Origin of the sequence: Paenochrobactrum pullorum (assembly GCF_041929845.1) — a bacterium.
GTDB lineage: Bacteria > Pseudomonadota > Alphaproteobacteria > Rhizobiales > Rhizobiaceae > Paenochrobactrum > Paenochrobactrum pullorum.
Genome location: NZ_JBHEEH010000011.1, coordinates 1 through 89750, shown reverse-complemented (window position 1 = coordinate 89750; position 89750 = coordinate 1). Strand labels below are relative to the sequence as shown.

Annotated in this window: 78 protein-coding genes, 1 tRNA gene and 4 pseudogenes; 47 read left to right on the top strand and 36 right to left on the bottom strand. The window is 47.7% G+C overall.

What is annotated here, in order from left to right:
• Nucleotides 1-98 (top strand): annotated as a pseudogene (locus JNC77_RS13840) (IS5/IS1182 family transposase); the annotation flags it as partial.
• A 22-nt stretch (nt 99-120) separates the two neighbouring features.
• Here JNC77_RS13840 and JNC77_RS13835 read toward each other — a convergent pair.
• A pseudogene (locus tag JNC77_RS13835) lies at nt 121-598 on the bottom strand (IS5 family transposase); the annotation flags it as partial.
• Between the two features lie 902 nt (nt 599-1500).
• On the opposite strand from JNC77_RS13835, the gene JNC77_RS13830 reads away from it, so the two are divergent.
• The 10 genes from JNC77_RS13830 to paaZ all read left to right on the top strand — a co-directional run bounded on the left by JNC77_RS13830 (nt 1501) and on the right by paaZ (nt 12145).
• Complete coding sequence (locus JNC77_RS13830; protein ID WP_374833488.1) at nt 1501-3003, top strand: C69 family dipeptidase; 1503 nt, start codon at nt 1501-1503, stop codon at nt 3001-3003.
• Between the two features lie 186 nt (nt 3004-3189).
• On the top strand, nt 3190-4026 hold the full coding sequence (locus JNC77_RS13825) for a PaaX family transcriptional regulator C-terminal domain-containing protein (protein ID WP_374833486.1): 837 nt from the start codon (nt 3190-3192) through the stop codon (nt 4024-4026).
• 137 nt (nt 4027-4163) lie between these two features.
• Complete coding sequence (gene pcaF, locus JNC77_RS13820) at nt 4164-5369, top strand: 3-oxoadipyl-CoA thiolase (protein WP_374833484.1); 1206 nt, start codon at nt 4164-4166, stop codon at nt 5367-5369.
• A gap of 19 nt (nt 5370-5388) precedes the next feature.
• The gene (paaA, locus tag JNC77_RS13815; RefSeq protein WP_374833482.1) at nt 5389-6381 is read left to right on the top strand and encodes a 1,2-phenylacetyl-CoA epoxidase subunit PaaA; all 993 of its coding nucleotides are present in this window, start codon (nt 5389-5391) and stop codon (nt 6379-6381) included.
• A gap of 54 nt (nt 6382-6435) precedes the next feature.
• Entirely contained in the window at nt 6436-6720 is a 285-nt protein-coding gene (gene paaB, locus JNC77_RS13810; RefSeq protein WP_184222979.1) for a 1,2-phenylacetyl-CoA epoxidase subunit PaaB, read from the top strand.
• Nucleotides 6720-7562, top strand: a complete 843-nt coding sequence (paaC, locus tag JNC77_RS13805) for a 1,2-phenylacetyl-CoA epoxidase subunit PaaC (protein ID WP_374833480.1) — start codon at nt 6720-6722, stop codon at nt 7560-7562. The genes paaB and paaC overlap by 1 nt, the downstream gene beginning before the upstream one ends.
• Nucleotides 7563-7567: 5 nt before the next feature.
• On the top strand, nt 7568-8089 hold the full coding sequence (gene paaD, locus JNC77_RS13800) for a 1,2-phenylacetyl-CoA epoxidase subunit PaaD (protein WP_374833478.1): 522 nt from the start codon (nt 7568-7570) through the stop codon (nt 8087-8089).
• A gap of 89 nt (nt 8090-8178) precedes the next feature.
• Nucleotides 8179-9255, top strand: coding sequence for a 1,2-phenylacetyl-CoA epoxidase subunit PaaE (gene paaE / locus JNC77_RS13795; protein ID WP_374833476.1), 1077 nt, complete (start codon nt 8179-8181; stop codon nt 9253-9255).
• An 11-nt stretch (nt 9256-9266) separates the two neighbouring features.
• Nucleotides 9267-10019 (top strand): Phenylacetic acid catabolic protein, encoded by a 753-nt coding sequence (locus tag JNC77_RS13790; RefSeq protein ID WP_374833474.1) that lies wholly within the window; start codon nt 9267-9269, stop codon nt 10017-10019.
• A 53-nt stretch (nt 10020-10072) separates the two neighbouring features.
• Entirely contained in the window at nt 10073-12145 is a 2073-nt protein-coding gene (paaZ, locus tag JNC77_RS13785) for a phenylacetic acid degradation bifunctional protein PaaZ (RefSeq protein ID WP_374833472.1), read from the top strand.
• 63 nt (nt 12146-12208) lie between these two features.
• Here the strand turns inward: paaZ and JNC77_RS13780 are convergent, their stop codons facing one another.
• From JNC77_RS13780 to paaG, 4 genes are all read right to left on the bottom strand, one after another.
• A complete protein-coding gene (locus tag JNC77_RS13780; RefSeq protein WP_374833470.1) occupies nt 12209-12808 on the bottom strand; it encodes a TetR/AcrR family transcriptional regulator in 600 nt (199 codons plus the stop codon).
• Nucleotides 12809-12939: 131 nt separating this feature from the next.
• On the bottom strand, nt 12940-14250 hold the full coding sequence (gene paaK / locus JNC77_RS13775; RefSeq protein WP_374833468.1) for a phenylacetate--CoA ligase PaaK: 1311 nt from the start codon (nt 14248-14250) through the stop codon (nt 12940-12942).
• A 60-nt stretch (nt 14251-14310) separates the two neighbouring features.
• Nucleotides 14311-14754 (bottom strand): hydroxyphenylacetyl-CoA thioesterase PaaI, encoded by a 444-nt coding sequence (gene paaI / locus JNC77_RS13770; RefSeq protein WP_374833466.1) that lies wholly within the window; start codon nt 14752-14754, stop codon nt 14311-14313.
• The gene (paaG, locus tag JNC77_RS13765; protein ID WP_374833464.1) at nt 14751-15539 is read right to left on the bottom strand and encodes a 2-(1,2-epoxy-1,2-dihydrophenyl)acetyl-CoA isomerase PaaG; all 789 of its coding nucleotides are present in this window, start codon (nt 15537-15539) and stop codon (nt 14751-14753) included. Before paaG ends, paaI begins: the two co-directional genes overlap by 4 nt.
• A gap of 107 nt (nt 15540-15646) precedes the next feature.
• Between paaG and paaN the strand changes: the two genes are divergently transcribed.
• The 7 genes from paaN (at nt 15647) to JNC77_RS13730 (ending at nt 23811) form a co-directional block, all read left to right on the top strand.
• Nucleotides 15647-17290 carry a phenylacetic acid degradation protein PaaN gene (gene paaN, locus JNC77_RS13760; RefSeq protein ID WP_374833462.1) on the top strand — a complete coding sequence of 548 codons (1644 nt, stop codon included), beginning with the start codon at nt 15647-15649 and terminating at the stop codon, nt 17288-17290.
• Between the two features lie 28 nt (nt 17291-17318).
• A complete protein-coding gene (locus JNC77_RS13755; protein ID WP_374833498.1) occupies nt 17319-18473 on the top strand; it encodes an ABC transporter substrate-binding protein in 1155 nt (384 codons plus the stop codon).
• Between the two features lie 94 nt (nt 18474-18567).
• Entirely contained in the window at nt 18568-19440 is an 873-nt protein-coding gene (locus tag JNC77_RS13750; protein ID WP_343804916.1) for a branched-chain amino acid ABC transporter permease, read from the top strand.
• A complete protein-coding gene (locus JNC77_RS13745; RefSeq protein WP_374833460.1) occupies nt 19440-20399 on the top strand; it encodes a branched-chain amino acid ABC transporter permease in 960 nt (319 codons plus the stop codon). Before JNC77_RS13750 ends, JNC77_RS13745 begins: the two co-directional genes overlap by 1 nt.
• Nucleotides 20396-21184: an ABC transporter ATP-binding protein gene (locus tag JNC77_RS13740; protein WP_374833458.1), complete on the top strand. Its 789-nt coding sequence runs from the start codon at nt 20396-20398 to the stop codon at nt 21182-21184. The genes JNC77_RS13745 and JNC77_RS13740 overlap by 4 nt, the downstream gene beginning before the upstream one ends.
• The gene (locus tag JNC77_RS13735) at nt 21171-21872 is read left to right on the top strand and encodes an ABC transporter ATP-binding protein (protein ID WP_374833456.1); all 702 of its coding nucleotides are present in this window, start codon (nt 21171-21173) and stop codon (nt 21870-21872) included. The genes JNC77_RS13740 and JNC77_RS13735 overlap by 14 nt, the downstream gene beginning before the upstream one ends.
• Before the next feature lies 1 nt (nt 21873).
• On the top strand, nt 21874-23811 hold the full coding sequence (locus tag JNC77_RS13730) for a 3-hydroxyacyl-CoA dehydrogenase NAD-binding domain-containing protein (protein ID WP_374833454.1): 1938 nt from the start codon (nt 21874-21876) through the stop codon (nt 23809-23811).
• A 58-nt stretch (nt 23812-23869) separates the two neighbouring features.
• On the opposite strand, the gene JNC77_RS13725 is transcribed toward JNC77_RS13730, so the two are convergent.
• Nucleotides 23870-25354, bottom strand: a complete 1485-nt coding sequence (locus tag JNC77_RS13725) for a DHA2 family efflux MFS transporter permease subunit (protein ID WP_374833452.1) — start codon at nt 25352-25354, stop codon at nt 23870-23872.
• A 63-nt stretch (nt 25355-25417) separates the two neighbouring features.
• Between JNC77_RS13725 and JNC77_RS13720 the strand changes: the two genes are divergently transcribed.
• Complete coding sequence (locus JNC77_RS13720; protein ID WP_374833450.1) at nt 25418-25987, top strand: TetR/AcrR family transcriptional regulator; 570 nt, start codon at nt 25418-25420, stop codon at nt 25985-25987.
• Nucleotides 25988-25996: 9 nt separating this feature from the next.
• Here the strand turns inward: JNC77_RS13720 and JNC77_RS13715 are convergent, their stop codons facing one another.
• The 5 genes from JNC77_RS13715 to JNC77_RS13695 are packed head-to-tail and all read right to left on the bottom strand — an operon-like array spanning nt 25997 to nt 31949.
• Nucleotides 25997-26791, bottom strand: coding sequence for an ABC transporter ATP-binding protein (locus tag JNC77_RS13715; protein ID WP_374833448.1), 795 nt, complete (start codon nt 26789-26791; stop codon nt 25997-25999).
• Between the two features lies 1 nt (nt 26792).
• The gene (locus tag JNC77_RS13710) at nt 26793-27791 is read right to left on the bottom strand and encodes a FecCD family ABC transporter permease (protein ID WP_374833446.1); all 999 of its coding nucleotides are present in this window, start codon (nt 27789-27791) and stop codon (nt 26793-26795) included.
• A gap of 2 nt (nt 27792-27793) precedes the next feature.
• A complete protein-coding gene (locus JNC77_RS13705; protein WP_374833444.1) occupies nt 27794-28783 on the bottom strand; it encodes a FecCD family ABC transporter permease in 990 nt (329 codons plus the stop codon).
• The gene (locus tag JNC77_RS13700; protein ID WP_374833442.1) at nt 28783-29754 is read right to left on the bottom strand and encodes an ABC transporter substrate-binding protein; all 972 of its coding nucleotides are present in this window, start codon (nt 29752-29754) and stop codon (nt 28783-28785) included. The genes JNC77_RS13705 and JNC77_RS13700 overlap by 1 nt, the downstream gene beginning before the upstream one ends.
• A complete protein-coding gene (locus JNC77_RS13695) occupies nt 29748-31949 on the bottom strand; it encodes a TonB-dependent receptor plug domain-containing protein (protein WP_374833440.1) in 2202 nt (733 codons plus the stop codon). Before JNC77_RS13695 ends, JNC77_RS13700 begins: the two co-directional genes overlap by 7 nt.
• Before the next feature lie 233 nt (nt 31950-32182).
• On the opposite strand from JNC77_RS13695, the gene JNC77_RS13690 reads away from it, so the two are divergent.
• The gene (locus JNC77_RS13690; RefSeq protein ID WP_374833438.1) at nt 32183-32554 is read left to right on the top strand and encodes a VOC family protein; all 372 of its coding nucleotides are present in this window, start codon (nt 32183-32185) and stop codon (nt 32552-32554) included.
• A 67-nt stretch (nt 32555-32621) separates the two neighbouring features.
• On the opposite strand, the gene JNC77_RS13685 is transcribed toward JNC77_RS13690, so the two are convergent.
• From JNC77_RS13685 to JNC77_RS13670, 4 genes are all read right to left on the bottom strand, one after another.
• On the bottom strand, nt 32622-33005 hold the full coding sequence (locus JNC77_RS13685) for a DoxX family protein (protein ID WP_374833436.1): 384 nt from the start codon (nt 33003-33005) through the stop codon (nt 32622-32624).
• A 327-nt stretch (nt 33006-33332) separates the two neighbouring features.
• Nucleotides 33333-33947 carry a LysE family translocator gene (locus tag JNC77_RS13680; protein ID WP_374833434.1) on the bottom strand — a complete coding sequence of 205 codons (615 nt, stop codon included), beginning with the start codon at nt 33945-33947 and terminating at the stop codon, nt 33333-33335.
• Between the two features lie 325 nt (nt 33948-34272).
• Entirely contained in the window at nt 34273-35079 is an 807-nt protein-coding gene (locus JNC77_RS13675; protein ID WP_374833432.1) for an AraC family transcriptional regulator, read from the bottom strand.
• A 68-nt stretch (nt 35080-35147) separates the two neighbouring features.
• Nucleotides 35148-36197, bottom strand: coding sequence for a LacI family DNA-binding transcriptional regulator (locus tag JNC77_RS13670; protein ID WP_374833430.1), 1050 nt, complete (start codon nt 36195-36197; stop codon nt 35148-35150).
• 295 nt (nt 36198-36492) lie between these two features.
• Here JNC77_RS13670 and JNC77_RS13665 point away from each other — a divergent pair, with 295 nt between their 5' ends.
• Together JNC77_RS13665 and JNC77_RS13660 are read left to right on the top strand one after the other, a co-directional pair.
• Complete coding sequence (locus JNC77_RS13665) at nt 36493-37812, top strand: aspartate aminotransferase family protein (RefSeq protein WP_374833428.1); 1320 nt, start codon at nt 36493-36495, stop codon at nt 37810-37812.
• Between the two features lie 28 nt (nt 37813-37840).
• Nucleotides 37841-38686 carry a fumarylacetoacetate hydrolase family protein gene (locus JNC77_RS13660; protein ID WP_374833426.1) on the top strand — a complete coding sequence of 282 codons (846 nt, stop codon included), beginning with the start codon at nt 37841-37843 and terminating at the stop codon, nt 38684-38686.
• 130 nt (nt 38687-38816) lie between these two features.
• Here the strand turns inward: JNC77_RS13660 and JNC77_RS13655 are convergent, their stop codons facing one another.
• Nucleotides 38817-39677 carry an amidohydrolase family protein gene (locus JNC77_RS13655; RefSeq protein ID WP_374833424.1) on the bottom strand — a complete coding sequence of 287 codons (861 nt, stop codon included), beginning with the start codon at nt 39675-39677 and terminating at the stop codon, nt 38817-38819.
• Nucleotides 39678-39883: 206 nt separating this feature from the next.
• Here JNC77_RS13655 and JNC77_RS13650 point away from each other — a divergent pair, with 206 nt between their 5' ends.
• A complete protein-coding gene (locus tag JNC77_RS13650; protein ID WP_374833422.1) occupies nt 39884-41608 on the top strand; it encodes an IlvD/Edd family dehydratase in 1725 nt (574 codons plus the stop codon).
• A gap of 42 nt (nt 41609-41650) precedes the next feature.
• Here the strand turns inward: JNC77_RS13650 and JNC77_RS13645 are convergent, their stop codons facing one another.
• Complete coding sequence (locus tag JNC77_RS13645) at nt 41651-42694, bottom strand: LacI family DNA-binding transcriptional regulator (protein WP_374833420.1); 1044 nt, start codon at nt 42692-42694, stop codon at nt 41651-41653.
• 183 nt (nt 42695-42877) lie between these two features.
• Here JNC77_RS13645 and JNC77_RS13640 point away from each other — a divergent pair, with 183 nt between their 5' ends.
• The 4 genes from JNC77_RS13640 (at nt 42878) to JNC77_RS13625 (ending at nt 46820) form a co-directional block, all read left to right on the top strand.
• On the top strand, nt 42878-43930 hold the full coding sequence (locus tag JNC77_RS13640; protein ID WP_374833418.1) for an ABC transporter substrate-binding protein: 1053 nt from the start codon (nt 42878-42880) through the stop codon (nt 43928-43930).
• Nucleotides 43931-44059: 129 nt separating this feature from the next.
• Nucleotides 44060-45163 (top strand): ABC transporter ATP-binding protein, encoded by a 1104-nt coding sequence (locus tag JNC77_RS13635; protein ID WP_374833416.1) that lies wholly within the window; start codon nt 44060-44062, stop codon nt 45161-45163.
• Entirely contained in the window at nt 45160-46005 is an 846-nt protein-coding gene (locus JNC77_RS13630) for an ABC transporter permease (protein WP_374833414.1), read from the top strand. The genes JNC77_RS13635 and JNC77_RS13630 overlap by 4 nt, the downstream gene beginning before the upstream one ends.
• Nucleotides 46002-46820 carry an ABC transporter permease gene (locus tag JNC77_RS13625; RefSeq protein ID WP_374833412.1) on the top strand — a complete coding sequence of 273 codons (819 nt, stop codon included), beginning with the start codon at nt 46002-46004 and terminating at the stop codon, nt 46818-46820. The genes JNC77_RS13630 and JNC77_RS13625 overlap by 4 nt, the downstream gene beginning before the upstream one ends.
• Before the next feature lie 221 nt (nt 46821-47041).
• Here the strand turns inward: JNC77_RS13625 and JNC77_RS13620 are convergent, their stop codons facing one another.
• On the bottom strand, nt 47042-47653 hold the full coding sequence (locus JNC77_RS13620) for a hypothetical protein (RefSeq protein WP_374833410.1): 612 nt from the start codon (nt 47651-47653) through the stop codon (nt 47042-47044).
• 28 nt (nt 47654-47681) lie between these two features.
• Between JNC77_RS13620 and JNC77_RS13615 the strand changes: the two genes are divergently transcribed.
• The 8 genes from JNC77_RS13615 (at nt 47682) to JNC77_RS13580 (ending at nt 51696) form a co-directional block, all read left to right on the top strand.
• Nucleotides 47682-47912 carry a hypothetical protein gene (locus tag JNC77_RS13615; protein ID WP_374833408.1) on the top strand — a complete coding sequence of 77 codons (231 nt, stop codon included), beginning with the start codon at nt 47682-47684 and terminating at the stop codon, nt 47910-47912.
• A complete protein-coding gene (locus tag JNC77_RS13610; RefSeq protein ID WP_374833406.1) occupies nt 47902-48069 on the top strand; it encodes a siderophore-interacting protein in 168 nt (55 codons plus the stop codon). The genes JNC77_RS13615 and JNC77_RS13610 overlap by 11 nt, the downstream gene beginning before the upstream one ends.
• A gap of 5 nt (nt 48070-48074) precedes the next feature.
• Complete coding sequence (locus JNC77_RS13605) at nt 48075-48191, top strand: hypothetical protein (protein WP_374833404.1); 117 nt, start codon at nt 48075-48077, stop codon at nt 48189-48191.
• Nucleotides 48192-48602: 411 nt separating this feature from the next.
• Nucleotides 48603-48676, top strand: a tRNA-Cys gene (locus JNC77_RS13600).
• A gap of 246 nt (nt 48677-48922) precedes the next feature.
• Nucleotides 48923-49237, top strand: coding sequence for a putative quinol monooxygenase (locus JNC77_RS13595; protein ID WP_374833402.1), 315 nt, complete (start codon nt 48923-48925; stop codon nt 49235-49237).
• A 47-nt stretch (nt 49238-49284) separates the two neighbouring features.
• Nucleotides 49285-49719 (top strand): GNAT family N-acetyltransferase, encoded by a 435-nt coding sequence (locus tag JNC77_RS13590; protein ID WP_374833400.1) that lies wholly within the window; start codon nt 49285-49287, stop codon nt 49717-49719.
• Nucleotides 49720-49851: 132 nt separating this feature from the next.
• On the top strand, nt 49852-50787 hold the full coding sequence (locus JNC77_RS13585) for a glycosyltransferase family 8 protein (RefSeq protein WP_374833398.1): 936 nt from the start codon (nt 49852-49854) through the stop codon (nt 50785-50787).
• 210 nt (nt 50788-50997) lie between these two features.
• Nucleotides 50998-51696 (top strand): phosphatidylserine decarboxylase, encoded by a 699-nt coding sequence (locus JNC77_RS13580; RefSeq protein WP_374833396.1) that lies wholly within the window; start codon nt 50998-51000, stop codon nt 51694-51696.
• 59 nt (nt 51697-51755) lie between these two features.
• Here the strand turns inward: JNC77_RS13580 and JNC77_RS13575 are convergent, their stop codons facing one another.
• On the bottom strand, nt 51756-55385 hold the full coding sequence (locus tag JNC77_RS13575) for a hydantoinase B/oxoprolinase family protein (RefSeq protein ID WP_374833394.1): 3630 nt from the start codon (nt 55383-55385) through the stop codon (nt 51756-51758).
• Between the two features lie 191 nt (nt 55386-55576).
• On the opposite strand from JNC77_RS13575, the gene JNC77_RS13570 reads away from it, so the two are divergent.
• The 6 genes from JNC77_RS13570 (at nt 55577) to JNC77_RS13545 (ending at nt 63169) form a co-directional block, all read left to right on the top strand.
• On the top strand, nt 55577-56128 hold the full coding sequence (locus JNC77_RS13570; RefSeq protein ID WP_374833496.1) for a winged helix DNA-binding protein: 552 nt from the start codon (nt 55577-55579) through the stop codon (nt 56126-56128).
• 12 nt (nt 56129-56140) lie between these two features.
• On the top strand, nt 56141-57991 hold the full coding sequence (locus JNC77_RS13565; protein ID WP_374833392.1) for an ABC transporter ATP-binding protein: 1851 nt from the start codon (nt 56141-56143) through the stop codon (nt 57989-57991).
• A 39-nt stretch (nt 57992-58030) separates the two neighbouring features.
• Entirely contained in the window at nt 58031-59563 is a 1533-nt protein-coding gene (locus tag JNC77_RS13560) for an ABC transporter substrate-binding protein (protein ID WP_374833390.1), read from the top strand.
• Nucleotides 59564-59630: 67 nt separating this feature from the next.
• Nucleotides 59631-60554, top strand: coding sequence for an ABC transporter permease (locus JNC77_RS13555; RefSeq protein ID WP_374833388.1), 924 nt, complete (start codon nt 59631-59633; stop codon nt 60552-60554).
• A 3-nt stretch (nt 60555-60557) separates the two neighbouring features.
• Nucleotides 60558-61415 carry an ABC transporter permease gene (locus tag JNC77_RS13550; protein ID WP_374833386.1) on the top strand — a complete coding sequence of 286 codons (858 nt, stop codon included), beginning with the start codon at nt 60558-60560 and terminating at the stop codon, nt 61413-61415.
• A complete protein-coding gene (locus JNC77_RS13545; protein WP_374833384.1) occupies nt 61412-63169 on the top strand; it encodes a M14 family metallopeptidase in 1758 nt (585 codons plus the stop codon). Before JNC77_RS13550 ends, JNC77_RS13545 begins: the two co-directional genes overlap by 4 nt.
• Before the next feature lie 247 nt (nt 63170-63416).
• On the opposite strand, the gene JNC77_RS13540 is transcribed toward JNC77_RS13545, so the two are convergent.
• From JNC77_RS13540 to nikA, 13 genes are all read right to left on the bottom strand, one after another.
• Nucleotides 63417-64022 (bottom strand): alkylhydroperoxidase domain protein, encoded by a 606-nt coding sequence (locus JNC77_RS13540; RefSeq protein ID WP_374833382.1) that lies wholly within the window; start codon nt 64020-64022, stop codon nt 63417-63419.
• 17 nt (nt 64023-64039) lie between these two features.
• Nucleotides 64040-64639 carry a CMD domain protein gene (locus JNC77_RS13535; protein WP_374833380.1) on the bottom strand — a complete coding sequence of 200 codons (600 nt, stop codon included), beginning with the start codon at nt 64637-64639 and terminating at the stop codon, nt 64040-64042.
• Between the two features lie 9 nt (nt 64640-64648).
• Nucleotides 64649-65686: a putative FMN-dependent luciferase-like monooxygenase gene (locus JNC77_RS13530; RefSeq protein WP_374833378.1), complete on the bottom strand. Its 1038-nt coding sequence runs from the start codon at nt 65684-65686 to the stop codon at nt 64649-64651.
• 81 nt (nt 65687-65767) lie between these two features.
• Nucleotides 65768-67498 carry a dipeptide ABC transporter ATP-binding protein gene (locus JNC77_RS13525; protein ID WP_374833376.1) on the bottom strand — a complete coding sequence of 577 codons (1731 nt, stop codon included), beginning with the start codon at nt 67496-67498 and terminating at the stop codon, nt 65768-65770.
• Nucleotide 67499: 1 nt separating this feature from the next.
• Entirely contained in the window at nt 67500-69032 is a 1533-nt protein-coding gene (locus JNC77_RS13520) for a Sapep family Mn(2+)-dependent dipeptidase (protein ID WP_374833374.1), read from the bottom strand.
• A gap of 35 nt (nt 69033-69067) precedes the next feature.
• Nucleotides 69068-69958, bottom strand: coding sequence for an oligopeptide ABC transporter permease (opp4C, locus tag JNC77_RS13515; protein ID WP_374833372.1), 891 nt, complete (start codon nt 69956-69958; stop codon nt 69068-69070).
• Nucleotides 69958-70920, bottom strand: coding sequence for an ABC transporter permease (locus tag JNC77_RS13510; RefSeq protein WP_374833370.1), 963 nt, complete (start codon nt 70918-70920; stop codon nt 69958-69960). Before JNC77_RS13510 ends, opp4C begins: the two co-directional genes overlap by 1 nt.
• Before the next feature lie 48 nt (nt 70921-70968).
• Complete coding sequence (locus JNC77_RS13505) at nt 70969-72555, bottom strand: ABC transporter substrate-binding protein (RefSeq protein WP_374833368.1); 1587 nt, start codon at nt 72553-72555, stop codon at nt 70969-70971.
• A 337-nt stretch (nt 72556-72892) separates the two neighbouring features.
• Complete coding sequence (gene nikE / locus JNC77_RS13500) at nt 72893-73708, bottom strand: nickel import ATP-binding protein NikE (RefSeq protein ID WP_374833494.1); 816 nt, start codon at nt 73706-73708, stop codon at nt 72893-72895.
• Nucleotides 73705-74499: a nickel import ATP-binding protein NikD gene (locus JNC77_RS13495; RefSeq protein WP_374833366.1), complete on the bottom strand. Its 795-nt coding sequence runs from the start codon at nt 74497-74499 to the stop codon at nt 73705-73707. The genes nikE and JNC77_RS13495 overlap by 4 nt, the downstream gene beginning before the upstream one ends.
• A complete protein-coding gene (gene nikC, locus JNC77_RS13490) occupies nt 74490-75353 on the bottom strand; it encodes a nickel ABC transporter permease subunit NikC (protein WP_374833364.1) in 864 nt (287 codons plus the stop codon). The genes JNC77_RS13495 and nikC overlap by 10 nt, the downstream gene beginning before the upstream one ends.
• On the bottom strand, nt 75353-76297 hold the full coding sequence (gene nikB, locus JNC77_RS13485; protein ID WP_374833362.1) for a nickel ABC transporter permease subunit NikB: 945 nt from the start codon (nt 76295-76297) through the stop codon (nt 75353-75355). The genes nikC and nikB overlap by 1 nt, the downstream gene beginning before the upstream one ends.
• A gap of 5 nt (nt 76298-76302) precedes the next feature.
• Nucleotides 76303-77850 carry a nickel ABC transporter substrate-binding protein gene (gene nikA / locus JNC77_RS13480; RefSeq protein ID WP_374833492.1) on the bottom strand — a complete coding sequence of 516 codons (1548 nt, stop codon included), beginning with the start codon at nt 77848-77850 and terminating at the stop codon, nt 76303-76305.
• 677 nt (nt 77851-78527) lie between these two features.
• On the opposite strand from nikA, the gene JNC77_RS13475 reads away from it, so the two are divergent.
• On the top strand, nt 78528-79514 hold the full coding sequence (locus tag JNC77_RS13475; protein WP_374833360.1) for a linear amide C-N hydrolase: 987 nt from the start codon (nt 78528-78530) through the stop codon (nt 79512-79514).
• Between the two features lie 551 nt (nt 79515-80065).
• Here the strand turns inward: JNC77_RS13475 and JNC77_RS13470 are convergent.
• The 4 genes and pseudogenes from JNC77_RS13470 to JNC77_RS13455 all read right to left on the bottom strand — a co-directional run.
• Nucleotides 80066-80582, bottom strand: a pseudogene (locus tag JNC77_RS13470) (integrase core domain-containing protein); the annotation flags it as partial.
• Between the two features lie 420 nt (nt 80583-81002).
• Nucleotides 81003-82427, bottom strand: coding sequence for an NAD(P)/FAD-dependent oxidoreductase (locus JNC77_RS13465; protein WP_374833358.1), 1425 nt, complete (start codon nt 82425-82427; stop codon nt 81003-81005).
• A gap of 46 nt (nt 82428-82473) precedes the next feature.
• Nucleotides 82474-82818, bottom strand: coding sequence for a RidA family protein (locus JNC77_RS13460; protein WP_374833356.1), 345 nt, complete (start codon nt 82816-82818; stop codon nt 82474-82476).
• 47 nt (nt 82819-82865) lie between these two features.
• Nucleotides 82866-83477: a helix-turn-helix domain-containing protein gene (locus JNC77_RS13455; RefSeq protein WP_374833354.1), complete on the bottom strand. Its 612-nt coding sequence runs from the start codon at nt 83475-83477 to the stop codon at nt 82866-82868.
• A 253-nt stretch (nt 83478-83730) separates the two neighbouring features.
• On the opposite strand from JNC77_RS13455, the gene JNC77_RS13450 reads away from it, so the two are divergent.
• The 5 genes and pseudogenes from JNC77_RS13450 to JNC77_RS13430 all read left to right on the top strand — a co-directional run.
• Nucleotides 83731-85416 (top strand): peptide ABC transporter substrate-binding protein, encoded by a 1686-nt coding sequence (locus tag JNC77_RS13450; RefSeq protein WP_374833352.1) that lies wholly within the window; start codon nt 83731-83733, stop codon nt 85414-85416.
• Nucleotides 85417-85451: 35 nt separating this feature from the next.
• A complete protein-coding gene (locus JNC77_RS13445; RefSeq protein ID WP_374833350.1) occupies nt 85452-86399 on the top strand; it encodes an ABC transporter permease in 948 nt (315 codons plus the stop codon).
• A 4-nt stretch (nt 86400-86403) separates the two neighbouring features.
• Nucleotides 86404-87285 carry an ABC transporter permease gene (locus JNC77_RS13440; protein WP_374833348.1) on the top strand — a complete coding sequence of 294 codons (882 nt, stop codon included), beginning with the start codon at nt 86404-86406 and terminating at the stop codon, nt 87283-87285.
• A gap of 16 nt (nt 87286-87301) precedes the next feature.
• Nucleotides 87302-89128, top strand: coding sequence for an ABC transporter ATP-binding protein (locus JNC77_RS13435; protein ID WP_374833490.1), 1827 nt, complete (start codon nt 87302-87304; stop codon nt 89126-89128).
• Nucleotides 89129-89639: 511 nt separating this feature from the next.
• Nucleotides 89640-89750 (top strand): annotated as a pseudogene (locus JNC77_RS13430) (IS6 family transposase); the annotation flags it as partial.

Genomic DNA, 89750 nt, shown 5'->3' with positions numbered 1-89750 from the left:
AAAACTGGCGACGCATTGCAACCAGATATGATCGCCTCGCAATAAACTATCTCGCCGCAATTGCTCTTGTTTCTACACTCATCGCATGGGGTAATTGAGTCCTCAGCCTAGGCTCAAGACTCATTGATTGATCCAAAAGATGATTATTGCAGCGATGCAAATTACTGACATGAATGTATGGGCACATCGGTCGTAGCGGGTGTGAACCCTCCTCCAATCTTTGAGCTTTCCAAACATATTCTCGATCTTGTGGCGTTTTCGGTAGAGCGTAACGTCATGCGCTATTGGCACTTTGCGATTTGCCTTCGACGGAATGCAAACCTTGATGCCACGCTCAGTGAGCGCGTCACGAAACCAATCTGCATCATAACCTTTATCCGCTAGCAATGTGTCTGCGCGCGGAAGAGCGTTGATTATCAAGGCCGTGCCTTTGTAAACACTTACCTGCCCTTCCGAGAGCAGCATAATCAGTGGACGGCCATAGCGATCGCTACAGCATGCAATTTAGAATTCAGTCCGCCTTTGGTGCGCCCAATACGTCTGGGAACATCCCTTTTTTTAGCAGGCTGGCTGCGGTACGATGGGCTTTAAGATGACTCATGGCGCACCTCCTAATGTGACCAATGAATCCGGTAGATCACCTCAACGCAAGACATTTAATAGGTCTTCAGTCTAAATAAATCCAATGATTTTACCAAGAAAAATAAATTAAAATACTTTATTTCAAATCAAACATCTTTTAAAATAATATTATAAATTTTCAGAACTCATTTCATGATAACTATAAAAACATAAATGATCGGAGTTAAATTGCGTATTTAAAAAATTAACTTTAAGGCGCCATTGAAATTAAAAGGGCGCCTTATGCACAAAGACAGTTTATCCCGCGTAAACACCCTTTTGCTATCGTTTGGAGCAATTGCTCTGGCAGTTGGCCTATATCTACATTTTGTATCTGGTACCGTTCCGTTAACAAGTCAGCTAGCTGTGAAAATAACGTAAATTCATTGTGCAGTACAAATCAGGAAGCATTAAATGCACTTTTGCCTAAAAGTAACGAGCCTTGAATGCTCGCAATGATGGATGCCAAAGCAAATAACTCAATAATCACTTGAAGTAATTTTTCCAAAATAGGCAGCACTTATGCCAACTCTCACATCAGCTTATTAGTGTATTATATAAACTGATATAAATAAATTTTTCTTATTTTTTTATCATCAGGCTAAAATCTGACGAATATCAATAATAAATTACAGTATTAAGTATATTAACAATAATTTATCCTTATCATAAGTAACCAATATGCAATATTTTATATTATTATTTTATTTTATATACATCAGTTTTTAATAACAAAATTTCAAAAACACGGTTGATCCTTAAAAATTATTTCTCCACTATAGGCGTTAGAGGCTCATTTCTGCACATTATTTATTATGCGCTTACGAAAGGGGATGTGGCCTCCGAATGTAACATGAAATGCACTCGCAAGAGGAAATAATGAAAAATTCGGATTTCTGCAAAATCATCGCACTCAATTTATTGGTATCCGTATCAATGTCATCTCCAACATTGGCCAGTTATGGCTTTTATGTTGGTAAAAACCTGACCGAAGACGGCTCAGTACTTATCGGCGGCACCGGTGAAGAAGTATCCGGTCACTGGTTAACTGTAGTACCTGCGAAGAAACATGCGGAAGGAACAACCATTTCTGTCGGAGCAACAGAAAAAGCATATATGCCAGGCAAATTGATGGAAATTCCCCAAGCGCCTGAGACATTCAAATATATCAACATGAACTACAGCGATTTTGAAGGCTTTCCGGCGCCTCTGACCAATGGAGGCCTGAATGAGCACGGTGTTGCAATCCGTGACATCTGGTCTAACTCCCGCGATGAGCTTGTCGAGATGACACCCAATCCGCAAACCGGCCCGCAATATAGCGATCTGGCACGCATTGCATTGGAACGTGCCAAAACAGCACGTGAAGCCGTCGAAATCATTGGTGATCTCATCAATAAATATGGCTACACCACTTACGGTGGGAACTCTCATCTTATTGCTGACAAAAATGAAGGTTGGGTAGTTCTGCAATTTGCAGGTGGCAAAGGGCTTTGGGTGGCTGAACGCTTAGGGCCAGACGATGTCCGCGTTTCTTATCCCGGCTATATCGGCGATATTCCGGCCGATATTACTGACAGCAATGATTATTTGGCATCGCCTAATTTTTATGATTTCGCCATTGAGCAAGGCTGGTGGAAGCGTGACGGTGATAAGCCTTTCAATGTCCATGCTGTTTATAGCGAACAAGACCGCCCGATGCGTACCGGTCAAAAACACTGGACAATTGATACGGTCGAAAAAGAATTACGCGACATGGCACCGGTCACTTTGAAAAAAATGATGAAAATGGTGCGCGATCCACGCGTATCAACCGAACGCTCCGGCTATGGTGAAGTGGCACAGTTACGTGAGACAACACGCCCTGAGCTCAACCTGCTTTGGGTTGCGCCTACCGGTTCTGTAACGGCTCCATTTGTGCCTTACCATATCGGGATCAATAAAGTTATTCCGGAATATGGTATTCATCGATATTTGTTCCGTGATGCAGGTTCCACCTTCTTAAATGCTGAATATCAGTCTCAGGAAGCAACCCAATTTGCAGGCCGTTTGTTTAAGCGCATCATGTATCATAGCTGCGCCCATCCTGAAACATTCATGCCGGAAGTCACCCAAGCACTGGAAGCCTTCGAAGACGGGCAAATTCAAGATATTGCAACCATTCAGACAACCGCCGAAATTCTTTATCAAGCTGAAAAACCTGAATTGGCATCCAAATATCTAACAGACTACAGTGTGCGCCAATCTGAGCGTGCCCTTGATTTAGGCAATGCATTACTGGCTTCCATTGAAGCACGTGCAAAACTACTTTACGGCATTGAAACCATCGATGGCACCGCTATCAATGCAGAAGACGCTGACATGCCGTGCCGAAAGAAATAATCATCTACTAAGTTAACCAGCATTTTAAAGGGCGTTTGCATCAGCTTGTAAACGCCTTTTTTGATAGTTTTGCTATCTCTAAATAGTTGGTTTATGAAAGCTACAAGAAAACATCATCTTTCTCTGCATCAGCTAACATCTCATCGCAGCTGTTTTTCTGTTGCTTCAATTGAAAGTAAAACATCCATGTCCGTCGATAAAACCATTAAAAATCTGCTCAAAGATCAGGAATTGCGGGCAGCAGCTTTTATCGTCACAGTTTATGGCGACATTGTTTTACCGCGTGGCGGCGTATTTTGGACCGGCTCTTTAATCGAGATTTGCAACCGTGCGGGTTTAAGTGAATCAGTAGTGAGGACTGCCGTTTCACGGCTGGTGACCGCTAATCGTCTCAAAGGTGAGCGCAACGGACGGCGCAGCTATTACAGTCTTGACGCCTCTTCGCGCACCGAGTTTGAACAAGCGGCCAAACTTCTTTATCAACCGGATCAGGAGCCTAAAGGTTGGCAGGTCATTTATGCGCCTGATTTAAGCGATGCCGATGCCGCGCGCCTTCGCATGGGGCGGATGGGATCAGCCATTTTTATCCGCCCTGATCGCGGACAGACTTTGCCGGAAAACGCACAAATCCTGCGCGCACAAGACCCCGATGACATGGGCTGGCTGGCGCAGTTCTGGGATTTGAGCCAAATCCACCAGCGTTACTGTGATCTCATTGCCCGCTTTGAACCGCTTTATCAGCGTGCCGATGACTTATCGTCTGAAAACGCACTGATGGCACGGCTCATTCTGGTGCATATGTATCGCGGCGTTTTGCTGCGTGACCCGCGCCTGCCGCTGAAGGCTTTGCCGCAAGACTGGCAAGGTCACACGGCGCGCAATTTGTTCCGCAATCTTTATCTGTCACTGAGCCCGAAAGCAGAAAGCTGTATTGCTGCTCTTTGTGAAGGTGTTGACGGTGTTTTACCGGCAAATACCGATGAAACGCGCTCACGCCATCAGGGATTGTTAATTGCCGAATAAAAAAGCTCTGAAATTCAAAACATTACAACAATTCTAAAAATTTACTTGCATTGTAATGTTTCATGGCCTTATAATCTGACCAAGCGGTCGATGAATGAGGAGATTCTTCCGCTTTCAGGGTAGGAAGGAAAATATTCATGCAAGATGCTTTTATCTGTGATGCAGTTCGTACTCCAATTGGTCGGTATGGCGGAGCGCTGGCTTCCGTGCGTGCAGATGATCTTGCAGCACTGCCTCTCAAAGCCCTTATCGAGCGCAATCCTTCGGTCAATTGGTCAGCTGTTGACGATCTGATTTACGGCTGCGCCAACCAGGCAGGCGAAGACAACCGCAATGTCGGTCGCATGGCTGCTCTCCTCGCAGGCCTGCCGGTCAGTGTTCCGGGTACCACGGTCAACCGCCTTTGTGGCTCTGGCATGGATGCGATTGGTATGGCAGCACGTGCTATCCGCGCTGGTGATTGCGACTTCGTGATTGCCGGTGGCGTTGAAAGCATGACGCGCGCTCCGTTTGTCATGCCGAAAGCCGACAGTGCATTTTCACGCAGCAATGCGGTTTATGACACCACCATCGGCTGGCGTTTTGTCAATCCGGCCATGAAAGCAAAATTCGGCGTTGATACAATGCCGGAAACCGCCGACAATGTGGCAGGTGACTTTAATATTTCCCGCGAAGATCAAGATGCTTTTGCAGCACGCAGTCAGGCACGTTGGGCGAAAGCGCAGGCTGCGGGTCTTTTCAATGATGAGATTGCACCGGTGACCATTACACCGCGTCGTGGTGATCCGATTATTGTGGCCGAAGACGAGCATCCACGCCCAGGAACAACTTTTGAAACACTTGCTAAACTAAAAGCCATCAATGGCCCTGATCGGACGGTTACAGCCGGTAATGCATCCGGCGTTAATGATGGTGCAGCCGCCTTAACAATCCTCTCAAGCGAGGCGGCCAAAGCACAAGGACTTACTCCTAAAGCGCGCATCGTCTCCATGGTCGCCGCCGGTGTTGAACCGCGCATCATGGGTATCGGCCCCTCACCTGCTGCCAAAAAAGTTTTGGCGCGTGCGGGTCTCACCATTGATCAGATGGATGTGATCGAGCTCAATGAGGCTTTTGCCAGTCAGGCATTGGCTACTCTTCGTGATCTCGGCCTGCCGGATGATGCAGAACATGTGAACCCGAACGGCGGCGCGATTGCGATCGGTCATCCGCTCGGCATGTCGGGTGCGCGTCTGGTTGCAACTGCCATGTATCAATTACACCGCAACGGCGGACGCTATGCATTATGCACAATGTGTATCGGCGTTGGTCAGGGCATCGCTATCATTATCGAACGCGTGTGAGCAGGAAGGACATCTTAAAATGTATGCACAGCTCGTAACGTCTGAAGGTGCAAAAGACCGCACTGATATGAGCCCGCAGGAAATTGCGTTTCAGGAACGCATTGACCGCGGTGAAAAGATTGAACCTAAAGAGTGGATGCCGGAAGGCTACCGCAAAACTCTGATCCGCCAGATCGGCCAGCATGCCCATAGTGAAATTGTCGGCCAGCTTCCGGAAGGCAACTGGATCACCCGCGCACCAACACTGGAACGCAAAGCCATTTTGCTGGCCAAAGTGCAGGATGAAGCCGGTCACGGTCTTTATCTCTATTCAGCCGCAGAAACCCTTGGTGTTTCGCGTGATGAATTGCTGGAGCGCCTGCATGCAGGCAAGATGAAATATTCGTCCATATTCAACTATCCAACCCTCAACTGGGCTGATATGGGCGCAGTGGGCTGGCTGGTTGACGGTGCAGCGATTATGAACCAAGTGCCGTTGCAGCGTACATCTTATGGCCCTTATAGCCGTGCGATGATCCGTATTTGTAAGGAAGAATCCTTCCATCAGCGTCAGGGCTATGCCGTGATGATGAAGATGGCTTCCGGCACGCCGGAACAAAAACGCATGGCGCAGGATGCATTGAACCGTCTCTGGTATCCGTCGCTGATGATGTTTGGCCCCTCGGATAAAGATTCAGTCCATTCCGTGCAGTCGATGGCATGGAAGATCAAGATGAATACCAATGACGAGCTGCGTCAGAAGTTCGTCGATCAGACCGTACCACAGGCCGAATATCTGGGTCTGACTGTGCCGGATCCAAACCTGAAATGGAACGAGGAAAAAGGCGGTTACGACTTTACCGAGCCAAATTGGGAAGAGTTTTTCAACGTCATTAACGGCAATGGCCCGTGCAATGCCGATCGTCTCGGCGCACGCGTCAAAGCTTGGGATGACGGTGCATGGTTCCGCGAAGCGCTGGTTGCGCATGCGGAAAAAGTTGATGCACGCGCTGCACGTGTAGCCGCTGAATAAGCAGCTTACGAACAAGCAGAAAATTTAAGTGCCACAAAGTCAAGGAACACACCCATGTCAAAAGAATGGCCACTCTGGGAGATCTTTATCCGCGGTCAGCACGGCCTCAACCATCGTCATGTCGGCAGCCTTCATGCGCCCGACGCTGCAATGGCCATCAACAATGCCCGCGATGTTTACACCCGCCGCAATGAAGGCGTATCAATCTGGGCAGTGCGCTCCGATGATATCGTTGCTTCAAGCCCGTCGGACAAAGGCCCGCTTTTCGAGCCTTCCAACAGCAAAGTTTACCGTCATCCGACATTCTTCGACATTCCTGAAGAAGTGGGGAGCATGTAATGAGCGCAGCACACGGCAAAACAGCGCCGGTTCGTGACCGCGCCAGACAGGAAGAGATCGTACGCAACGTACGCCCTCTTGCTGAACCAAAAAATGACCCGCTTTTTGAAACTTTGCTGCGTATAGGCGACAATACTCTAATCCTCGGCCATCGTGTTTCAGAATGGTGTGGCCATTCACCGGCATTGGAAGAAGATATTGCACTGGCAAACGTAGCACTTGATCTGATCGGCCAAACCCAGTTTTGGCTTGGTCTGGCCGGTGAAGTGGAAGGCAAAGGCCGCTCCGCCGATGATCTGGCTTTCTTGCGTGATGGCTGGGATTTCAAAAACCTGCTGATCGTTGAGCGTCCGAATGGTGATTTCGGTCACACATTGATGCGCCAGTTTTTGTTTGATGCCTATCATCTGGAACTTTTGAAAGAGCTGAAAAAATCGACCGATCAGCGCATAGCCGATATTGCGGAAAAATCAGCCAAAGAAGTCGCCTATCATCTGGAGCGCTCTTCTGATCTGGTTATCCGTCTGGGCGATGGCACCGCGACAAGCCACAAAATCATGCAGAATGCGCTGGATGCTTTGTGGTCCTACACCGGCGAAATGTTCATTAGCGATGATAGTGACAAGCAAGTCGCTGAGCAAGGTTTGGCACCCGATCCGGCAGATCTGCGTGCAAACTGGGAAGCCGTGATCCACGCCGTGCTGAGCGAAGCAAATTTGCGCATTCCTGATAGTACATTTGCCCATCAAGGTGGCCGTCAGGGCGTTCATACCGAACATTTGGGGCATTTACTGACCCAAATGCAATGGTTGCAGCGCGCTTATCCTGGCGCCAGTTGGTAAGCGCCATGCAGAACACTGCCCGTCCCTCCATTGACCAAGTCTGGGGCTGGCTCGCCGAGGTTCCGGATCCCGAAATCCCGGTTATCAGCCTGACAGATCTCGGCATTATCCGTGATGTCGAATGGCAGGATAATGAACTGGTCGTCACCGTCACGCCGACTTATAGCGGCTGTCCGGCGACAGGTATTATTAATCTCGATATTGAAACGGCATTACGCGCCAAAGGCATCGAGCAATTGCGGCTGGAACGTCGCCTGTCTCCGGCATGGACAACAGATTGGCTAACCGCAGAAGCGCGTGAAAAACTGCGCGCTTACGGCATCACGCCACCGGTTGACGGCACTGCCGCTGACGGCGTTTTGCTTGACCGTGCGCGCAGCCTTTCCGGCGCCAATATGACGATCAGTTGTCCGCGCTGCTCATCAATCAATACCGAGAAAATCAGCCAGTTCGGCTCCACACCCTGCAAGGCCAGCTATCGCTGCAAGGATTGTCTGGAGCCTTTCGACTATTTCAAATGCATCTAAGGATGCAATCTAGTTTCAAGTGCATCCGCAAGATGCAGCCAAGTTCAAATGCATCTAAGGATGCAGGTAGGTTTTAAGAAAGATACCTCATGGCACGCTTTCACACCCTGAAGGTCACTGATATTCAACGCGATACGCGAGATGCCGTCGTCCTGACGCTCGCTCCGCGTGATGAAGATCGCGAGCATTTTAATTTTACCCAAGGTCAATATCTGACCTTCCGCCGCACCTTTGACGGCGAGGAACTGCGCCGCAGCTATTCGATCTGCGCTGGTGTTGATGACGGTGTTTTGCAGGTCGGCATCAAGCGTGTGGATGGCGGTGCCTTCAGCACATGGGCGAATGAAAACCTCAATCCCGGCGACGAGATTGAGGCCATGCCGCCGATGGGGCGTTTCTTCGCGCCGCTGGCTGCCGATCAGGCCAAGCAATATTTGGGCTTTGCCGCCGGTTCCGGCATCACGCCTTTGCTTTCCATCATCAAAACCACCTTGGCGCGCGAGCCACATTCACGCTTCACCTTGGTTTACGCCAATCGCCAGATCAGCTCGATCATGTTCCGCGAAGTGCTGGAAGATTTGAAAAACACCTATCTTGGCCGTTTTTCCGTCATTCACATCCTGCGTCAGGAAGGACAAGAAATCGACCTGTTCACCGGCCGTATTGATGAAGCGAAAATGAAAGATCTGTTCCGCGCATGGATTGATCCAAAAGCCATTGATACAGCCTTTATTTGTGGTCCTGAACCGATGATGCTGAGCGTTGCGGCAAGCCTGCGCGATCACGGCCTCAAAGACGAACAGATCAAATTCGAGCTTTTTGCCTCCGGTCAGCAGGGTCGCGCCAAACAGCGCACGGTTTCAAAACAAGCCATAACTGATGGTGCAGGCGTTCAGGCAACGCTTACCCTTGACGGCACTACGCGCAATTTTGAAATGCAGCGAAACGGCGAAACCATTCTGGATGCGGCACTCGCCAACAATCTCGATGCGCCATATTCCTGCAAAGCCGGTGTCTGCTCAACTTGCCGCTGTAAAGTGCTGGAAGGTGAAGTGGAAATGGCCATCAACCACGCGCTTGAAGATTATGAAGTGCGTGCCGGTTATGTGCTCTCCTGTCAGGCTTCTGTGCTCAGCGACCGCGTTATCGTTACTTACGACGAATAAAGGAACATGCCATGACTGATCTGATGAATATTGAAGACTATCTGGCAAAAGGCGGTGTTTTGACCGCACCAAACAATGTGCCAGCGCGTTATCGCGGCGAGTTGATGCGTATTATGGCGAGCTTTATCGACAGCGAATTGGCAGCCTCTGCCGGTTTTGCCTCCTCGATCAACTTTGCACCAGCCATTAAAGAGCGCATTGCAGCGAGCCGCATCACGCTTGAAAAAGCAGATCATGCCGAGCGCGTTCTCAATATTATGGGTGATTTCGGCACCGACAAGCGCCGTTATCAATCGCAATATGATTGGGCTGCACGCGTTGAGCGCGACAGCGATTTAGGTCTAGCGCGTAAAGAAGGCGATATGCGCGTTTCGGTTTTTCATTACCCGATTATCAGCTGGACTGATGCGGTGGTGATGAATGTACTGCAAGGCTTGGCGACTAGTGTGTTGATGACCGAGTTTACCCGCATCTCTTATGCGCCTTTGGCTGAAGTTTTCCGCGAGATTACCCCGCGCGAAATGCGTCATATGCAGCTAGGCCTTGAGGGTTTGACCGAAATCGTCACCACCGAAGAAGGTCGCGCTGAGGCTAAATCTTCGGTTGCTTATTGGCACCCACGCGTGGGTGCCGGTTTTGGTGATCCGAATTCAAATCGCTTTGAAATTTTAAGCCGCTTTGGCCTGCGCCATAGCTCCAACAAAGATTTGCTGGCGCAGTGGAATGCTGAATGCAGTAAAGCACTGACAGCCCTTGGTCTTTGATTAAGGGCGCATAACTGCGCCCCGCCCCCATTAGAAATTTGGAAGGAAACGCAATGAGCAATACGGCTGTTCAGCCTCGCCGCCTTGAAAGCTATGTCTATGGCAGCTGGGTCGCTGGCACTAAAGAAGGGCAAACGCTTCTCGATGCCGCAACAGGCGTACCGGTTGCGCAGATCGATTCAACCGGCATAAATTTTGCCGATGTTTTGGACTATGGTCGCAAAATTGCAGCACCAAAACTGCAAGCAATGACCTTCCATGAGCGTGCCCTGCTTCTCAAAGAGCTTGGCCAGTTGCTGATGACACAAAAGGAAGAGTTCTACACCGAAAGCCTGCATACCGGTGCGACGCGCCCTGACGCTTGGGTCGATATTGAAGGCGGCATCGGCACGATGCTGACCTATTCTTCCAAAGGTCGCCGTGAACTGCCAAACACCCGCGTGCTCACCGAAGGTGATATCGAACCGCTTTCACGCGATGGCAGCTTTTTAGGCCAGCATATTCTCACCCCGCTTGCAGGTGTGGCCGTGCATATCAATGCTTACAACTTCCCGATCTGGGGCATGTTGGAAAAAATCGCACCGACGCTGATTGCCGGTGTGCCTTGCATTGTTAAACCAGCCAGCCAGACCGCCTATTTAACCGAGCTGATGGTGCGCCGCATCATCGAAAGCGGTATTCTGCCTGAAGGTGCCTTGCAGCTTATCTGTGGTTCGGTCGGCAATATGCTTGACCATGTCACCGAGCAGGATGCCGTGACTTTCACAGGTTCGGCCAAAGTTGGCCGTATGCTGAAAAACCATCCAGCCATTGTTGCTAATTCCACCCGTTTCACCATGGAAGCCGACAGTCTGAACGCCTCGATTTTGGGCGAAGATGCGGTTGTCGGCACGCCGGAATTTGATCTTTTCGTCAAAGAAGTCGCACGCGAAATGACCTCGAAGGCAGGGCAGAAATGCACCGCCATTCGTCGTGTTATCGCACCGCGCGCACAAGTTGATGCATTGATTGATGCGCTGCGTGATCGCTTGGGCAAAACTGCTGTTGGTTTGCCGGGCGATGAAGCCACCCGTATGGGCGCACTTGCAAGCCTCGATCAGCGCGTGGAAGTACGTGAACGTATTACTGAGCTGCAAAAAGGTGCCAGCATTGTTGCAGGCAATCCCGATGAGGTTCGCCTCACTTCAGGGGACGCAGAAAAAGGTGCTTTCCTCAATCCGGTTCTGCTTTACGCTGATAAACCGTTTGAAGCGAAAGCCATCCACGATGTGGAGGCTTTTGGCCCTGTTTCAACTGTTATGGCTTATGATGATCTTGATGAAGCTATTGCTCTTGCGCGCAAAGGCAAAGGTTCGCTCGTTTCATCCGTTTTCACCAATGATCCCAAGACTGCCGAGAAAGCCGTTCTCGGTGTCGCTGCGTGGCATGGCCGTGTGATGATTGGCAATCGGGAGACTGCCAAATCATCCACCGGCCATGGTTCACCGCTTGCCGGTCTTATTCATGGTGGCCCGGGACGCGCAGGTGGCGGCGAAGAAATGGGCGGCATTCGTGGCGTCAAGCATTTCATGCAGCGCACTGCCATTCAGGGCTCTCCTACCCTGCTTTCAGCCGTCACCGGACGCTGGATTGAAGGTGCGCCAAGCTATCAGGGCGAGCATCCGTTCCGCAAATCCTTGGCAGAACTGAAAATCGGCGATCAGCTTGTCACCGAACAACGCACCATCACTTTGGAAGATGTCGAGCATTTCGCACATTTTACCGGTGATACATTCTATGCACATATGGACAGTGAAGCTGCCAAAGCCAATCCGTTTTTTGATGAACGCGTGGCGCATGGCTATCTGATTGCAAGCTTTGCGGCAGGGCTTTTTGTCCATCCTGATGCAGGGCCGGTTCTTGCCAATTACGGCGTTGATAATCTGCGCTTCCTCGTGCCGGTTTATTTTGGCGACACTTTGCAGGTGCGTCTCACCTGTAAGGAAATCAACCCGCGCATGAACAGCCAGCACGGCGAAGTGCGCTGGGATTGCCGCGTCACCAACCAGCGTGATGACGTCGTTGCCCAATACGACGTTCTTACCATGGTTGCCAAAACATGGCCGCTGGCCGCAACACCCGCATAAAAATAAAAAAGCGGAGCGCTTCCCACAAGCGCTCCGCTTTTATTATTCAACCGTACAAAAAAATTAACGAACCGCTTTGATGCCTTCTAAAATCAATGTTGTCGCCACATCGGCATAATCATCACGGGTAATTTTGCCGCCGTCTTTAAACCACATATAAACCCAGTTGATCATCCCGAACAACGACATGGTCACGGGCGTAAGCAGCGGGCGCTCGGCATTATCCAATTCAGGATTGATCTCACGCAGAACTTTTGAAAAACGCTTCACGATGCCGCGTTCAATCGTGTAAATCTGCTGGCGTTTGTCGTCCGGCAAAGCCCATGCCGCATTCAGCTGCACTTTATGTTGATTGTCGGCACCTTTATAGCATTCCAGCACCGTGCCGACCAGTTGACGCAGACGTTTTTGCGGCGGCAATGTTTCGTCATCAGCATCTTCAATCGCGGCCACCAGATCTTCCAGATGCGTGGAAATGATGGCAAAAATCAGCTCTTCTTTGCTGGGATAATAATGATAGAGCAAAGATTTAGATACACTTGCATGTTTTGCAATAAGCGACATGGAGGCTTTCTCCATGCCCACCTCAGCAAACACTTCCGCGGCGCTCATCAGTAAACCACGTTGTTTTTCTTCAAAATCGGTGGCTCTGGTACGAGACATATTGCCTCCCTCATTCTTACAGTATCGTGCTTCATCAGCAAAAGATAAGGGGGCTAAAAATGCCCCCTGATATGATTATTAACTTTTCAAATCCAATTAGCCAAGTTGACTTAGCTATATTAGTAGGGCCATTATTCAACAGGGCGGTCATCCACAACGCGCTTGGCTTTGCCTTCAGAGCGTACCATAGAATGCGGATCTTTAACGACCACTTGTGCCGAAACACCAACAACGCTTTTGATATGATGTGAAAGTTCACGCGCTGATTTAGCACGCGCATCATCATCTGTCATATCGGTTGTGCATTCCACATGAACGGTCATGCAATCCATACGACCGGTACGGGTCAGTTGAATTTGGAAATGCGGTGCAAGACCAGAACATTTGAGAACCTGCTCTTCGATCTGGGTCGGGAACACATTCACACCACGCAAGATAATCATATCATCACTGCGGCCGGTGATTTTTTCAATACGGCGCATCGAGCGGGCAGTGCCCGGCAAAATGCGGGTCAAATCGCGGGTGCGATAACGAACCATCGGCAGTGCTTCTTTGGTGAGTGTGGTAAATACCAATTCACCCACCTGACCATCAGGCATTACTTCACCGGTCACAGGATCAATAATTTCCGGATAGAAGTGATCTTCCCAAACATGCAGACCATCTTTGGTTTCCACACATTCCATCGCAACACCCGGCCCCATCACTTCCGACAGACCATAGATGTCGACAGCATGCATGTTAAAAGCATCTTCGATTTCTTCACGCATGGAATTTGTCCATGGTTCGGCTCCGAAAATACCTATTTCCAGCGAGCTCTTGCGCGGATCAAGCCCCTGACGACGGAATTCATCCAGAATGGAAAGCATGTAGCTTTGCGTTACCATGATGATGCGCGGTCGGAAGTCATTGATCAGGGTGACCTGTCGCTCGGTCTGACCGCCGGACATCGGAATGACTGTGCAGCCCAAGCGCTCCGCACCATAATGCGCGCCGATACCACCGGTAAACAAGCCATAACCATAAGCATTATGCAGCATATCACCGGAGCGACCGCCACCGGCACGGATGGAACGGGCAATCAAATTTGCCCAATTATCAATGTCTGACTGCGAATAACCGACAACAGTCGGCTTGCCGGTTGTGCCGGATGAACCGTGAATACGCACAACCTTGTTCTGCGGCACTGCAAACATGCCGAACGGATAAGTGTCGCGCAGATCCTGCTTATAGGTGAACGGAAATTTGGAAATGTCGGAGAGTGTTTTCAACTCTTCCGGATGCACATCAGCTTCGATAAAACGCTTGCGGTAGAACGGGGAATTTTCATAGCAATGCTTCAATGAACGCTTCATGCGATGGAACTGCAACGCCTCGATTTCATCGCGTGATGCAGTTTCAATAGGGTCAAGGATCTTGGGATCCGGTGCCATCGCTGTCATAATAACCTCCCTAGGGTAATAACTTGATGCGGTGTCAGATGAGTGTCACGTCAAAGACATTCACTCGGGCACATGCGTTCCTTTAACGCTGCGCGACAAACCGCGAAATTCTGCAATATGCTCACCATCCTGATTGGAAACCCGAATATCATAGATGCCTGAGCGGCCGCGTCGGGAGACTTCACGCGCAACGGCTGTTAACCGATCCCCGATTTTCCCCGGATTGATAAAACTGACCGAACAACTTTGCGCTACAACGAGCTGATTATAGCTGTTGCAAGCAAACGCAAAAGCACTGTCAGCAAGCATGAAAATAAAACCACCATGACAATTACCATGGCCGTTCGACATGGTTTCAGTAAGTGTCATCGATAAAGTGGCAGTGCCTGGTGCAATGCTTTCCAGCGCCATGCCCAAATTCTGGCTGGCTTTATCGCCTGCCCACATCGCTTGTGCGGAGGCTTCAGCCAGTTCCTGCGGGGTCATATCTGCAACTTTTTTCATTTGCCCTTAAACTCCGCGGCACGTTTTTCCAAAAATGCGGTCACGCCTTCAGCATAATCAGCACTTTTACCGGCTTTTTGCTGGGCATCACGCTCCAGATCCAACTGCTGATCCAATGAATTGATGGCGGCTGACTGAATAAGTTGTTTGGTCAAACCAAGGCCGAAAGTAGCACCCTTGGCAAGTTTGCGCGCTGTCGCCAATGCTTCATCAAGCAATGTTTCATCATCAACAGCCTTCCAGATCAGCCCCCAAGAGGCCGCGTCCTCTGCTGATAATGGCTCCGCTAACATGGTCAATGCCTTGGCGCGCGGCTCACCCAAAATACGGGTGAGGTTAAATGTGCCGCCTGCATCTGGAATAAGCCCGATTTTTGAAAAGGCTTGAATAAAACGGGCAGATTTAGCAGCAAAAACAATATCACACGCAATGGCAATATTCGCGCCTGCACCAGCTGCAACACCATTCACAGCGCAAATAACCGGCTTGTTCAAAGCACGGATCAATCGCAATGTCGGATTATAAAAAGTTTCGAGCGTATTGCCCAAATCCGGCGCCGGCGTTCCTTTACGCGGATCGCGATCGCCTAAATCCTGTCCGGCGCAAAAACCACGTCCCGAACCTTTAATCAGTACTGCACGAACAGAATCATCATCATGCGCGCGCTGGATGCCGGCGCGCAGCGCCATGTGCATTTCTTCGTTAAATGAGTTCAGCTTTTCAGGGCGATTCAACGTCAAAGACAGAACGCCATCAGCCAGCTCTACAAGAACCGTATCCGACATATTTCAACTCCCTGCTCCATGATATTTGTGGAGCCCTCTTTTTTTTGTTGCATAAACTGACCGGCCGGTCAATAATAATATGAAGAACGAGGAGGAACGTTTTCACGATGTTTTGGGATCGCCATTTACCTACACTCAATGCTGCCGGTGCAGCACTGCTGGCCCGTGAGTTCTGGACACCATATCCGGAAGTCCCGTCCGGCAAGATCTATGGCGAAACTGCCCGTGACGACGGATTAGCAAGCTATCTGGCACTTCTCAATAAGCCTTTCGATATTGCCGGACACCCGGAAACTGCCCGTATCGGCGCCGAAGTTTCTCCTTATGGCGCAGCACTTGGGATCACCTATCCTGCAGCAGAACCACAAGTGCTAATTGATGCTGCCAATAAGATTGCTGACGAATTTGCCCGTTCTGATGTGAAAGCCCGCATTGGTGCTTTGCTTGAAACTTTGGCGCGTATGAACGCACAAAGCTTCCTGATGGGCAATGCAGTGATGAACACCACCGGACAAGCTTTTCCGATGGCTTTTCAGGCTGGCGGCCCCCACGCACAAGACCGCGCTTTGGAAGCTATTGCTGCCGCTTGGGCAGAAATGCAGCGTTTTCCGTCACAGGCCATTTGGGAAAAGCCGCAAGGCAAACAAGCACCATTACGCCTTGAAAAACATTGGACACTGATTCCGTCCGGTCTGTCGCTGGCTATCGGCTGCAATACATTCCCGACATGGAATTCATTTCCGGGAATTTTTGCAAGCCTTGCCACCGGCAATCCGGTCATCATCAAACCGCATCCGTCGGCCGTGCTGCCTTTGGCACTAACCGTTAAAACATTGCGCGAAGTGTTTGTTGAAGCCGGTCTCCCAGCTGATGCCGTTCTTTTGGCGGTCGATTCAGTTGGCGCACCAATTGCCGATAAGCTCGCAAGCCACGATGATATCAAGCTGATTGACTATACCGGTTCCAATGCTTTTGGTGACTGGTTGCGTAAAAACGCTACCCAAGCCAAGCTTTTCACCGAAGAAGCCGGTATCAACACGATCACCATCGCAGGCACTGATAATTTCCAAGCCATGAGCGATAATCTGGCTTTTGCGCTGTCGTTATATTCCGGCCAGATGTGCACCGCACCACAGAATATTTATATTCCTGAGAGCGGCATCGAGACGGATGAAGGCCACAAAAGCTTTGATGAGGTGGCAAAAGGTTTGGCCGATGCGATTGACCGCCTTGTCGCTGATCCGGCACGCGCTGCTGCCATTTGCGGTGCTATTGCCAATCCCGCCACATTGAAGCGCGTAGAAAAAGCCCGTTCACTTGGCCGCATCATTCGTGATTCTGCGCCGCTCGATTATCAAAACAGCGCAACACCTTTGCTCATCGCCGTCGACGGCGATGATGAAGCCGTAAACACCGAATGGTTCGGGCCGATCATGTTCCTTATTCCGGCCAAAGATGGCGATGCAGCCATTGAGACCGCATCCAGCCTCGCCCGTAAAAAAGGCGCCATCACTGCCGCTCTTTACGATACCAATGAGCCACGCATTCAACGGGCGGCAATCGCCTTTGCACACGGCGGCGTCAATCTGTCGGTTAATCTGACAGGCAATATCTTCGTCAACCAGTCAGCAGCCTTCAGCGATTTTCACGTTACCGGTGCCAATCCTGCAGGAAATGCTTGCTTAACCGATACAGCATTTGTTGCCAGCCGTTTTCACCACGCCATGTGGCGCCGGCCGGTGACTGAGTAACAAACACTCTGGGAGGAGTATCCTTATGATGAACTTTCTGAAAGCAACTGTTCCGGCCGCTGTTATTGCCCTTGCAATGGCAGGTGTGGGGACAGGTGCAGCGCACGCCGAAATCCGTATCGGTGCATCCGTTTCCGCCACCGGCCCTGCGGCTTTCCTTGGCGATCCGGAATTTAAAACACTGGAAATGCTGGTTGCCGAACTCAATGAAAAAGGCGGCATCAATGGTGAGAAAATCAAGCTTATCATGTATGACGATGGTGGCGACGCCAACAAAGCGCGCACTTTTGCCACCCGTCTAATTGAAGATGACGAAGTGGTTGCCATCATCGGCGGCACCACCACCGGCACCGCCATGTCGATTTTGTCAGTTGCAGAAGATGCTGAAATTCCTTTCATCGCCCTTGCCGGTGCAATTGAAATCATTCAGCCAGTGCGTCCTTACACCTTCAAAACACCCCATACCGACCGCATGGCTTGCCAGAAAATCTATGAAGATATGGGCAAGCGCGGCATCAGCAAAATCGGTATGATTTCCGGCACCGACGGTTTTGGTGCTTCGATGGAAGCCCAGTGCAAAAACGTAGCGCCAGATTATAAAATCGACATCGTCATTGACGAAACCTATGATCCAAAAGACGCGGACATGACCGCCCAGCTGACCAAAATCCGCAATGCGCCGGGTGTGCAGGCTGTGCTCAATCCGGGCTTTGGTCAGGGGCCTTCGATTGTAACGCGTAACTATCATCAGCTCGGCATCGAATTGCCGATGTACCAGTCACATGGCGTTGCCTCTTCAGGCTTTATCAAACTGGCAGGCGAGAAAGCTGCCGAGGGCTTGCGCCTTCCCGGCACAGCCCTTTTGATCGCAGATCAGCTTGATGCAAGCGACCCGCAGCAGCCGCTCGTCACCGCTTATAAGGCAAAGTTTGAAGAACGCTATAAAATGCCGGTCGATACATTCGGCGGCTATGCTCATGATGCCTTCCTGATCGTTACCGACGCAATTACCCGAGCCGGTTCTGCCGAACCGCAGGAAATCCGTGACGCGATTGAAAAAACCAGTGGTCTGGCCGGTGCGACAGGTATCTATACCTTCTCGCCAGAAGACCATCTCGGCCTTGATCTGACAGCATTCCGTATGCTCCAGATTAAAGACGGCGGTTGGTCTGTAGCCGAATAAAACTGACATCAGCATCCCGCCTGCGCCTTTGATTAGTCACAGGCGGGATCATGTCATCCGGCCTGTTATTTCTCCATCCAGACGCGGAGAGCTCATGTCAGAGTTTATGCAATTTCTTTCTTCAGGGGTAACTGTTGGCGCCGTTTATGCGCTGATCGCCCTTGGCTTCACGATCATCTACAATGCTTCCGATGTGGTCAATTTTGCTCAGGGCGAATTTGTCATGTTGGGTGGCATGATCACATGGGCAGCTTATGCAGCGGGTTTGCCCCTGCCGTTGGCCGCTCTGATTGCCATTGTTCTGACAGCGGCACTCGGCGTTGCGATCAATAAATTCGCAATCGAACCGGCGCGTGGTGCGCCTGTTGTTTCACTGATTATCATTACCATCGGTGCTTCCGTTTTCATCCAAGGCGCGGCACAGATCATCTTTGATAAGCAGATCCATAGTTTTCCGGCTTTCTCCGGTGACAAACCACTCAACTTCTTGGGCGCGACCATCCAGACCCAGAGCTTGTGGGTTATCGGCGGTGCTTTGGTGGTCTTTATCGGCCTGTGGCTTTTCTTCACACGCACCCTGTTGGGGCGCGCAGTGCTTGCCACGTCCAATAATCGTCAGGCCGCGCAATTGGTCGGTATCAACACCACTTTCATCATGACGCTTTCTTTTGCACTGTCGGCTGGTATCGGTGCACTGGCGGGTGTTCTTGCCACACCAATCACCCTTGTTGCCTATAATGTCGGCATCGGCTTTGCGCTCAAAGGGTTTGCCGGTGCCATGCTGGGCGGCATGGGCAATCCGAAAGGTGCTCTCGCCGGTGGTTTTTTGATCGGTCTCATTGAAGCAATGACGGCCGGTTATATTTCCTCCACCTACAAAGAAGCTGCCGCCTTTATCGTTATTTTGCTGGTGCTATTCCTGATGCCGCAAGGCCTCTTCGGCAAGAAAACCACGGAGCGTGTCTGATGTCATTCATTTCACGCAAAAACACCACCCTATTGGTGCTTTTCGCACTGATTGCGCTGGCACCGTTCTTCTTTCCGTCCGGTTTTTATTTCCGCATCGGTGCTATGGTTTTCGTCAATAGCCTTGCTGTGCTCGGCATTGTCATCCTCACCGGTTATGCGGGTCAAATCAGCCTTGGTCATGCCGGTTTTGCCGGTATTGGCGGCTATGCCTGTGCTTTGGCACCTATTCATTTAGGCATTCATCCGGGCGTTGCCGTATTTTTGGGCGCGGCTATTTCTGCGATTATGGCTTATCTGGTTGGGCGTCCAATTTTGCGCCTCAAAGGTTATTATTTAGGCGTTGCCACCCTTGGCTTTGGCATTTTGATCTCAATGGTTTTGAGCAATGAACGCAATCTTACCGGCGGGCCTGACGGTATGTCGGTGCCGGAACTGGGCTTGCGTGCTGGCTTGAAAAATATCGGTATCAACCTGACAAATGGTGAGTTCTGGTATTATTTCTGCGGTTTCGTGTTGCTGATCGGTGCATGGATTGTGCTCAATCTTTATAACAGCCCAATGGGACGCTCATTACGTGCGCTGCACGGCTCGGAAATTGCCGCCCGTACTGTCGGCATTGATGTGGCACGTTATAAATTGCTGGCCTTTGTTATTTCAGCCGTTTTTGCCTCCGTTGCCGGTTCGCTGATTGCATTACAAAATAAATTCATCACCCCTGATATTGCCGGCTTCATGCATTCGATTGAAATGGTGACCATGGCCGTTCTTGGTGGTGCAGCTTCAGTGCTGGGTGCAATTTTGGGCGCAGCCATTTTAACAATTCTGCCGCAAGTCCTCACCGTTTTTGCCGAATATGAACAGCTGATTTTAGGCTTTGTGATGATGTTGGTGATGATCTTCCTGCGTGAAGGTTTACTGCCATCCATCGTCCGCAAATTCAAGGGAACCGGCGAATGACCCTGCTCTCAGTTCAAAATTTAGGCATCAGCTTTGGTGGTCTGAAAGCGGTTGACAATGTCAGCTTTCAGGTCAAACAAGGTGAGATCACATCCGTCATCGGCCCTAATGGTGCAGGTAAAACAACACTATTCAATATGATCTCCGGTATTTATCAACCTTCTCAAGGCCGTGTAGTTTTGAAAGGTGAAGATATTACCGGAATGCGTCCCGATTTGCTGGCGCGTCGCGGCATGTCACGCACCTTCCAAAATCTGCAAATCTTTCAAAATATGACCGTGATTGAAAACGCTATTGCAGGTTTTCATTTGGCCGAACGTGGCTCCGTCATAGCGGATTTGCTTAGCCTGCCAGCCTCCCGCCGACGTGCCACCAAAGCGCACGAAGGCGCGATGGAACTGTTGAAAAAAGTCGGACTTGAGCGCGCCGCTGAACGGGAAGCGGGAAACCTTTCCTATGGCTCGTTGAAACGTCTTGAAATTGCCCGCGCATTGGCTCTCAATCCGGCAGTACTGCTGCTGGATGAACCGGCTGCTGGTTGTAACGCCGTTGAAACCGATGAAATCGACCAGCTGATCGCCGATGTGGCAGCGTCAGGTGTCGCGATTTTGCTGGTGGAACATGACATGAAAATGGTGATGCGTATTTCCAATCATATTGTCGTTCTCGATCATGGCCAGAAGCTGACCGAAGGCTTGCCAGCCGAGGTCAGCCGCAATCCGGCAGTGATTGCCGCATATCTTGGCGCAGATTTCAACGAGGAGGCCGCCCATGCTGACAGTTGAGGGCTTACGCTCACGTTACGGGCGTATAGAAGTTTTACACGGCATCAATCTCACCGTCGATTCCGGCGAAATCGTAACCGTTGTGGGCGCCAATGGTGCAGGTAAAACCACATTATTGCGCTGCCTTTCCGGCTTGCAGCCGGTATCGGAAGGCTCGATCCACTTCCGTGGTGAGACCATCACTAATCTGGCAGCATTTCGTCGCCCGTCCCGCGGGCTGACACAATCGCCTGAAGGACGGCAGATATTCACCAATCTTTCGGTGGAAGAAAATTTGCGTCTTGGCGCATTTTTGTTCCGTGACGATCAGGTGGAAAAAGATATGGCAGATGCTTTTGCCATGTTCCCGATCCTGAAAGAAAAGTGCAATTTGCCAGCCGGTGGTCTTTCCGGCGGCCAGCAACAAATGCTTGCCATGGCGCGCGCCCTAATGGGTCGTCCGGCTTGTTTGCTTCTGGACGAGCCTTCCATGGGGCTTGCCCCCATTATCGTCCAGCAGATTTTTGATGTGGTCAGCAATTTGAAAACTTTGGGCGTCACCATTTTGCTGGTGGAACAAAACGCCTATGGTGCTTTGAAAATTGCCGATCGCGGTTATGTGATGGAAACCGGTAACATCACCATGCAGGGCTCTGCCGAAGAGCTGATTGCAGATCCGAAAATCCGGGAAGCTTATTTGGGAATTTGATATGTCTGTGACCATTGCCCGCGACGAAAATATCGCCATTGTAACGGTTGATAATCCACCGGTTAACGCACTCGGCCAAGCCTTGCGCCAAGGCCTTTGGGATGCGGTAGAAGCGCTGGATCAAGACCCTCAGGTAGAAGCCGTTGTGCTGATTTGTGCTGGTCGTACTTTTATCGCGGGCGCAGACGTGCGTGAATTTGGCTTAAGTCCACAGCCACCACATTTGCCTGATGTGGTGGCAAAAATCGAAAATGCACAAAAACCATGGATAGCTGCCATTCACGGTTCAGCCCTTGGTGGTGGCTTGGAAGTGGCACTGGGCTGCCGTTTTCGTGTCGCTGTTGCAAGTGCATCCCTTGGTTTGCCGGAAGTCACATTAGGTGTCATTCCGGGAGCATCCGGCACTGTGCGCACACCGCGTCTTATCGGTCTGGAAAAAGCGATCGTCATGGTCACTTCCGGCAAGCCGATACGCGCGGAACAAGCACAAAAAGACGGGCTGATTGATGCCATTATCGACGGTGACTTGCAAGAAGGTGCAGTGAATTTTGCCCGTAGCGCCATCAAACAAGAGCTTCCAAAAGTCTTGTCACAGCGTGCAGCACCGCAAGCAGATGAGGCATTCTGGGAGGCTCAAAAAACGTCAGTGAAGAGGACTGCCAAAGGTGCGAGTGCGCCTTTGCTGGTACTGGAATCCATTCGTCAAAGCACACTTCTGCCTTTTGATGAAGCAATGGCTTTTGAGCGCAAAACATTTTTAGAGCGTCGCGATTCCAAAGAGGCCGCAGCCCTGCGCCGCATTTTCTTTGCCGAACGCAATGCAACCAAGCCGGATTTTGTCAAAGACATCACGCCAATCGAGATTAAAAAAACAGCCGTTATCGGTGGCGGCACTATGGGCGCAGGCATCGTGATGGCACTTAGCAATGCCGGTTATCCGGTGGTTCTGGTCGAGCAGGATGCGGAAGCGGTTGAACGTGGTTTGGCTAATGTTCAAAAGATCATTGACGCTAGCGTCAAGCGCGGTATTTTGAGCGAAACTCAAGCCGTAGAGCGTTTGAACAGCATCAAAGGCACCAGCGATTATGCTAAACTGGCCGATGTCGATCTCGTTATCGAAGCGGTCTTTGAAAAAATCAATGTCAAGCGCGATGTGTTTGCCAAGATTGGTCAAGCCTGCCGTGCCGATGCTATTCTAGCCACTAACACCTCTTACCTTGATCCAAGTGACATCGCAAAAGATTTGCCACATCCGGAACGCTTTATTGGACTGCATTTCTTCAGCCCTGCCCATGTGATGAAGCTGATGGAAATCGTGCCGACACCGGACACCTCAGAACCGGTGCTGGCGACCGCTTTTGCCATTGCCTCAAAGCTCAAAAAAATACCTGTACGCGCCGGTATTTGTGAAGGTTTTATCGGCAATCGCATTTTGAAACGCTATCGCGCAGCCGCGGAGAACTTGCTGCGCAAAGGCAATACAATCGCCGATATCGATGCTGCAATGCGCGGCTATGGGCTCGCTATGGGTCCTTTTGAAGCACAGGATATGGGCGGCCTCGACATTGCCTATTTACAGCGTGAAGGTGCGCGCACGACAGGCGCTGATGTGCCGGAAACTTTGGGCGATATTCTTGTGCGTTCTGGACGTAAGGGACAAAAAACCCAAGGCGGCTGGTATGATTATGTGGAGGGAGAGCGTAAAGGTCGTCCTTCAACACAGGTTGATGAATTGCTCAAAAATGAAATCAGTGCCGAGCAGCCATTATCACTTGAAACAATGGCTGAAACACTGGTTGATGAAATGGCAGACGAAGGTCAGGCCATTCTTGATGAAGGGATTGCCCTGAGTGCTGTGGACATTGATCTGGTCAAAATCCACGGTTACGGCTTTCCGCGCTGGCGCGGCGGGCCAATGTTTGCCAGCAACAAAGCTTAAAAATACAAAAGGCTCCAAGGATATTCTCTGGAGCCTTTTTAAAACATAGCTGTTGAAATTAACGAGTTCTGCTCAAGCGGTAAACGCCAAATGCAGTCATGAAAACACAAACAGCCGCCACCGCAATTACCGACACAAATGCCTGATCAAATGCTTGATAGGCCTGCGTGAGCAATATGCTCACCTGATCAGCGTTTAAGGTTTCAGCCACCAGTTTTGCTCCATCAAGACTGTCGGTTGCAGCCTTCGCATGTGATGGATTTTGCGCCGCGAAATCCGGCAATACCAAGCTCATACTATAGATTGCCGTCATCAAGCTGCCCATCACCGTTACACCAATGGAGCCGCCAAGTTCATAGGAAACCTCTTCAATAGAAGCAGCCATACCTGCTTTGTCGGCTGATGCATTACTCATAATGGCGGTGGATGCGCCTGTCATGGCAGCACCAACGCCAAAGCCTACAATCATCAATGGCAGCAACCAGATCATGCTCTCCATTTTGAAGCTTGCGAGATATAGAACAATCCCGATGCCTGTCATGCCGAGTGACAAAAACAAAGCTCTGGCCGTGCCGACACGGTTCATAAAAAAGCCCATCAAAGGTGCTGCTACAAAAGCGGATAATGGTATCGGCAAGATCAAAAGACCTGCTTGCAAAGGGGAGTAGCCCGAAACCAGTTGCAAACGTTGTGTGAAAACCAATTCAACCCCTACCAATGAGGCAGAAGCAACAGAAGCAGTTAAAACACCCGATGAAAATTTGGTGTTTTTGAACAGTTGAAAATCAAGCAGTGGTTCGCTGCGCTTATTCTGGCGTTTGACAAAAATCACTGCCGCGATCAATCCGATCACCAAAGCACCTACAAAGAGCAACAGATCACGATCCGGTTTGCCCAGTTCTTTTAAGGCAAAGGTTAATGCAATCAAGGCCAGCATAATCTGCACAGAGCCGACAAAATCCCATGCGCGATCTTTATTGCCACCGCGTTTTTCCAACACAATCAGTCCGACAATAAATGCAACAATAACGACCGGCACATTGATCAAGAAGACCGATCCCCACCAGAAATATTCAAGCAGTACGCCGCCAACGACAGGGCCAATTGCGGCGCCTCCAGCGGCAATAGAGCTCCAGATGCCAAGAGCTACCGCACGTTCTTTTTCATCCTGAAAGGTAATGCGGATGATTGACAAAGTGGCAGGCATCATCATCGCCGCGCCAACGGCCAGACCAATACGTGCAGCAATTAAAAAATTGGCCGTCGGCGCAAAGGCAGCCGCAGTTGATGCAAAGCCGAACACAATGAGACCAGACAGAAACATTGTCCGGTGACCGATGCGGTCACCCAAAGTGCCGGTTCCAGGTAAAAGACCCGCCACCACCAGCGGATAAGCGTTGATGATCCATAATTTTTGCGAAGCGCTGGCATGCAGATCATGCGTCAAGCGCGGCAATGCTGTGTAAAGCACGGTCATATCAACAACAATCAGCAGCAAGGCACAGGAAACAACAGCCAGTACGATCCAGCGATTATTCGTCATTTTTCAATACCATTCATAAAAAAACTACTTGTATCATGCAGCGCTTAATTTAAATCCTCTTGTATGGAAACTAAAAAATTCAAAAAAATCGGCCGCCCGCGTGTGGTTGACCGCAATAAGGTGCTCGATGCTGCTGAACATCTGTTGGTGGAAGGCGGGATCGAAGCCCTCACCATGGATAATGTCGCACGTGAGGCTGGTATTACCAAGGGTGGTGTACAATATTGTTTCGGCAATAAATATGGTCTGATGCGCGCTATTATTAATCGCTGGAGCTATATATTTGACGCCAAAGTCTCTGCTTATAAGCAAGGTGCCACTGACCCTCAAAGCCATGTGATCGCTCATATTAAGGCTACACGTGATGGCGAGCAGATGGATGATTCCCGATTTTCCGCTATGATGGCAAGCCTTGTTCCCAATAGCGAACAGCTGGAAGAAAGCCGGAAATGGTATAGTAGCCAATTGCAGGGGCTCGACATGAGCAACCCTGCCGACCGCATGGCGCGATTGGCTTTCATTGCCTGTGAAGGCGCATTTTTATTGCGCAGCTTCAATCTCTTTGCTTTTACAGAAAGTCAGTGGCAAGAAATCTATGATGATATTGAAGTGCTGATGAAGTCTGAAGAGTAAGAATAAAACCTATTTCAAACATGTTCCGAAAGGAATGCACACCGGTTTTCCAGTGCGTGGATCTTCAAAAAAATCCGCCTCCACGCCGAATACATCACGCAGAACATCAGCACACATAATATCATTGGCACTGCCTTGACTCACGATTTTACCCTGTTTGATCGCAATAATATGATGCGCAAAACGCGCTGCTTGGTTCAAATCATGCAATACCATCACGATGGTTTTCTGTTGATGTTGATTGAGCCTTTCCAGAAGCTGCATCACTTCCAGCTGATGCGCCATATCTAAAAAAGTCGTAGGCTCATCCAGCAGAATAATATCGCTGTCTTGCGCAAGAGCGACTGCAATCCATACCCGTTGCCGCTGGCCACCCGATAGCGAACCGACCGCTCTTTCACTCAATTGAGTGAGATTGGTTAAAGCCAAAGCATCGCTTATTTTTTGTTTATCGAATTTGCTTAAAGTGCCAAAACCCGTTTGCCATGGATAGCGCCCGTAAGCGACCAGATCATAGGCCTTCAAACCTGCAGGCGCTTCGGGAGCCTGCGCTAAAACCGCCATTTTGCGGGCAATCGTTTTAGCGTTAAAATTTTTCATCTCTTGCCCTTCCAGCAGTACTGTGCCACCGGTCGGTTTCAAAATCCGAGCCAAATTTTTTAAAATCGTGCTTTTGCCTGAACCATTTGCACCAACTAGAGCCGTAATTTTTCCCTGCATCACTTGCAAATTCAAGCCGCTGATAATCTCGGTTGCGTCATAGGAAAAACTCAGATTTTTGGTTTCTAAGATCATTTTTCCCATGTTAACGCCCTATCCGCATCAATAAATAAAGAAAATATGGAGCGCCGATCATGGCACAGAAAATACCTGCCGGTATCTCGACAGGTGCCAGCAAAGTGCGCCCCAATGTATCGGCAAAAAGCACCAAAATCGCCCCGCAAAGCGCACAAGCCGGAAGTAACAAAGCATGACGTGCACCAACCAGCCGGCGGCACATATGCGGTGCTAGTAATCCGACAAAACCAATGCCGCCGGTCACTGCCACACTGGCGCCCGTCAGAGCAACTGCAATCACCATCATCAGCAAGCGTTGCCGCTGAACATTGACCCCCAAACCGATGGCTGTTTCATCACCGAGCGCAAGAATATCCAGTACCTTCACCCGTAATGCCAATAGAGGCAACAAAATAACAAACCACGGCAATAACAGTGCGATATCTTTATAATTTTTACCGGACAGACTACCGGCCAACCACACCACGGCCTGATCATAGAGACTGCGATCAAGACGCATTGCCAGTACAAGTGTTAATGCACCCAAGCCCGCATTGACGGCTATACCGGTTAGCAAAATCCGCGCTGATGTCGCCACACCTTTCTTATGCGCCAAGATATAAATCAAAGCTGCCGAAACAGCCGCCCCAAAAAAGGCTGCCCAAGGCCGCCATTGGCCGGAAATAAATACCCCTTGCTGTTGCGTATAAAGCAAAAGGATAATGACAAATCCGGCACCGGCGCTTAAACCCAGCAATCCCGGATCGGCCAAATCGTTACGGAAAATTGCCTGCAAAACCGCGCCCGATAAGGCCAAACCGCAACCGGTCAGGATCGCCAGCAGCAAACGTGGTACTCGCATAGAAAATAATACCAGTTCTTGCTGTGGTGAACCTTCACCAACAGCAATCATATAAAGTTCGCTCAAGCGTAACGGATAAGAACCGGCATTAAGGCTGACCAGCATAATTGCGGCTAAAACCGCCACCATCAAACATAAGATAATTTCAAAGCGTACCGCATGCATGATCAGATACCACGCTCGTCACGCCACGCAAGCGCCAGAAAAAACGGTACACCGATCAGTGCCGTGATAAGACCTACCGGTGTTTCATAGGGTGGATTGATCATTCGAGCACCAAAATCCGCAAGTACAAGCAGCAAAGCGCCTGAAACAAGTGAGCCCGGAATAATCCAGCGATAATCAAGCCCGAACATGAAACGGCTGACATGCGGAATGAGCAGACCGACAAAACCAATGCCTCCCGCCAATGCCACACTGCATCCGGCTAAAAGCAGAATAACAAAACTAATCAATATACGGGCATGTAAAATATTAAGACCTAAACCGAGCGCCACATCCTGTCCCAAACTTAGCAAAGTAACGCTGCGGGACAATAAAACTGCGCCTGTTAAACCTGCAACAATCCAAGGTGTCACAAAAAGCAACTGGCTTTCCTGCACGCCTTGCACACCACCAGCACTATAAAACAGAATGTCCTGTCCGATTTTAAAATAGACAATAATGAAACTGGTGAGCGCTCCAAAAAAAGCCGAAATAGCCGCCCCTGCCAAGGCCAATCGCACAGGCGTCAAGCCGCCACGTTGCGCCGAACCCACCATGAATACTATAGCGACACCCAATGCTGCGCCTAAAAAAGATAGACAAATCAGCCATGAAAAATCCAATGACGGATAAAATGCGAGCCCTAAGGCCAGCATCAGCCCTGCTCCTGCATTCAAGCCCATCAGAGATGGGCTGGCCAATGGATTGCGTGTCATGCCTTGCATCAAGGCACCAGCCGTTCCCAATGCCGCACCGACAAGAGCCGAAGCCAGTACCCGCGGAATGCGAAACTCACGTAAAATCAAATGGTCTTGTTTAGCTATATCAAAGGCAAATATGGCCTGTAAAATATCAAAAAAGGCAATATTGGCAGCACCTGAAGAGGCTGAAAACAATAAGGCTGCCAAGAGCAGCACTACACCCGTCAACAATATGCAGATACGCTTTTGCATTATTCAGTCAGACCAAAGGCACGTGCCACATCATCAACAATAACCGAAGCACTGATCGGCCCGCTGGACTGGTTCCACGGTTCAATATTAACTTTGTAAACACGTCCGGCTTTTACCGCAGGCAACCCCTGCCACAGTGCAGTTTTTTCAATATTGCCAAGGCGTTCGGCATCTTCAACCATCAGAAAAATACGGTCGGCATCCATTTGCCCGATCAGCTCATTGGAAATGGCTTCATAATTTTTGCCCACCGGCACAAGCCTGTGTGGCGTAAGTTGCAGATCGCGGTAAAGCACCGGCCCCGAACGTCTTTCCGTTCCATAAATACGAATATCTTTTTGACGAACCCGCATTAGCAAAACGGTTTCATCTTTATGCTCAACCAATAATGTCAGACGTAATTTTTCCACGCGCTGATTATAATCATCAATCAACTTTTCTGCTTGCGATTGCCGCTCCAGTACATCGCCAAGACCTATGAGCCATGGCCGCCAATCTTCTTCCGGCTCTCGCAGACTGACAACCGGAGCGATGGCTTTCAAAAGATCAATATTCTGACTATGAACATCACCAACCGATAAGATCAAATCGGGCTGTAAAATGAGGATTTTTTCATAGTCGGGATTGCTCTGATCACCAACTGAAATAGTCTCTGTCATCGCTGCTTTGAGCTGAACTGGTGCACCCTGTGGCCGTTCAACTGCACCGGCAGGTGCCATGCCAAGTGCAATTAAGCTTTCAGAAAAACTATTATGTAAAGCAACAATGCGCTTTGCAGCCAATGGTACTTCGCTGATGCCATCCAGATGTTTCACATGCTTGATTTTATCATCCCGCGTTAAAACAACGGCCAGATTAGCATCATCTGTCGCGATCTGGTTTTGAACCTTGTCTGCCGCCAATGCAGACACAGAAACCGCGCCGTGAAGCGCGGTTAATATGCAGATCGTGAGCGATAAAACTCTTACCATTTATAGCTCGCCCTTACATAATAAGAGCTGTAAGATGGTTCTTTGATAAAGGTCTTATCGGCAATTGCACCATCCGCGTCAAATGTAGTGCGCTCACGTTTGTCTTTGGTGCGCAAGATATTCAACGCACTCAATGATAACGAGAAGCTTTCGGTAATATCGGTGCGCGCACTCAAATCAAGACGGTTAAGTGCCGAGAAATGTGTGCGGACATTCGCAATTTTATCAACACCCTGCACTTCCAGAATGTTTTGTGTATAGGCATAGGTCGTATTCAGATTGATACCAAAAGTGGTTTTCCAATCCGGCACATAATAGTCCATACCAATATTCGAAACAAAATTCGGCATATCGCTAAAGCGGCGTTTTTGGCCGGTACGTTCGTCTGTCAGGCGGCTTTTCATGGCCGTTGCATTAGCAAAGACACTCAAATTTTCCAAACCAAGAAATTCAAGCGGAGCGCGCGCTTCCAGTTCCACACCGTAAAGATGACCATTACCGACATTTTCCGGTGTCTTGACCCAACGGTCTGTCTGAGCGTCTTTGCTTAATGAATCTTCGATCTTGTCATCAAAGTGACGCGCATAGACATTAGTCGACAAAATACCTTGCTCATCGAACAAGTACCAATCAAGACCGGTGTCGACACCCCAGATTTTTTCAGGCTTCAAGAACGGATTACCGCGCGTGTCCGGCTTCCCTAAATTACCATCTTTCTCGGTCAGCGATGGCGTAAGCTCACGCAAATCCGGACGGCGCAAGGTGCGCGCAACGCCTAAGCGCCAATTCAAGTCTTCATTGATATTATATTTATATTGTAAAGACGGATTTACCTGTGTGCTGTTGACACTGTAATCATCATTCGATGAATCTGTAGTCTGTGTGCGACTGTGCTCGATACGCAGACCTGCGGTCAATTCGTCATTACCAAACAATGAGAACTGATCACTTAAATAGCCGTAATAAATATCTTCTTTGATATTATATATACGACCCAGTTCTGGTGTGACGTTACCCTTTTTAATACGATTTTCTTCTTCATCCCGCTTGCTGAATGAAGCACCGAAACCAGCCTCGAATTTATGGTCGCCAAAGCGGTTGTTGAAAACAAAACCAGGCGCAATGCGCTGCAAATCTATATCGTTCTCGCGCTCTTCCAAATCGGTTTTATTATCGCCAAACTTATGTTTGACGCTATCGCGCGTTGTTGATTCACTTCCTTTTTGCAAGTCAAGAAATAAACGCGAGCGGGTTTCATCATCAAACTCATGCGCCCATTCCAAATAACCGGCATAAGTCTCACGGGTGCGCTTGCGCAATTCATCGCTCTGTTCTTTCAAAGCGACCTGATCTTTTTCAAATTTGAAACTTGTCTGGTCACGCTTTTCATAAGAACGTGAATAGGTCGGAGCAAAAGTAATGGTATCTTTTTCTGAAACATCAAATTCAAAACGGCCGGTAACGAGATAGTCATCAAAGCTGCGTTCCTGCTCTTCATCGGAGCCGCCATTAGGCTTGCCATCACCCTTGAAAGACATCTCGGATGAACTTTCGTTCACACGACGGCGCTGATAATCGGCACCCAGAAAATAGCGGAAGCCTCCCTCGGAACCCGAAGCCCAGCCATTAATATCACCGACAGGTCCATTTTTGGTCAAATAGCCGCCGCCCAGAGACAACCCGCCACCTTTACGCTCGAACTGTCGTTTGGTGATGATGTTCACTGTACCGGCAGCACCCAGCGACGCCATATTAGATAAGGGACTGCGAATAATCTCAATGCGTTCGATCATAGCTGACGGCAGACGGTCAACTTCAAAGTTGCGGCTAGAATCGCCATCGATCAGCGGGCGGCCATCAATCAAAACTTGCGTATATTCTCGTCCGATACCACGTAATTTGATCTCGCGTGACCGGTTGACACCAGGGAATGTTACACCTGGTAAACGGCGGATTGCATCACCAGCACTTAAATCACTGAACTGATTGAGCTGTTCACCTTCAATCACCGTCATTGAGTTTGGCGCTTTGGCACGGACACCATAAGCATTTGCAACAGAACCGCGAACAAGATCCTTGATTACGATTTCTTTAAGCTGCAAAACTTCATTTGCCTGCTGGGCATGGGCAGAAACGGCAAATAAAACACCGGCTACCGATATTGTTGATAATAACAACACCCGCGCATTTTTCATGACAATCTCACTTTTCAATTAAACTTGAGTTGAGTTGTCATATTTCTGTCACATTCGTCAAGGCGGTAAAATCTAAGTAATAGGTTTTAATAAATAAAGAGCACAAAGTGCGATAAATAAGTCGCACTTTATATTAACCCATTGATTTAATAGTTCTGAATGTCCAATCTTTTTGCAAGTGAAAAGAATTATGGCCGAAGCAAACACATATTCAGGCACAATGGAGGCTCACCATGAAATTAATCCAGTTGGATCATGTGCAATTGGCAATGCCACAAGGTGAGGAAGAGAAAGCGCGCTCATTTTATGCGCAATTATTAGGATTAAATGAAGTTGAAAAACCTGATAATTTAAAAAAGCGTGGCGGTTGCTGGTTTCAATCGGGCGACATTAAAATTCACCTAGGCGTACAGACCCCTTTTATCGCCGCCACTAAAGCACATCCGGCTTTTATCGTAAGCGACTTAAACGCCTTGGCTGACAAGATTAAATCTTCGGGCTATCTTATGGTGAGCGATGAACCCTTGGAAGGCTTTAACCGTCTTTATGCCAATGATCCATTCGGCAACCGGATTGAATTCATGCAACCTGTTACAACTTCATAAAAAATGGTCTGATGATCATGCTTACCTGTTGATCAGGCATATAAAATCACCAGACCACAAAAAAGATTTAGGCGTTTCGTTTATCTAATGCAAAAGCACCCGGTCCGCTCGTAACCAGCAGCAAGAACACAAAGCAAAACAGGATTGATGAATCACCACCATTGGCGATCGGGTAAAAGCTTCTTGGCGCATGTGCAATGAAATAAGCAAAAGCCATATGCCCTGACAGGATAAACGCGACCGGTCGAGTAAAGAGACCCAATACAATAAGCGTGCCGCCAACAACTTCCAAAATTGCCGAAATCAGCGCCATTGCCGATAAGCTTGCAGGCCCTTCAATAGGAAAACCAAAAGCCTTTTGTGTACCATGAGCCAAATAAAGCAGGCCTGTCATGATACGAAGGGCTGCGAGTGCATAGGGTTCATATTTGTTGAGGAAGCTTAAATTCATCGTGGATCTCCAAACTAGTGTTTTTTAGTCAGGATTAGCTCAATCGAATGAAAAGACCAAAATCAAGTTAATATTCGTTCATAATGAACAGATGATCCGGATACGAAGATAAAAAACAGCTTTGTCCTTATTTTAAACACATTGCGCACCTATATCTTGGTCATAGACAAAGCTTATGAGCGCTCATCTCACAGCGCTCGCAATTGTCTAAAGTCATTTGAAACCTTTGACCACGGATGTACTGGCACTGAGTTTAAATGATATATCGAAGGTCGGTGCAGAGTTGCCCCGGCCTTTTTTATTGTTTTGAAATCAGTACTTTCGTCTCTATCGATGGGTCAGAGCAAGTTGCACAGCCAATGCAGCAAAGGCTGCAGCAAAACTCCGTCGCAACCAGTTTTGGACAAGAACACTGGAAATGACATATTGGCGTAAAGTGGCAGCGAAAATCCCATAAACCGCAAAAACGATATATGTCAGAACCATAAATACCAAGCTCAATTCTATCATATGGCCGAATTGTAAGCTGCTGTCTGCCGAGACAAACTGTGGTAGAAAAGCAAAGAAAAAGATGGAAAGTTTAGGGTTCAACACATTGATCAATATCGCCGAGATAATAATTTGGCGTGGTGTTTTTCCACTCTGAACATGCCTGTTCAGGCTCAACACGCCTCGTGCCCGAAACATACCCCAAGCCATATAAAGCAAATAAACAACGCCGAAATATTTTAAAAAGTTGAAAGCCACTGCACTGGTGTGGAGCAGCACAGCCAAACCGCTGATCGCAGCAACCATATGCGGTATAATACCCAACGTGCATCCAAGTGCTGCAATAAAGCTCATACGTGCGCCATCCGAAAGGCCGATAGCAATGGTATAAATCGCGCCCGTGCCGGGTGAGGCAATAATAATAAGTGATGTTAACAAAAACTCGGGTGTCATGCCGCATTCCCCTTCAAGAAGATTGCAGCATAACCAAGTTGAGAGTTGCAACTAGATTGCCTGATTTTATAAACCATAGCCTCAGTTCGATAAAACATGAGGACTAATTGCAAAAAATAATGTTGAATGTTCAGACTATGAAAAAGCTGCATGAAAACGCCTCGGCTGGTTGGTTTTCAAGCAATTGAGCAGCTTTATTACCTCGCGTCTTGAAGAAAATTGCAGCTAAAGCATGTCTCCCAAAAGTGGGCACCGGTTTTGGGAGACATGCGTAAAAACAAGTCGTCAGAGTAAGCACAGTAGATAAGATAAAGTGCGACACGCTCTAATTGATTAAAGCAGCATAATGCCCCGGTGAAAAACCATAAGCACGCACGAATATCCGTGTCATATGGCTTTGATCAGCAAAACCGCAAGTATAGGCGGCATCGGCAAGTAACGCACCAGCGGCGATCATTTTACGCGCTCGTTGCAATCGGCGCTGTACCAGATAGGCATGCGGGGTCAGACCTGTCAGCTTTGTGAAACCTCTGATCAACTGAAATTGGCTAACCCCGCCAATTTTCGCCAATTCGTCAAGGGAAAGTGACGCACACGGATCATCATCAATTCGCTCACGCGCCTCATTGATCGCCTTAGGCAGGATAAATTGATCATGCACACGGTAATCCATCAGCCTTGATAGCAAAATCAACAGATTTTCACGGCGTTCGATCTCGCTTTCACCGCCATTTTTATCGGTAACAGCACGAAATAACTTCAAAAAACTTCTGGCGGAAACTGTGTCTTGCAATGCTGGACGAGACAATTCGAGCATATCAATTTTGCAATCTGTTATGGCACGGATGGGTTCAATCAAACACACCGGATCAAAATAAAGCATTTGCCAGCGGCGGCCATTATCGCCAATGGGTGAGCCATCATGGATCTCTCCGGGATTAACCGTAATGACGTCTCCCGCTTCAGCTTCAACCATACCGCGCCCGCTTAATGATTTTTGGGCACCTGTTAAAATAATACCAATACCAAATTGGTCATGTATATGGCGCCCAAAACTATGGGATGAATCGGCAAGCACTGCCTCCGCTCCCTTCATTTCGCATGGAATTAAATGAAATCGCCCTTTTTTCATGTCATTATTTTACCATGAAGACTATTCCTGACTAGATTGGATTTAAAATAAAATCATACCCCATAGCATCAAGCAAAAGCGCGTGTGGACGCTCCTTGTTGGAAAGTGACCGGCAAAATAATCTCTTGCTGTCTAAATTGACCTTCATGCAGGCGGCGTATCAATTCGCTGCCCGCACATTCACCCAATGCATGAGCCGCAGATCGTACAGTGGTGAGTACCGGATCAACATAACGCCAAATATCAAAACCGTTAAATCCGGTAATCATGACATCTTCCGGCACCCGTAATCCATAATCTTTACAAGCTTTCATTGCGGCGATTGCCATCTGATCATTACCGCCGACAATTGCATGCGGTGCCTCATGTTCCTGTAAAGCGACCAAGGTTGCAGCATAAGTAAAATCATAGCTTTCATCACCGCAATCAATGACATAGGCGACATCCAATCCCGCTTGATGAAGAGCGCGTTGCACCCCCGTCATTCGGGCTTGAATAGCAGGCCAATCAGCCGAAGGCATCAATGTCCACAGACGACGCGCGCCGCACGACATAAGATGCTGACCAATCAGATATCCTCCCTCTTCATCATTTTGACGGATGGTAATGCAATCCATATCCTGACGCGATTTATGTTCTTCAAGTAGAACCAATGGCACATTAAGATTGGCAAGTTCTTTCACGAATAAATCACGTTGATCTTTATGGCCGGACAATAAAGCAACCATTCCATCAGCTTCGATGTCTTGAAACATACCTGAAGTTCTGAAGTCGGATGGCTTCATTCCCCGTAGAATCAAGCTATAGGAATTAGCCGTCAAATAATTGGTGAGACCCGTTACTTGTGCAGTGATAAATGGATCACTCAGAAAATTTGGATCTTCAACGATAATCAGCATACCAATTGTCCATTGACGCGACAAGCGAAGTCTGCGTGCTGCAACGGACGGCCGGTAGCCCAGTTCTTCGATCACTTTACGAATTCTGGCGGCGGTCGTTTCTGAAACCCGCCCGCTGCCATTAAGGACATTGGAAACACTCATAGCTGAAACCTGTGCGACGCGTGCCACATCTTTGATGGTCACATCTTTTTGTTTCACCATTTTTGATTTATCCAATTGCCTGCTCCTTACGGAAATCTATTCCCTTTTTCGTCAGAAAAAGCCCATCCCTGTTATCTAGGCATACCTGATCTATCCTATTCACTTATCGGGGAAACGATAAAAGGTACAACCCTTTTATCCCTGTGCATCCATCACACAATTTACACTAACGCACATTTCCCCATGATTTACGCTTGACTTAACGTTAAACCTAGCCATATTTCTATCATTGTCGAAACAAATCGGAAAGATCGTCATCTCCTGATTCATCGACTAAACGTTTTTTCACCATCCAATGAAAGTTGATGACATGCCGGATACACTGCAAAGCACGGTTGAACGCCAACGCCAGTACATTGCTGGCGGAACGATGTCGCTTAACCGCGCCATCACCCCATCCAAGCTTTTTGTGCGCGCAAGCGGCGCCTATCTTTATGACGCCGATGGCAAAGAATATATCGACTACCACGCCGGTTTCGCACCTTATCTGTTCGGCCATGGCGATGCCGAGGTTGATGAAGCGGTCATCGATATGATCCGCTCCGGTGCTTCGCTAATCGGCGCAGGCACCATGCCTTGGGAAGCAGAAGTAGCCGAATTACTGGTTGAATGTGTCCCCGGCATTGAACAATTGCAGCTTACTAGCACGGGTTCCGAAGCGGTCGGTTATGCCTTGCGTCTGGCACGTGCCCACACTGGACGTGATGTCGTTGTTGTCATGCAGGGCGGCTATAATGGTTGCTTCGACTATGTCAGTTACAACCTGATGGATCCGCGTTCATTCGTGGAAGATCATCAGGAAGGTGAGGAATATCCGCTTTCTGTCACCACAGCCGGCGTCCCTAAAGTCATCGACCAGACAGTGCGCGCCATCGAATATAATGATCTGGCTGCAGCGGAAAAAGTACTTGCCAAGGGCGATGTTGCCGCCATTATTCTGGAGCCAGTGCTGCAAAATATCGGTATCGTCAAACCTTTGCCAGGCTATTTGGAAGGCCTGCGGGCATTATGCGATAAATATGGCACAGTGCTGATCTTTGATGAAGTTAAAACCGGCTTTCGCCATGCATTGGGCGGTTATCAGCAGCTATCAGGTGTGACACCTGATCTTTGTACTTTTGGTAAAGCGGTTGCCAATGGCTATCCTATGGGTGTCGTCGGCGGCAAGCGTGAAATTATGAGCTTATGCGCCCATCCTGATCCAAAGAAACGTGTCTCTGTCGCTGGCACCTATAATGGCCATCCGGTCAATGCTGCAGCTGCAAAAGCCTGTCTGTCACGCCTTAAAGCCCGTGAAACTGAGGTTTATGGTGAATTGGAACGCCTTGGAGTACGTCTTGAAGCAGGCTTAAAGAGTGTCTTTGAAAGACGCAATTATCCAACCACCATTGTGCGTCAAGGCTCAGCGTTTGCCGTTTATTTCATGGATCATGCACCTGAAAATTGGCGCGATGTGGTGATGAACAACGACATGGAGCGTGATATCACCTATCGTCGCGCACTTATTGAAAATGGCATTTTCCATTTCCCTGTTGTCACCAAGCAGGGGTCAATTTCGCTTGCTCACACGGATGCAGATATTGATCGCACCATTGAGATTACAGAAAAAGTTGTAAACGAACTCGCCTGACAATTATCGAGGGCAAAGGAGTTTAACCATGAAACTATTACGTTACGGAGAGCTGGGGCAAGAAAAGCCCGGCTTGCTGGACGCCGAGGGAAGAATTCGTGATTTGTCTGACCGGATCACCGATATAGGCGGTCAAGTGCTTGATCCTGCGTCCCTTGCGCAATTGGCAAAAATCGACCCACAATCTTTGCCAATTGTGGACGGCTCCCCCCGCCTTGGCCCATGTGTCAGCAATGTCGGCAAATTTATCTGCATCGGTCTGAACTATGCCGACCATGCCGCAGAAGCAGGTCTTGCCCTGCCTACAGAACCTGTCGTTTTCATGAAGGCATCATCCGCCGTTGTCGGCCCCAATGACAATGTTCTGATCCCGCGCGACTCAGAAAAAACTGATTGGGAAGTCGAGCTTGGTATCGTCATTGGCAAACAGGCAAAATATGTTTCCGAAGCAGAAGCACTCGATTATGTTGCCGGTTATTGTGTGGCTCACGATGTATCTGAGCGTGCTTTTCAAAATGAGCGCCAAGGTCAATGGACCAAAGGCAAAAGCTGTGACACCTTCGGGCCGATCGGTCCGTGGATGGTGACAAAAGATGAAATCAATGATCCGCAACAGCTGTCCATGTGGCTCAAAGTCAATGGCGAAACGATGCAGAACGGTTCGACCAAAACAATGATCTATCAGGTAGCCTATCTGGTTTCCTATCTCAGCCAGTTCATGAGCCTGATGCCGGGCGATATTATTTCCACCGGAACCCCTCCGGGTGTTGGAATGGGAATGAAACCGCCACGCTATCTCAAGCACGGTGATATTGTCGAACTTGGCATTGAAGGATTGGGTACCCAAAAGCAGCATTTTACCGCTGATCTTTAAGTCTTTATTGCAATATTAATAAAAAATGGCCGGTTTGTTCCGGCCATTTTTTTATCGCATATTTTAAATGAAGACCGAAACAAAAAAAGCAGGCCTAAGCCTGCTCTTTTCACAAATTTTATGACTGTTTTCAGCCTGGATAGCCGCCATGCCACCAATGCTCCAATGGATTGGAATGTAAAATACGATCAATTGTCGTTTGAGCAACGCGTGGCAGACGTGTCCCCTCCACCTGATCATTGACAGAACGCAGCCCTCCGATTGATTCCTCCACCGTTGTCCATGGGAAATCAGTTCCCCAGAAAATCTTGTCGCGTTCAGTGATGAGATATTCCTGCGCACAAATCAAAATATTGTAGAACTGCCATGGACGATAATGCAGAGCAGATACTTCGCAATAAACATTGGGATGTTTGCGTGCGACAATGATACATTCTTCATACCAAGGATGCCCCATATGCGCCATGATCATCTTCAAATCAGGATAGCGGGCCGCGATTGTATCTACATCAAGCGGTCGACCATATTGGACGGGAGCTGTAGGACTGAAGGTCGTTCCCATATGCATGGTCAGCGGAATATTTTTCTTCTGCAAATATTCGTAAACCGGAACCAAACGCGGATCAAGCAATGAAACACCATTATAAATCGGACCGAATTTCACACCTGTCAGTTTGAGGTCTTCAATGGCGTGAACCAATAAGTCCATATAATCAGGACGGCGCGGATCCATCGCGGCAAAACCAATGAATTTATCCGGATATTTGGCAACAGCAGCCGCGGTCACTTCATCATCACCATCAACACCAATGGCATCTGCATAACGCAAAGTGAACAAGATCGCCTTATCCACGTCTTCCATTGCTTTATAAATAGTATCCGCATCGGCTTCCAAACCCATTTTTCCCGGTCTGGACGTTGGTGAAAGACGAGCAAAAAGGGGTGTGGTTTGTTCTGGATTGAAGATGTTTACATGGCAATCGACGATCATAAGAAGACTCCGTTGTAATCGTAATATAACGTTAAACCTATTTACGAGCTTTCTGTCAAGTCTCGATCATCTCGTCAGGGTAAAGATGTCGCATTATTCCATATAGAAGCAGTTTATCCGGTCGTTGACAGGTCTTGATAACAAGAATATCAAATATATAACGTTAAACTTAATTTTCTTGTTTAACCCATGGGAGGACATGACTTATGAGCGAGAAAAAGCCGGCATTTCGCAGTGCGCAATGGTTTGGGACAGCCGATAAATATGGATTTTATGCCCGAAGCTGGATGAAAAACCAAGGCATTTTGCCGGAAATGTTTGATGGCAGGCCAGTGATTGGAATTTGCAATACCTGGTCGGAACTAACCCCTTGCAATGCACATCTGCGCGGCCTTGCAGAGCATGTCAAAAAAGGCGTCTTGGCTGCTGGCGGGCTGCCGCTGGAATTTCCGGTCATGAGCCTTGGCGAGTCGCTGGTACGCCCGACAGCCATGATCTACCGCAATCAGGTTAGCATGGATGTAGAAGAAACCATCCGCGCCAACCCAATTGATGGTGTAGTGCTGCTTGCCGGTTGTGACAAGACCACCCCCGCCTTGCTGATGGGCGCCGCAAGTGTCGACGTTCCTGCCATTATGGTATCGGGTGGACCTATGCTCAATGGCCGGTTCCGTGGCCGTCTTCTCGGCTCTGGCACCGACGTCATCCGTTATGATGAAATGCTGCAAACCGGCGAAATGTCGATGGCGGAATTTCTTGATGCAGAAGCAGCCATGAGCCGTTCCGCCGGTTCGTGCATGACGATGGGAACGGCATCCACCATGGCTTCGATGGCAGAAGCAATGGGCATTGCTTTATCGCAAAATGCCGCAGTACCTGCCGTTGACAGCCGCAGAGCAGTTCTTGCCGCACAATCCGGCAAACGAATTGTGGAGATGGTGAAGGACGATATCCGTTTCTCGCAAATCGTCACTAAAAAAGCGCTGGAGAATGCCATCATCGTTAATGGTGGTATTGGCGGTTCGACCAACGCTGTTGTTCATTTGCTGGCATTAGCCGGGCGACTTGGCATTGACCTCACCCTCGATGATTGGGATCGTTTGGGTAAAAAAGTGCCCTGCCTGCTCAATCTGATGCCATCGGGTGCTTATCTAATGGAAGATTTCTTCAATGCCGGTGGCCTTCCGGCCCTTATGAAAGAACTGCTGCCACTCATGCATGGTGACGCAATCACTGTATCGGGTAAAACCATTGCCGAAGATGTTGCAAGAGCAGAATGCTATGATCGCGATGTCATCAGAGCACTGGACGAACCTTTCAAAGATCGTGGCGGTATCGTCGTCTTGCGCGGTAATCTGGCGCCGGATGGCGCCGTTATCAAACCTTCTGCCGCTTCGCAGGAATTGATGAAGCATCGTGGACGAGCAGTTGTCTTTGAAGACATGAAAGACTTCAAAGCCCGTATTGATACGGATGAACTTGATGTTGATGAAAACTGCATACTTGTTCTCAAACATGCAGGGCCGGTCGGATATCCGGGTATGCCTGAAGTGGGCAATATGACCCTGCCGAATAAGCTGCTGCGTAAGGGTATCCGGGACATGGTTCGCATTTCCGACGGACGCATGAGCGGCACCGCTTTCGGTACAGTCGTTTTGCATGTTGCACCAGAATCGGCAGTGGGTGGCCCGCTCGCTTTTGTGCGCAACGGCGACATGATCGAGCTTGATGTCGAAATGGGGCGCTTGCATCTTGATATCAGCGATGCAGAACTGGCAGCCAGACGCAAAGAATGGAAAGCACCAGCGCCCCATTATAGCCGCGGTTATGGCCGTATCTTTATCGAAAATGTCATGCAAGCCGATAAGGGGGCCGATTTCGGTGTATTGGTGGGCGCAAGCGGCAGTGCCGTACCAGCAAAATCCGTATAAACCAACAAACCGTTTGATCCGGCAGTTATCAGACCTGCCGGATCAAGTCGTCGCTCCAGGTTCCAGATAAACTGGGAGCACAATTTCTTTTTCTTTAAATCTGTCGCTGGAAAAACGCTCAAGCAAAACTTTTCCGGCTGTCTCACCCAAGGCATAAGCCGGCGAAATAACGGTGGTGATAAGGGGCTGCGCATAACGGCGGGATTCAAAGCCGTTAAAACCAGCAATGGCCACCTGCCCGGGGATAGCAATGCCCCGCGTTTGTAAAAGCGCCATCGCGCCGATTGCCAAACGATCATTGGCACCAAAAATAGCTTCCGGCAATTCATGATCTTCCAGATAAGCAGCAAATGCCTCGCGCACACTATCAAAATCTTCATTGGCCGAATGGATAATATCAATTGTTGCATCCGGTACAAGCCGCGTGATTTGCTGGGTAAAACTTTCGATCCGCGCTTCAATAGCCGGCCAATCGGTTGCCGGTCGCAAGATTAAATAACGCCGGAGCCGGCGGGCAGCAAAATGATCTGCCAGCGCTTGCCCTCCCAGTGTATCATCTTGCCTGATGATGCAGATATCAGCATCACTTTCAATCCGAGGTTCCTGAAATAAAACTACCGGTTGATCCATCTCGACCAATTTGTCGATAACTTTGCGGCGATCTTCAGTTTTGCCGGAAAGAATGATGCAAAAGCCATCAACCGAAAAATTTCGCACCGCAAATGATTTTTCAAAATGATCAAGACTGATCCCCTGAATGCTGAGCGCATGATCATTTTGGCTCAAAACATTACTCAGACCTGCAACAATATGAGAGTTGAAATGATCCGAAAGAAAAGATTGCGTTTCATCAACGATGATAATCCCGACAGCACGCCGTCTTGCCACACGAAGCCCACGCGCATTTTGCTGTACGCGATAATTAAGACGTGCAATTTCACGCTCCACCGTTTTACGAGTCGAATCGCTGACGAATTTGTGTCGCTTATTGATAACATTTGACACCGTCATCGGAGAGACGCCGGCAGCGGCAGCCACATCTTTGATGGTCACCCACCGTCTGGGCTTTGTTTTACTTTCCGTCATTTCACTCTCTTCATACCTCGCTGAATCCATACATAAAATACAACTATAACGTAAAATAATATTATCATAAAGAATTAACGAAAGCTGCGTGATAAATAATAGAAACTGCATCCTTCGTTACGGATTGACAATATGTAACGTTAAAGGCATAAAGCAAGAAACAATAAAACCGGGAACAAACAGATGAAAGCACATCTCCTTCGATTCGCTGCATCCGCAGCCCTTCTTTTCAATGTAGTAATCACTGCCCAAGCAGCCGATGACTCAATCGTCATCGTCACTGCCGGCGGTGTTTTCGAACAGGCCATGAAAAAGAATTTTTATGAGCCGTTCACCGCCAAAACCGGTATACGTGTCATTCCAGTGGCTTCCGGACTCGGTGCGCAATGGGCAAAGGTCAAAGCTATGGCCGATTTCCCTGCAGCCGAGTGGGATATCGTTACCGCATTGCCAAATGATAATTATGCACAAGCATCCTATCTTGAGCCTATCGACTGTGCAGATTTAACCAATGCCGCCGAATTTGCCATTGAAGGCACCTGCATGGGCAATGGCGTGTTGCGAACCTGGGGAGCAAATGTTCTGGCATGGAACACGGATGCTTTTCCGGAAGGCAAACAACCCAAAAACTGGGCTGACTTTTGGGATGTGAAAAATTTTCCGGGCCCCCGTGCCATGCCGGATGCAAGCTATTGGCCGTGGCTGCTGATCGCTGCACTTGAAGCAGATGGCGTTCCGCGCGACAAATTATTTCCACTTGATGTTGAGCGCGCCTTTGCCAAACTGGACGAATTGAAGCCGGAAATCTCCGTATGGTGGAAAACTGCCGACCAATCACAAAATGTGCTACGTACCGGTGAAGCCGTCATGTCGATGATGGGATCCGGTCGCGCTGCCACTCTTGTTCAAAGTGGCGAGCCTGTTTCTTTCACCTGGTACCAAGGTATCAAAGATATCGGCATGTGGGGTGTTTTGAAAAACGCCAAGAATAAAAAAGGCGCATTAGAATTCATCAATTTCTACCTTGCCAATCCTGAGGCACACGTTGCCTTCTCGAAAGAATTTCCTTTCGAAACGCCAAACAAAAAAGCCATTGATTTGCTGACCCCGGAAGAGCGTCAATCACGCGGCGGCAGTGCAGAGAATTTGGCAGTTCAGATCGATCCGGATTGGAAATGGATCGCCGATAATGACGCAGAAATGCGCCAGCGCATGATCGAGTATCTCAGCCGCTGATTTTGACATGGCCCGACTTGTTTCGGGCCATGCAATAGCTGCTTTTGATCCAATCACGGTCGTACACATTCCCTTTCATGAAACGAGGCTTTCCCCCTCGCCGACAATCGTAATATCGGAGAACCGCAGATGCAAAAAATGGGTGCCAGCGTCAACATTTCGAATTTAGTTAAACGCTACGGATCCAGCGTCACGGCAGTCGACAATGCCAATGTCAATGTAACTGCTGGTGAGTTTCTCTCAATTCTCGGACCAAGTGGCTCTGGAAAAACATCCTTGCTGATGTGTCTGGCCGGTTTTGAAATACCAACCTCCGGTACGATCAGCATCGGAGATCGTAATGTCACGACCTTGCCCCCCAATCGACGTGAAATCGGCATTATCTTTCAAAAATATGCTTTGTTTCCACATATGAGCGTAAGAGAGAATGTACGTTTCCCTTTGCGTATGCGCGGAATGAGCAAAGCTCAGTCAGAGCCAATCGTTAATGAAGCCCTCAGTACAGTCAGGCTTTCCACCTTTGGTGATCGATTGCCGGCGCAATTATCCGGTGGCCAGCAACAACGTGTGGCTATTGCCCGCGCTATTTCTTTCCGCCCGCCTTTATTATTAATGGATGAGCCTCTTTCTGCACTTGATAAAAAGCTGCGCGAAGAGATGCAAATTGAAATTAAAGAACTACAGCGCAAACTCGGCCTGACCATCATCTTCGTAACCCATGATCAGGAAGAAGCGCTGACGATGTCTGATCGCATCGCCGTCATGAGCCAAGGCAAAATTGAACAGATCGCATCGCCTGATACCCTTTACCATGCTCCGCAGACGCAATTCGTTGCCGGTTTCGTTGGCGAAAGCAGCCAGTTGCAAGGAACGGTCAGTTCTGTTGCCGGCGAAACAGTCTTCATTAATCTCAAAGATGGCGGGCACGTTGAAGCACTTACCCCTTTCGGAACCCATCTCGCTCCTCAATCAATCGTAGATGTGTATGTGCGCCCTGAACATATCAGAACGCTAAAAGTTGGCTCCGAGCCGGAAGCAGCGCAAGCGACCGTCATTTCCCGCAGTTTCACGGGCGCCACAACAGTTGTAACAGCTGAAACAAAAAGTGGCACCCGCATTACGGCTCGTCTCAGCCTGGATGCCGCAAGGGAACTTGGTATCGGTGCACCAATATTATTTGCGATAGAACCGCGCAAAGCAGTCTGCTTTTCCAGCGCAGGTACACGCCCATGAGTACAAACCGCAAAGATCTCTCAACAGGTACAAGCTGGATGCTTGTGGCACCCTTGCTGACAATCCTGTTATTCGTATTTTGCTGGCCTATTATCAAGCTGATAAGCACGAGTTTTTTCGATCCTGATTTTACTTTGCGTCATTATCGCGAAGTGTTAACTGATGATTTTACACTGATTATATTCTGGCGAACATTCAAAGTCAGTTTTCTTGTGGCTTTGCTTGCTCTGGCTATCGGTTATCCGATCGCCAATCTCATGCGCAATGTCTCACCAATCTGGGCAACAGTTATAGGCGCTTGTGTCCTTATTCCGTTATGGACCAGCGTTTTGGTACGCAGCTTTGCGTGGACGGTTTTTCTACAGCGGAATGGTGTATTCAATTCGTTTCTGCAATGGACAGGAATCACCAACGCGCCCTTGCCCTTTCTGTACAATGAAATTGCCGTTGTTGTTGCGCAAGCGCATGTCATGCTGCCGTTCATGGTCATGCCAATCTATCAATCCTTACGTTCTATTCCGGAAGAATTTCCACGCGCCGCACTTAGTCTTGGTGCCTCCCAGATTTCCGTTTTCCGCCTTATAATCTGGCCGCTCTCGCGACCAGGCGTTTTAGCTGGCAGCCTGATGGTTTTCATTGTAACGCTTGGCGCCTTCGTTACACCTGCATTGATCGGCGGCCCGCGAAGCATGATGTTGGCTACAGCAATCAGTAATGAAATTACTGAAAAATTTGACTGGCCACGTGGCGCAACGCTTTCCGCGCTACTCCTCATCTCGGTGATGTGTCTGATTGCCGTATTCAGCCGTTTTCTTAAACTCAATAAGCTGGAATCACGATGAAAATCCAACTATTTTCGATCTATCGGCTTCCCGTCCTTCTCGCCCGCCTTGCAGGAATAGCAGGTATTGCCTTTCTGCTCATGCCAACACTTATCGTGATTCCGATTTCCGTAGGGCCAGATCGCTATTTGCAGTTCCCTCCACGCGGTTTTACGCTGGATTGGTATAAAAGCCTTCTTGGCGATCCCAACTGGCTTGGGCCTGCATTGTTTTCACTCAAAATTGCACTCATTGTGGCAACCCTTGCTATGGTTCTTGGGACCATGGTGGCTCTGGCACTTGCACGGGGCAGAATAATCGGCCGCAAAGTCATTTCCATGACAATGCTTGCACCAATCATTGCACCCAATATCGTTGTGGGCGTTGCGATGTATCTGATGTTTTCGCGCATGGGATTATCTGGATCGCTCATCGCTTTTGTGCTTGCACATACGGTGCTTGCAGTGCCTTATGTTATTATAACCGTATCGGCAGCTCTTGCAGCAACCGACGCAGGACTTGAACTGGCCGCCATGAGCCTTGGAGCCTCACGATGGCAAGCATTTCGCAACGTCACCTTACCGCTTATTATGCCGGGGGTTATTGCTGGCGGCGTCTTTGCCTTCATCATATCGTTTGACGAGCCCGTCGTGTCCTTTTTCTTGTCCAGCGTTGAAGACAAAACACTACCGCGCAAGATCTTTGAAGATTTAGATTTCGACGTTTCACCTGTGGTTGCCGCTGTATCCACCTTGTTGACATTCGGGTCTATTGCTCTTCTTGGCCTTATTGCAGTGCTTAAACGCTCACAACGAGCCACCGACAATGCATCCTGATACTTATGAAGAAATTAGAAATTTCAATATAAGGTACAATGCCGATCAATCATCATTGTTGGTCACAAACGGCCGGTTCTAAAGAGACAGATCCCGCCTTTAACTCAGAGATTATTATATCAATGGTCGGCATTTCGAAATTAAGCAACAATTTGAGCACTCGCCAACCAAGAAGTGTATTTGAACCTCACTGGATTTTGCGCGCGCAATTTGTTCGACGCTTATGCAGCTTTATTACATATTTTCATATTCTGATAGAAAGCCTCCTCGGCTTCTGCAGGTGCTATATATCCGATTAGCTCCAGTAAACGTTGATTATTGTACCTATGGACCCGATTAAAGGTTTCCCACTCAATTTCGCACATTGGTTTCCATAGTCCACCTTGGTTTATGACCTCTGTTTTGAAGAAGCCGATCACACATTCAGCTAAGACATTGTCATAAGCATCGCCAACAATACCGACCGAATGCTCAATCTGAGCCGCAGCCAACCGCTCGGTATACTTCATAGAAAGATATTGAGGCCCGCGGTTCGAGTGGTGGGTTAAAACATTTTCCGCACTCGCTAGGCCGGCACGTTCACCGCTATCACGCTGCTGCTGACGTGACCAACTACGAGGGTTATCGACAGAAAAATCGGGCTTATTAGAAATAGCCACTAGTGCAGCAGTTTCACTCGTATATTCATGACGCTGCTCAACAAACATGCGAACAGCACGCTCACGAAGTTCGGGCGGATAAGGTTTTGATGTCTTTTTATGTTCCATAAGATCCAATTTGGAGCTAAACAATCCGGCAAACTCGAGGCGGTTCAATTCATTTGGGCAGATCAAACTCGATGAACCTCATCATGGATACTATGTGTCTCTTCATGCCGAAGCATATATCGGTCTCAATCACCTGAAATATCTGGCGGCGGTTGCGATCAGACTCTATAAAAAGAAGAAGCTCCGGAGATTATCTTTATTTGGCGCCATCCATGTGCAGCTGCTTTTGCTAACCAATGATGTGCCCGAACCGATATGGCCAGTGATGGGACGCAATGGTATGCCATTGTGGCCGGATGAGGCATGCAGGCTGGATGGACATTGATTTCTACGTCCATGAAACTAAAGGTTTGGCGTGTAACTGGGCAAAAACTGCCAAAGCTGGTGATATTATTGGCGTGATGGGGCCGCCTAGACGTTTTCCCTTACGCCAAGCAAAAAATTATCTGATCGGTGCCGTGCTACAGCTCTGCCAGCAGTAGACCGTATGCAGGAAGAATTTACCTGTGATGTAACGGGGCATATCGTCGTAACAGTTGATACCGAAGCAGATATTCAAAATCTCACCCATCCTGAGGGGGGGGGGACATTGAATGGATTGTAAAAGCTGATCAGGCAGCAGCAGAACAGCTCACCTGAAAGCTTCTTGCCATGCCCTGGCCAAATGGCAACGATAGTTTCGAGTGGTTTGCAGGTTAAGCAGTTAAGGCAAAAATAATTCGTGATTATTGGCGCAAGCAATTGGGCAAAAGCCGTGACCAGACATTGGTCGCCAGGTATTGGCAAAAAAATGTTACTGGCTTTATGTCGGGTTAAGTTGCAGTCATATTACCAAAATCATCTCAAATCGTGAAACTTCATATTTTGAGGCATTAGATAATTATTCAAACCATAATCATCTCTTCTTCAAGGTGAAAGTATATTCATCATTAAAACAGCCCGATGAACCCGGCTATGCATTATAATTTATCCGGCCGATTACGACTAAGAATAAAGATAATATACAACGTGGAAAGGCTGGATGGCGGAGTGGTTACGCAACGGATTGCAAATCCGTATAGTCTGGTTCGATCCCAGATCCGGCCTCCAATTATTTATATTATTGCAAATTCCCTTCCTATCCCAGCCATCTATACAATGCTGAATTTTGTCATTCATTATTTAATGATTGACAAAAAAGAATACGTGAACAAAATAGCAACAACCTACTTGATGAGTCCAAAAAATCACTTGGATTGAAACATATTTCATTGCATTGGTTTGTTTATGGAGTGCTGTAGATTGCAAAAAAGACAATGCACAATGTCTGTCATTTTATTAATTTAAGGAATACTCATGTTAAAAGTAATTGCGCAGGATTTTATAAAGCCAGAAAAAATCCAGATTGTTTTACCTCTTTACAAAGAGCTGGTTGAGAAAACCAAATGTGAGCCATTGTGCATTGCTTATGATCTCTACATAGATCAAAAAGACTCCGGCCATTTTATTTTTATTGAAGAATGGCCGGATAGAAATGCTCTGGATCAACATTGTGCATCAGAACATTTCATGCGACTTGTACCACAAATCAATGCGCACCAACGGCAGGCTCCGACCTTTATCATGATGGACGGATTTCCGTTACCGTTTACAACATTTCCTGCTGGATAAAAATGACACTCATAATACGAACCGCACGGATTGATGATGCAGCAGGAATGAGCGCTGTACTGCGCGAAATTATTGCCAGCAACGGGCGTGAACGCCCCGCAGATATTGATTTTATTATTTTCAATTATATCAATAACCCGTCTAATATCTTATGTAGTGTCGCTACAGACGAAACTGCCGAAATTCTCGGCTTCCAATCGCTCATCCATGCACGCGAAGGAAATCGTTTTAATGTACCGCAAGGTTGGGCAATCATCGGTACACATATCAGTCCAAGAGCTCATCGACGAGGTGTAGGCAAAGCTCTTTTCTCTAAAAGCAGGATAGCTGCCGAAAAAGCCAATATCGAAAAAATTGATGCTTATATCGGCGCAGATAATATAGCCGCGCTATCTTATTATGAATCCATGGGGTTTAAGACTTATCGTGAACTGGATAACGTTGTACAAAAGGCCTACTCGGTTTGTTCAGATAGTTCGTAAAAACCGCGCTTCCATCCTGCAACCACATATCCAAAAAACATCTCAACCTGTCAGTTGACAATACTACTATGACGATAGAAGAAATCATAGCGACAGGTAAAGTTTCCTCCGGTAAAAAAGCGGGATATAATCTTGAGCATCCAAATGCCGAAATTAAACAGCCAATCTACCATTGGACAGACACCGCAACTGGTATTTGTAACTGACCGGGGTTACCTAAAGCCTACGCTCTTCACATTGTGGAGTGCTTTGAACCATTTTTCGGGACCTGTAATTGTACATTTTTGGGGTGATCAACTAACTGAAAATGACTGGAGCGAGGTCAAACGGGTAGCGCAGGCTAGCCCCCTTGTAACTCTCAATTGTTTAGCTTTAACCGATGAAGATATCGGTGGCAGAAAACAAAACGACACTCGGTTGACTGCTGCGATGTTGGGTCGTTTACGAATAGCTGAAAAACTTTCCGGTAGAATCCTCTATATTGATGGTGACACACATGTAAGGGGTGATCTGGCACCCTTGTTCTCAATCGATCTTAACGGCCATCTTATCGGTGCAGTTCGGGATTTTGTCGTTGCCAAATGGGCGGCGCTTGATCTTACGGTTACTAAAAAGCATTCTCAGCGTATTGCAGCACTGCAAAAACTTCTCGGCCAAAATGATATCTCAAAATATTTCAATTCCGGCGTTCTCCTCATTGATACGGATGCCATTCGGGCTGAGCCAAATGTTTATGAGGCGATGCGAAATGTTACTGCGGCCAATAATTACGAATTGGCTGATCAGGATCATCTGAACAAGGTCTTTAATGGCAGAACCCTTATGCTTAATCCCGCCTTCAATTCGTCGTGGTCGCGCACGAGGCGGCAAAGAAATAATAGTCTATCTCTGGGTGGCAGTCTTGATGAGTGCACGTCATCGCCAGATTGTATTGTCCATTTTCATGGCACGCCAAAACCTTGGATAAAGGCGCGAAAAGATATTTGGAAAGCCCGCGGACGCGCAGTTTGGCGCTACCGGCGCGCTCAGAAAGAATTCCAACGGATATTTCCAGATATTAAATTCTAGAACACTATAATTTCTTGATTGTTCAAAATTGCAGAGGCGGACACTCTTCCTGCCCTGCCAAAACCAGATACGTTTATATGATACACTGAAATCAAACACCAGCCATTAAAATAACCGGCATAGCCTCATTATCCAAACTGTCCCTGTTTAAAGACATTGTACCTTACTAACCATTCTCCCTATCGGTGAATGGCAGTAAAGGAACAGGATATGAGCATAATGTCTTCTGTCAAAGATTGCTTCGTACCCATTCATAAAAAGGGCTATCCATTTTTATGTCTAGGCCTTATTGCCACTGCCGGGCTCAGCATGCTGTCCGCTTTTCTTTTCTGGCCAGCTTTCATCATTACTATCTGGGTCGGATATTTCTTCCGTGATCCTTATCGTATCACACCAGTATCCGAGGGCATTGTTGTTTCGCCTGCCGAAGGTCGTGTCAGTATGATTACTGAAGTGGCACCGCCACCAGAGCTTGGTTTGCCAAATGAACCGATGCTGCGCATTTCCATTTTCATGAGTATTTTTGATTGTCATATAAACCGCATTCCAGTCAGCGGAACAATTAGCCGTATCGCCTACAAATCAGGAAAATTCTTCAATGCAGAGCTGGACAAAGCCAGCGATCATAATGAAAGAAACGGGCTGGTTGTTGAAACCCCATATGGCCTGATTGCAGTTGTGCAGATTGCAGGGCTCATTGCCCGACGTATTGAACATTGGGTCAGCGAAAATGAAAAAATGGAAGTTGGTGACCGTTTCGGGCTTATCCGTTTCGGCTCACGCCTTGATGTCTATCTGCCGCTTGGAACACCATTAAATGTATCAGTTGGTCAATTTGCAATAGTTGGCGAAACTGTGCTGGCGCATTTAAATGATAGAACAAATTCTAAATATTACAAAACCAGCTGAACACAACAACCACGCCCATGACTAAATGGGAGTGGTTGTTTTTGATCCGGCGAGACAGGTTACTTTTTGCCGTAACCGCCACCGGTTGGTGTAATAACCGTAAAGGCTTCGCCAGCCTGCAACACGACCTGATCGCAACCTTGCAGAACTTGAAGGGTGCCGTCCAAGCGACGCACTTCATTACGCCCAAGTTCACCTTCTTCGCCGCCTTCCAGCCCGAATGGCCGCACGCGGCGATGTCCGGAAAGAATGGCAAATTCCAGCTCTTCCAATGCACGGATGGTGCGGTGAGTACCGTCACCGGCTGTCCATTGACCACATCCGCCTGAGTTTTTGCGTATATGGAAATCTTCCAACATAACAGGAAAACGCGACTCCAGAATTTCAGGATCTGTCAAACGTGAATTGGTCATATGTGTGTGCACCGCATCCGCGCCGTTAAAACCTGGCCCTGCCGGAGCACCCGAACAAATCGTTTCATAATACTGATATTCATCATTCCCGAATGTCAGATTATTCATTGTGCCTTGTGCGGCAGCCATCGCTTTGGTTGCACCAAACAAGCAGTTGGTGACAGCCTGACTGACTTCCACATTACCGGCAACAACTGCAGCTGGATAATGCGGCGACAACATCGAACCTTCTGGCACAACAATTTTAATCGGGCGCAAGCAACCGGCATTCATCGGAATATCGCCTTCAGCCAATACGCGGAAAACATATAGAACAGCCGCACGGGTTACAGGCTCAGGTGCATTGAAATTATTTGGTTGCTGTTTTGAAGTACCGGTAAAATCAACGATTGCTTCACGGTTTACACGATCGACAGTAATATTGACTTCAATTTTACAGCCCTGATCCATTTCATAAGAAAAACCACCATCCGGCAATTGATCCAGCACACGGCGCACACTTTCCGCAGCATTATCCTGAACATGCCCCATATAGGCTTTCACGACATCTTCGCCGAAATAGCCAATCATTTTGCGCAGTTCAGTGACGCCTTTTTCATTAGCGGCAATCTGTGCTTTCAGATCATTGACGTTTTGAGTCAAATTGCGAACCGGATATGTCGCACCGTTCAATAAATCAGCCAGTGCATCTTCACGGAAGTAACCTTGATCGACCAGTTTAAAATTGTCGATATAGACACCTTCCTGCTCGATATTGACCGCTAATGGCGACATTGATCCCGGCGCAATACCACCAATATCGGCATGGTGACCACGGCTGGCGACCCAGAAGCGGATTTCTGTTTCTGTATCATCAAAGACAGGTGTACAAACGGTCAGATCCGGCAAATGTGTTCCGCCATTATAAGGCGCGTTAATCAGGAAAACATCACCCGGTTTAATCACCGGATTTTCACGAATTGCAGTTGCAACTGATGCATCCATCGAGCCCAGATGCACAGGCATATGCGGTGCATTGGCAACCAGATTGCCGGTCGCATCAAAAACAGCACAGGAAAAATCAAGGCGCTCTTTGATATTCACTGAATAAGCAGTATTTTGCAGCGTTACGCCCATCTGTTCAGCAATCGACATGAACAGATTATTGAAGATTTCCAACATCACCGGATCAGCATCCGTACCAATCGCCACACGTTGCGGTAAGGCTTTGATACGGGTCAGCACCATATGATCATGACCGGTCAGACGTGCCTGCCAGCCATCTTCGATTACAATGGTCTGGTTTTTTTCAATGATAATAGCAGGGCCGGTTACGGTCTGGCCGCGCTGCATGGTTTCACGCACAACAACTGATGCATCATGAAAAGCGCCATGCGAATAAAAGCGGGTATGACGGGAGGCTGTGGCTTCTCCTGCTTCACCAGCAGAACTTTGCGCTTCGCCTTCACCAGCGCCACCACCGACGGTTTCAAGCTCTACCGCATCAATCACCAGTGCTTTATTTTCAGCAATAAAACCAAAGCGGCGCTTATGTGCCGCTTCAAACTCAGCGCGCAAACGTTCTGCTGCATCCACTGCCGGATAGGTAGCATCAATCGAAAGCACGGTATCTGTACCAGAATAACGGATATGCGCACGCAAATGCGTGGTTATAACGTCTTCTTTAACGCCTTGCGCCGTTAATTCCGCTACACATTCTTGCGCCAATTCGCTACCAAGGGCGAATAATTGCACAGGCGCATCTTTATCAAGATCAACGCCCAAAGCTTTTTGGCGGGTGGCACGAATATCGGCCAAGCCCATTCCATAGGCAGATAGCAAGCCTGACATCGGATGAAGCAGAATATTTTTCATACCCAATGCATCAGCGACCAAACACGCGTGCTGCCCGCCTGCCCCACCGAAGCAGTTTAGCGCATAACGGGTGACATCATAACCGCGTTGTACTGAAATTTTCTTGATCGCTTCAACCATGTTGGCAACGGCAATGCGGATGAAGCCATCGGCAACGCTTTCAGGCGAACGGCCATCGCCGATTTCGTCCGCCATTTGCGTGAATAATTCACGTACCCGTTCCACATCGAGCGACTTGTCTTGATTAGGCCCAAAAATGGATGGAAAATAATCCGGCATCAATTTGCCAAGCATCACATTGGCATCGGTCACTGCCAAAGGCCCGCCGTTGCGATAGCAAGCTGGGCCCGGATTAGCACCAGCAGAATCAGGACCAACGCGGAAACGCCCAGCATCAAAATGGAGGATCGAGCCGCCACCGGCAGCAACCGTATGGATCAGCATCATCGGCGCGCGGACACGTACACCTGCAACTTCTGTTTCAAAAGCACGCTCATATTCGCCGTCAAAATGGGCAACATCTGTCGATGTCCCCCCCATATCGAAACCAATAACCTGATGGAAACCAGCCGTTTCGCCGGTACGCGCCAGACCGACCACACCGCCCGCAGGGCCGGAGAGAATCGCGTCTTTACCCTGAAACATATCCGCCGCCGTCAAGCCGCCGGACGACATCATGAACATGACGCGCGCACCCGTGCGCTCCACGTCCAGTTCGCGTGAAACCTGCGCCACATAACGGCGCAAAACCGGTGACAAATAAGCATCAACAACGGTTGTATCACCACGGCCAACCAGTTTAATCAGCGGGGATACTTCATGACTGACCGAGACCTGTTCGATGCCGATATCGCGCGCGATTTTGGCAATTTTGGCTTCATGTTCCGGAAATTTGTAAGCATGCATGAAGATGATCGCGACAGCATTATAGCCTTCAGCTTTAAGCGCGCGCAAAGCGCTTTCAGCCTGGGTTAAATCAAGCTCTGTATCAATGCTGCCATCGGCTAATATACGCTCGTCAATTTCCATAACCCGATCGTAAAGCGCTTCCGGCTTGATGATTTCGGTTGCAAAAATATTCTTGCGCTCCTGATAACCAATGCGAAGCGCGTCTCGGAAACCCTTGGTGGTCACGAGTGCCAGTTTTTCGCCCTTGCGTTCCAGCAATGCGTTGGTTGCAACCGTTGTGCCCATACGCACTTCACCGATAGCACCTGTCGGAACCGGTTCGCCATCTTGCAAGCCAAGATGTAAGCGAATGCCCTGAACAGCAGCATCTTTATAAGCGGACGGATTTTCTGAAAGCACTTTGCGGGCATGAAGCTGCCCTTGAGGGTCACGGCCGATAACATCCGTAAATGTACCGCCACGATCAATCCAGAAGTCCCAGACTTGCGAAATCTGTGGTGCCGTTCCGCTCATTATCGGATTCCTTGTGAAAAATTTACCATTATCCGGAGTGTTTATCAGAAAAGATTGTTTCATTTTATTGACAAAATGTCGATAAGATGGTGACATAAAATACATGAGTTTGGGAGCAAGGCAATATGAGCAATAAAAAAACCAGTGTGAAGGCCAGCGGGAAGGATGGTGGCAATTCAGCATTTGCAAACATGAATTTGCCCGAAAGTACTTTGCCAGAACATTTGCGCAATGCCCCCTCCATCACACCCATTGTTTCTTCTGCTCATTTAGCTGAAGGTGGTTCCACCGCATTATCAGAAGTCGAATATGGCTTGATTCTTGCCTCCCACGCCTTTTCCCGCTGGATGGTTCGCTGCATGGCGGCAGCAGGATTGCCGGGTCTCTCTCCGATTGAAATCCTGATTCTGCATTCCATCCGCCATCGCGGACGTGAAAAAAAACTTGCTGATATCTGTCTTGTTCTTGATATTGAAGACACGCATATTGCCACTTATGCCCTGCGGAAACTGGAAAAAGCCGGACTGCTCACCACTGGTAAAGCAGCAAAAGAAAAAACTGTTCGTATAACAGAAAAAGGTGCTGAAGCCTGTGCGCATTACGCGCAAATCCGCGAGCGCTTGCTTGTGGGACCAACGGCAAGTGCACGCCCATCTGAAGAAACCCTGTCGGAAGTAGCGGCTCTGCTACGTTTCATGTCAGGTGCATTTAATCAGGCAGCCCGTTCTGCCATTACACTATAAAGGATGACCGGAGTGAACGACGCACAGCTTCGCCAAACAGCTGAAATCCAGCCATTGCTGGAAGTCAAAAATCTCTCCGTCGAGTTCGGCACTGCGCGGGTCGTCGACCAATTGAGCTTTTCTGTCAAACCCGGCAAAACTTTAGCCATTGTTGGCGAATCCGGCTCCGGCAAATCCATCACATCGCTTTCAGTAATGCGTCTGGCTGACATGCAAGGAGCGCAATATCCGGAAGGCGAAATTCAATTTACTGGTTCCAAAGGCAGATTAAACCTGCTTGAAACTGAGCAGAAAACGATGCGTCGCATTCGTGGCAAAGAAATTGCCATGATTTTCCAGGAGCCGATGACCTCGCTTAATCCAGTTTTCACCATTGGTGACCAGATTGCCGAAGTGTTGATGTTGCATGAAAAATTATCGAAAAAAGATGCGTTGAAAGAAGCGCAGCGCCTGCTTGAAATGGTGCGCTTGCCCGATGCGGCAGGCTTGTTGTCACGCTATCCGCATCAGCTTTCCGGCGGCATGCGTCAGCGCGTGATGATTGCGATGGCGCTCGCCTGCCGCCCAAAACTTCTTATTGCCGATGAACCAACCACAGCACTGGATGTCACCATTCAGGCGCAGATTTTGCACATCATTCGTGATCTCCAAAAAGAACTGGAGATGGCCGTGATTTTCATCACCCATGATATGGGTGTTGTCGCTGAAATGGCCGATGATGTGGTGGTAATGTGGAAGGGCAAGAAAGTTGAGGAAGGCACGGTTAATGATATTTTCGCTAATCCTCAGCATGCTTATACAAAAGTTCTACTCTCTGCCGTGCCAAAACTTGGCAGCATGGCCGGTGAAGATTTCCCGATCAGAACACCGGTCACGATCCTTGAAGACGGCAAGCCTGTTCAGGTCGGCGAAACGCGTATTCAAAATACTGCACGCCCTGAACAGCCGCCGCTCTTGTCGGTACGCGATCTTTCCGTTCGCTTTAATATAAAGAAGAATATTTTCGGACGTGTCACTCATGTCTGTAATGCTGTGTCGCAGGTCAGTTTTGATATTCATCCGGGCGAAACGCTGGCATTGGTGGGTGAATCCGGTTCGGGCAAATCAACGATCGGGCGCACCATCCAGCAGTTGCAGCAGCCTCTTTCCGGCGATATGCGTTTTAATGGCAAAGCCTATTCCGAAATGAGTGCCGCTGAACGTTTCCGTATGCGCCAGCAAGTGCAATATATCTTTCAGGATCCGTTTGCGTCGCTTGATCCACGTAAAACCATTCGCTTTTCCATTGCCGAGCCAATTCGCACGCATGGTCTTATTCTAGATGAAGCTTCCATTACCAAGCGCGTTGACGAATTACTTGAGCGGGTCGGCTTAAGCTCTGCTGTTGCCAACCGCTATCCGCATGAGTTTTCCGGCGGACAGCGTCAACGTGTATGTATCGCACGTGCGCTTGCATCAAACCCGAAACTCATCATTGCAGACGAGGCTCTTTCCGCACTTGATGTGTCCATTCAGGCGCAAATTATCAATCTGTTCATGGATTTACAAAAAGAACACGGGCTCGCATACCTCTTCATCAGCCATGACATGGCAGTGGTTGAAAAGATGAGTCATCGCGTTGCGGTTCTTTATCTCGGCCAGATCATGGAGATGGGGTCACGCCGGCAGGTTTTTGAAACGCCGTCTCATAATTATACTCGTCGTTTGCTTTCTGCCGTTCCTGTGGCCGATCCGCTGGCACGTACCAACCGTGTTATGCTGGAAGGTGAAATTCCAAGCACCACCAAACGGATCGAAGACAAGCCGCAAATATGGCAATATGAAGAAGTGGCCAATGGCCATTTTATTGCACTCAACACATAAAACCAGACAGCTGAATATTTAAAAAAGGGAGTCGAGAGCATGAGACTAAAAACCATTTTCTCCAGTCTGGCATTGGCGACAGCATTATCTGCCGTTGCCCTGTCAGCCTCACCGGCATTTGCTGCCGGAAAAATGACCGTATCCTCACCGCAAGATCCGGGCAGCTGGGATCCGATTGACACTTTTTTGGTCAACTGGGCATCCGTTGCCACCAATATCTATGACGGTCTGGTCTATCGCGGCCCTGATCTGAAAATCGTCCCGGCTCTGGCAACATCATGGGAAGAATTAGACGAAGGCAAGCGCATTCGTTTTCATCTTCGTGAGAATGTAAAATTCCACAATGGAGAAGACTTTAATGCTGAAGCCGTAAAATTCACTTTTGAACGCCTGCTCGGTGAAGAAGGCGGCAAGGGCCCGCAGCGCTCCAATTATGTAGCGATTGATAAAGTTGAAGTCATCGACGATAAAACCGTTGATTTCCACCTGAAAGACACCGATCCGGTTTTGATGACCAAGCTGGCCGGTTATGGTGCGATGATCGTCCCACCAAAATATATTCAGGAAAAAGGCGATGATTTCTTCAACGCCAATCCTGTCGGTACCGGCCCGTTCAAAGTCACCAGCTATAAGCCAAAAGTCGGCATCCAGATGGAAGCATTTGCAGACCATTGGGGCGGCGCGCCAAAGCTTTCCGAACTGGAATATCGCTTTATCACTGAGCCTGCAACGGCTGTTGCAGAACTGCAAGCCGGTCGTGTTGATCTCGTGATCCCGCCAACCATTCCAATCAGCATGATCCCAACCATTCAGAGCGATCCGAAGCTTGAGATCGTGACAACTGCCGGCCCGACCGTTCATTCTTTACGCTTTAACACCCGTGACGGCATCACCGCTGATCCGCGTGTGCGTAAAGCTTTAATCCTCGGCGTTGATCGCGACACCATCATCCAGTCTATTTTGGGTGGTCAAGCAGAACCGATCGGCAGTCTGCAAGGCTCATTATCTTTCGGTTATGATCCTGAACTGAAGCCGCTTCCTTATGATCCGGAAGCTGCCAAAAAGCTGCTTGCTGAAGCAGGTGTTAAACCAGGCGCGAGTGTTCAGATCGATATTCGCGGTAATGATGCGACTTTGAACGAAGTTGTTCAGGCAATCTCCAGCTATTTGCAGATGATCGGCATTACGGCGACCATCAAACCTTACGAAACCAACGTTCTTCTGAATGACATCATTCCGCAGGGTAAAACCGGCGCGATGTTCCAGCAGTCATGGGGCGGCTGGACATTCGATTATGATAATACAGCCTATTCCATGTATCACACCGGTGAAAAGTGGAACCCGTATGATGATGATCCGAAGATGAATGAAATGCTTGAATCCCAGCGCGCGATCACTGATCGGGTAAAGCGTGAAGTCATCTTGAAAGACATTGCAAAATACGCCGCCGAACGCGCTCTGGAAATGCCGCTTTATAACCAGAAAGCAATTTACGGCATCAACAAACGCGTCAAAGATTTCGTACCGGCACCAGACAGCCGTCTGCGTCTGAATGAAGTCAGCGTCGATTAATAGAACAATAAACCGCGCCGATTTTGATCGGCGCGGCAATTCCTTGATATTATAAAGGATCATCATTTTGGCCGGTTTTCTGATCAAACGAATTTTACAGGCGATCTTTGTCGTCATTGTTGTGACACTGACCGTCGCTTTTGCAATCCGTCTGACCGGTGATCCGGCGCTGATGCTCACCCAAGGCGCAGGCAGTGTCACCGAGGCCGATCTGGAGCGTATCCGTGAAGGTTTGGGCTTGAACCAACCATTCATCGTGCAATATTGGAACTTTATTAAAGGCCTGTTCACGCTTGATTTTGGGCGCAGTTTCCTTGGCGGAACACCGGTCAATGTGCTCATTAAAGACGCGCTTCCTGCCACTTTGAAGCTTGCCTTTGCCTCGATGATTGTTTCTATTATCGTATCCATTCCGCTCGGCATTAAGGCCGCAACATCGCGCGGCAAATGGGCAGATCAGCTGATCCGTATCCTATCGCTCGTCGGCCTGTCATTTCCGAATTTCTGGCTTGCAACCATGTTGGTGCTCGTCTTTGCCGTCAGCGTACAATGGCTGCCGCCAAGCGGCATGAACGGCTTTGAAAGTTACATCATGCCTGCGGTCACGATGGGCATTATTCTCACCGCCACCAATGTGCGACTGGTACGCACTGCCATGCTCGAAACTCTGCAATCGCAATATATCATGGTTGCGCGTGCCAAAGGTTTGAGTGAAAACAAAGTTCTCTACAAACATGCCTTGCGCAATTGCGCTATTCCACTGATCACTTATTTCGGCCTTCAATTTGGTGGTCTGCTTGGCGGCATTGTGGTCGTTGAGCGCGTGTTCAGCTGGCCGGGCATGGGAACGCTGGCTTTTGATGCCGTTTCCGGCCGTGATTACCCAGTATTGCAAGCAACCATCACCGTATTGTCGCTCTTGATTATCGGTGTCAACCTTCTGGTCGATATTGCCTATGGCCTTGTCGATCCACGCATCCGGACGGAGTAGAATATGGCCGCGAAAACTTCCTCTTCCCTGCTGTTCTCCCGTTTGCTCAGTCTTGAATTTATTCTTGGCGTTGGTCTGACAGCAATCATCTGCTTAGCCGTTCTTTTTTCCGGCCTGCTCTTTCCAAATGGCGCGGATAAAATTGATCTGATGGCGCGTCTTACCCCGCCATTTACCAACATCGCGCATATTTTCGGCACTGACCCCCTTGGGCGTGACGTGCTGGCGCGCGTGGTCACAGGCGGTAAAATCTCGCTGATGGTCGGCTTTATATCAGTCGCTGGCGCTGTGGTTTTTGGCGTTATCATGGGGCTGATTGCCGGTTATTATCGCGGGTTCTGGGATATGTTGGTCATGCGCTTTGCTGACGTGCAATTAGCGCTTCCTTTCATCCTGCTGGCGATTACCTTTATCGCCATTGTCGGAGGTGGGCTGGTGAATACTATCGTCCTTCTGATTGTCTCACAATGGGTGCAATATGCCCGCCTTGTCCGCGGTTCGGTACTGGCATTGCGTGAACGCGAATTCATCCTTTCTGCGCGTGCAATCGGCGTGAAAGACTGGCGCATCATTTTCCAGCATCTACTGCCTAACTTATTGGGTCCTGTTATCGTGTTAATGACCCTCAATGTTGCCAATAATATTCTGCTGGAATCCAGTCTGACATTTTTGGGTCTCGGTGTTGATCCGACCATTCCAAGCTGGGGCGGGATGCTGGCTGATGGCCGCACCTATTTGCAAACCGCATGGTGGGTGAGCGTTTTCCCAGGGTTAGCAATTTTGCTGACCGTTCTAGGTCTTAACCTTCTCGGCGACTGGCTGCGTGACAGCCTTGATCCGACAGGGAGAACATCACGATGACCATTATTTTTGAAAATAGCTTTGAACGCAGCATTGATCAATTACTGGCTTTATGTGGCTCTCCGGCAATGCACGGCGCTTTCATTGAAGCATGGCTTTTTGACGACGAGCAAAGCCGTAAAACAACAGAAAAAAAGCTGAACGCACTTGGTGTTGAGGCTAAAATACATAGTGCCTATAAGCCACTTGTGCATTTTTTTCTTGAGGGTGTTGATTGTACATCCGTCAAAGACATCAAAATCGCTTATCCATCGCATGAAGCCTGCGCGCCAAACCGCTTTTTGCTGGAAACCTATCCGCTGACAAAATTGGTCGGTCGTGCAAGTGTTGATTTTACACCGTCCGGCAAAGAAGACTTCATCTATTACGTCGAGCTGACCTATCAGGACGGTCGCGTAGAGAGCCACGAAGTCTTTGCACCCAATCGCGTTCATCAAGATGCTGTTGGCGAAACACTTTTGTCACCAACAGGCTGGCTAAAAATTACCCGTACAGATGGCACAACATCAGAGCGCTTTGAAACAGATTATGAAAAGATGTTTCATGCCGGTATTACAGCTGTCGCTACCTATCCATGGGGGGTGAGCGAGCCATATTTTGAAGAGCTTAATATTAGCGTTCGTCTGCCTGCAAAAGACAAAAAGCTGGCCTATGCCGAAGAAGCCATTAGCTTAAGCGAAGCTTTGCATGAAGATTTCTATTTCTCTCTTTTAGAAGTTTTTCAGAAAAAATCCGGTCGCCCACTCGGTGATCGCGGGCTGCAACCGGGGCAAATTGTACCTGAAATCACCTATGCAGACCAAGCACCTTCCATCTGCATCACCATCCGCCCGCTTTCGACCATTGATGCAACAGGCGACGATCAAAAGCTTGAAACAGCTCAAACGCCTCTTTTTGCGGCTCAAATTTTAGCAGAACTTGAGCAAATCGGTGGAGAAATTTATCAAAGTAAATCCCGTTCCGGCCGCACGGTTCATGGACGCTATATCAAAGGCAGTGATCAGCCAATGATCATCAGTGCCGGCCAACATGCCAATGAAACAACAGGTGTTGTTGGTGCCTTGCGTGCGGCTCGTCAGCTGAAAGCCCGCAGTTCGGCGCATTTCACCATTTCGCCGCAAGAAAATCCGGACGGCTACGAGTTACACCGTCGTTTATGTGCCGCTAATCCGAAACATATGCACCATGCAGCGCGCTATACCGCGATGGGTGATGATCTGGAATATCGCAGTGTTGAAAATAATGGCGACAAGCTTTGGGAAAAAGCGATCCGCATTCAGGCCGAAAAATTAACGGGTGCAAAACTGCATGTCAATTTGCACGGCTATCCGTCGCATGAATGGACACGCCCGCTTTCAGGTTATGTCCCACGCGGTTTTGGCATGTGGACACTACCTAAAGGCTTCTTTCTGATTGTTCGCCATCACAGTGAATGGCTAAAACAATCCGAAGAGCTGGTTGATCATGTCACCCGCCACCTATCCGCCATTACAGGACTTGTTGACTATAATAATTCGCAAATTGCATTGTTTGAAAAGCATGCCGGCGAAACCGGCTTTCGTATCATCAATGGCTTTCCGTGTCTGATCAGTGTCGATGACCGTCATATGGTGCCGATGACACTGATTACGGAATATCCGGATGAAACGATTTATGGTGACGATTTCATCCGCGGTCACACTGCACAGATGGAAACCGTTCTTTCCGCTTATGATGCTTTGCAAAATTTAAGCAGAAAAAACTTGCTGGTATAAATTATGAACGGCGTTTCTTTCACTAAGACGCGCCTTTACTTTAAAAATCATTTTGGAGATTTTAATTAGCGGCGTTTGAATTTTTAGTACAAATTTCACTCAAATAATGAGCCGTCGTTTTGTTCTCGTAATTCCTCCTCACTTGAGGCGAACAGGTACGCTCCAGAATGAATGCTTGCATTGATAATTTACTATTATCAATGCAAGCCGTATTTCAAACCTGACCCCACCTATTCGCGTTAAAAATTTATGCATTAACGCCTGTCGGCTCGCCAATGGATAACATTAAACGATTGGCCCAATTGAAAAATGCCGCACCATGAATGACATCGCTTATTTCTGCATCATCAAAACCGGCTGCACGTAAACGCACGACATGATCTTTATTAAAGGCAGGTGGTGTTGCGGTGAGCGCAACAGAGGCAGCAACGATCGCATTCCATCGCTCTCCCAGATCAGCATCAATCCCCTCATCAAGCAAGCGCTGCACATCTTCTTCCCGTTTGGAAAAATGCGACGCAAAACGTGCATGAACTGATGCGCAATAAATGCAACCATTAAATCGCGACGCGGCGGTTGCTGCCAACTCACGCTCTGCACGGGCTAGGCCATCCTTGGTATTGTAAAAAATATCTTTGTCTGTTTTTGTGCGTGTTTCCAGAATATCCGGATCCCGCACCAATAATGTGAAATATGGATTTTTGGCACGAGCAGGCTCTACCAGAGCTTGCCTGTGTCTTTCGCTCAGTTCACCTTCTGCCAAAGGTGCCAGCCAAGGCGTCCAGCCGACTTGAGCTTGTGTAAAAACAGTCGGTCCGTTCTCAATATGGGGTTCGATCACTTGTTCTGTCATGGAATTGCTTTCAAAAATTAAGCTTCGGCCAATATTTTCAGTCCGCTGACCACACGCAACTGGAAAGCCAGAAAGGATATAAGCTGGGACAAGGTGATAATGCCGGTTGCTGACCAACCAGCATTGGTGAGAATTTTCAAACGGTCAGGGTTTGCATCACGCGGATGAAAAACGAGAAAATGTGCGTGCGTTAGAGCTGCCCACAAGCGCTGTGACACGACTTGCGCATGTTCTTTAGATTGTACAAAGGACGGGCCATCCTGATCTTCTGCACTTAATGGCCCTTGTGGGAAGTGCCCATAAGGCCCTTCTGCTTTATTTGTTTGCGCAATTTTTCTGATTATATCAGCAAGTTGTTCACCATCAGGCTGATTTTTCAACTTTGTTTCATAAAGTTTGCGGCTGGCCACGTCCCCATGTAGCTCTGAAACAAAAAGTCCGACTGCAAGGCGCTCGGTAATTGAAATTTCGGTCTCGTTGGCGGGTTGAAACAAAACCTCCCAACTTGCTTGTGCCTGCTCTTTGGTAACAGGTCGTCTTGCCCTCAAATGATCAAGTGAAGAGCCGGCTTTAACACCGGCCAGCTGATCAATAATATCCTTATTATGCGCGCTCATGTTTGCTCCTCATTCTGCTGCTACAAGCTTTGATGATAATTGTTTGTGCCAACCCAATGCCGGAGCGACATATTGCGCAGTCAGTTCAATAGAACGCAAAATATCTTCATGCGGCGGATCAATTGAATGCACCTGAAACACCAGATCGGTGCTGCGTGGCAAAGCAGTATCCTGCTTTAATGATGCGATAACATCGTCGGGTGTGCCGACGTGACTATCAAATACGCGGATCAGATCTTCGACATTGCGTGCTTGAACAGGGAGCCCGCGTGCTGCCATTTTAGCCGCAAAATCACTCAAGCCATATTCTGCCAATTGTAGTGCACGTTTGCGATCTTCTGCAACAAACAAGCTGCGCGAACCAAGGATTCGCGGCGTTTTTCCTTCCGGAAGTGCATTCAGATAAGCATCGATGATCGGGTTTTGAATATCGGACAAAGACGCATCCGGATTTTGGGGATCGCGCGGTTGGGTGCGTGACAACATCAGCCCGTCACCACTAAGTCCTGCTAATTTTGAGCCTAAAGCGGAAAATGTTGCGAGCCAGACATGATTGATGAGATGTGGCGCTGTCGGATAAAGATGATTGCCACCATTTAAGCGAATGCCACTCCAAGCGTCGCGCACAAGCTGAAGATTGGCAGCATAAACCTCGCCTCTTTTGTCGCTGTCGACCCCGAAAGTTTCAAAAGATTCCCTTGTGCCACCGGTACCAAAGCCTACTTCCAATCGGCCATTGGACAGCAAATCCAGAACTGACGTATCTTCCGCCACACGGATCGCGTTTTCCATCGGCAGTGTAATAACACCAGTGCCAAGACGAATATGCGATGTGCGGGCACCGACATGCGCCAGAAAAACGGCAGGGGACGGCAAGCCGCCTTCGTCGGCATGAAAATGGTGCTGAGCCACCCATGCACTGTCAAACCCGTGTTTTTCAGCATGGATTATTTGTTCACTTACCAAACGATAACGCTCGCCCGCATCGGCCTGATCCAGCACCCGCGTAAAAAATCCGAGCCGTTTGGGCTTGGTTGAAATCGTCATAATCTAATCCTCGACCTATCAGAAATCAGTTGATGCAGTATGTGTGCTTTTCATCATGAAAAACCCAAAGATCGACATCATTCATGCAACCGCTGATACAGTTCCTTGTAAAACCGGCAGCAAATATTGTTTTTCACTCAAACGCTTAACCTGTGGTGTCTTCCCCGAAAAACGCTCATTGCGTCGTTCAGCTTGTTTTGCAGGATCAGCCACCGGCGCACTGGCAATAAGCTGGCGCGTATAAGGATCCTGCGGATTATCCAATACGGAGCTGACAGAGCCGGTTTCAACGATGGCGCCATTACGAAGCACAATGACCGATCGGCAAATATTGCGCACCACCGCCAAATCATGACTGATAAAAAGACACGCAAAACCATATTCATTTTGCAAATTTTCCAGTAATTGCAAAATATCTGCCTGAACGGATACATCGAGTGCCGATGTCGGTTCATCGGCAATCAATAATCTTGGTTTTAGAGCCAAAGCACGGGCAATCGCGATACGTTGGCGCTGACCACCTGAAAGCTCGGACGGTAATCTCTTTTCCCAACCGCGCGGCAACCCAACCTGCTCAAGCAATTCCGCAACACGCGTTTTAATCTCTTTCGCGGTGAAATCAGTCTGCGTTTGCAAAGGTTCCGCAATGGATTGCCCGATTGTCACGCGCGGATTGAGTGAGCTTGCAGGGTTTTGAAAAACCGCTCCTATATGCTTGCGCCATTGTTTAGATTGGGCTTTTAAACCACCATCAATAAAGGCATCCGTGAAGCGGATGGAACCTGCATTGGGTTTCAGTAATCCCAGCAGACTTCTGCCAATCGTGGTTTTGCCTGAGCCGGATTCCCCGATCAGCCCCATGAAGGAACCGGCATGAATGTCAAAAGATACACCTTTGACAATCTCTGTGCGCCGTCCAAAGCCACTTGCATAGGCAAGACGCACATCACGCAGCTCGACAATGACCGGTGCATTTTTTGCCGATATGATTTTTGGTTTTGATCGTGCAGTTTGCTGATCCGGCACTGCTGCTAATAATTGGCGCGTATAGTCTTGTGATGGTTTGGCAAATAATGTGTTTGCTGATGCAGTTTCGACAATTTCACCCTGACGCATCACAATGACACGGTGCGCCAAATCAGCGACAACGCCCATATCATGGGTGATCAACAATAGTGCCATTTGCTTCTCTTGGTTGAGGCGATAAAGCAGATCAAGAATGTCCTGCTGCACGGTCACATCCAAGGCCGTTGTTGGTTCATCGGCAATCAGAATTTCCGGATCTCCGGCCAGCGCCATTGCAATCATGATGCGCTGCAACTGACCGCCGGAAAACTGATGCGGGTAGCGCGACAGTCGTTTTTGTGCATCATTAATGCCAACCTGATTTAACAATTCGGCAGCACGCTCCAACCGGGCCTTTCGGGGCATTTCCGGTTTGTACAGGCGAATGGCTTCATCTAACTGAAAACCTATTGAAAAAACCGGATCAAGTGCGCCAGCCGGATCTTGAAAGATGACCGCAATGCGTTTGCCACGAATATCCCGCATGACTTGCTTGTTTATATTAATCAGATCATGCGTAGCAAAACCTACAAATCCTGTAACTTTTGCATTGCCCGGCAACAGGTTAAGAATAGCCATCGCAGTTGCAGATTTTCCTGAACCGCTTTCGCCGACAATGGCTAATATTTCACCTTTTGCCAATTCAAAGCTGATATTTTTGACTGCCTCAACATAGCCATTTCCATCCTGAAAACGAACCGACAAATCATTAACCGTTAAAATTTCCTTTTTAAGCGCTAGCGGCATGTCACACCAACCCTTCATCTACCCAGCGGTCAAGGCGTGGCAGGGTAACGGCATAAACCAGCAAAGCTTTGCGCAGATTTTCAATTGCTACAAACTCGTCAGGGCCATGTGCCGACCCGTTTTCAGCCGGAATGAAATCCGGTCGTGCATTCACAGCCTCGCCTTGAAACAGAAGCGACGGATCGCGTCCGAAACCCGGACCAAAGGTGATTGAATTTGGCAACACGCGTGCATGGGTTCCGCCACCCATGGAAAAGGGTTGGGTTTTTGCTTCAGCCACTGTGTCAAAACTATTTTGCAGCAATTGTACCAAGGAGCTGTTCTTGTCAAAATGAACGGGTTTGGCGTCGCGCTCAATGTCAATATGACCTTCAAACGGACGGATATTTTCTTCCAAAACTGTCAGTAATTGGCCAACATTGGTCGATATCGGATAACGTATATCCAGATGCAATGTGATACCGTTTTCATCACCACTAATAAGACCACCATTGAGGGTCAGTTTTCCTGTTTGTTCGTCCTCATCAGCCACACCGGCACCTTTGCCCCAAGGATCGGCCAAAAGACCTGCGATCAGTTTGGCAAGTTCAAGATCGGCACCTTGCAATGTGTCTGCTTCAATCAGTGCACGTAACAAAAGCGGAATAGGATTAAGCGTATTTTCCGGAAATGCTGCATGTCCTGATTGCCCGCGCGCATGCAAGATAAGGTCGGTGCCATCTTGTCCTGCACTAATCTTTTCCCTCAGATCAGCTGAAAGGGACGCTATTTTTTCTTCCCACGTTTTAATATCTCGATCTTTTAAGGCCAAAGTTGCTGATGCAGGCACCGCATTGGCGGCCACACCTGCTTTTAATCCCGCAAGGACAGATCCTTGAACAGGCAAGCGAACCACAAGATTTAGCCCGCCTTTTTGTGCATAATTTACCGGAAACCCGCCGTCAGTAATGATGGACAAGCGCGGCACTGGGCCGTGTTCGGCAAAATACGCAATATCTGCCATCGATGTTTCTTCCGCCCCGCCATAAACAATGCGCAAACGACGTTTGAAACCAACACCAAGCTCACGAAAAGCGCGCAGCAAATAAAGGTCGAGTAAGGCTGGCCCTTTATTATCCGATGATCCTCGACCAATAATGAAGCCGTCCCGCTCAAATGGTTGATATGGCTCGAAAGTCCAGTTTTCACCCGCTGGCACGACATCAATATGAGACACCAAGCCGATATCTTCATCGATAGATCCATCATCACCCAAGATTGAAATGGCATAACCATCATGACGCTCTGTTTTAAAACCGAGTGCATGTGCGCGTTCAATCACGCGATCAAATAAACGTGCCACTTCAGGGCCGAAGGGCGCATCAGGCGCGGCTTTATCGGCGTCACTCACACTTGGATAGCTCACCCAATCAATCAGATCGGCAATAAATTCTTGTTTATGTGCTGCAAACCATTCATCGATACGACCGAGAAAAGCCTGTTCGTTGGGAGAAAGAACACTTGCTTCTTGTAACTGATTTAAAAAATCGCTCATCTTAATTTCCTTTCAAAACCATATACGAATGGCTGTTATGGCTTCAGATCTTTGATCGGAGTGATGGGGCGGGCATTAAGGGTGCGCGCCAAACCTTCACCAACAAAATTAATGGAAAGAACCATCGCAACAATCGCGATGCCCGGCGGCACCCATAGCCACCATTGATAGCTGATTACGCGCATACTCTGCGCTGCAGAGAGCATATTGCCCCATGAGGCTTGCGGCTGGCGCACACCAAGACCTAAAAAGCTTAGCGCTGCCTCTGCCAAAATACCGTGTGCTACTGCCAAAGTGGCATAAACCAGAATGGGACCATAGGCATTGCGCAGCAAATGATGTGCTATAATACGAGCATGGCTGACGCCCATCGCTTTGGCGGCCAAAACATATTCACGCTCGCGCAGCGACAATAATTCAGCACGTACAAGACGCGCCAGACCGGTCCAGTTCAAAATGCCGATAATGAGAATAACATTCCAGACACTGGCACCGAAAATCGCTGCAAGCGTAATTGCGATGGCATAGAACGGAAAGCACATGACCACTTCTGTCAAGCGCATGATACCTGCATCAACAATACCGCTGAAATAACCGGCAAGACTGCCAAGAAAAACGCCGATGACCAATTGCACCATCACAGCTGAAAGGCCGACAAGAACCGAGACACGACCGCCATATAAAAGACGCGACAACACATCACGACCAATCTCGTCGGTACCTAGCCAATGAATGGCATCCGGCGGTGATTCAATCGAAAAAAGATCAACATCTTCCGGATTGAAAGGTGCAAGCCAGGGGGCAGCAACGGCAAGACCGGTCAGAGCGAACAAAATCACAAAACCGCAGAAAAAATAGCGGTCAGCAATGAGGCGTTGCCATATTGTGCGGCTTACAGGCAAAGTTTCTGCAACAATTATACTCATCAGCCGAGCCTCACACGTGGGTCGATCAGGGCGTAAAGCACGTCAGCAAGCAGATTGGTCAGCAAAGTGACCAATGCCAGAAACAGCACAATGCCCATCAAAAGTGGATAATCCCTGCCCTGCACCGCCTCAAAACTAAGACGACCAATGCCGGGCCAGCTGAAAATAGTTTCAGTTAAAAGGGTAGCCGAGAGTAAGGCAGGTATTTCCAGACTGACAATCGTGATCAACGGCTTGGCGGCATTGCGAAGCAAATGCGGCGTAATCACGGATCGGCGTGTCAAACCTTTGGCAAATAAAGCCCTGATAAAATCCTGTTCAAGAATGTCACTGATGCTGGAGCGCAAATAACGGCTTAAAATGGCAATATTGGTGAGCGCCAAAACAGATGCAGGCAATATCAAATGACTAATAACATCAATAACATGTGCCATACCGGTATAATTGGTACCTAGTGTTATGACACCCGATGTTGGCAACCAACGCAGATTAACCGCAAATAATTTGATAAAGACGATTGCCAGAAAGAAGGCCGGTATTGAAACCAGTATAAAAGACAAGACCGATGCAATGACATCGACACTGCTATTGCGGCGCAGGCCAACATAAAGTCCAAGCGGCAAAGCAATCACAAGTGTCAAAGCAAGGGCTGCGCCAGCCAGCAATGATGTGTTGCCAAGACGCTCGCCGATGAGCTTTGTCACCGATGTGCCATGCTGCAAGGAATAGCCAAGATCACCCGTCACAGCGCGTGTTGCCCAGCGCAGATATTGTTGCCAAACCGGATCGAGATAACCGGCACGCAATAACATTTCCTGTTTTTCTTCCGGTGTCGTTTCCGGACTGATCATACCGACAAACGGATCACCCGGCTGAAGTTTGACCAGCACAAAAACCACAATCGAAATACCGGCAATGACCGGTATCGCAATCAATAGACGGCGCAGAATATAAACAATCATAAAGCAAGCCTTTAATGGAAGCCGGATATTTTTATATCCGGCTCTTCATTATTTACTGACAGTCCACTCAGCTATGTCCGCAAATGGTTCATAGGGGCGCGCAGAGTGATTTGTTACGCGTTTACCCAGTGCAAAGCCTTCATTCGGAATGTAGAGCCAGACATGTGGCACTTCATCATTGACACCGCGCAACCAGCCTCCAACGTTTTTTTCAAGCTCTTCAGGGTTGATGGTAGAGTTAAAAGCAGCCGCCAATTTATCGAGTTCCGGTGTTGAAAACCGTTCCCACCAAAAATTGTTTTCATACTGTGCAGGCCGGAATGTACCGCCCATCAACACACCATCATAGCTCTGTTTCGGATCCTGCAAGATTGCCAGCGTCGTATTGAAATCAGCGGAGTTGAGAACCACGTCAATGCCGATTGCCTTGAGATTTTGCTGAATAATAGGTGCTGATAATTCACGGGTGCGATTGCCGGTCGGATAATTCAGCGTAAATGTAAATTTCTTTCCGTCTTTATCGACAAAACCATCATTGTCGCTATCCGTCCAACCAGCTTCCGCGAGCAGCGCTTTGGCTTTTTCTGGATCATAATCGTAAGGATTAAGATCAGAGGGATAATAAGGGCTTTGAGGATGAGCCTTGGCATTGAAAACCTGTCCATGACCGAAAAGCAAACGATCAACAATTGCTTGACGGTTAATGCCGTAAACAATCGCTTGACGCACTTTTTTATCTGCGAGTTTCGGATTGCGGGTATCAAAAGGCATATATTGCCCGCCCGGGCCATATTGCTCGACAATTCGAATGCCCGCATCACGATAAGTTTGAAGATCGCGCTCGTTCCATGATGAAATTTCTGCGATATCGAGCTCGTCGTTAATCAACTCGCTTTGAGCCGTCTGCGCATTGGAGATTTTAAAAATAATGGTTTCAGTTTTTGGCTGACCACCAAAATAATCATCATTACGCACCAGTTTAACATATTGATCGGAAAGAAATTCAACAAATTTATAAGCACCCGTTCCAACCGGATTACGCAGTTGCTCTGTTGCTTCATTCCATGTTTTAATAGGCACCTTTTCCCAAATATGTTTGGCCAATACAGGCTTATCGGTAAAATGCGCAAAAACGGCTGCATATGGCGCTTTGAACGTAAAGCTGACAGTATTGTCATCGATGACCTTTATACCGGAAAGCTCCTGGCTTTTGCCTGAGTGATAGTCTTCATAACCTTCCAGTTGCTTGACAAAATCAGGTGTATCACGCGGAAAATCAGGATGTGCCTGTGTGCCATATGTGAAAGCGACATCCTCGGCCGTAAAGGCTTGCCCATCATGCCATTTCACATCCTCGCGCAAATGCAACGTCAATGTGCGACCATCCGTTGAATATTCATGGGATAACGCCAAGGATGGCACAGGTTGCTGCTTTTCATCCAGTGTATAAAGGCGTCCAAAAACCGAAAAAATAATCGCACGGTCATAGTCAGTAAAATAAAGTGTTGGATGAAATGTCCCGCGCGGATTGCTCCATAAGGCATAACGGATCACGTCGCCGTTTTCTGCAAAGGCCGGCAAAACACCACCCAGTAAACTGACTGAAGTTAGAAAGGATATTAAAGTCTTTTTCATTGCATGATCCTGTATGATTAGGCTGGTGCTCTTCGACACTGATGCCTAATTCTTGACCATGAAGCTCCGCCATGAACAGAAAGAAAAAATCATTTTATAAACAAATCTAAGAATATAATTTCTTAAATGGGTAGCGGTAAAAATATTACCGTAAAATATAAAACTACATTAAAATATAAATATGAAAATAAATCCTAAAAATATCCAAATTTATAAAATTAAAATAATTCAATATAAAACACCCAGAGTCGGCCTCTCCGAGAGTAATACGGAAAACTAAATTATCATATAATCAGAGTAACGCTTTACAATCTTTAGCAAAAGAAAATTTAGCTTATCACACGTAAAGCTCATGCGAGCATTTATTTCTTTTATCCGGCAAAGGTGGAAGGATTGCATCTTTAAGCGCTATAGATGCTTTATGCTTCAAAGTTTCTATTTGACCATTATCCTGTTCCTCTACCAGACGGCCATCCTCCATGACGATAATACGATCGGCAAATCGTTCGACCAACCTCAAGTCATGTGTCACAAACAGATATGAAACACTTTGACTCTCTTGCAGTTTAGCGAGCAATTTCAGAGCAGAAGCTTGCAAATGCGTATCAAGATTTGAAACTGCCTCATCAAGAATGATCAATTTCGGGTTGGCTGCAAGCGATCTGGCGATACAAACACGTTGCAACTGGCCACCACTGATCTGTGACGGCAACTTATTGATTAAGTCTTTCGGCAATTCGACCATTTCAAGGAGTTCGGCAATACGTTTAAGTCTTTGTTCAGAACGCAGTTCAGTAAGATGCCTTAAAGGTTCTTCAATGATCGAGCGGATTGTCATACGCGGATCGACAGCACTTGGTGAATCCTGGAAAACCATCTGCACGTCGCGTCGAAACAAACGGGTTTGCTCGCGGTCAAGCTTGCGCGTTGACGTAGCCCGATAAAGAATTTCGCCTGTTTCAGGGTATTCCAAACCGCAGATCTGTCTTGCGAGGGTACTTTTACCACAACCGCTGCGTCCTAATAATGCGATTGTCTCGCCTTCTTGAATAACAAAAGAGACGTCATCAAGAATAAGACGTGGCTCGCTTGCCCCCATCAGAGAATGCGTTTGGTAATATTTACTGATATTTTTTACTTGCAATAACATCAGACTGCCAGCTCCATGCCGTATAGCGATAAATGAGCAGACACCAGCATTCGCGTGATGGGGTCTTTAGGTGTTTGAAAAATCTTTTCCACGGGTTCTTGTTCGACCAAGATACCGGTATCTATGACGGCAACCTCATCGGCGACTTTTGCAACAACACCCATATCGTGCGTGATCAACAAAATGCCGAGACCTCTTTCATGTGCAAGTTTTTCGAGTAGCTCCAAAATTTTTATCTGAACGATCAGATCAAGATCTGTGGTCGGTTCATCGGCAAAAAGGAATTGCGATTTACTTAGCAAAGCAATGGCAATCATCATGCGTTGCAGCATGCCGCCACTCATTTCGAACGGATAAAGATCAAGTATCCGTTCGGGCTCATCAAGCTCAACCGCTAGCAAGGTATCATTGATCTCAACCATCTCGTTATGGCTGTTACGTCCGAGCGCTGAAAGTGTCTCGGCAATATGCTGGCGCATTGTACGCACAGGATTGAACGCACTGCGTGGGTTTTGCATAATACTAGCCACGCTACGCCCCCGCAATTCTTTGGGGGGTACTTGTTTGCCGTCAAGATGAATGGTTCCGTTAACTGTCTTGACACCCGGCGGCAAAACATCGAGCACTGCTGAACATGTCATCGACTTGCCCGAACCACTTGCGCCGACAAGAGCGAGTATCTTTCCTCGTTCAATCGTCAACGACAAATCCGCTACAATCAAATGAATATGGGTATCGTGATAATAACCGACGGAAAGATTGCAAATTTCCAGTGTTTGAGAATTTAATGACATGTTTCTGCCCTCAGATTGGGATCTAGTCTGTCTCTCAGGGCGTCGCCCAGAATGTTAAAAGCCATAACACTGAAAAACAAAATGAGGCCTGGCCAGAAAATAAGCATCGGTGATGTCCAGACAAACTGCCGTGCATCATTGATCATTACCCCCCATTCTGCAGTGGGCGGAGTAACACCAAGACCAAGAAAAGACAGTCCGGAAACATGGAGCATCATATGACCGATATCTAAAGTTGCTAAAACCATCAACTGCGCGATTGTTGCGGGAAACAGATGCTTCATGAATACACGCAGACGGCTGGCTCCGCTGAGCCTTGCAGCGAGAATGAACTCTCTGTGTCGAAGCGAAAGCACGATGCCGCGCACGATACGCGCGTACCATGCCCAGTGAGACAAGGCGATGGCAATGATTACATTGACAATTCCGGTTCCAAGTATACCGATCATAAAAAGTGCCAGCACCAAAGTTGGAAATGTCAGGAAAACATCTGTAACGCGCATAATGATCTGATCGGTGCGTCCTCCTACAAAGCCCGAGAAACCGCCGATGCTGATACCAAGGGTAAGTATAATCACCAGGGTTATTGCAACTGCGCCTAAGGAAACACGCGCCCCTGCTATCAAACGGGAAAAAATATCTCTGCCCAGATGATCTGTGCCCAGCCAGTAAGTGCTGTCAGGAGATTGTAAGCGCTGCCCGATATCAACAAAATCCGGATCGTGCGGAGAAATCCATGGTCCGGCGATTGCTGCCATCACGAGTAAAGCAATAATGGAGAAAGAGAACCACAAAAGTAAATTGCGGCTTAACGTTCTTGATGCACTTTGTGCAATGATCTGATTTTGCATCATTACTGTACACCCTCTGCTGAAAGCCGGATTCTGGGGTCTGCGATGGCGTAGATGATGTCGACAATCAAATTACACAGAACAAAAATAACGACCATGAGCAATGTGAAACATTGAATGACAGGGTAATCTCTGTTGAGAATAGCTGAAACAGCATATCGCCCAACACCTGGCCAGCCGAAGATGCTTTCGATGATCAATGCGCCCCCGATCAGTTCGCCAATATGCATGCCTATTGCTGTGATGATCGGAAGCCAAGCGTTACGCAAAATATGTGAATGCTCAACACGTCTTTCCGACAAGCCTCGCAATCGTGCATAACGCACATGACGCTGTCCGCTGACCTCAAGCATACTCGCACGCAAAAGCCGTGCGTTAATTGCCAAAGACATGAAGGAAATAGCGATTACCGGCATTATAATATGGGAAATGCCACCTTTTCCCATCGGAGGAAGCCAGCCGAGGTAAACCGAAAAGACCAGAACCAATAAAAAACCAAGCCAGAAGTTCGGCATGGAAACGCCGACAAAGGCGATTAAGCGTACAATCTGATCCGGCCATTTCTCACGATGACGTGCAGCCCACATTCCAAGCGGAACAGAAAGGCCTATGGTTAACAGAAGGGCAACACCGGCAAGTTGAAGCGTGGCCGGAAGAAAGTGAAGAATATCAGGTAATACAGGGCGCTGTGTGGCGTAAGATATGCCGAAATCCAAACGGAGAGCGTTCCACAACCAGTCTAAATACTGAAAGATGATCGGTTGATCAAGCCCCAGTAATTGCCGGGCATTTTCCAAAGCCTGTGGTGTTGGCGGAACCTTTGACAGCCGAAGATAATCCATTGCCGGGTCGCTAGGACCCAGCCTCAGCGTTAAAAATATAAAGAGCGATGCACCGAGCAACATCGGTATAAGAAGAAGTACCCGCCTGAAAATGAAAGCTGCCATGTCATTTAATCTGCTTTTGGCTTGAGTTGTTCAAAAGGTACTTCACTCGACATTGCACCAAATGGAATTACGCCAACTTCCGGCTTTGCAACGGCAATTGCTGTCACAAATGTGAGCGGCAGATAAACAGCCTCTTCATGCAGACGGGTCAGAATGTCCTTATATAGTTGTTTTCTGGTTTCTTCATCACCTGTCGTAAAGACCTGTCCGATTTTGGCATCGATTTCCGTTTTATCTGCCAATCCTTGCTGTGCCTGAAAATCTGCATGGGAGGGAATACGCATTGAACTTACAAACGCATGAGGATCAAAAGGCGAGCCCCATGTACGATTGAAGATCAAACCAAATCGACCGTCACGCTGACGTGCATAAACACTGCTTTCTTCTTCCCCGGTCAGTTTGACATCAATTCCGATCTGTCGAAGATCAGCCTGAACAACTTCGGCAATTGATTTTGCGATTGCATCGGTGCCAATAAAGTTCAGCTCAACGGTTAGTGGTTCCCCGTTTTTCTGACGAATATCTCCCGGTTTGGCTTCTTTCCAGCCCGCTTCATCCAGAAGGCCTGTCGCAATGCCGACATCATATTCATATGGTTTAAGGCCGATATCGGCATAAGGGACGTTGGTTGAGAAAAGCGTGTCCGCTCGCTTTTGGGTACCATAAAGCACCTTATCAATCATCTTGTCCTTATTGACAGCATGATTGATTGCCTGCCTTACAGAAAGATCATGCGTTGGCCCGGTCTTTGTGTTAATCGCAAAAACCCAGGTTTCCATCGGATCAGATAATTCTGTCGTATAGAGTCCCATGTTTTTGAAACGTTGAAATGTATCAGGATAAAGTGGCCCGTCCAATCCATAGATAAAGTCAACTTCACCTGTCTCAAATGCAATAGCACGCGTATTTGGATCAGGAATGACTTTTACCGTAATATGTTCATATTCAGGCTTGGCGCCCCAATAGAGATCATTGCGGACAAATTCATCCTTTTCGCCAAGCTTTGTTTCCGTGAGCTTCCATGGTCCGGTGCCAACCGGTGCAACGATACCATCTTTTGTACCGCCGTCTTTAAATTGAGAAGGCGCAATAAATCTGAACGGACGCGGCAAAGCCAATTCCTGAAGAATCGGGTAATAGGCACCTTTAAGCGTTAGCTTTAGCTTGTGCGGTTCAATCGCTTCGGCGGAAACAATCTGATTGGCAAGCTCGAGCCATGCATGTCGTTCTCTGTTTGCCAAAACAGCGTCAAAATTTTCTTTTGCAGCCTTGGCATCAAAAACTTCACCATTTGAAAAATTAACATCCTCACGGAGTTTGAAAATATAGGTTTTGCCGCCATCTTCAACCTCCCATGACTCTGCCAGCCATGGCTGCACGCTACCGTCGCTCATATAGCGGACCAATGGCTCATAGACCATATTCTGTCCGATCATTTGATTAGGCGTGTAAAGATGCGGATTGAGAGGGCCGACATTAACTGGCCATGCGAAATTAAGTTTGGTTTCAGCTGTCGCAATTCCAGTAGCTGAAATTGTCAAAGCCAGAGACATTGCAAGCGAACGAATGAATTTATTCAATGTAGTTCCCCTCAATAAGTATGACGAATCTTATTAAAGTGCATACTCGTAAAGCAGGCAAGCGGAAACTTAAGAATATTAAGCGTTCGACAAAGATATTTTATTTAATAAAAGTCTTTATTACTGTTTCTTAGATTGGATAGCCAACCTCACAGTGTTGCTACCAGCAACGCGAATAGCCCAGCAACGAAATACCCAATAGCTTTATTATGCATTCGCTGAACGACATGAAGGCAGCCAAAATGTGCAACGCATGGATGCTTATCTTTTTTTGCTGGTGCCGGTTGGCTGCTGGCACCCATGTTTTTAGCTAAAGGCATATATAAAAAGGGCAGTCATCAATTGGTTCACAATCGGCAAAAATCCGATCGCGACAATAGATACATAATTGCATAGGTCAGCTGTTAGTCCGCCCATAAAAATCTTTTATGCGTCGTGATATACAACCGTTATTCATACATCTTTTTAGACTATGGCAGATAAATATAAAGCACTATGCGCAGGCATATTGGCTCAAGTCTGCCAGTGGTTTTCTCATCTGTAATTTTCATATTTTATTTTGAAAAAATTAGATGATGATTGATTAATTCAATAACTTATCTAACGTATATGAGGAATAATTATAAATCTTTATACGGTGTGGGGTGAATATGTGCACGCGAGTTCTTTGGTCCGACACGCAAGGCTTAGTGATCGTTGGCAGAAATATGGATTTTCATAAAGATCTTATGACAAATCTTTGGACGCAACCACGAGGTATCGAAAGAAATGATGGCGTTTACGGAGATCTGAAGTGGACCTCCCAATACGGAAGTGTCGTCGCAACATGTTTCGATATGATTTCAGTAGATGGTGTGAACGAAGCCGGTCTTGCAGGGCATATTCTATGGCTGACAGAATCCGATTATGGTGAAATAAACCAAGATCGGCCTAAACTCAGCCAAGCCATCTGGCTCCAATATTTCCTCGATAATTTTGCAACCGTTGCGCAAGCCGTTGCATGGGTTAAAGAGACAAATGTGCAAGTTGTACAAATGAAAGATCCGACAGGAGGCGTCGCGCCTGCTTTGCATCTGGCGATTGAAGATGCAACGGGTGACTCCTGTATTATAGAATATGTTGCCGGGAACCCTGTTGTTTATCATAGTGCCGATTATAAGGTGATGACTAATTCACCAACCTATGATCAGCAACTGAAAATACTTAAAGAAATTAATGGCTTTGGTGGTTCACAACCATTGCCAGGCTCAACGAAAGCAACTGATCGTTTTGCACGAGCCAGCTATTATGTCAGCCGTTTGCCTGAAGCCAAAAATCAGGTCCAGGCGGTTGCCTCCATGTTGAGTATCATGCGCAACACGGCTCAGCCGTTCAGAATTCCGGATCCAGAGGCACCGGAAGCATCGCAAACTTTATGGCAAACCATCATTGACCTGACAAACAAACGATATGTTTTTGAATCGACCACCCGCCCGAACATTGTCTGGGTAGATTTAAAAGATTTGAACTTCTCAGAGGGCTCAGATCAAATGAAGCTTAATCTGGTTGATGATTTAGCTATTGAGAACGGAATTGTAAGTGAAGTCAGCAAAGACTTTTCGAGTGCCGTAGAGTTAAAATTTCTCACCGTTACGTAAGCAATGAGATTATCTAATATTTGATAACAAATAGCATCAGGCATTGGGATTCTTGTCTATTGATAATTTAAATGCCTGATGATTTATTATAAAGAATAAAAAGACAAAATAATAGCTGAATGAGGTTTTAAATATTTTTAGAGCTATCCAAGAAAAACTTACTGATTGCAAGAACGGACACTAGAGCGTGTAGCACATTATCTTATCCACTCCGCTTACTCTAACAGTTGTTTTTACGCATGTCTTTATCCCAAAACCGATGCCCACTTTTGGGAGAGATGCTTTAGTGCCCTGCCAGGCAAAGAACCCATTGATTTTGAATTATCAAATTGTCCATTTTCGGTTAAGGACAGAAATCAATCTTCACGATCTGAACAAAAAGAATAAATGTCACGCCTTTATCCATTTTTCGCGAAAAAACTTTGAAAACCACGCGTTGATGACGGATGCATTTTGAATGGATTGCTCGTCGTCATATAAAATGGGACATCAGAGCATTTTGAGTTTTGAAGCCTCTGGTTTGATTTAATGCTTCATTATGCGGCTTGTTTTTAATGTTGCAAGCGGCGTTGTCGAATAGTCAGATTTATGATTTTCTGCCTTTCTCTCCGAATTGTCTTATCGCGTCCGAAGTAGACGTCAGCAGCTGTGACGTTACTTAGACTTTCGTGGTAACCCTGATTGTTGTAATATTCCACGAAGGCTCAGATTTGGTGATCGAGATCTCCTGGCAGGCAATAGTTTTCTAATAGAAAGCGATTTTTCATGGTCTGATGCCAGCGTTCGATTTTCCCTTGGGTTTGGGGGTGGAAGGGAGATCCGCGGATATGCGGCATTTTTTGTTCATCCAATCATTCAGCTCCCCCCAAGATGTAACAAGAGCCATTATCACTGAGTAAGCGACGCTTATTGCGAACAACGGCCTGATCACAGCCTGACGCTTACAAGGCTGGCTTTATCGTGGAATTCCTTGGCTGCCTTTATTACCACGTAATCAGGTGCCGTTATCAGGTCTGCCGCCTTCAATATGCGGTAAGCTGATGATTCAGATATAAAATACCGTTTATCCCTGTATGGCCCTCTCTCGATAGGGAACTGCGCATGCGAGACCGAGGACAGCTCAATCTCACAATCGAAAGCAAACTACAAAGTTTCGATCTCGTTAAGATCAAGAGCGAAATTCTCATCACGGGCCAAGAGATATGAACACAAGTAATGATCATCCAGCAGGAAACCGTACGTCCCGTACAGTTCGAGATTAAGGCGGAGGTCAGGGCAAATTTGTTCGGCTGGCTTCAGCAAAGTGGCGGCGTTCGAGCATCTGAACGGGGGTGCGTAAGTAGCAGTGGCTGACGGTATCCTCGCTGAGCTCTAAAGCTTGCACGACTTTTGAGCTACAAACCGGACAAGCAACTCACGACCCCCATTGCGTTGTATCCTGATATTATCACTTATGGCGGCAACATCATAAGTGATTAAGGCCTACATTTAGCGTGTGCCAATTTTTAACCCAAGGACACGCGGTATTGCTGCTGCAGCACGCATCGCCCAAGGTGCCTGCACACCATTTTCATCAGCTTCCTCACATGTAATGATTGCTTTACGTACCAATCGACCACCAATAGTACGGAATGGTTCCGGTGGCAATTTAGGCACCGATCGAGTACAAAACGGCAAACTTGTCCATTCATCCTTAATATCTAGCACAAGTGAGGCCAAACACTGCCCGCCAATATAGGTAGGGTTCACACCATGGCCTGAATAACCACATCCATAATGAATCCGAGTTCCTGGTCGTGTACGGAAAAAAGGTAATCTATCGGCAGAAATTTCAATCCCACCACCCCACACCTTTGCAATCCCAGTATCATTAAGCATCGGCAATAATCGCCTTAGTCCGCTGGCAGCTCGTTGCGCAGAACTTAGATCATTTGTCAGTTCAGGCGCTGTAAAATTGCCATTAAAGCTAATTGGTCCAGAACCGGAACCCATCAACATACGGCCATCTGCGGTTTTACGAAAATAATGAACGAACATTCGCAGATCAGCGATCCCCTGATCCCCTGTCCATCCCATTTCCTCCAACTTATCTGGCGCTTGTTCTGTCATTAAAGCATAGCTGGAGAAAACCGTTAAATGTGGCTTCATATCCGGCTCTTTTGCCAAGGCAGTATTCGTTGCCAAGACAATATCACGCGCAAGAATTTCGCCTTGCGGAGTGCGTAACCGATTAATCGTCCCCTTATCCAAACCCAGCATAGGGGTATTTTCATAAACCGATACGCCTAATTCAATGACAGCCTTCCGTAAGGCACGAGCTAGCCGAGCAGGCTGAACATTGGCACCTTCCGGCAAATACATACCACTTAGAAACGCCGGCGAAGAACAGTAATCGGCAAGCATTTCTTGTGTCAGTGCCTGTGCAGTATCACCAACACCTAATTCTTGTGCAACTTTCACATGTGGAAGGATCTTTGCTTCCTGAGTTTTTGTTGTAGCAACACGAACATTGCCGGCTTCGCGCCACCAAACATCCCGCCCCGGAGCTGTCACAAAAGTTCGTATACCATCCTGAGCTTTTGTTCCGGCACGCGCAACAGCAAGTGCCGCATCACGACCTATTGTCTGTACCATTCCAGGAAGACTAGCCCAATATCCATGAACCTTACCGCCATTTTTACCACTGGCGCCTGCTCCACAAATCGATGCTTCAATCAAACCAATTTTTAAATCGGGTGCACGTTCTTTAAGAGCAATCGCAGTCCAAAGCCCCGTAAAGCCTCCCCCCACGATTGCTACATCAAACTCAACCTTCCCAATCAGTGGTGCAGCAGAAGAAATGCTCCCTTCTGCCTTCAGCGCTTCATCCAGCCACCAAGACTGCTCAGATGGGATTATGCTATCTTTTTGCACAGACCTTATCTCCGCGTGATTAATAACCACTCATTGGAATGAAAAATCAGACGAGTGCCTGAACCTGAATTTCGACGAGAATATCATCTGCTGCCAGACGAGATTCTACAGTTGCGCGAGCTGGTGTCGCATCACGATCAACCCATGCTTCCCATGCGCCATTCATCGCATTAAAATCGCCAACATCTTTAAGCCAGATATTCGCATTAACGATTTTTGTTTTATCGGTACCTGCCATCGCAAGATAAGCATCTATCTGTGCAAGAATATCCGCTGTCTGTTGAGCGACATCTCCGCTGCGATCTTTTGCTGTCAAACCAGACATAAATGCAAAACCATTTGCAACCAAAACCTTACTCAAACGGCCGATATTTTCGTGGCGTATAATCATAGAAACAGTTACCCTTATGCTAAGCGTTTAGTGTGAATTTTCAGCTATTAAAGATGAGAATCGTGGATACCGATTATCCAAATAATCCGCGTTGTATCCGCGCCCGGATTCTCGATATTATGATTAAGACTGCTGGAAAATTGAAAGCTATCGCCCGTAGCCAGCTCTGCTGTTTCAGATCCCACTGTCAGCAAAGCCGTACCTTCCAATACGTATCCACCTTTATTCCCCGGCCCGCTCAACACATCTTCACTACGTGCACCAGGGGGCAACGTCAGGATCATGAAACGCATATTATGATTAGATTGTGGAGACAGTAATTCTTTAGAAAAACCGTTGGTACCAACCACAATTTTAGGCCGGCTATCTGCACGACGAACGAACGAAGGATCCGCGACAAGTCTTGACTGGGTCATATCTGTAAATTCCCAGACATTAACACCCAATGCGTCACGTAGTTTTTCCATCGTCTTCATAGAGGGATTTGAATTACCACGCTCAATCTGACTGATTAACCCTGAAGAAACCCCTGCTGCGTCGGCCAAATCCGAAATTGTCATATTTCGTTCCGCACGCAACTCTCGCAAACGCTGACCGATTTTTTCTGATCGCTCCTGCTGTGGAACGTCACTTTCTTTCTGTTTTAAATCAACCATCATTTTTCACGTCTATTTCACTATATTGAAAATATATAAATCACATAAAAATAAAAAAGCAACTCATTTGACATCAATACATATAGATATACCATCCAAATAATTGTAAAACAACAATAAAATTCAACTTATAAAATTTTTTAGGCGACACGGAATTCAAATAACAACAAACGAGCTTGACATAAATTTCATTATAGTGAAAATTTTCATTTAATAATTTCGCTCAACCATGCGCTTTTATAGAGGGGGAGTCATAATGAAACTGAGCACTCATAAAAACATCACCAATCAAAACAAAATTGATCGTCGTCATTTTTTAGGGCTGGGCATTGGGGGGCTTGCGTCTGTAGCATGGGGACTGCCCTCATTGGCACAATCATCATCCAATGCAGGCACTCCGCCTTCCAAGCCAACAGGCGTGGTAATTGTTGGCCTGTCGCAAGAGCCGGTCGCCTTTCACCCTTTGATGCCAGGCGTTGAAGTTGACGAGGTCGTATGGACTAATGTTTTCAATACTTTATGGGTTGCTCAGCCGGATGGGACTTTAATGCCAGATTTGGCAATTGAAGTTCCGTCCGTTGAAAATGGTGGCATTGCTGAAGATGGCCTCCTTTGGACAGTCCGTTTACGGGAAAATGTCAAATGGCATGATGGTCAACCCTTCACAGCAGAAGATGTTCAGTTTTCACTAAACCTCATCAATGCTGACGGCTTTCGTTCCAGAACACGAGTAGGCCATGAGTTAATCACAGAGATAAAGGTCAAAGGCACACATGAAATCTCATGGAGAATGTCAAAAGCCTTTTCACCTTATCTTGCTCTGATGGCCAATACACAAATTGTACCTAAACATTTATTGGATGGCGAAGCTGATCCGAATGTAACAGCATTCAACAATGCTCCTGTCGGAACAGGCCCATTCAAATGGGAAAGCCGCACACCAGGCGACAACATCACCTTAACTGCAAATGAAAACTATCATGGTGACGGGCCTTATATGGCTAAGGCAGTTCTCAAATATGTCCCAGACATGACTGCTCTCTATGCACAATTCCGCACCGGTCAGGTTGATACAGTCATTATTTCAGGCATTCCTCAAAATTTCTATGAAGAAGCAAAAAAACTGACCAATCAGACGGTCTTCATTTCGCCAAGCGGCAACATCGAATGCGTTATGCCCAATATGGAGCATCCTGCAATGCGCGATAAGGCAGTTCGGCAAGCGCTTTATTATGCCATGGATAAACAGGCCATTATCGATGCTCTTTATTATGGCGTACCCGAGGGTACAGAATCTTTTATGCCCCGAGAGTCCTGGGCTTACAATCCTGACTTGCCTTCGCAAACATATGATCCAGACCATGCGAATAAGCTGCTGGACGAAGCTGGTTGGGCAATTGGCACCAACAATATTCGCAGTAAAGATGGTATCCCTCTACAATTCACGATCTCAACGACCACTGGCCACGAAATTCGTGAACAAGTTCAGCAACTACTTATGCAAGATTGGGAAAAAATCGGTGTCGCACTAAAAATTTCCAATATGCCAGCAGCAGTAATCTGGGGTGATTTTTATGTACGCTCACAATTTGAATCGCTGCTGGTTGGCACAGCATTCCGCACCGGCATGGATCCAGATCCCGCAGCCCGTTTTGCCAGCGATGCAATTCCGATCAAAGGCGGGAGTGGCGGCAATTATATGCAATGGCAAAATGCAGAAGCCGACAAGTTAATGCGTGATGCTCAAGCCAGTTTCAATGCAGAAGAACGCAAGGCGCTATACCACCGCCTTCAAAAAATTACGCGTGAAGAGTTACCAATACTCCCAATCTTTCAATACGCACCAATCGAAGGCATCAAAAATGGCCTGCAAGGTTTCCGCCCAAATATCAATGCCCGTCAAAATGCATGGAATATGGGGCAATGGTATTGGCAAGCGTAAATTCAGTTAATTAAAATAAAAAGCGGGTTTCCGACGTGAGCACATTTGTTCTTCAACGTTTAGCACAAGCGGTTGTATTACTGATAATCGTATCGATAATCGGTTTTACTATATTGCATATGGCTCCAGGGGGCCCGCTTTCTCAGTTTGCAGCTGATGGCAGCATGACCCAAGCAGACTTAGATCGTCTAGCTGATCAGCTAGGGTTAAACCGCCCACTACCGGTACAATATCTCGAATGGTTTTATCGTATGCTTCAAGGCGACTGGGGGGTATCATATCGCGATAAACAACCAGTATTGAATGTTATATTCTCGCATCTTGGTGCAACTTTCGAATTGATGCTCGCCTCAACCTTCCTTGCGGTCATACTAGGAATTTGGATTGGTACAATCGGGGCGATCCGACGCTATTCGCTTTTTGATAGTATCACTACTATCGGGACAATGATTGCACTTTCCATTCCTACATTTTGGTTTGGCTTGGTTATTATCTATGTTTTCTCGGTCGATCTTGGATGGCTACCTGCAGGTAATCGCTACACAATCGGTGATGGCTCATTTCTTAATCGCCTCCATCACCTTATTGGGCCAACCATTGTCTTGGCCTTAGTCTCCACAGCTATATGGAGCCGTTATATGCGCTCCTCAATGCTTGATGTCATTAATCAAGACTATATCCGTACCGCCCGCGCCAAGGGTGTAAGCGAGCGCAATATTTTGCTGCATCATGCAATGCGCAATGCACTCTTACCAATGATTACAATTGCCGGCATACAAATTCCAAGCCTTTTATCGGGCGCGCTTGTGACAGAAACCGTATTTGCATGGCCGGGCATGGGACGCTTATTTCTCGACTCTATAAGCTATCGCGACTACCCCGTTGTCATGGGAATTTTGATGTTCGCAGCAGTCCTCGTCATTCTTGGCAGTCTGCTTGCGGATATATTTTACAGTGTCGCCGATCCGCGTATTTCGAGGTAGCACGATGACCACCGTTGAGACAATCACACCATCACGTCGTAGCTTGTTGCAAAGCCCTTTCATAAAACGATTTATGCAGCATCGCTTGGCAACATTCGGCTTCGCAACCATCATTTTTATGGCACTGGCCTGCGCGATAGGACCTCTGCTCCTGCCTTATTCAGATACATTTATTGATATCAAGCAACGCTTTGCGGCACCATTTAGTGGCACACATATATTGGGCACCGACCAAATGGGCCGTGATATACTTGCACGCTTGTTGATGGCTGGGCGTATCTCGCTATCAATTGGCTTTTCCGCGATGCTTGTCAGCATGGTCATCGGTATTTGTGTTGGTTTAGTTGCTGGTTTTTATGGCGGAGCAATCGGTGCAATTTTAATGCGTGTTGTCGATGCAATGTTATGCTTTCCATCAATTTTTTTACTACTCGCCATTTCAGCGATGATTTCGCCATCAATTCCCTCAATCATTTTGCTGATCGCATTCACCTCATGGATGGAAGTTGCTCGCGTTGTGGAAGCACAAACCCGCTCATTACGTAACCGAGATTATGTGATGGCCGCTCAATCCTATGGTGCCTTGAACAAACGTATTATGTTGAGAGAAATACTGCCCAACGCAATCGCACCTATTGTTGTGGCTGCCACTTTGAATGTAGCGCATGCCATATTAGCTGAAAGTTACATCAGCTTTCTCGGCTTTGGCATCCAGCCCCCAACTCCAAGCTGGGGCAACATGTTAAACAGTGCCCAAAGCTATCTCACCAGCGCTCCTTGGTTAGCCATTATTCCAGGTCTCGCCATTACACTCGCCGTAACTTCTTTTAACTTCCTCGGAGATGGTTTGCGTGATGCCCTTGATCCGAAAATCAATACTCAATGAGAAAGGCGGCGATCCGATGAACATATTAGCAAAGTCTGCCACTCTTCTTTCCGTAAAAGATTTAACGGTCAAATTTCGCAACGATAAAAGCTGGACACAAGTTGTTCACGACGTTTCCTTTGATGTCATTAAAGGTGAAACCGTTGCGTTGGTTGGAGAATCCGGTTCGGGAAAAAGTGTGTCCGCCATGACAATCATGGGACTTTTTCCAGCTACACAGTCAATCAGCTCCGGCTTGGTCAACTTTAATGGATATAACCTCAATACATTATCCACTGAGGAGCGGCGTGCATTTCGCGGAAGCGAAATGGCAATGATTTTCCAAGAACCAATGACTTCTCTGAACCCTGTGCACACAATCGGCACGCAGATCAGTGAAGCTTTATTGTTGCATTGCAATATGAACAAACAAGAAGCGCGCCTAGAAACGCTCCGTTTATTAGATCGCGTTCGTATCCCTGATGCAACCCGTCGTTTCGATGAATATCCACATACATTATCAGGTGGCATGCGCCAACGCATTATGATTGCCATGGCACTAGCCAGCCGTCCTAAACTACTGATCGCGGATGAGCCAACAACCGCACTCGACGTCACCATTCAAGCGCAAATCTTGTCACTCATTAAAGAACTGCAAGATGAAGATGACATGTCTGTGCTTTTCATCACCCACGACATGGGTGTTGTTGCCGAAATTTCTGATAAAACTGTCGTGATGCATCATGGCCGTGTTGTTGAGACGAATGACACCAAAAAAATATTTTCTATGCCTGAAAAACCCTATACACAGGCACTTCTGTCAGCGGTTCCAAGATTAGGTTCAATGGAAAACGCTACTTTACCAAAGCGTTTTCCAATTGTTGACCACACAACCGGCATCACAAAAACACCGCCAGAAACACGAAACACAGTATCACAAGATGCTCAACCATTATTAGACATTTGCGGCCTTACAACACGTTTCAATCTCACGGGTGGTTTTTTTAACCGCACAGTCGGACGTGTACATGCTGTTGAAAATGTATCCTTTCAGCTTAAAGCTGGTGAAACCCTTGCTTTGGTTGGCGAGTCCGGTTGCGGAAAATCGACAACAGGCCGCTCAATCTTAAGGCTTCTCGAGCCAATGAAAGGGCAAATCAAATTCAACGGCACAGATATTTTAAATCTTGATCAAAAAGCCATGCGGGCAAAGCGCCAGCAAATGCAGATGATCTTCCAAGACCCTGCTTCCAGCCTCAATCCAAAACGTAATGTCGGAGCCTCGATCATTGAGCCGCTTTTAGTAAACAACTTAGCGACTTATGAAGATGCGCGTCTTAAGGCAGAGGATTTATTAGAGCGGGTAGGTTTACAAGCATCTATGTTTGAACGCTATCCGCATGAATTTTCCGGAGGTCAAAGACAAAGAATTTGTATCGCACGCGCCTTGGCCTTGTCCCCTCAAATGATTGTTGCTGATGAAGCAGTTTCAGCCCTCGATGTCTCGGTGAAAGCGCAAGTCATCAATCTTATGCTGGATCTCCAAGATGAAATGAACATCGCCTATTTATTCATTTCACATGATATGGCCGTTGTAGAACGTGTCAGCCATCGTGTAGCCGTCATGTATCTTGGTGAAATCGTGGAAATTGGCCCACGTTCCGTAATTTTCAATAACCCTCAGCATCCATATACGAAAATGCTTTTAGAGGCTGTACCCGTTCCGGATCCGGAAAGACGTCAGCTGCGTTCGCCCCTGTTGAATAAAGAATTAGCTAGTCCAATCCGTCCAAAAAATTATATACCACCGGTTCGTAACTTCATATCAGCGGCGGAAGATCATTATTATATGGAGTGGAATTGAAAAATTCGACACATACACTAGCATATTCAAGGTAAGTCGAACTAGAATGACAGTACCAGTCTTGTTGTATCAGACGTCAGCAGCGCATTCCTAAAATTACAGTAAATAATGAACAATAATACCCAGACAATTTTACTCTATCAGCTGTCTTCAAGCTATATTAGAGCGAGGCGTCCAATTGGGATCAGTATAAAACGTGTATCATAACTAAATCGCGCCTGCATGACAGCAAGATCATTTATACTGGCTGTTAATAACTTATACCAGTCTTACCAGAATAGACGGAAAAAAAATGATGGGCATTAAATTAAATTCGAGGGTTTTAATTTCCATCCTTCAGTATAATCCACTTTAAATAATGAAATAATTGCAATAATTAAATCAATGCAGAAATTAAAAGGATATAACCTTCGATTAATACTCATAAATTATTCATTGAAACTCATATGAACATGTAATTCTGGCTCTGTTCCCTTAGTTTCGGCGTAAACATCTGCAGCGATAATAGGGAATGACCGACAGCCGCCCATCTCTTTATCACCGCGATCGTTTTCCTGCCGAGATTATCGCGGAAGCGGTGTGGCTGTATTTCCGCTTTCCGCTAAGTTTCCGCATGGTTGAA

Excerpts from the sequence above, each read along its gene's own strand:
- JNC77_RS13725 (WP_374833452.1), bottom strand. The coding sequence starts at position 25,354 with ATGACGAATAATCGCTGGATCGTACTGGCTGTTGTTTCCTGTGCCTTG.
- JNC77_RS13755 (WP_374833498.1), top strand. The coding sequence starts at position 17,319 with ATGAACTTTCTGAAAGCAACTGTTCCGGCCGCTGTTATTGCCCTTGCA.
- JNC77_RS13525 (WP_374833376.1), bottom strand. The coding sequence starts at position 67,498 with ATGCCGCTAGCGCTTAAAAAGGAAATTTTAACGGTTAATGATTTGTCG.
- pcaF (WP_374833484.1), top strand. The coding sequence starts at position 4,164 with ATGCAAGATGCTTTTATCTGTGATGCAGTTCGTACTCCAATTGGTCGG.
- JNC77_RS13685 (WP_374833436.1), bottom strand. The coding sequence starts at position 33,005 with ATGAATTTAAGCTTCCTCAACAAATATGAACCCTATGCACTCGCAGCC.
- JNC77_RS13545 (WP_374833384.1), top strand. The coding sequence starts at position 61,412 with ATGACCATTATTTTTGAAAATAGCTTTGAACGCAGCATTGATCAATTA.
- JNC77_RS13715 (WP_374833448.1), bottom strand. The coding sequence starts at position 26,791 with ATGGGAAAAATGATCTTAGAAACCAAAAATCTGAGTTTTTCCTATGAC.
- paaE (WP_374833476.1), top strand. The coding sequence starts at position 8,179 with ATGGCACGCTTTCACACCCTGAAGGTCACTGATATTCAACGCGATACG.
- JNC77_RS13595 (WP_374833402.1), top strand. The coding sequence starts at position 48,923 with ATGTTAAAAGTAATTGCGCAGGATTTTATAAAGCCAGAAAAAATCCAG.
- nikC (WP_374833364.1), bottom strand. The coding sequence starts at position 75,353 with ATGATGCAAAATCAGATCATTGCACAAAGTGCATCAAGAACGTTAAGC.
- paaG (WP_374833464.1), bottom strand. The coding sequence starts at position 15,539 with ATGTCGGATACGGTTCTTGTAGAGCTGGCTGATGGCGTTCTGTCTTTG.
- JNC77_RS13460 (WP_374833356.1), bottom strand. The coding sequence starts at position 82,818 with ATGATTATACGCCACGAAAATATCGGCCGTTTGAGTAAGGTTTTGGTT.
- JNC77_RS13750 (WP_343804916.1), top strand. The coding sequence starts at position 18,568 with ATGTCAGAGTTTATGCAATTTCTTTCTTCAGGGGTAACTGTTGGCGCC.
- JNC77_RS13745 (WP_374833460.1), top strand. The coding sequence starts at position 19,440 with ATGTCATTCATTTCACGCAAAAACACCACCCTATTGGTGCTTTTCGCA.
- JNC77_RS13740 (WP_374833458.1), top strand. The coding sequence starts at position 20,396 with ATGACCCTGCTCTCAGTTCAAAATTTAGGCATCAGCTTTGGTGGTCTG.
- paaC (WP_374833480.1), top strand. The coding sequence starts at position 6,720 with ATGAGCGCAGCACACGGCAAAACAGCGCCGGTTCGTGACCGCGCCAGA.
- JNC77_RS13580 (WP_374833396.1), top strand. The coding sequence starts at position 50,998 with ATGAGCATAATGTCTTCTGTCAAAGATTGCTTCGTACCCATTCATAAA.
- paaK (WP_374833468.1), bottom strand. The coding sequence starts at position 14,250 with ATGACAGCGATGGCACCGGATCCCAAGATCCTTGACCCTATTGAAACT.
- paaN (WP_374833462.1), top strand. The coding sequence starts at position 15,647 with ATGTTTTGGGATCGCCATTTACCTACACTCAATGCTGCCGGTGCAGCA.
- paaI (WP_374833466.1), bottom strand. The coding sequence starts at position 14,754 with ATGAAAAAAGTTGCAGATATGACCCCGCAGGAACTGGCTGAAGCCTCC.
- JNC77_RS13635 (WP_374833416.1), top strand. The coding sequence starts at position 44,060 with ATGCAAAAAATGGGTGCCAGCGTCAACATTTCGAATTTAGTTAAACGC.
- JNC77_RS13530 (WP_374833378.1), bottom strand. The coding sequence starts at position 65,686 with ATGACGATTTCAACCAAGCCCAAACGGCTCGGATTTTTTACGCGGGTG.
- JNC77_RS13575 (WP_374833394.1), bottom strand. The coding sequence starts at position 55,385 with ATGAGCGGAACGGCACCACAGATTTCGCAAGTCTGGGACTTCTGGATT.
- JNC77_RS13720 (WP_374833450.1), top strand. The coding sequence starts at position 25,418 with ATGGAAACTAAAAAATTCAAAAAAATCGGCCGCCCGCGTGTGGTTGAC.
- JNC77_RS13650 (WP_374833422.1), top strand. The coding sequence starts at position 39,884 with ATGAGCGAGAAAAAGCCGGCATTTCGCAGTGCGCAATGGTTTGGGACA.
- JNC77_RS13665 (WP_374833428.1), top strand. The coding sequence starts at position 36,493 with ATGCCGGATACACTGCAAAGCACGGTTGAACGCCAACGCCAGTACATT.
- JNC77_RS13435 (WP_374833490.1), top strand. The coding sequence starts at position 87,302 with ATGAACATATTAGCAAAGTCTGCCACTCTTCTTTCCGTAAAAGATTTA.
- JNC77_RS13550 (WP_374833386.1), top strand. The coding sequence starts at position 60,558 with ATGGCCGCGAAAACTTCCTCTTCCCTGCTGTTCTCCCGTTTGCTCAGT.
- JNC77_RS13780 (WP_374833470.1), bottom strand. The coding sequence starts at position 12,808 with ATGTCTCGTACCAGAGCCACCGATTTTGAAGAAAAACAACGTGGTTTA.
- paaZ (WP_374833472.1), top strand. The coding sequence starts at position 10,073 with ATGAGCAATACGGCTGTTCAGCCTCGCCGCCTTGAAAGCTATGTCTAT.
- JNC77_RS13520 (WP_374833374.1), bottom strand. The coding sequence starts at position 69,032 with ATGAGCGATTTTTTAAATCAGTTACAAGAAGCAAGTGTTCTTTCTCCC.
- paaD (WP_374833478.1), top strand. The coding sequence starts at position 7,568 with ATGCAGAACACTGCCCGTCCCTCCATTGACCAAGTCTGGGGCTGGCTC.
- JNC77_RS13510 (WP_374833370.1), bottom strand. The coding sequence starts at position 70,920 with ATGATTGTTTATATTCTGCGCCGTCTATTGATTGCGATACCGGTCATT.
- JNC77_RS13605 (WP_374833404.1), top strand. The coding sequence starts at position 48,075 with ATGCAGGAAGAATTTACCTGTGATGTAACGGGGCATATCGTCGTAACA.
- JNC77_RS13655 (WP_374833424.1), bottom strand. The coding sequence starts at position 39,677 with ATGATCGTCGATTGCCATGTAAACATCTTCAATCCAGAACAAACCACA.
- JNC77_RS13590 (WP_374833400.1), top strand. The coding sequence starts at position 49,285 with ATGAGCGCTGTACTGCGCGAAATTATTGCCAGCAACGGGCGTGAACGC.
- JNC77_RS13560 (WP_374833390.1), top strand. The coding sequence starts at position 58,031 with ATGAGACTAAAAACCATTTTCTCCAGTCTGGCATTGGCGACAGCATTA.
- JNC77_RS13640 (WP_374833418.1), top strand. The coding sequence starts at position 42,878 with ATGAAAGCACATCTCCTTCGATTCGCTGCATCCGCAGCCCTTCTTTTC.
- JNC77_RS13825 (WP_374833486.1), top strand. The coding sequence starts at position 3,190 with ATGTCCGTCGATAAAACCATTAAAAATCTGCTCAAAGATCAGGAATTG.
- JNC77_RS13730 (WP_374833454.1), top strand. The coding sequence starts at position 21,874 with ATGTCTGTGACCATTGCCCGCGACGAAAATATCGCCATTGTAACGGTT.
- JNC77_RS13705 (WP_374833444.1), bottom strand. The coding sequence starts at position 28,783 with ATGCAAAAGCGTATCTGCATATTGTTGACGGGTGTAGTGCTGCTCTTG.
- paaB (WP_184222979.1), top strand. The coding sequence starts at position 6,436 with ATGTCAAAAGAATGGCCACTCTGGGAGATCTTTATCCGCGGTCAGCAC.
- JNC77_RS13830 (WP_374833488.1), top strand. The coding sequence starts at position 1,501 with ATGAAAAATTCGGATTTCTGCAAAATCATCGCACTCAATTTATTGGTA.
- JNC77_RS13540 (WP_374833382.1), bottom strand. The coding sequence starts at position 64,022 with ATGACAGAACAAGTGATCGAACCCCATATTGAGAACGGACCGACTGTT.
- JNC77_RS13440 (WP_374833348.1), top strand. The coding sequence starts at position 86,404 with ATGACCACCGTTGAGACAATCACACCATCACGTCGTAGCTTGTTGCAA.
- JNC77_RS13710 (WP_374833446.1), bottom strand. The coding sequence starts at position 27,791 with ATGCATGCGGTACGCTTTGAAATTATCTTATGTTTGATGGTGGCGGTT.
- opp4C (WP_374833372.1), bottom strand. The coding sequence starts at position 69,958 with ATGAGTATAATTGTTGCAGAAACTTTGCCTGTAAGCCGCACAATATGG.
- JNC77_RS13695 (WP_374833440.1), bottom strand. The coding sequence starts at position 31,949 with ATGAAAAATGCGCGGGTGTTGTTATTATCAACAATATCGGTAGCCGGT.
- JNC77_RS13450 (WP_374833352.1), top strand. The coding sequence starts at position 83,731 with ATGAAACTGAGCACTCATAAAAACATCACCAATCAAAACAAAATTGAT.
- JNC77_RS13790 (WP_374833474.1), top strand. The coding sequence starts at position 9,267 with ATGACTGATCTGATGAATATTGAAGACTATCTGGCAAAAGGCGGTGTT.
- JNC77_RS13505 (WP_374833368.1), bottom strand. The coding sequence starts at position 72,555 with ATGAAAAAGACTTTAATATCCTTTCTAACTTCAGTCAGTTTACTGGGT.
- JNC77_RS13475 (WP_374833360.1), top strand. The coding sequence starts at position 78,528 with ATGTGCACGCGAGTTCTTTGGTCCGACACGCAAGGCTTAGTGATCGTT.
- JNC77_RS13610 (WP_374833406.1), top strand. The coding sequence starts at position 47,902 with ATGGACATTGATTTCTACGTCCATGAAACTAAAGGTTTGGCGTGTAAC.
- JNC77_RS13660 (WP_374833426.1), top strand. The coding sequence starts at position 37,841 with ATGAAACTATTACGTTACGGAGAGCTGGGGCAAGAAAAGCCCGGCTTG.
- JNC77_RS13495 (WP_374833366.1), bottom strand. The coding sequence starts at position 74,499 with ATGTCATTAAATTCTCAAACACTGGAAATTTGCAATCTTTCCGTCGGT.
- JNC77_RS13735 (WP_374833456.1), top strand. The coding sequence starts at position 21,171 with ATGCTGACAGTTGAGGGCTTACGCTCACGTTACGGGCGTATAGAAGTT.
- JNC77_RS13680 (WP_374833434.1), bottom strand. The coding sequence starts at position 33,947 with ATGACACCCGAGTTTTTGTTAACATCACTTATTATTATTGCCTCACCC.
- JNC77_RS13675 (WP_374833432.1), bottom strand. The coding sequence starts at position 35,079 with ATGAAAAAAGGGCGATTTCATTTAATTCCATGCGAAATGAAGGGAGCG.
- paaA (WP_374833482.1), top strand. The coding sequence starts at position 5,389 with ATGTATGCACAGCTCGTAACGTCTGAAGGTGCAAAAGACCGCACTGAT.
- nikB (WP_374833362.1), bottom strand. The coding sequence starts at position 76,297 with ATGGCAGCTTTCATTTTCAGGCGGGTACTTCTTCTTATACCGATGTTG.
- nikA (WP_374833492.1), bottom strand. The coding sequence starts at position 77,850 with ATGTCTCTGGCTTTGACAATTTCAGCTACTGGAATTGCGACAGCTGAA.
- JNC77_RS13455 (WP_374833354.1), bottom strand. The coding sequence starts at position 83,477 with ATGATGGTTGATTTAAAACAGAAAGAAAGTGACGTTCCACAGCAGGAG.
- JNC77_RS13630 (WP_374833414.1), top strand. The coding sequence starts at position 45,160 with ATGAGTACAAACCGCAAAGATCTCTCAACAGGTACAAGCTGGATGCTT.
- JNC77_RS13625 (WP_374833412.1), top strand. The coding sequence starts at position 46,002 with ATGAAAATCCAACTATTTTCGATCTATCGGCTTCCCGTCCTTCTCGCC.
- JNC77_RS13645 (WP_374833420.1), bottom strand. The coding sequence starts at position 42,694 with ATGACGGAAAGTAAAACAAAGCCCAGACGGTGGGTGACCATCAAAGAT.
- JNC77_RS13690 (WP_374833438.1), top strand. The coding sequence starts at position 32,183 with ATGAAATTAATCCAGTTGGATCATGTGCAATTGGCAATGCCACAAGGT.
- JNC77_RS13700 (WP_374833442.1), bottom strand. The coding sequence starts at position 29,754 with ATGGTAAGAGTTTTATCGCTCACGATCTGCATATTAACCGCGCTTCAC.
- JNC77_RS13535 (WP_374833380.1), bottom strand. The coding sequence starts at position 64,639 with ATGAGCGCGCATAATAAGGATATTATTGATCAGCTGGCCGGTGTTAAA.
- JNC77_RS13570 (WP_374833496.1), top strand. The coding sequence starts at position 55,577 with ATGAATTTGCCCGAAAGTACTTTGCCAGAACATTTGCGCAATGCCCCC.